The 115,343-nt window shown below is 54.5% G+C and carries 95 protein-coding genes and 2 pseudogenes (1 of these 97 running past the window's edge); 47 read left to right on the top strand and 50 right to left on the bottom strand.

Going from position 1 to position 115,343, the window contains the following annotated elements; translation table 11 throughout:
• On the top strand, positions 1–922 hold the 3' portion of the coding sequence (locus tag E8E78_RS00745; RefSeq protein ID WP_280311635.1) for a porin. It extends 218 nt beyond the left edge of the window; only the last 922 of its 1,140 coding nucleotides appear in the window; its start codon lies beyond the left edge, outside the window; its stop codon occupies positions 920–922.
• Here the strand turns inward: E8E78_RS00745 and E8E78_RS00740 are convergent.
• On the bottom strand, positions 919–1,854 hold the full coding sequence (locus tag E8E78_RS00740; protein ID WP_280311642.1) for a LysR family transcriptional regulator: 936 nt from the start codon (positions 1,852–1,854) through the stop codon (positions 919–921). The two genes, E8E78_RS00745 and E8E78_RS00740, sit on opposite strands and share 4 nt — an antisense overlap.
• Before the next feature lie 150 nt (positions 1,855–2,004).
• Here E8E78_RS00740 and E8E78_RS00735 point away from each other — a divergent pair, with 150 nt between their 5' ends.
• Together E8E78_RS00735 and E8E78_RS00730 are read left to right on the top strand one after the other, a co-directional pair.
• Positions 2,005–2,541 carry a hypothetical protein gene (locus tag E8E78_RS00735; protein WP_280337071.1) on the top strand — a complete coding sequence of 179 codons (537 nt, stop codon included), beginning with the start codon at positions 2,005–2,007 and terminating at the stop codon, positions 2,539–2,541.
• A 209-nt stretch (positions 2,542–2,750) separates the two neighbouring features.
• A complete protein-coding gene (locus E8E78_RS00730) occupies positions 2,751–4,085 on the top strand; it encodes an MFS transporter (protein ID WP_280311634.1) in 1,335 nt (444 codons plus the stop codon).
• A 547-nt stretch (positions 4,086–4,632) separates the two neighbouring features.
• On the opposite strand, the gene E8E78_RS00725 is transcribed toward E8E78_RS00730, so the two are convergent.
• On the bottom strand, positions 4,633–5,697 hold the full coding sequence (locus tag E8E78_RS00725) for a hypothetical protein (RefSeq protein WP_280311633.1): 1,065 nt from the start codon (positions 5,695–5,697) through the stop codon (positions 4,633–4,635).
• 145 nt (positions 5,698–5,842) lie between these two features.
• Here E8E78_RS00725 and E8E78_RS00720 point away from each other — a divergent pair, with 145 nt between their 5' ends.
• Positions 5,843–6,769 carry a LysR family transcriptional regulator gene (locus tag E8E78_RS00720; protein WP_280311632.1) on the top strand — a complete coding sequence of 309 codons (927 nt, stop codon included), beginning with the start codon at positions 5,843–5,845 and terminating at the stop codon, positions 6,767–6,769.
• Positions 6,770–7,208: 439 nt separating this feature from the next.
• On the opposite strand, the gene E8E78_RS00715 is transcribed toward E8E78_RS00720, so the two are convergent.
• Positions 7,209–8,087, bottom strand: a complete 879-nt coding sequence (locus E8E78_RS00715) for a LysR family transcriptional regulator (protein WP_280311631.1) — start codon at positions 8,085–8,087, stop codon at positions 7,209–7,211.
• Positions 8,088–8,178: 91 nt separating this feature from the next.
• On the opposite strand from E8E78_RS00715, the gene E8E78_RS00710 reads away from it, so the two are divergent.
• Positions 8,179–8,856: a nitroreductase gene (locus E8E78_RS00710; protein ID WP_280311630.1), complete on the top strand. Its 678-nt coding sequence runs from the start codon at positions 8,179–8,181 to the stop codon at positions 8,854–8,856.
• A 38-nt stretch (positions 8,857–8,894) separates the two neighbouring features.
• Positions 8,895–9,875 (top strand): NADPH:quinone oxidoreductase family protein, encoded by a 981-nt coding sequence (locus E8E78_RS00705; RefSeq protein ID WP_280311629.1) that lies wholly within the window; start codon positions 8,895–8,897, stop codon positions 9,873–9,875.
• Between the two features lie 92 nt (positions 9,876–9,967).
• On the opposite strand, the gene E8E78_RS00700 is transcribed toward E8E78_RS00705, so the two are convergent.
• The 6 genes from E8E78_RS00700 to E8E78_RS00675 all read right to left on the bottom strand — a co-directional run bounded on the left by E8E78_RS00700 (position 9,968) and on the right by E8E78_RS00675 (position 18,437).
• On the bottom strand, positions 9,968–11,050 hold the full coding sequence (locus tag E8E78_RS00700; protein ID WP_280311628.1) for a CaiB/BaiF CoA-transferase family protein: 1,083 nt from the start codon (positions 11,048–11,050) through the stop codon (positions 9,968–9,970).
• Positions 11,051–11,071: 21 nt separating this feature from the next.
• The gene (locus tag E8E78_RS00695) at positions 11,072–12,211 is read right to left on the bottom strand and encodes an acyl-CoA dehydrogenase family protein (protein WP_280311627.1); all 1,140 of its coding nucleotides are present in this window, start codon (positions 12,209–12,211) and stop codon (positions 11,072–11,074) included.
• 47 nt (positions 12,212–12,258) lie between these two features.
• Entirely contained in the window at positions 12,259–13,533 is a 1,275-nt protein-coding gene (locus E8E78_RS00690) for an OprD family porin (protein WP_280311626.1), read from the bottom strand.
• A gap of 70 nt (positions 13,534–13,603) precedes the next feature.
• Entirely contained in the window at positions 13,604–14,929 is a 1,326-nt protein-coding gene (locus E8E78_RS00685) for an MFS transporter (protein ID WP_280311625.1), read from the bottom strand.
• Positions 14,930–15,131: 202 nt separating this feature from the next.
• The gene (locus tag E8E78_RS00680; RefSeq protein ID WP_280311624.1) at positions 15,132–17,774 is read right to left on the bottom strand and encodes a LuxR C-terminal-related transcriptional regulator; all 2,643 of its coding nucleotides are present in this window, start codon (positions 17,772–17,774) and stop codon (positions 15,132–15,134) included.
• 45 nt (positions 17,775–17,819) lie between these two features.
• The gene (locus E8E78_RS00675) at positions 17,820–18,437 is read right to left on the bottom strand and encodes a TetR/AcrR family transcriptional regulator (protein WP_280311623.1); all 618 of its coding nucleotides are present in this window, start codon (positions 18,435–18,437) and stop codon (positions 17,820–17,822) included.
• 225 nt (positions 18,438–18,662) lie between these two features.
• Between E8E78_RS00675 and E8E78_RS00670 the strand changes: the two genes are divergently transcribed.
• From E8E78_RS00670 to E8E78_RS00590, 17 genes are all read left to right on the top strand, one after another.
• Entirely contained in the window at positions 18,663–19,424 is a 762-nt protein-coding gene (locus E8E78_RS00670) for an SDR family NAD(P)-dependent oxidoreductase (RefSeq protein ID WP_280311622.1), read from the top strand.
• Positions 19,421–20,596, top strand: a complete 1,176-nt coding sequence (locus tag E8E78_RS00665; protein WP_179052406.1) for an acyl-CoA dehydrogenase family protein — start codon at positions 19,421–19,423, stop codon at positions 20,594–20,596. Before E8E78_RS00670 ends, E8E78_RS00665 begins: the two co-directional genes overlap by 4 nt.
• A complete protein-coding gene (locus E8E78_RS00660; RefSeq protein ID WP_179052407.1) occupies positions 20,593–21,660 on the top strand; it encodes a phosphotransferase in 1,068 nt (355 codons plus the stop codon). Before E8E78_RS00665 ends, E8E78_RS00660 begins: the two co-directional genes overlap by 4 nt.
• Positions 21,657–22,454 (top strand): enoyl-CoA hydratase-related protein, encoded by a 798-nt coding sequence (locus E8E78_RS00655; protein WP_280311621.1) that lies wholly within the window; start codon positions 21,657–21,659, stop codon positions 22,452–22,454. Before E8E78_RS00660 ends, E8E78_RS00655 begins: the two co-directional genes overlap by 4 nt.
• Positions 22,447–23,607 carry an acetyl-CoA C-acetyltransferase gene (locus E8E78_RS00650; protein WP_179052409.1) on the top strand — a complete coding sequence of 387 codons (1,161 nt, stop codon included), beginning with the start codon at positions 22,447–22,449 and terminating at the stop codon, positions 23,605–23,607. The genes E8E78_RS00655 and E8E78_RS00650 overlap by 8 nt, the downstream gene beginning before the upstream one ends.
• Positions 23,608–24,603, top strand: coding sequence for a nitronate monooxygenase family protein (locus E8E78_RS00645; protein ID WP_179052410.1), 996 nt, complete (start codon positions 23,608–23,610; stop codon positions 24,601–24,603).
• A complete protein-coding gene (locus E8E78_RS00640) occupies positions 24,603–25,379 on the top strand; it encodes an enoyl-CoA hydratase-related protein (RefSeq protein ID WP_280311620.1) in 777 nt (258 codons plus the stop codon). Before E8E78_RS00645 ends, E8E78_RS00640 begins: the two co-directional genes overlap by 1 nt.
• Before the next feature lie 45 nt (positions 25,380–25,424).
• Positions 25,425–26,987 (top strand): acyl-CoA synthetase, encoded by a 1,563-nt coding sequence (locus tag E8E78_RS00635; RefSeq protein ID WP_179052412.1) that lies wholly within the window; start codon positions 25,425–25,427, stop codon positions 26,985–26,987.
• A 149-nt stretch (positions 26,988–27,136) separates the two neighbouring features.
• Positions 27,137–28,801 carry an AMP-binding protein gene (locus E8E78_RS00630; RefSeq protein WP_280311618.1) on the top strand — a complete coding sequence of 555 codons (1,665 nt, stop codon included), beginning with the start codon at positions 27,137–27,139 and terminating at the stop codon, positions 28,799–28,801.
• Positions 28,802–28,947: 146 nt separating this feature from the next.
• The gene (locus tag E8E78_RS00625) at positions 28,948–30,138 is read left to right on the top strand and encodes an acetyl-CoA C-acyltransferase (RefSeq protein ID WP_280311617.1); all 1,191 of its coding nucleotides are present in this window, start codon (positions 28,948–28,950) and stop codon (positions 30,136–30,138) included.
• A gap of 10 nt (positions 30,139–30,148) precedes the next feature.
• Positions 30,149–31,276: an acyl-CoA dehydrogenase family protein gene (locus tag E8E78_RS00620; RefSeq protein ID WP_280311616.1), complete on the top strand. Its 1,128-nt coding sequence runs from the start codon at positions 30,149–30,151 to the stop codon at positions 31,274–31,276.
• A gap of 644 nt (positions 31,277–31,920) precedes the next feature.
• Positions 31,921–33,141: a cytochrome P450 gene (locus E8E78_RS00615; protein WP_280311615.1), complete on the top strand. Its 1,221-nt coding sequence runs from the start codon at positions 31,921–31,923 to the stop codon at positions 33,139–33,141.
• Positions 33,138–34,016 (top strand): AraC family transcriptional regulator, encoded by an 879-nt coding sequence (locus E8E78_RS00610; protein WP_280311614.1) that lies wholly within the window; start codon positions 33,138–33,140, stop codon positions 34,014–34,016. Before E8E78_RS00615 ends, E8E78_RS00610 begins: the two co-directional genes overlap by 4 nt.
• Before the next feature lie 2 nt (positions 34,017–34,018).
• On the top strand, positions 34,019–35,482 hold the full coding sequence (locus E8E78_RS00605; RefSeq protein ID WP_280311613.1) for an aldehyde dehydrogenase family protein: 1,464 nt from the start codon (positions 34,019–34,021) through the stop codon (positions 35,480–35,482).
• A 38-nt stretch (positions 35,483–35,520) separates the two neighbouring features.
• The gene (locus E8E78_RS00600) at positions 35,521–36,624 is read left to right on the top strand and encodes an NAD(P)-dependent alcohol dehydrogenase (protein WP_280311612.1); all 1,104 of its coding nucleotides are present in this window, start codon (positions 35,521–35,523) and stop codon (positions 36,622–36,624) included.
• 374 nt (positions 36,625–36,998) lie between these two features.
• Positions 36,999–38,225: an FAD-dependent oxidoreductase gene (locus E8E78_RS00595; protein ID WP_280311611.1), complete on the top strand. Its 1,227-nt coding sequence runs from the start codon at positions 36,999–37,001 to the stop codon at positions 38,223–38,225.
• 268 nt (positions 38,226–38,493) lie between these two features.
• Positions 38,494–39,360: a transporter gene (locus E8E78_RS00590; RefSeq protein WP_280311610.1), complete on the top strand. Its 867-nt coding sequence runs from the start codon at positions 38,494–38,496 to the stop codon at positions 39,358–39,360.
• Between the two features lie 74 nt (positions 39,361–39,434).
• Here E8E78_RS00590 and E8E78_RS00585 read toward each other — a convergent pair whose 3' ends face one another.
• Both E8E78_RS00585 and E8E78_RS00580 read right to left on the bottom strand, forming a co-directional pair.
• On the bottom strand, positions 39,435–40,607 hold the full coding sequence (locus E8E78_RS00585; RefSeq protein ID WP_280311609.1) for a M20 aminoacylase family protein: 1,173 nt from the start codon (positions 40,605–40,607) through the stop codon (positions 39,435–39,437).
• 29 nt (positions 40,608–40,636) lie between these two features.
• Positions 40,637–41,935 carry an MFS transporter gene (locus E8E78_RS00580; RefSeq protein WP_280311608.1) on the bottom strand — a complete coding sequence of 433 codons (1,299 nt, stop codon included), beginning with the start codon at positions 41,933–41,935 and terminating at the stop codon, positions 40,637–40,639.
• Between the two features lie 363 nt (positions 41,936–42,298).
• Here E8E78_RS00580 and E8E78_RS00575 point away from each other — a divergent pair, with 363 nt between their 5' ends.
• The gene (locus E8E78_RS00575; RefSeq protein WP_280311607.1) at positions 42,299–43,447 is read left to right on the top strand and encodes a porin; all 1,149 of its coding nucleotides are present in this window, start codon (positions 42,299–42,301) and stop codon (positions 43,445–43,447) included.
• On the opposite strand, the gene E8E78_RS00570 is transcribed toward E8E78_RS00575, so the two are convergent.
• The 4 genes from E8E78_RS00570 to E8E78_RS00555 all read right to left on the bottom strand — a co-directional run bounded on the left by E8E78_RS00570 (position 43,444) and on the right by E8E78_RS00555 (position 48,313).
• Positions 43,444–44,340, bottom strand: a complete 897-nt coding sequence (locus tag E8E78_RS00570) for a LysR family transcriptional regulator (protein WP_280311606.1) — start codon at positions 44,338–44,340, stop codon at positions 43,444–43,446. The two genes, E8E78_RS00575 and E8E78_RS00570, sit on opposite strands and share 4 nt — an antisense overlap.
• Positions 44,341–44,845: 505 nt before the next feature.
• A complete protein-coding gene (locus tag E8E78_RS00565) occupies positions 44,846–45,937 on the bottom strand; it encodes a Zn-dependent alcohol dehydrogenase (protein ID WP_280311605.1) in 1,092 nt (363 codons plus the stop codon).
• A 25-nt stretch (positions 45,938–45,962) separates the two neighbouring features.
• On the bottom strand, positions 45,963–47,396 hold the full coding sequence (locus tag E8E78_RS00560) for an aldehyde dehydrogenase family protein (RefSeq protein WP_280311604.1): 1,434 nt from the start codon (positions 47,394–47,396) through the stop codon (positions 45,963–45,965).
• 182 nt (positions 47,397–47,578) lie between these two features.
• Positions 47,579–48,313, bottom strand: coding sequence for a LuxR C-terminal-related transcriptional regulator (locus E8E78_RS00555; RefSeq protein WP_280311603.1), 735 nt, complete (start codon positions 48,311–48,313; stop codon positions 47,579–47,581).
• A 509-nt stretch (positions 48,314–48,822) separates the two neighbouring features.
• Between E8E78_RS00555 and E8E78_RS00550 the strand changes: the two genes are divergently transcribed.
• Positions 48,823–50,484, top strand: a complete 1,662-nt coding sequence (locus tag E8E78_RS00550; RefSeq protein WP_280311602.1) for a Na+/H+ antiporter — start codon at positions 48,823–48,825, stop codon at positions 50,482–50,484.
• A gap of 91 nt (positions 50,485–50,575) precedes the next feature.
• A complete protein-coding gene (locus tag E8E78_RS00545) occupies positions 50,576–51,019 on the top strand; it encodes a MarR family transcriptional regulator (RefSeq protein WP_280311601.1) in 444 nt (147 codons plus the stop codon).
• Positions 51,020–51,524: 505 nt separating this feature from the next.
• Here E8E78_RS00545 and E8E78_RS00540 read toward each other — a convergent pair.
• Both E8E78_RS00540 and cynS read right to left on the bottom strand, forming a co-directional pair.
• Positions 51,525–52,349, bottom strand: coding sequence for a formate/nitrite transporter family protein (locus E8E78_RS00540; RefSeq protein WP_280311600.1), 825 nt, complete (start codon positions 52,347–52,349; stop codon positions 51,525–51,527).
• Positions 52,350–52,415: 66 nt separating this feature from the next.
• Positions 52,416–52,856 carry a cyanase gene (gene cynS / locus E8E78_RS00535; protein ID WP_280311599.1) on the bottom strand — a complete coding sequence of 147 codons (441 nt, stop codon included), beginning with the start codon at positions 52,854–52,856 and terminating at the stop codon, positions 52,416–52,418.
• Between the two features lie 198 nt (positions 52,857–53,054).
• Between cynS and E8E78_RS00530 the strand changes: the two genes are divergently transcribed.
• Positions 53,055–54,938, top strand: coding sequence for a sigma 54-interacting transcriptional regulator (locus tag E8E78_RS00530; RefSeq protein WP_280311598.1), 1,884 nt, complete (start codon positions 53,055–53,057; stop codon positions 54,936–54,938).
• Positions 54,939–55,219: 281 nt separating this feature from the next.
• Here the strand turns inward: E8E78_RS00530 and E8E78_RS00525 are convergent, their stop codons facing one another.
• The gene (locus E8E78_RS00525) at positions 55,220–56,197 is read right to left on the bottom strand and encodes a LysR family transcriptional regulator (protein WP_280311597.1); all 978 of its coding nucleotides are present in this window, start codon (positions 56,195–56,197) and stop codon (positions 55,220–55,222) included.
• Between the two features lie 159 nt (positions 56,198–56,356).
• Between E8E78_RS00525 and purU the strand changes: the two genes are divergently transcribed.
• Genes purU through folD form a run of 3 tightly spaced genes read left to right on the top strand, consistent with a single transcriptional unit; the run spans position 56,357 to position 59,410 of the window.
• Positions 56,357–57,217 (top strand): formyltetrahydrofolate deformylase, encoded by an 861-nt coding sequence (purU, locus tag E8E78_RS00520; protein WP_280311596.1) that lies wholly within the window; start codon positions 56,357–56,359, stop codon positions 57,215–57,217.
• A gap of 28 nt (positions 57,218–57,245) precedes the next feature.
• Complete coding sequence (locus E8E78_RS00515) at positions 57,246–58,523, top strand: glycine cleavage T C-terminal barrel domain-containing protein (protein WP_280311595.1); 1,278 nt, start codon at positions 57,246–57,248, stop codon at positions 58,521–58,523.
• Positions 58,524–58,537: 14 nt separating this feature from the next.
• Positions 58,538–59,410, top strand: coding sequence for a bifunctional methylenetetrahydrofolate dehydrogenase/methenyltetrahydrofolate cyclohydrolase FolD (gene folD, locus E8E78_RS00510; RefSeq protein ID WP_280311594.1), 873 nt, complete (start codon positions 58,538–58,540; stop codon positions 59,408–59,410).
• A gap of 232 nt (positions 59,411–59,642) precedes the next feature.
• Here the strand turns inward: folD and E8E78_RS00505 are convergent, their stop codons facing one another.
• The 17 genes from E8E78_RS00505 to E8E78_RS00425 all read right to left on the bottom strand — a co-directional run bounded on the left by E8E78_RS00505 (position 59,643) and on the right by E8E78_RS00425 (position 78,663).
• Entirely contained in the window at positions 59,643–60,692 is a 1,050-nt protein-coding gene (locus tag E8E78_RS00505; RefSeq protein ID WP_179052430.1) for an aromatic ring-hydroxylating dioxygenase subunit alpha, read from the bottom strand.
• Between the two features lie 45 nt (positions 60,693–60,737).
• Positions 60,738–61,937, bottom strand: coding sequence for a formaldehyde dehydrogenase, glutathione-independent (gene fdhA, locus E8E78_RS00500; protein WP_108078990.1), 1,200 nt, complete (start codon positions 61,935–61,937; stop codon positions 60,738–60,740).
• Between the two features lie 151 nt (positions 61,938–62,088).
• Complete coding sequence (locus tag E8E78_RS00495; RefSeq protein ID WP_280311593.1) at positions 62,089–62,892, bottom strand: N-acyl homoserine lactonase family protein; 804 nt, start codon at positions 62,890–62,892, stop codon at positions 62,089–62,091.
• 73 nt (positions 62,893–62,965) lie between these two features.
• Positions 62,966–63,361 (bottom strand): carboxymuconolactone decarboxylase family protein, encoded by a 396-nt coding sequence (locus E8E78_RS00490; RefSeq protein WP_159266392.1) that lies wholly within the window; start codon positions 63,359–63,361, stop codon positions 62,966–62,968.
• Positions 63,354–64,289 carry an NAD(P)-dependent oxidoreductase gene (locus E8E78_RS00485; protein WP_280337070.1) on the bottom strand — a complete coding sequence of 312 codons (936 nt, stop codon included), beginning with the start codon at positions 64,287–64,289 and terminating at the stop codon, positions 63,354–63,356. The genes E8E78_RS00490 and E8E78_RS00485 overlap by 8 nt, the downstream gene beginning before the upstream one ends.
• Before the next feature lie 56 nt (positions 64,290–64,345).
• The gene (locus E8E78_RS00480; protein ID WP_280311591.1) at positions 64,346–65,002 is read right to left on the bottom strand and encodes a hypothetical protein; all 657 of its coding nucleotides are present in this window, start codon (positions 65,000–65,002) and stop codon (positions 64,346–64,348) included.
• A 9-nt stretch (positions 65,003–65,011) separates the two neighbouring features.
• Positions 65,012–65,968, bottom strand: coding sequence for a VOC family protein (locus E8E78_RS00475; protein WP_108078985.1), 957 nt, complete (start codon positions 65,966–65,968; stop codon positions 65,012–65,014).
• Positions 65,969–66,027: 59 nt separating this feature from the next.
• Positions 66,028–67,083, bottom strand: coding sequence for a maleylacetate reductase (locus E8E78_RS00470; protein ID WP_280311590.1), 1,056 nt, complete (start codon positions 67,081–67,083; stop codon positions 66,028–66,030).
• A gap of 116 nt (positions 67,084–67,199) precedes the next feature.
• The gene (locus E8E78_RS00465; protein WP_179052437.1) at positions 67,200–68,015 is read right to left on the bottom strand and encodes an alpha/beta hydrolase; all 816 of its coding nucleotides are present in this window, start codon (positions 68,013–68,015) and stop codon (positions 67,200–67,202) included.
• A 255-nt stretch (positions 68,016–68,270) separates the two neighbouring features.
• Positions 68,271–69,218: an NAD-dependent epimerase/dehydratase family protein gene (locus E8E78_RS00460; protein WP_280311589.1), complete on the bottom strand. Its 948-nt coding sequence runs from the start codon at positions 69,216–69,218 to the stop codon at positions 68,271–68,273.
• A gap of 21 nt (positions 69,219–69,239) precedes the next feature.
• A complete protein-coding gene (locus E8E78_RS00455; protein WP_159266386.1) occupies positions 69,240–70,067 on the bottom strand; it encodes a CmcJ/NvfI family oxidoreductase in 828 nt (275 codons plus the stop codon).
• An 82-nt stretch (positions 70,068–70,149) separates the two neighbouring features.
• Positions 70,150–71,244 (bottom strand): aromatic ring-hydroxylating dioxygenase subunit alpha, encoded by a 1,095-nt coding sequence (locus tag E8E78_RS00450; RefSeq protein ID WP_280311588.1) that lies wholly within the window; start codon positions 71,242–71,244, stop codon positions 70,150–70,152.
• 10 nt (positions 71,245–71,254) lie between these two features.
• Positions 71,255–72,109: an SDR family NAD(P)-dependent oxidoreductase gene (locus E8E78_RS00445; RefSeq protein WP_159266384.1), complete on the bottom strand. Its 855-nt coding sequence runs from the start codon at positions 72,107–72,109 to the stop codon at positions 71,255–71,257.
• Positions 72,110–72,137: 28 nt separating this feature from the next.
• On the bottom strand, positions 72,138–73,391 hold the full coding sequence (locus E8E78_RS00440; protein ID WP_280311587.1) for an NAD(P)/FAD-dependent oxidoreductase: 1,254 nt from the start codon (positions 73,389–73,391) through the stop codon (positions 72,138–72,140).
• Positions 73,392–73,436: 45 nt separating this feature from the next.
• Entirely contained in the window at positions 73,437–74,402 is a 966-nt protein-coding gene (locus tag E8E78_RS00435; RefSeq protein ID WP_280311586.1) for a PDR/VanB family oxidoreductase, read from the bottom strand.
• A 181-nt stretch (positions 74,403–74,583) separates the two neighbouring features.
• Positions 74,584–75,768: a cytochrome P450 gene (locus tag E8E78_RS00430; RefSeq protein ID WP_179052443.1), complete on the bottom strand. Its 1,185-nt coding sequence runs from the start codon at positions 75,766–75,768 to the stop codon at positions 74,584–74,586.
• 141 nt (positions 75,769–75,909) lie between these two features.
• The gene (locus E8E78_RS00425) at positions 75,910–78,663 is read right to left on the bottom strand and encodes a LuxR C-terminal-related transcriptional regulator (RefSeq protein ID WP_280311585.1); all 2,754 of its coding nucleotides are present in this window, start codon (positions 78,661–78,663) and stop codon (positions 75,910–75,912) included.
• Positions 78,664–79,107: 444 nt separating this feature from the next.
• Between E8E78_RS00425 and E8E78_RS00420 the strand changes: the two genes are divergently transcribed.
• The 6 genes from E8E78_RS00420 (at position 79,108) to E8E78_RS00395 (ending at position 87,789) form a co-directional block, all read left to right on the top strand.
• A complete protein-coding gene (locus E8E78_RS00420; RefSeq protein ID WP_280311584.1) occupies positions 79,108–80,268 on the top strand; it encodes a serine hydrolase domain-containing protein in 1,161 nt (386 codons plus the stop codon).
• Between the two features lie 53 nt (positions 80,269–80,321).
• Positions 80,322–81,674 (top strand): DUF1329 domain-containing protein, encoded by a 1,353-nt coding sequence (locus tag E8E78_RS00415; RefSeq protein WP_179052445.1) that lies wholly within the window; start codon positions 80,322–80,324, stop codon positions 81,672–81,674.
• Between the two features lie 120 nt (positions 81,675–81,794).
• Positions 81,795–83,423: a DUF1302 family protein gene (locus E8E78_RS00410; protein WP_280311583.1), complete on the top strand. Its 1,629-nt coding sequence runs from the start codon at positions 81,795–81,797 to the stop codon at positions 83,421–83,423.
• A gap of 121 nt (positions 83,424–83,544) precedes the next feature.
• Positions 83,545–84,612, top strand: a complete 1,068-nt coding sequence (locus E8E78_RS00405) for a YCF48-related protein (RefSeq protein ID WP_280311582.1) — start codon at positions 83,545–83,547, stop codon at positions 84,610–84,612.
• 5 nt (positions 84,613–84,617) lie between these two features.
• Positions 84,618–87,020 (top strand): MMPL family transporter, encoded by a 2,403-nt coding sequence (locus E8E78_RS00400; RefSeq protein ID WP_179052447.1) that lies wholly within the window; start codon positions 84,618–84,620, stop codon positions 87,018–87,020.
• A gap of 10 nt (positions 87,021–87,030) precedes the next feature.
• Positions 87,031–87,789 carry an SDR family NAD(P)-dependent oxidoreductase gene (locus E8E78_RS00395; RefSeq protein WP_280311581.1) on the top strand — a complete coding sequence of 253 codons (759 nt, stop codon included), beginning with the start codon at positions 87,031–87,033 and terminating at the stop codon, positions 87,787–87,789.
• 643 nt (positions 87,790–88,432) lie between these two features.
• On the opposite strand, the gene E8E78_RS00390 is transcribed toward E8E78_RS00395, so the two are convergent.
• The 3 genes from E8E78_RS00390 to E8E78_RS00380 all read right to left on the bottom strand — a co-directional run bounded on the left by E8E78_RS00390 (position 88,433) and on the right by E8E78_RS00380 (position 91,727).
• Positions 88,433–89,332 (bottom strand): dioxygenase, encoded by a 900-nt coding sequence (locus tag E8E78_RS00390; protein ID WP_280311580.1) that lies wholly within the window; start codon positions 89,330–89,332, stop codon positions 88,433–88,435.
• 142 nt (positions 89,333–89,474) lie between these two features.
• On the bottom strand, positions 89,475–90,818 hold the full coding sequence (locus tag E8E78_RS00385; protein ID WP_280311579.1) for an aminomethyl transferase family protein: 1,344 nt from the start codon (positions 90,816–90,818) through the stop codon (positions 89,475–89,477).
• A gap of 150 nt (positions 90,819–90,968) precedes the next feature.
• Positions 90,969–91,727 (bottom strand): SDR family oxidoreductase, encoded by a 759-nt coding sequence (locus E8E78_RS00380; RefSeq protein ID WP_280311578.1) that lies wholly within the window; start codon positions 91,725–91,727, stop codon positions 90,969–90,971.
• Positions 91,728–92,416: 689 nt separating this feature from the next.
• Here E8E78_RS00380 and E8E78_RS00375 point away from each other — a divergent pair.
• Positions 92,417–93,583 carry a hypothetical protein gene (locus tag E8E78_RS00375; protein WP_280311577.1) on the top strand — a complete coding sequence of 389 codons (1,167 nt, stop codon included), beginning with the start codon at positions 92,417–92,419 and terminating at the stop codon, positions 93,581–93,583.
• Positions 93,584–93,798: 215 nt separating this feature from the next.
• On the opposite strand, the gene E8E78_RS00370 is transcribed toward E8E78_RS00375, so the two are convergent.
• Together E8E78_RS00370 and E8E78_RS00365 are read right to left on the bottom strand one after the other, a co-directional pair.
• Entirely contained in the window at positions 93,799–95,196 is a 1,398-nt protein-coding gene (locus tag E8E78_RS00370) for a site-specific integrase (protein WP_280311576.1), read from the bottom strand.
• A 428-nt stretch (positions 95,197–95,624) separates the two neighbouring features.
• A complete protein-coding gene (locus E8E78_RS00365) occupies positions 95,625–96,524 on the bottom strand; it encodes an HNH endonuclease (RefSeq protein ID WP_156859470.1) in 900 nt (299 codons plus the stop codon).
• Between the two features lie 275 nt (positions 96,525–96,799).
• On the opposite strand from E8E78_RS00365, the pseudogene E8E78_RS00360 reads away from it, so the two are divergent.
• Positions 96,800–97,782, top strand: a pseudogene (locus E8E78_RS00360) (IS5 family transposase).
• 340 nt (positions 97,783–98,122) lie between these two features.
• On the opposite strand, the gene E8E78_RS00355 reads toward E8E78_RS00360, so the two are convergent.
• From E8E78_RS00355 to E8E78_RS29055, 3 genes are all read right to left on the bottom strand, one after another.
• Positions 98,123–98,386 (bottom strand): DUF3077 domain-containing protein, encoded by a 264-nt coding sequence (locus E8E78_RS00355; protein ID WP_003250694.1) that lies wholly within the window; start codon positions 98,384–98,386, stop codon positions 98,123–98,125.
• Between the two features lie 162 nt (positions 98,387–98,548).
• Positions 98,549–98,791 carry a hypothetical protein gene (locus tag E8E78_RS00350; protein WP_049277761.1) on the bottom strand — a complete coding sequence of 81 codons (243 nt, stop codon included), beginning with the start codon at positions 98,789–98,791 and terminating at the stop codon, positions 98,549–98,551.
• 481 nt (positions 98,792–99,272) lie between these two features.
• Positions 99,273–99,452 carry a hypothetical protein gene (locus E8E78_RS29055; RefSeq protein WP_193391293.1) on the bottom strand — a complete coding sequence of 60 codons (180 nt, stop codon included), beginning with the start codon at positions 99,450–99,452 and terminating at the stop codon, positions 99,273–99,275.
• Positions 99,453–99,667: 215 nt separating this feature from the next.
• Between E8E78_RS29055 and E8E78_RS00340 the strand changes: the two genes are divergently transcribed.
• Entirely contained in the window at positions 99,668–100,384 is a 717-nt protein-coding gene (locus tag E8E78_RS00340) for a hypothetical protein (protein ID WP_049277759.1), read from the top strand.
• 31 nt (positions 100,385–100,415) lie between these two features.
• On the opposite strand, the gene E8E78_RS00335 is transcribed toward E8E78_RS00340, so the two are convergent.
• On the bottom strand, positions 100,416–101,114 hold the full coding sequence (locus tag E8E78_RS00335) for a hypothetical protein (RefSeq protein ID WP_049277758.1): 699 nt from the start codon (positions 101,112–101,114) through the stop codon (positions 100,416–100,418).
• Between the two features lie 69 nt (positions 101,115–101,183).
• On the bottom strand, positions 101,184–101,966 hold the full coding sequence (locus tag E8E78_RS00330) for a hypothetical protein (protein WP_049277756.1): 783 nt from the start codon (positions 101,964–101,966) through the stop codon (positions 101,184–101,186).
• 326 nt (positions 101,967–102,292) lie between these two features.
• Here E8E78_RS00330 and E8E78_RS00325 point away from each other — a divergent pair, with 326 nt between their 5' ends.
• A complete protein-coding gene (locus E8E78_RS00325; protein ID WP_049277754.1) occupies positions 102,293–102,790 on the top strand; it encodes a hypothetical protein in 498 nt (165 codons plus the stop codon).
• A gap of 66 nt (positions 102,791–102,856) precedes the next feature.
• Here the strand turns inward: E8E78_RS00325 and E8E78_RS00320 are convergent, their stop codons facing one another.
• On the bottom strand, positions 102,857–103,684 hold the full coding sequence (locus tag E8E78_RS00320) for a helix-turn-helix transcriptional regulator (RefSeq protein ID WP_049277752.1): 828 nt from the start codon (positions 103,682–103,684) through the stop codon (positions 102,857–102,859).
• Between the two features lie 537 nt (positions 103,685–104,221).
• Between E8E78_RS00320 and E8E78_RS00315 the strand changes: the two genes are divergently transcribed.
• On the top strand, positions 104,222–104,422 hold the full coding sequence (locus E8E78_RS00315; RefSeq protein WP_049277750.1) for a DUF1737 domain-containing protein: 201 nt from the start codon (positions 104,222–104,224) through the stop codon (positions 104,420–104,422).
• Here E8E78_RS00315 and E8E78_RS00310 read toward each other — a convergent pair.
• A complete protein-coding gene (locus E8E78_RS00310; protein ID WP_280311575.1) occupies positions 104,419–105,801 on the bottom strand; it encodes a PLP-dependent aminotransferase family protein in 1,383 nt (460 codons plus the stop codon). The two genes, E8E78_RS00315 and E8E78_RS00310, sit on opposite strands and share 4 nt — an antisense overlap.
• A 121-nt stretch (positions 105,802–105,922) precedes the next feature.
• On the opposite strand from E8E78_RS00310, the gene E8E78_RS00305 reads away from it, so the two are divergent.
• From E8E78_RS00305 to E8E78_RS00290, 4 genes are all read left to right on the top strand, one after another.
• Complete coding sequence (locus tag E8E78_RS00305; RefSeq protein ID WP_041167673.1) at positions 105,923–106,792, top strand: DMT family transporter; 870 nt, start codon at positions 105,923–105,925, stop codon at positions 106,790–106,792.
• Between the two features lie 407 nt (positions 106,793–107,199).
• Complete coding sequence (glsB, locus tag E8E78_RS00300; protein ID WP_049277744.1) at positions 107,200–108,108, top strand: glutaminase B; 909 nt, start codon at positions 107,200–107,202, stop codon at positions 108,106–108,108.
• A 259-nt stretch (positions 108,109–108,367) separates the two neighbouring features.
• Positions 108,368–108,778 (top strand): hypothetical protein, encoded by a 411-nt coding sequence (locus E8E78_RS00295; RefSeq protein ID WP_239669889.1) that lies wholly within the window; start codon positions 108,368–108,370, stop codon positions 108,776–108,778.
• Between the two features lie 142 nt (positions 108,779–108,920).
• On the top strand, positions 108,921–109,445 hold the full coding sequence (locus E8E78_RS00290; RefSeq protein WP_049277742.1) for a GNAT family N-acetyltransferase: 525 nt from the start codon (positions 108,921–108,923) through the stop codon (positions 109,443–109,445).
• An 86-nt stretch (positions 109,446–109,531) separates the two neighbouring features.
• Here the strand turns inward: E8E78_RS00290 and E8E78_RS00285 are convergent, their stop codons facing one another.
• Positions 109,532–110,440, bottom strand: coding sequence for a LysR family transcriptional regulator (locus tag E8E78_RS00285; protein ID WP_049277741.1), 909 nt, complete (start codon positions 110,438–110,440; stop codon positions 109,532–109,534).
• A gap of 138 nt (positions 110,441–110,578) precedes the next feature.
• Here E8E78_RS00285 and E8E78_RS00280 point away from each other — a divergent pair, with 138 nt between their 5' ends.
• Together E8E78_RS00280 and E8E78_RS00275 are read left to right on the top strand one after the other, a co-directional pair.
• Positions 110,579–111,403, top strand: a complete 825-nt coding sequence (locus E8E78_RS00280) for a phytanoyl-CoA dioxygenase family protein (RefSeq protein WP_049277739.1) — start codon at positions 110,579–110,581, stop codon at positions 111,401–111,403.
• A gap of 80 nt (positions 111,404–111,483) precedes the next feature.
• The gene (locus tag E8E78_RS00275) at positions 111,484–112,875 is read left to right on the top strand and encodes an amino acid permease (RefSeq protein WP_049277737.1); all 1,392 of its coding nucleotides are present in this window, start codon (positions 111,484–111,486) and stop codon (positions 112,873–112,875) included.
• A gap of 194 nt (positions 112,876–113,069) precedes the next feature.
• On the opposite strand, the gene E8E78_RS00270 is transcribed toward E8E78_RS00275, so the two are convergent.
• Together E8E78_RS00270 and E8E78_RS00265 are read right to left on the bottom strand one after the other, a co-directional pair.
• Positions 113,070–113,609, bottom strand: a complete 540-nt coding sequence (locus tag E8E78_RS00270; protein ID WP_280311574.1) for a DUF6708 domain-containing protein — start codon at positions 113,607–113,609, stop codon at positions 113,070–113,072.
• Between the two features lie 272 nt (positions 113,610–113,881).
• Positions 113,882–115,343: pseudogene (locus E8E78_RS00265) on the bottom strand (hypothetical protein); the annotation flags it as partial.

The following is a 115,343-nucleotide window of genomic DNA, read 5'->3' as shown; positions in this document are numbered from 1 at the left end:
CCGGCTAGCCGGTGGCGGCGCCTGGACCAACAAGGTAGGAGTGTACATGCGCAAGGCCGTGGATGCCGACACGGTGCTGGAGCTGGACGTGGAGGAAGGCTTCAACCTCAACCGCGATACCCTCGGCGAGCACTGGAAGCAGGTTGGCACCCTGCGCCTGGCGGTGGCGGCGCTGCGCACCCGCGAGTACGGCAAGCTTGAATTCGGCAAGACCTACGGCATGGGGCCGCCAACCTTCGCCGACCCGTTCCTGGCGGTATATGGCTCACCCTACACCTACCTCACCGCACCGCCTGCGGGCAAAGGCGCCTACTACCTGGACCTGCGGCCAAAGCACACCCTGGCCTACACCACGCCCAAGTTCGCCGGGGTAAGCCTTGGCAGTGCGCTGAGCTTTGGCTTCGACGATGCCGCCAGCAGCGGCCGCACGCTGCGCGGCAAAGGCGTGAGCGTGCAGTACGCCGATGCCAGGTGGATAGTGCTGGCGTCGTACAACGATTACCTGAGCGACCCGTGGAACGACAACGGCAACCCGCGCCAGACCCACAACTACCTCAAGGCGGCTTCGCTGTTTCACGACTTCGGGCCGCTGGCCACAAGCCTCAGCTGGCAGCGCCAGGATGTCGACTACCCCGGCACCCCCAGCATGACAGCGTGGTCGGTAGGCGTGTCGGCGCCTGTCGGCAAGGCCGATGTGGCTCGCTTGTCACTGGTCAAGCGCGAAATAGATGCCGGCGACAAGGATGCGTTCGGCGTCATGCTTGGCTATGACCATTTCCTGCGCCCCAACTGGGCTGTCTATGGCCGTTTGGCGTTCATCCGCAACCGGCCCGACGCGTCAGTCACTTATGCGGGTATTCGCGTTAATGAGCCGGGTGATGACCCTCAGAACGTGTCGATCGGCATGTATTACCACTTCTAGTCCACGCGCTCAGGCTGGGCCTGCATCGCCAATTTGTTCTTGAGGTTCAGAAACAGATCCTTGGCTGGTGAGGTCAGGGCGTACCGGTCAACACAAACCAGGTAAATGGGGTAGTCCGGAACGATCTCATCAAGGTTGACGCAAACCAGGCCCTGCATGGCTCCCATCGTGCTACTCGAAGTGGCGACCTTGCTCAATGTCATGAAGGCATCGGCGCTTTTGATCAAATTCATTGCCAAGAGTATGGCTGTACATTCGGTCACCTTCAGCGGCGCGTGGATGTCGTTGAACTCGAACATCTGGAAAAACTGCGAGGAACGGTCGTCAACTTCATCCAGGCTGATCCAGTGAGAGTGTTGCAGCTGGCGCAGCGACCGCGCATGGCGCAAGGGATTGCTGGAACTGCACACCACCGCGCCCTCTATGCGTTGGACCGCTTCCCAGTCGAGGTTCAAGCGTTGAGTGTTCTGTTGCGAGGTCAAAGCGAAGTCGAGGTTGCCGTCGCGCAGCCGTTGCAGAATCACGCTGGGTCGTTGCTCGATCACCTTGAGCCGTACCCGCGGATTCTTGATACGAAAGTCGTTAAGGCATTGCTCGAAGCCCGGCAGCATGGCCGTCAGCGAAGTCACGCCGATGGCCACCTCGCCCACGGCGACATCATGGATGTTGTCGACCTCGACCTGCAGTCGTCGCATGCTCTCGATCATCATTTGCGCATGGCGGATCACCCGGCGCCCTTCCTCGGTCAGTGACATCCCTTTATAGGAGCGCTGCAGCAAGGTCAGGCCCAATTCATGCTCCAGTTCCTTGATCGAGCGACTCAGAGCAGGTTGGGTCACGTGCAAAACCTGGGAGGCTTCGTTGATGCTACCGCATTGACTGATGGCGACCAGTGCTTTGATTTGATGCAGTTTCAAGGGGGGAGCTCTCATGGAGGATTCAGGTTTTACCCGAAGCAAGATATTGGCCAGAGTGCATCGACGGCGGCCACCAGTAAGTTTCTACTGGTCCTGAGTGAAAGTTCTAGGCGATCAAACGTCTTGCTTGAGTCCTCTCAATTCTGCTTAAGGATTTTTGATGTCATGCAACGAAATGCCACTGCTTGCAATGCAGTTAACGATGCCGTGCGCCAGGAAGCTCTGCAGCGCGCAACTGATCGGCCGCTGACGCCTACGCACTGGTCGGGAGTAACCTGGCTGCCGATAGGCGTGCTCAAGGTGGTGAGGCAGCGGGGCAATGGCAGTTGCGGTTTAGCGGCGCAAACGGTAACAGCCGCCGGCGCAACTGGTAATCCGCTGATCCGTCGGATTATCTTTTCTCTCACGCTCCTCACCTTGGGAGGCTGCGATTCAAAGCAGCAACTGGAAAAGCAGGTACGCCATGCGGTTTTGAGTAACCCGAAGGTTCTTCACACCGATACCGTGGAATTGCAAAGCCTCGGCCGCTCACAGGACGGGCGCTACACCTGCGGCCGTATCCGGTTTGACGCTGAGGGTGGCAGAACTGCTTATAGCCCATTTTTCTTCGACCCCCGACGCAGGGAGTTGATCATCGCTCATGACAGAGCCAGTCTGCACCGCTATCTGCGCCGTTGTGCAACCATTCAGATCGCTCAGTAAGCTGATCTCAAGGTGGGAGGCGCCTGCCCATCAGGCTGCCCGAATCTTCGGTATTGATGGCGGCTGATCGTGCCAGAGCTGACCGCTCATCCAAATTTTTTTGCTGAAAGCTTACCGAAAGCTCGTTGTGGAAACCTGTTGTTACATCCTCGAAGCCTTCCGAGGATGCTGCCCACGCGCAGCCTAATCCAATTACAAGAGTGGCTTCCATGAACAAGCAAACTACCGAGGTCGGGGTTGAACAGTCGACCATGCGCAAGATGGGGATTCGCCTGATTCCCTTCTTAGTCCTGTGTTACTTCATTGCCTACATTGACCGAGTCAACATTGGCTTTGCTGCCCTGACCATGAATCAAGATCTTGGACTCACTGCCAGCGTCTTTGGGTTCGGCGCCACACTGTTTTTTGTCGCCTACGTCCTCTGCGAAATGCCCAGCAACATGGCCATGGAGCGTTTCGGGGCGCGCCGCTGGATCGCCCGGATCATGATCACCTGGGGCATCGTCGGATTTTGTTCGGCTTTTGCCGTCGGCCCCATTTCCTATTCGGTATCGCGATTTTTACTCGGGGCTGCTGAGGCAGGCTTCTTCCCTGGCGTGATCCTCTACCTCTCCCAGTGCATCCCTAAAGCGTACATGGCACGTGTAGTGGCAATCTTCATGGTGGCCATTCCGCTGTCCAACTTCATTGGCTCGCCGCTGTCGGCCGTGTTGCTGAAAATGGACGGGATTGCCGACTTCGCGGGTTGGCAATGGCTGTTGATGCTGGAGGCTCTGCCGGCAATTCTGTTGGGCCTGCTGGCCTTGAAGGTATTGCCCAATCGTCCCAGCGAAGCGAAATGGTTGACACCCGCCGAGCAAGCGTGGCTCAGCCAGCAACTGTCGGCGGAACGTGCTGCGCGAGGCAGCGGCGCTCAAGAGCCCGCGCACACGGTGAGTGGTATGCTAAAAGCGGTGCTCACCAACAAGTACATCTGGGTGTTGTCGATCATCTACATGGGCAGTTCTGCAACCAGCAACACGCTGTCGCTGTGGATGCCGCAGATTCTCAAATCGTTCCACCTGTCCAACATGCAGACCGGTCTGCTGAACATGATCCCGTTCGGTATCGCGGCAGCGTTCATGATCTTCTGGGGCATGCAGGCCGACAAAAGCGGCGAACGCATCAAAGCCACGGCCCTGCCACTGGCAATCACAGCGCTGAGCTTCGCCGCAACTTTGTTCACCGACTCCCTGAGCGTCACTTTGGTATTGCTGACCATGGTGTTGATGGGCAACTACGCCATTAAGGGACCGTTCTGGGCCCTGTGCTCTGAAACTCTGCCGCCAGCGGTGCTGGCCACGGGCATTGCGGCAATTAACACCTTTGCTCACCTGGGCACAGGGGCTATGAGCTCGGTCATCGGCGTGCTGCGCGATCAGACCGGTAGCTTCCCTATGGCATTGCTTCCACTGTGCGCCTTGACAGCAACTGGATCATTGTTGGTATTCATCATTGGGAAGAAGAATCGGCGCGTCGTGGCGACCTCTCGTTTTAGCAGTTGAGGGATTACCCTACGTCGTGAAGTCTAGTGGTGGCAGGGGTGAACTGCTTCGCTCGATATACGCCAACCTTCGTAAGCTTTCTGCCGCAGAAGCGGGGCCCTGCAAGCAACGGCTTGTGCCCTGCTTATGCAATGCTACGTAAGGGGGCAAGTTGGAAATTTCGGAACTATTTGCTGAAGCTCACCAGGGGCGGAAGCAGCTGGTTACGACCGAACGCTATCGACTCATAGCTGCCGCTTCTCGGGACCAGCTCGCTATCACAGCCGCACAGAGCATGGCATTATCAGAAAATAGTTGATTTAACTGCACGGGCAGCTCTACGCTCCGGCAGTTTTATTCAGGTACATCCTCTTCAGACAACTGGTGAAGCTGATTAACAATGCAAGGGTACTATTGCAGTTGCACTCGACGGATGGCTGTATTGATATGGAGTTGCGACGCAAAATTATCGTGTGTGCAGTAATGCCGCTAACTATAAGCAGGGGCTAGCGGCATAGTTGATATTTGGAGAGCACGAAAGCCAAGTGGTATCCGGTGAATACGCTACTCAGTTCTTCGCTGGGATCACGCCGATCATGTTGTTCTTAGCAGTGCTTAGCCAAAGTTCCCTCCCAACCTCGATTGCACCAGTGCCGACGCTCAAGCCGTTATACACTCCGGAGGGCAGCAATGGCTGAACCTTCATCGATTTTGGGTCAAGAACGCTTATTTGTGATTTTATATTTGGGCAGGTTTCTACCGCTGAGCCTAGACATTTGAATATTTCGGTAACGGAGCCGGGCTGCCCGCCGATGTAAATAGATTGGCTGTCCGGTGCCCACCGAATGTTGTCAGGGTGGAAATCAGTTTTTACCGTTTTGGCAATGTAGCTATTGCCGCTATGTTCGAGACGAAGAATGCTATTGTCAGCCCACAAGTTGATAAATTGAGTTTTACCATCTCGTGTGGACAATAGCCCGTTCGGTCCAGACAGACCTTGGATATTCTTGACCTCAGTGTACCCCGCGGCAGCAGTCCAATGGTAAAGGACTCCGCTTGGCCTATCCGCCGCTAAAATGCTAACTCTTTTAGGATCGGTGGGGTTCCATAAGCTTGTGGCGTAGAACTCGTTGCTGTTTACCCCGGCGACGGCATCTAAGTAAGCAGTTTTGGGTGCTATCGCACAGCCAATCCAAGTGAGAGAAGGCTTTCCTTCTGCATTTTGTGAGACTGCAAAAGCTTCTACGCTTTCCCTGCCGCCATGATTGACTACAAGCAAACGATTTTGTTCAGGGTAGTAATCGAGCCCGTGGGTCGACATCTTCTTGAAGTCAGGTGCCCCTGGGCACATCGGAAAGGCGTTCTTGTCCGGTGCGGAAGCAATGGATGGCAGCAAGTCCTCAAATGATCGGTTCTTGGCGTTGAATAGGTAAAGATGGGTGGGGTTGCTCGCTCCCGAATAGCTAGTGCCTATTACCCAGCTCTTGTTAATAGCAATCAAGTCCTCGACGTTGCTGACGCCCTTGATTGGTTGCAATTGTGACGGATCGAAGGTTTGCGCTGATGCCACATTGGCCAAAATAGACGTGCCTAGTGACACTGCTAAAAGTTTATAAGTAAGAGCTTTCGACATATAGGGGCACCTCAGTCATCGTGTTTTTTAGGAGCGCGACTATAATGGTGATGTTGGGTCGCCAGGTCGGCGATGCTTAGAGCTTCTACCGATCTCCTTTCACTTAGATTAAAATTAGCACTATGATTTGGCAACGGTGATTTTGATGAAGAGCGAATTCAATTCTAGTGAATTTAAAGATTTTGATCTCAATTTGCTACTAATATTGTCTCTATTGGTTCAACAAAGAAGCGTTCAGAAAGTTGCTAAAATCATGAAGGTGGGGTCGCCAGCTATCAGTATGGCATTACGCAGGCTACGTTCCGCCTTTGGAGATCCACTACTTGTAAGGAGCCGTACAGAGATGCTCCCTACGCCAAGGGCTGTTTCAATCGCGACCATGGTCGATCCATTTTTGAAGGCCTTGCACAGCCAATTGACAAGTCGTGATGAGTTCGACCTTAAATCCATTCAGCGTACTGTCAGAATTGCAATGGCTGATGATTTAGAGGTGGTGCTTTTTCCCGCACTTCTAGAGGTCTGTCTGCGGCTCGCGCCAAAAATTACCTTGTTGGTATTGGACAGTAATTATGAAACAGCTGATGAGGCAATTCAGTCACTGCGAGCAGATATTGTACTGACGGCAGTTCGGTGTGATCAACTGGTCGAAGCACCGCACAAAGTACTCTATAAAGAGCGCTTTGTAAGCCTGTATGACCCTCAGTCAGTTTGTGCGCCAATTGATTTGAGGACATTTATTACTACCCCTCAGGTCCAAGTCTCTCCCCAAGGGCGGATGAATGGAATGCTCGACTCGCACTTGCAGGAGATGGAAGTTTCGCGGAGATTGGTAGGGTCGGTGACGCGTTTCAGTACGGTTCCATCTGTTCTTCAACAAGTGCCGGTTCTGTGTAATGTGCCAAAAAGGACTGGCGGAAGGCTTGCAAAAATGTTTTTTTTGGAAACTTCTGATCTACCCTTCGAGTCTCCAGAGTTTAATATAGTCCTTGCATGGCATCCTGCGTTGAATGATGATCCTTTGACAGAGTGGTTTGCTGAGAATGTGGTCCGATTACTGGATGAGTTGAGTTGATTGGTTGGGCGGATAAGAGAGTTTTTACGCCATTTTAGTGTGAGCTTAATGTTGTCGATGTGGTCGAAGGAGCAGGTGTGTTGGTCCACATCTCCTATCAACGGGATTTCTGCGGCTCTTGCATTTCTAGTGAAGCAGAGGCTGAAGTTGAGCGCCGTAATTCGGCATTGATCGAGAGCGCTAAAAATTGCAACTGTATACTCTCCATATTGTACGCGCTCCAAAACTATTTGACGGATTCTTGATTTCTAAAGATTAGGTCAGGAGCACGATACTATGAGATAGGTGAGTCGCGGTATCTGAAATTATATTAATGCATTTCTGTGCTAGTAACGATGTTATTCCCGTCGATGATAGACTACCTGGGCCGAGAGCAAAGTGATTGCGCTTGAAATATTTCGATCTCAAGCCACCTTAGGAGTTGGCGGTAAACTTGTGGCTATTCCGAAAGCGCTTTTAGAAAAACTTTCATCTTTTCTGAATCCTTTCGATGTCTGAGGTAAGCTACGAAAACTTCATAATCAATAAATTCAAGACTTGGTAATGCATTTACCAATGCTCCTGTTCGCAGGTCTTGTTCGACAAGGTAGAGGGGTAAAACTGCTAAGCCAGCACCCTCTAGCGTCAGTGTCCGAAGGGCGGTCGAGTCGCTTGCAGTTATTTTTGGCGTGATCTGAATCGTTACTTTTTTACTTTTCCATATGGCTGTAAAGCTGGTTAATGGCGCATAAGTGCACTGCGCCAAGCAAGAATGTTTTTGCAGATCGGTCAGGTCGCTTAATTGGTCACTTTGCTCCAAATAAGCCGGTGAAGCGCATAGAGCTAGTGTGAAGCTGGCGATCTTATCGTACTTAATCCCTGATTGAGCAGGTGTGGCCAAGCGGATGGCCGCATCATATTCTCCATCTAGGAGATCAACATACCTATCAGACAAATTCACTTCAAAGCGTAGGCCAGGATACTGGGTGGATAGGCATGCGATTCGAGGGAGAACGAATTTTCTGCCAAATGACGTTGGCATTGTCACGCGAAGAACACCTTCCGCTTTCAACATCCCGCTTTGCAAGCGGGCATCGGCTGAGCTAAGTCTGGCCATGACATCGCGCAAGTCAGCTGCGTAGCTCAGTCCTGCGTCAGTTAAAGCTACCTTGCGTGTGGTTCTGAGTATGAGTTGATGGCCAAGGCGGGCTTCCAAATTTGAGATGCGTCGACTTACCGTTGATTGAGCAACGCCAAGCTCTCGCGCAGCCCTTACGAAGCTGCTGCACTCAGCCACAGCGAGGAACGCTTCGACGTCTGCCAGTGAGGTTTTATTCATCGACTTTACGCATAAGTGATATCGCCTGATGCTTATTCTAATCCGAAAATCGCAAGGATAGGATGCTGAGTGACTTTTGTGAGGATTTGATATGTCACCGGTTGCTCAAACAGTGAAAAACCGACATTCGACCAGGGCGTTCCTCTCGCGAGGTGTCGACGAATCGGTATTGCGTGAGGTCATCGAGGCGGCAAGATACGCGCCTTCAAGCGGTAATTTACAGCCTTGGAGGCTGTATGTGCTCACTGGCCACGATCTCGCCCAGCTCAAAGAGCAAGCAGCTATAACCCTATCTGCGAATCCGCGTGGCGAGGGCATGGGTTACTCCATTTACCCAGGAAGCTTAAAACCTGAATACCAGTCACGCCGTGGAAAATGCGCAGAAGACCTCTACGCGACAATCAATGTGACCCGGGATGATCGGGAAGGGCGAGCCAAGCAGTTTGCTCGCAATTTCACTTTTTTTGACGCCCCCGTCGGAATGATTTTGGCCATTGACCGAAGCATGGGACGCGCACAGTGGGCAGACCTGGGAATGTATTTGCAAACCCTTATGTTGCTTGCCCAAGAGCGCGGCCTAGCCACCTGTGCACAGGCTTGTTGGACCTTGGTCCATGAGACTGTGCAACGCCAGTTGAAGTTACCCGATGAGCTTATGGTCTTCTGCGGCGTTGCCGTTGGATACGCGGACACTTCACATGCCATAAACGCGCTGCGAACGGATCGCGAACCTCTCGACGCATTAGCCGAATTCAGGGGCTTCGCCTGAGGCCAACGACACCTACTGTGACATGAATGGAGGCTCTAATGAAGCGAGTTGAAAGCCATGATCTTGATTCGATTTCCAATTACAAAATGGTTGATGCACCAGACCCCGTGCCTTCAGCAGGTGAAGTCCTAATCAGGGTCGCTAGCTGCGGAATAGGGTATGTGGATGCGCTGGAGTCTCTCGGCAAATACCAGGTGAGGCCACCGTTACCGCATGTGCCTGGCCAAGAAATTAGCGGTGTGGTGACAGTACTGGGTGATGGAGTAAGTGGGTTGGAAGTTGGCGAAAGGGTGATCACCCAGGTCCACGGCGGTTTCGCTGAGCTTACGATTGCTTCTGCCGCAGCGGTCAGCAAGATTCCGTTTGGCATGAGTTTCGAACAAGCTGCTGGTTTCAAAATTAACTATCTCACGGCCCTTCATGCCCTGCGGGATCGCGGTAAATTGAGGCCTGATGAAACGGTGCTGGTATTAGGCGCAGCAGGTGGGGTTGGGTCAGCAGCAATTCAGGTCGCGAAATGCTTGGGGGCGAAAGTTATTGCAGCAGCTTCTACGGCTGAAAAGCGGGCTTTTGCACAACAGGTCGGAGCAGATCACGTCATCGATTCCACGTCACAGAGATTCAGAGAGGAGGTCAAAGAACTCTGTAACGAGGGAGGCCCTAATGTCGTGTTTGACCCGGTCTGCGGTCCGCTTTTTGAGCAAGCGTTCCGATCGTTGGCCTGGGGGGGACGGCACCTTGTTGTGGGCTTTGCTGGCGGACCAATTCCGGCGCTTCGAGCAAACCTCCCACTATTGAAGGGCGCTTCGTTAGTGGGTGTCGATGTTCGTCAGTTTGCAATTTTCGAGCATCAGAAAAGCCAAGATCATCTCCAACAGCTACTAGCCTGGGTATCGGAGGGTAAGCTCCTTCCACCGATCGGGAAGGTTTTCTGTTTCCAGGAATTTTCCGCAGCGCTTGAGTACGCCATGAGTGGGAAAGGACTCGGAAAAACTGTAATTAAAATTTCGGTTACTTGAATACAGAATATTAAGGGGCGCAGGCGAACGCCCCTTTTTACTCACCACGGCTATGACTGGATCGTAGTGCCGCTAAGCAGGCCTAAGGGGAATCAGTCACGCTTCACATTCCAGCGATCCATTGCTTGCGCTAAGGACATCGTATGCGGTGATTTGGGAATACTGGGTGCAGTGCGTGAAAACCGCGGTGCCGGCGCCGGCTGAATCACATTCTCTACAGTAATAAATGTCTCACGAGCCCGATTGTGTTCGTGTAATGGTGCTTCATCCCAATCGAGCACTGGAGCCACGCAAGCGTCCGTTCCTTCAAGCAGCTGGCACCATTCTTCACGAGTACGCGATGCAATGATGCCGCTCAGAGCCTGCTTTTGAGTTGCCCAGCAGGCTTGGTTCAACTGCTCATCGAACAAACTACCTTCAAGACCGCAACGATCACGAAGCTCTTGGTAGAATTTTTGTTCGATCGCACCTAATGCGATGAATCGGCCATCGGCACAGCGGTAAGTGTCGTAAAATGGCGCCGCACCGTCTAGGAGATTGCTGCTTCTCTCGCTAGTCCACTGTCCCTGTGCCTTTAGGCCGTATATGAACGATGAGAGAAGGGTCGTTCCATCGCTCATTGCGGCATCAATCACTTGGCCAATCCCAGAACTCTTGACCTCATGCAATGCCGCCAACAACCCCACGAGCAGTAGCATGCCACCTCCACCGAAATCACCGACGAAGTTGATCGGAGGCGGGGGCGTCTCATCTTTGCGCCCTATGCTATTAAGTGCACCGGTGATAGCTATGTAATTAATGTCATGACCGGCCGAGTGGGCTAGAGGCCCGAATTGACCCCATCCAGTCATGCGTCCATAAATTAGCTTTGCGTTTCGTTCATGGCACTCGGCCGGGCCCAAGCCGTTTTTTTCCATCACACCGGGCCTGAAGCCTTCTATAAGAATATCGGCGTGTTCGATTAGGTTTAGCACCGATGCCTGGCCATCGGGTGTCGAGATATCTACCTCTACAGTGGGGCGGTTGCGACTCAATACATCGCGGTGATCCACTGTGGTGCCGGGTCGTACGAGGCGAATTACCTCTGCACCGAGATCAGCAAGGACCATGGCGCAAAACGGCGCTGGCCCGATTCCCGACATCTCCACAACTTTTATTCCTTGTAATGGCCCCATGGCTCCTCCGAATCAATGCTGTTATCCCAGAATCGAGCGGGCTATGATTTCTTTCATGATCTCCGAGCTACCCGCGAAAATCCTAGACACCCGAGCGTCTAGGAATCGCTGACAGATTTCGTACTCTTTCATGTACCCTGCACCTCCATGTAGCTGTACACCGCTGTCCATGACCCTGGACTCCAGTTCGCTCGTGATTAGCTTAGCTTTTGCCGCGGACTGAACAGACAGTTCGCCTTCGTTGTGAAGCTCTACGCAGCGATCGACATAGACTTGAGCTACTTCTAAGTCGGCTGCCATTTCAGCGAGCGTGAAGCGAGTGTTTTGGAAGTCAGCGATCTTTTTTCCGAAAGCTTTTCTCTCACTTACGTAGTTACGTGTGAGATCAAAGCCGCACTGAGCATTAGCCAAAGAGCCGACTGCGGAGATAAGTCGCTCCTCGACCAGAGAGTTTTTTAGATATTGAAGGCCCAGCGCACTATTGCCTAGAACATTTTCCTTTGGTACGCGAACATTATTGAAAAATAATTCTGCGGTGTCCTGCGCATGGACCCCCATCTTCTCCAGCCGCCGCCCTCGCTCGAATCCCGGCATGCCGCGCTCAACCAGGAACAGACCAATTTGACGGGGATTCTCTGGATTGGTCTTGGCGGCGACAACTACCACATCACTATTGATGCCATTGGAAATATAGGTTTTGGCTCCGTTGATAACCCAATGGTCCGCTTGTTCTTGGGCGCGGGTTTTCATTCCGGCGAGGTCGCTTCCTGCGTCAGGTTCAGTCATGGCGATAGCGAGGATGGTGTCCCCAGCGGCGCACCTTGGAAGGAAACGTTCCTGCTGCCCTGCATCGCCAAAATGCTGAATGTAGGGCGCCACGAGACGGCTATGAAGGGTGTGGTAGAAACCCACCTCACCGAAGCGATTGTCTTCCTCGATCATGATTTGCTGGTATCGAAAATCCCAAAGGCCAAGGCCCCCATGTTCTTCTTTGGCCCAAACTAATAAAAATCCCAATTCGCCCATTTTTTTAAACATTTCCCGGGGGACGATTCCAGCGTCCCGCCAGGCTTGTTTCTTCGGTTGGACCTCTTTCTGCAAAAAAGTCCGATAGGCATCACGGAAAATGTGGTGTTCAGTGCTGAAACCTATACGCCGCATACACGCTCCTTAATAAGCAGGCTTCCATCGAGCCCCTATAACTGAACTCACCAGAGCTTCCATGTGTAAAGTATGTTTACGCGCAAGTCATTGTTGTCACGGAAGGAAGCTGCTTGCGTGAAGTTGTTTCTGTACCAAGAGTGTCGAACCTTAAACCCTAGTCCCTGAAGTGGGCCTGACTGGATGACATAGGTTACTTGCGCCTGGCTCTCACGCTCGTATAAACCGCTGCCTCCCATGCGCTCCGGAAGCTCAATGTTGTCTCCGCGCATATGCCATATCATGGCAGTGAGCCCAGGGACACCTACTGCGGTAAAATTGTAGTCATAACGAATCTGCCAAGTGCGTTCTTTTGCGTTGAGGAAATCAGTGGAAATAGCACCTTCAACGGTCGGTGATGGCTCGCTACGCCCCATATATGGTTGCGCAGTATCTCCAAATAATCCCATGTAACCAGTGCTAAAAGTATGGCCGCCGAGAGAGTAGCGAAAAACCACGCCATAGTTGTCGTTGTCGACCTTCCCTGCGTTGGCGGCTCCATCCTCAGCGGATTTCACCCAGCGAAAATCTGTTTTTAGTTTGCCTGGGCCCAGCTCAAAATCATGTACCAACCAAAGGTAGTCTTGACGGTAGATGTCATTTAACGTCGCATGATAGTAGCTTGCGGTGAGATTAGGTGCGACGTTGTACTTGGCGCCTACGTAGGTGAATCCGCTGGAGTCGACATCCAAAAAACGCCCGTTCTGAGCGGTTACACGTATGTTTTCGTAGTTACTTGAATCTCGAAATTTGATTCGATCCAGATAGCCGCCCATCAAGGTTAGATTCTCAAAATCTTCGGACTGGAACGTTGTGCCTTGAAAAGTCTGGGGAAGTAGTCTTCCAGGACTTGAAAATGCTACTGGCAAGGTCAGCACCATACGCCCATAGTTGAGCTTAGATTTTTCATAGCGCATTTTTGCGACCCCACCGAGACTGCTGAAGTCGTCCTCAGCCCGCCCTTTGGAGTCAAGAGGCAATAATTGAGTCCCGGATCGGTCAGGTGACGAGTCCAGCTTGATCCCGGTCATGCTACTGAGGTCCAGGCCAAATCCAAGAGGGCCTTCCGTGAAGCCAGACTTTAAGTCGAGCGTAATGCCTTGCGCCCATTCGCGAAGCTCACGTTTGAGAGCTGGGTTATCAGTGTCTTTGAAGCTACGATCCATGTAGTAGTTATGGAACAACACGCTGGCAGAGCTATCAGAGAAGAAAGTGTTTTCTGCTTGTGCAGCAAAGGAAAAAGGCAGCGTAGTGAGCAACACCGCCGCTGAGCGAAAACTCATGCGAATACTCCATTAATTATTTTTGTGCGGAGTCATGGCCTTCGAAAAGGCCATGCAGATGGAGCAGGAATTAGTCTTTCTGGATACTCATCATTCGAGCGAAGCTACGGCGAGATAAAAGGAAGCCCAGTATCGCTGTTGGGCCGATAATAGCTGCCATTAGGGCAAGCGCGGAGGCGATGGCGTTTGGCCCTGTAAATACTCGGTCTGCCAGGAATCCACTGAGTAGTGGGCCAACGGTATAACCGAATAAATTGATAACCAGAAGATTGACCGCGACAGTACGAGCCCTTAAGCGAGACGGGCTGATCATTTGCATGCCCAGGCAGGTCAAGACCGAGATAGTTGGAAGGAACATCATGCAGATCGAGAACGCAGCAACCAACAGCCAGTATTGTCCCATCAGCAGGCCAAATATTATCGTTGGTGCCGGAATGGCAACAGAGAGCAAGAGAATAAGGACGATCCCATCTTGTCGGCCTGCTTTCTGAAGCCTATTGGCCAACCAAGGTAAGAACAGAGTGCCGAACACCGAGAAAGGAAGTCCCACCGAGCCGAATACGAAGCTTGCATTGGATGCGGTCAGATCATGAAGGCGAATTAGCAGCGTTGGAGCCCAAGATACTACACCCAAGGTAAGCGATGAGATCATCCCTGTGGCGATGAAAAATGGGATGAACATAGTTTTGTGATTGCGAAGGAACGGTAGCAAAGCATCAACACCTGTTCCTTGCGCTTCCTGTGTGGGTTGAGATGTCACTCGCTCGGGCTCGCGTACAGTTAGAGCGAAGAGAGCAACCATGAGGAAGCCTGGAATACTCACAGCCAGTAGAGTAAAACGCCAAGGTTCCATTGCGGTTATGAGTGTCTGAGTTCCAGCATATTGGTAAACGGCGCCGCCGATTAAAAATGCACCGGTAGCCATCATGTTGCCAGTTGCCATGTATAAGCTGGTTGGGAGCGCTCGCTCCTTACGCACAAACATATCGCCGATCAACGAAAGGGCAGCAGGTGTGAGTACCGCCTCACCGATTGCGACGCCTGCCCGGCAAATGATCAAGGTGGAGAAGTCGATGGTGAATGCCGATGCTGCTGTCATCGACGACCAGAGCAGCACCCCGCCAATGACGATTCGGGTACGGTTTCCCTTGTCGATCAGATACGCCACCGGGACTCCCGCAAGGGCATAGAGAATTGCGAAGCCTGCTCCTAAAAGTAGCCCCATTTGAGTATTCGAAAGGCCTAGGCTCTGAGTCACTGGCTGAGCTACGGCAGAGAGGATGAACCGGTCAATGATCGATATGGCATAGAAAAGCATTAGGCACCCGACGGCGAGCCAGCGCCCAGGGTGAATCTTGCTTTCAAGGTACGTTAAAGATGTGATCTGCTCGTTCATTGCGTAAACCCTGTAATTATTTTTGTCGGATCTGCTAAGTGGCCGAATCGCTCTGGACTTGGCGGGCGATGAGATAGCAATTGCTCTGAGACGCGGATCTCCTATGTGGCCCGTAGGCAGCACATAGCGAGGGCGTTGTGGAGCAGTCTATGTAGAACGGGGACTAGGAAAATCGTCTCAAAAGACGATTTTCCTATCGGTGTCACGGAACCAAGCCGAGTCGCCGAGCGACCGCCAAGGCTTGATTACGGCTGCTGGTTTCGAGTTTGGCGTTGATGTTGCGAAGGTGAGTGCGCACAGTGCTGTTCGATACATGAAGGCGATCTGCCAAATCGAGGTTAGAGCAGCCTTCTGTTAGCAGGGTCAGCACGACAATTTCTTTGCGCGTCAGCGGTTCGGCGAGTGGTGAGGTGTGAGCGTGTACAGGTTCGGCTAAGCTGGTTGGTCCGAACTCAACGAGCAATCCGCGCAGATAATCCGAAAGCAGGGGATTGCAAGATCTGCGACTCTCATACGCGGCCTTAAACTCGACAATCACCTGAGCTAGCAATGGCCCCTCATCCAGGACCGTACGGACGTATCCTTCGCTAGCGGCGAACTCCAGTGCATTCTCAAGCTCCTTGTACGCTGAGAGTGTATGGTCGCATCGGTGCAAGGCCAGTGCTCGCAGGAGCTGCAAAACCAGTGCACGCTGGCGTCTCCCTGAGGAATAGGCGTCTGCCAAGTCATCATTAAGTTGCTTCATTGCGGCTTGAGGGTCTCCAAAGTGGATCTCCCACCTCAGCCTTGCCATGCGTAAATAATGACTGTCGTGAGCAAGCAATCGTTGGCGGCACTCTCTAGCCCATATCGCAGGATCGTCAGCCCTTGCTAGCTCATCTCTGGAGGCTTCCTTCCTGCCTTGCATGAGCAGGATTTTTGCTCGTTCCAGTTGTGCAGCCGCCACGGCCCGTGGGAGCTTTCGACTATGACCAAGGTATTCGAGGTCGGTCAGCGCCTGGAGTGCGGTATCGAGGTCGCGCTCGATCACTGCCGATCTGGCTTTGAGTAAGTAGATAATGACTAGGTGATCTGGGATGCTTACTTCTCGTGCTAGCGGCAGATAAACGTTGAGAAGATGCTTGGTTTTTACCAACTCGTTGGCCTCGTAGGCCGTCGCTGTGTAAAGCACTCCAGCCCAGGCATTACCATGCGTGTGCTTGTTACTGGTTGCGCGCGAAGCATCAACTGCTAGTCGAAAGCGTGCCGAAGCGTGGCGCAGGCGGCCATGCAGAAGATCAATTAGGCCTTCAGTAGTCTCCGAGTACATCCGATTGAAAGGACTTTCTCCGCCATGTAGGCGGCGCGCTGCATCAAGCATCCGCTGCGCGTCCCTAGCATCGCCAATGATCAATGTCTGGTGAGCAATCGCATTCAGCAGCGTGGCACTGGCAAAATTGTACCCAGGTTCCATACGTTCAAGCGCGAGCTGCCCGGCGCTTAACGCCTGTTCGCAGTGATCTTGCATCCCAAGCAGTGTGGGGTAGAGCGCTGCACCATGATTGCGTACCTTGGGATCCGGGCTGTTTCGCCAATCTATTCGATTCAGCTGTTCGTGGGCGAGATGGGCTCCTTCAGTTAAAGCTGTAGCCCAAATCGAGATCATGCAGAGCATAGGATGAGCGGCCAGCAAATCTTCGGGAATCGCTATGAACCACCTTCGAAGCTGTCGTAGTCGACCTTGCTCAAGCAAGGATTCGCTATGGTCCTCAAGCAGTCGTATCGCATGGTTAAAAGCACGTCCGAGCACTGCGTGGTCTATCGCGAGCACCACCTGTGTCTGCGACTCGAACCATCGAGATGCAGCAAGGTGCAATGAGTCGCGCTGGCCGGGCAGATCAGCGTTGAGCTGTTCCCGCAAGAATTCCGCAAAAAGACCATGAAACCGCCAATGACCTGGCTCCGACTCAACAGCCATAACCAAGCCCTGTGAGTCCAGGTGTTCGATCATTTCTTGGCTATCGACGCCCTCGTTCAATGCTGTGCACAAAGCGGCGTTGAATGATCGGACCACACTGAGACGTAGAAGGAGCCTACGTAGTGCTGCCGGTTGATCCGCCAGCACTACCTCGCTCAAATACTGAGCAACCGTTCCGGTGGAGCCGGAATACTGCGAAATGAAGTCGATCCTTGATGCAGTGCGTTTGAGAGCGATTGAGGCAAGCCACAGAGCCGCAGCCCAGCCCTCGGTTTTTTTGTACAGATGCTCTAGCTGTTGAGGTGGGATACTGCCGATTGATAGTTGAGCATTGAATATCGCTTTGCTTTCGTCGAAATCAAACCTAAGTTCATTGATGCCGACTTCGGTCAGTCGCCCGCTGACCCGCAGGCGGGATAATCCCACAGTGGTCTTGAGGCGGGTTGCTGCTATGAGGTAGGCCTGTTGCGGCAGTCGATGCGCGATTTCATAGATCAACTCCAGTACGGAGGATTCATGAATATTTTCCAGATCGTCTAAAAACAATGCAAAGGGAGCATTGTTCTTGGCGATGCAGGTCGTCGCGTCACAATCCAGTTCCGCGATGCCCAGATGCTTCAAGAGCTTTTCCAATCGACTCAAAAATGTAGGTGGGTCATTGTCGGTAGCTCTTAATGTCAACCAAGCCGTAGTCATGCCTTTGCCAGAAAATAGCTCAAAGGCTTGTGCCATGGCCGTGGACTTTCCAAAGCCAGCCGGAGCGCTGAGGATCGTCAGCGTTCCATTCGCTCGCGCAATGAGTGACAACACATTTGCGCGGGGGACTTGTACTGGGGAGAGGGCTGGCACTGCAAAGCTCGGATCTGAATCTGCGACTACGTTTAGCATGATGCACAGCCTCCTACCTTTGTCTCGACACTTGCCCTCATGGCGCTAACAACGCGGCGCGAAGCCATTGGTGAGTAGATCGACCATCTTTGCGGCGACTTCCTCTCTCGATTGCTTGCCCTCTGGCGAAAACCACCGTGCTGGCCAATTGAGAGCACCTGCCAACGTGAACGCTAGGAGCTTGGAGTCGCAGGGGGCTATCGATTTGTCCTCAATTGATTCTTCGATAAGCGCGCGCATGGCTTGGTCTATTTCCGCTTTCAGCGCCCGGAATTTCGCTCGGCCGTCTTCTGATAGCGCCTCGTCACCAGTACGAATCACACAGCGTCCGAAATCATCCATGTTGATCTCTGCGTAGCGTCTCAAGAAGCTCCTCAGCCGATCTATTCCAGTTCCAGGTACCTGGCGTGCGGATTCCGCAGCCTCGATCAGTTGTTCCAGTCCATGCACAACACATTGGAGCAGAACCTGTTCCTTGTTCCCAAGGTAGTGATAGATCGTCGGTTTGGAGATGCCCAGGCTTGTCGCCACGTCTTCAAGCAAGGTCGCGTGAAACCCCCGCTCATTGAAAATACGCACGGCAGCGCGCAATACAGCCTGGCGCTTTGCCTCACGTTCGTTCTGCTTCTGTTCCGCCGTTTGGAAAGGGGAAATTTCAGTCACGTTCGTCTTTCCCTTCAGTTAGTAATCGCTGGTCTGGTGCATGCCCCGCGCATGATAAGCCTCTTCTTCTCAGCAGCAAGACAAGGCGGCGCTTCGAGATTTTTCATCATTCCTCACCTTGACAGCGGGGCAGTTGGAATTCTAGCCTACTCGTGAGTAGGTGGTCTACCAAATGGTTTTCCAGCCTGTGACGATCCGACAAAAACAAGCAAGGGGATGTGCTCGATGAAGATCCAAGGTGTAGCAGCAGTGGTGACAGGCGGGGCCTCGGGCCTCGGTGGTGCGGTTGTGGCAAGGCTTGCAGCTGCTGGTGCAAAGGTTGCGATCATCGACCTGAATGAGGAACTCGGTCAGGCGCATGCTCGCGCAACCGGTGGGGTCTTCATTAAGGCGGACGTCACCAGCGAGGAGGCTATTGAGCACGCCCTAGAAACTGCTGAAGGTGTTCATGGTAAAGCTCGAATCCTGGTCAACTGTGCAGGAATCGGCCCACCCGCTAAGGCCATCAATCGCGATGGCAAAGCACTGCCTCTTGTTGATTTTGCGCGAATCGTGAACATCAACCTCAATGGCAGTTTCAACGTGCTCTCTAAGTTCGCAGCGCGTTTGCATGCCGCGGAGCAGTCAGACGAAGAGCGCGGTGTGATCATCAATACCGCCAGCGTCGCAGCGTTTGACGGACAAATTGGACAGCCCGCATACGCCGCATCAAAGGCCGGCATTGTGGGTATGACACTGCCGCTAGCCCGAGAATTCGCGCGTTACGGCATCCGAGTGATGACGATTGCGCCAGGCATCTTCCTGACTCCATTACTGGCGTCATTGCCACAGGAGGCTCAGCAGTCCCTTGGTCAACAGGTTCCGTTTCCAAGCCGTCTGGGTCAGCCAGACGAGTTCGCCCAGTTGGTTCAGTCAATCGTTGAGAATCCGATGCTGAATGGCGAGGTGATTCGCCTGGACGGTGCAATCAGGATGGCAGCCCGATGACTACTCATGATCTGAAATTGGCATCGTCGATTGCGGACAATGTTGAGAAATTTGTACGTGAAGTCGTGGTTCCTTATGAGCAGGATCCACGCCGCGACCATCATGACTGTCCGACGGATGAGCTTGTTGCCGAGTTGCGCGAGAAGGCTCGCCAGGCTGGCGTCCTCACCCCTCACATTTTGGCCGATGGAAGCCACTTGAGCCAACGTGGTACTGCTTTGGTGCTGGCACGTACTGGCCTGTCCCCGTTGGGGCCTCTGGCATGCAATACCTGTGCGCCGGATGAGGGCAACATGTACTTGCTGGGGAAGGTAGGAAGTGACTTCATTAAAGAGAAGTTCCTTGCCCCCCTGGTGTCGGGTACCGCTCGCTCTGCTTTTTTCATGACGGAACCAGCTGAGGATGGAGGAGCCGGGTCAGATCCTTCAATGATGCGAACGACCTGTCATCGTGAAGGCGATAGCTGGGTGATTAATGGGCGTAAAGCATTCATCACTGGCGCCCAAGGTGCACAAATCGGGATTGTGATGGCGAAGGCTCACGAAGGGGCATGCATGTTCCTGGTGAATCTACCCGATCCGGCAATCCGTATCGAACGGATCCCCCGCACAATTGATAGCTCCATGCCGGGTGGGCATGCTGTGGTCACCTTGGACAACCTTCGTGTACCGGCTGAGCAAATGCTTGGGAATGCAGGTGAAGGATTCCGTTATGCCCAAGTTCGACTTGCTCCCGCCCGACTGTCTCATTGCATGCGGTGGTATGGCGCCTGTTTACGAGCTAACGAAATTGCCACTGACTATGCCAATCGCCGTATGGCATTTGGCAAAGTGCTGATCGATCACGAAGGCACAGGATTTAGCCTTGCAGAGAACCTGATTGATCTGAAGCTGGCCGAATTGATGATTCAGTGGTGTGCCGAGGTTTTGGACAGTGGAGCTTCGGGCGGTAGCGAAAGCTCAATGGCCAAGGTCGCTGTCAGTGAAGGCCTGATGAGAGTTGCCGACCGCTGCGTCCAGGTCATGGGTGGGAGCGGTGTCACCGGCGATACGATTGTTGAGCAAGTATTCCGTGAAATTCGCGCATTCCGTATCTACGACGGCCCAACTGAAGTTCACAAATGGTCCCTGGCGAAGACGATCAAGCGTGAGTGGACGAGGGACAACCAATGAATGCCCTTGAACAAAAGGCTAATGCAGGAGCAGGTGCTGTCAGGGCTGACATGGAGATCGACGAGCAGACGTTGGGTCGCTGGATGCGTGAAAACGTGGAGGGGTTTTCTGGACCTATGACTGTCCTGCAATTCAAGGGCGGGCAATCCATACCCACTTACCAAATCACCACTCCAGGCACTAGCTATGTGCTTCGTCGCAAACCGTCTGGAGTGCTGCTAAAAGGCGCCCACTCGGTTGAGCGAGAGGCGGAAGTTCAACACGCATTGGGTAAGGTGGGCTTCAATGTGCCCAAAATCTTTGGCCTCTGCACCGATTCGTCCGTCATCGGTACCCCTTTCTATGTTATGGAGAAAGTGGAGGGAAGGATTTTCTGGGATGCGACTTTTCCGGACGTAAGCGCTGTAGAGCGGCCAAAGTATTTCGACGCAATGAACGAAACGCTTGCCAAGCTGCACAGCATAGAACCGTCCGAGATTGGCCTTGAGTCGTATGGAAAAGCGGGAAACTACTTCTCACGCCAAATCAGCCGTTGGACCCGCCAGTATCTGGAGGATGAGGCGGCAGGGCGCAATCCCGATATGGATCTGCTGGTGAAATGGCTACCCGAGCACATTCCAGCTGGTGACGAAACGCGCATCGTCCACGGCGATTTCCGCTGCGACAACATGATCTTCCATCCTAGCGAACCTAAGGTCATTGCGGTGCTTGATTGGGAGCTGTCCACACTTGGACATCCCCTTGCAGACTTCGCCAACCACGCAATGATGTATCGCATGCCTCCTGACATCGTTGCAGGCCTTGCAGGGGCAGACTTGGAGCGGCTGAACATCCCATCAGAGGCTGAATACGTGCGGTCGTACTGTGAGCGTACTGGCCGAGCTTCAATACCTGAGTGGGAGTTCTACATCGCTTTCAATTTCTTCCGCATGGCGGCTATTTTCCACGGCATAAAGGGTCGGGTTATCCGCGGAACGGCGGCCTCGGCCCATGCGCATGAGCGGGCAAAGAGCTTCCCAGTGCTGGCTACGTTGGCTAGGAAAGCTCTGGAGGGATGTCGATGAACGATTCGATATTGCTTGATGTTCAAGCAGGCGTGGCGACCATAACCTTGAACAGGCCTCTGCTTGGAAACGCAATCGATTTGCCAATGGCGCAAGCGCTCCTAAAGGCTGCGATCGAGTGCGACCAGCAGTCCGCGATCAAAACTGTAGTGTTAACCGGGAGTGGAAAGCTCTTCTGCGCAGGCGGTGATCTGGATTCATTCGTTGCCGCAGGCGACGGTATCGGCGGCTTCCTAAGTGAATTGGCCGGAACGCTGCACCTTGCCGTATCCAGGTTAATGCGTATGCAAAAGCCTCTGGTTGTCCTGGTCAATGGTCCTGCTGCGGGGGCTGGCATGAGCCTGTCGCTCGTCGGTGACATTGTACTGGCTGAGCCGGGCGCTTCTTTCACTCCGGCATACGGGGCTATTGGCTTAAGTCCCGACGGTGGGCTTACTTGGTTGTTGCCGCGGTTGGTTGGCTTACGCAGAGCCCAGGAAATCATCTTGCTCAATAAGCGCATCTCGGCAGAGCAAGCCCAGGCGAATGGCCTCATCACGCGCGTCGTGAGCGAGGGTCAATTGCGGTCCGAAGGAATTGATGTGGCGCATAGCCTCGCGTCGATGAATGTCTCCGCTTTAGGACGGGTCCGGAGTCTCCTGCTGGACACTCATGGTACCTCCCTGGAAACCCAGCTCGAAAATGAGGCCCGCAGCATTTCATCGGTTGCCGGCCAGCCCTACGTCCGTGAAAAAGTTGCTGCGTTCGTTGAGCAACGAAACAACAAGAACAAGAAGGAGTCTAGTCATGGCTGATGCCTACATAGTGGCAGCGGTTCGTACCGCCGGCGGTCGTCGTAATGGCAAGCTGGCAAGTTGGCATCCAGCTGATTTGGGCGCCGAGGTCCTGAACGAACTCGTGGAGCGCGCAGGAATTGACCCTGCGGCAGTGGAAGACGTCATTTTTGGTTGCGTGACTCAGGCTGGTGAGCAGGCTTTCGCGTTTGCTCGAAATGTAGTGCTCGCATCGAAACTACCTCAGAGCGTGCCCGCGGTTACTGTTGATCGCCAGTGTGGCAGTTCTCAGCAAGCAGTTCAGTTCGCTGCTCAGGCTGTTATGTCCGGTGTTCAGGACGTCGTTATCGCTGGGGGCGCTGAAAGCATGAGCCGCGTGCCGATGTTCTCCAACATGTCTTTCCATGAAAAGGAAGGAATTGGTATTGGTCCGTTCAGTGAGCGTATCAAGGAGCGGTTCGGGGTCAATACGTTCAGTCAGTTCGCGGGCGCGCAAATGCTTGCAGAGAAATATGGTTATGACCGCCTCACCCTCGATCGCTTCGCTCTGCAAAGCCATCAGCGTGCTGCTAATGCGGCGAACAATGGTGCATTCAAGAATGAGATCGTTGGGCTGGTGGTTGGTGAAGGCCTGCACCTGGTGGATGAGGGTATTCGCTTTGATGCCTCCCTTGAGGGCATTGGTTCGGTCAAGCCACTTATTGAAGGCGGTGTAGTAACGGCGGCCAATGCCAGCCAGGTCTGTGATGGGGCATCGGGTGTACTGATTGTCAGCGAACGTGCATTGAAGGCGCACGGGCTAACACCTATTGCCAGGATCGTGGATATGACCGTCACCGCTGGCGACCCAGTAATCATGCTCGAAGAGCCCATTTTTACTACGCGCAAAGCGTTGAAAAAAGCAGGCATGAATATCTCGGACATCGATCTGTACGAAGTAAACGAGGCGTTTGCGCCTGTTCCACTAGCCTGGCTGGATGCCATTGAGGCGGACCCAGAGCGGCTGAATGTGAACGGAGGTGCAATTGCCTTGGGCCACCCGCTTGGTTCTTCCGGTACCAAGCTGATGACCACGTTGATCTACGCACTTAAGGCGCGAGGAAAGCGCTACGGTCTTCAGACTATGTGTGAGGGCGGCGGAATCAGCAATGTGACGATCCTGGAGGCTCTCTAAATGGCATTCCGCAATCGAGTGACCGAACTTCTGGGCATCAAGCACCCTATCGTTCAAGGGGGCATGATGTGGGTGGGACGCGCCGAGTTGGCCAGCGCTGTTTCCAATGCCGGTGGGCTAGGCACGCTCACGGCGTTAACTCAGCCTACGCCTGATGACCTGCGTCGTGAAATCGAGCGATGCCGCAGCATGACCGACAAGCCATTTGCGGTGAATCTGACCATCCTTCCGTCGGTCAACCCACCACCCTATGCTGAGTATCGCCAAGCGATTATCGAATCCGGTGTTCGGATCGTGGAAACGGCAGGTAATAAACCTCAGGAACATGTAGAGGCTTTCAAGGCCCACGGGCTAACGGTCATCCACAAATGCACTGCTGTCCGTCATGCTTTATCGGCAGAGCGCATGGGGGTGGACATCATCTCCATCGATGGTTTCGAGTGTGCAGGACACCCTGGTGAGGATGATGTTCCGGGGCTGGTGCTGATTCCCGCAACGGCAGACAAAGTCAGTATCCCGATCATAGCTAGCGGCGGCATTGGCGATGGAAGAGGCTTGGCTGCTGCTATGGCGCTGGGCGCTGAAGGCGTAAACATGGGGACTCGCTTCTGTGCAACTCGCGAAGCGCCCATACATGATGCAATCAAAGCATTCTTGGTGGATAACGATGAGCGAGCGACCAACCTCATCTTCCGTCGATTCCATAATACCGGACGCGTTGCCCGAAACAGTGTATCTGACACCGTCGTGAATCTGTCGAATGAACCGGGCGCAACCTTCGAGGATATTCGCAGCTACGTGTCCGGGGCCCGCGGACGCGAGGCTCTCGAAACTGGAAATCTCGATGCAGGACTGATCTGGGCAGGGCAGATTCAAGGGTTGATACGTGACATACCTACCTGCAAAGAGTTGCTGGATCGAATGGTGAGTGACGCCGAAGAAGTCATTCGCAAGCGGCTAGCTCGAATGCTCAACGAGACGCTGGAGATTGCGTGATGACTTACAAATATATCGATGTAAAGCTGGAAGGCCGCCTCACTGTCATCACTCTACAGCGCCCAGAGGCACACAACGCACTTCATTTTGCCGCTCACGAGGAGCTTCATCGTGCATTCAACGAATTCGCCAGTGACGATGAGCAGTGGGTTGCCATCATCACTGGCAGTGGAGCGAAAGCGTTTTGTGCCGGTCATGATCTAAAGCAGCAGGCATCAGATGCCAATCTTGGAACGCCGCCCAGTGGGTTCGGTGGCCTTGCTTCGCGCTTTGACTTGAACAAACCGGTGATTGCCGCTGTGAACGGTGTCGCTATGGGCGGAGGCTTCGAGCTGGCACTAGCTTGCGACATTATCGTTGCCACTCAGAACGCGGCTTTTGCCCTCCCTGAAGTGAAAGTGGGGCTGGCAGCACTGGCCGGCGGTATGCAGCGACTGCCGAGCTTAATCGGCTTGAAGCGAAGCATGGGCATGCTGCTGACTGGGCGTCGTGTATCGGCCAGTGAAGGAGTGCAGCTTGGATTCGTAAATGAGGTCGTGGAGGGTGACGTAATGGATGCTGCACGCCGTTGGGCAGCGGACATTCTCGCATGCAGTCCGCTCTCTGTCCGGGCGACCAAAGCAGCGGTAACACGTGGTGTGGATGTACCAGTGTCTCAAGCTATGCAGGAGCAGTGGGATTATCCAGAGATGCAGAAAATGCTCAACTCTCAGGACGCTATTGAAGGGCCCAAGGCGTTCGCGGAGAAGCGCCCGCCTAGGTGGGTTGGCTTTTAACCGACCGTGATGTGCAAGCTAACAAATACAAAAAGAGGATAGGCCATGCACCCGTACATTCACGCCAGCGAGCAGCCTAAGAAAGCTGCATGTATCATGGCGTCGACTAATGAAGTTCTGACCTATGGCGAGCTGGAGGCGCTCGCTAACCAGGGCGCTCGCTTACTACGCAGTCATGGCCTCAAGCGAGGGGACACAATTGCGGTAGTGCTTGGGAACGACTTTGAGATTTTCGTTGCAGCCTGGGCAACACAGCGTATTGGTTTATATATTACCGCGGTGTCTACCAAGACATCAGTAGACGACCTCGCGTATGTGCTGGAAAATTCCGGAGCCAAAGTCCTGATTGCAGGGGAGGCTTATTCGGAAGTTGCTAAAAAAGCAGCGGAAAAGATCGGTTCTGAGAAGTTGCATGTTTTTAGTTCTGCCCAAGGTCAGGTGCCATTCATCAAAGCATGTGGGAATTATCCCAACCATCCAGTCAGCGATCCGACCGCTGGATCCGACATGTTATATTCATCTGGCATGACTGGCCGACCCAAAGGTGTAAAGCCGCAATTGCCGGAGGGGCCGATCGAGGCGATGACTCCTCTAATGCAGTTGGGGGAGCGCTTGTATGGAATGGATAAGTCGAGCAGCTATCTCTCCACTTCGCCTTTGTATCATGCAGCACCTCTGCGTTGGGCAATGGTCATTCATCGCTTCGGTGGAACAGTCGTTATTCAAGAGCGATTCGATGCAGAGCAAACTTTGGCGCTGATCGAAAGGCATCGAATCACTCATGCTACGTTCGTGCCGACGCACTTCGTGCGCATGCTCAAGCTCGAAGAGCATACACGCCGTCAATACGATCACAGTTCATTGCAAGCTGTTATCCATGCCGCCGCGCCATGCCCGGTACCAGTCAAGCACGCCATGATTGACTGGTGGGGGCCTATTGTCCACGAGTACTATTCTGGCACCGAGACCTGTGGGATCACTGCGCTGAACTCTGCTGAGTGGCTGGACAAGCCAGGATCAGTCGGTAGAGCCGTCCTGGGCGTGGTTAAGATCGTTGGTGCCGATGGTGAGGAAGTACCTGCCGGCACTCAGGGAGATGTGTATTTCGCAGACGGACCTAAGTTTGAGTATCACAATGATCCGGAGAAAACCCGGCAGGCATATAACAACAAGGGATGGGCCACCCTAAATGATATCGGCTGGGTTGATGAAGAGGGTTACCTCTATCTCACTGACCGTAAGAGTTTTATGATCATCTCCGGTGGGGTGAATATCTATCCGCAGGAAATTGAAAATCACTTAATTACCCATCCTGATGTAGAGGATGCCGCTGTCTTTGGTGCACCTGACGATGAGATGGGAGAGCGTGTAGTTGCCGTTGTGCAGCCAAAAGCTGGTGTTGTCGTCGACGAGCAATTTTCAGAAAAATTGCGGAAGTTTGTACGAGATGCCTTGGGTGGCGTGAAATGCCCGCAGCAATTTGATTTCAGGAGCGAGCTGCCGCGCGAGCCTACTGGAAAGCTCATGAAACGCTTGCTTAAAGCAGAGTATGAAGCGGCGCATCGCACTCAAAAAGATGTGGTGTCGCGCTGCGCGAGCTTGAGCTAAGACGATGTCATAAGCTACCTAGGGGGCTCCGATACGGACAATTTTGTTGTACCTCCTAGGTATTCTCAAGCGGTGGACGTTGTTGGCTCAAGGCGTTTGCCATTATCAATCATATCGCTGGGCTTTATGCGATAAGTTGAGGTTCCAGGATGAACGGCGATTTTTATGAGCGAAAACCTTGGTTGGCACGGTACTCGGCCGGGCTTCCAGACGTAATAAATCCTGCTTTCGACAGTGTGCTAGCAGCATTCCAAGTCGCTGTCGAAAGCACTCCAGATCTTCCTCTAGTTCAGTATTTCGATGGCTGCCTTACGGCCAAGGAATTGAACGGGGCCGCTGATCGCTTAGCATGTGCCTTAATTGCAAAGGGGTTTGAGCCTGGAGATAGGCTTGGCCTATTTCTTCAAAACAACCCAGCTTTTGTAATCGGCCAGCTTGCATGCTGGAAGGCTGGTGGGGTTGCTGTAGCGATTAACCCAATGAATAAAGCTCGGGAGCTTACTTTCATATTGAATGATAGTGGTGCTCGTGCTTTGTTGTGCCTTGATTCACTGTACGTGGAAGTGGTTAAAGACACTTTAGCACAGGATCCAGCACAGGTTTCGATTGTCATCACAACCTCTATGCTTGATGGCCAGAGCTTGAACGATCGAAGGATTTTGGACGATGCGGAGAGGCGCCCCACGCCATCAGGGGTGCTTGACTTGCGAGAAATCACCGAGTCGCACGAGGGAAGCGGAAAGTTTTCCACAGTGTGGCCTTCCGTGAATGATGTGGCGATGCTTACCTATACCTCTGGTACAACGGGTAAGCCAAAAGGAGTGATGAACACTCACGGCAATCTAATCTTTAACGCCCAGGCTTATAGGGATTGGGTCGGCTTGACTTCGCAGGACAAAATTCTCGGTATTGCACCGCTCTTTCATGTGACAGGTGCCGTCGCACATGTCGCCTTATCTCTGTTGACATCCTGTCCCCTGATTTTGGCTCATCGATTCCATCCTGATGTCATTCTCGATGTAATCCGCCAGCACCGACCGACTTTTACCATTGGTGCAATCACAGCGTTTACCAGTCTGATGAATACCCCAGGTTCAACCCGAGACGATTTTTCCTGCTTTCGCGCCGTTTATACAGGTGGTGCTCCTATGTCTCCTGCCACTGCTGAGGCTTTTGAGGCATTTTCGGGTATCTATCTCCACAACGCATTCGGCATGACTGAAACATGCTCACCAACACACCTAGTGCCCTTCGGGCAGAAGGCCCCAGTGGATAAGAGTAGTGGGGCAATCTCAATCGGTGTTCCAATCTTCAATACCTCAGTGCGGATTCTTGATGATGAAAATCGTACGGTCCCTGTTGGAGAAATCGGTGAAATTGTCGACTCAGGCCCTCAGGTGATGCGGGGCTACTGGGGGCAACCCCACGCTACATTGGACGCCTTGGAGGATGGCTGGTTGCGCACCGGTGATGTCGGATTCATGGACAAGGATGGTTGGTTCTATTTGGTCGATCGTAAAAAAGACATGATCAATGTCAGCGGCTACAAAGTCTGGCCGCGAGAGGTGGAAGATGTTCTTTACGCCCATCCTGCTGTCCACGAAGCGATTGTCGTAGGTGTTCCTGACGGTTATCGAGGAGAAACTGTAAAGGCCGTTGTATCACTGAAACCTGGAGCAACGGCGTCCGAGAAGGACCTGATCGCGTATTGCAAAAGTAACTTGGCAGCGTATAAGTATCCGCGAATTTTGGAGCTGTTGCCGGAGTTGCCTAAGTCGGAAACGGGAAAGCTTCTGCGCAGAAGCGTAAGATGATTATAAACTTTTGATAGCTATGTAATTTTAGATCGTCCGGGTGTCGCTTGGCTTAATCTCAATTGGCACATCTGCCCCGCCGCGAATAATTAGCCCGGACGATTGTTCTCTTTCATTTTGAGCAAGCTTATACAAGGTTAATTTCCATGAGTCGGATAGACCCGGTTGTGATCGTAAGTTTCGCCCGCACCCCTATGGGTGGTTTCTTAGGAGATTTTAAAGATGTGGCCGCTGTTCAACTCGGCGCTGCCACTACACGTGCGGTGATGGAGCGCGCAGGGCTTCGGGGCGACGTCGTGGATGAGGTTTTCATGGGGTGTGTGTTGCAAGCCGGTCAGGGCCAGGCGCCGGCGCGACAGGCTGCAATTAGTGCAGGGCTCTCTCAAGAAGTGGTTTGTTCCACCGTGAATAAGATGTGCGGCTCTGGAATGAAGAGTGTGATGCTCGCGCATGATGTGCTTGCTGCTGGCAGCGCTGACATAGTGGTAGCTGGGGGGATGGAGAGCATGTCAAATGCCCCATACCTACTTGATCGAGCCCGCTCTGGCCACCGTATGGGGCACGGCAAGATCCTCGATCATATGTTTCTAGACGGCCTAGAGGACGCATATGAAAAGGGCAGTCTGATGGGCACTTTCGCGGAGGATTGCGCCCAAGCTTACGGATTCACCCGCGAGCAGCAAGATGTCTTCGCCATTGCTTCGTTAACCCGTGCTCAGGCAGCGATTGCTGATGGCCGCTTCCTTGACGAGATCGTGTCGGTACAAGCGAGGTCGGGGCGCGATGTTGTGAACATCGTAAGGGATGAGCAGCCACCTAAGGCACGTCCAGAGAAAATTCCTTTCTTAAAGCCAGCATTTCGCGAAGGGGGGACCGTTACGGCAGCCAACTCCAGCTCTATTTCAGACGGCGCCGCATCGCTGTTATTGATGCGTCTGTCTGAGGCGGAGAGGAGGGGTTTGACTCCATTAGCCCGTGTTGCAGGGCATGCATCTTTTGCGCACGCGCCAAACCTGTTCACCACTGCCCCAGTGGGCTCAATTCAGCGTTTGCTGGCTCGTACCGGCTGGAGCATAGGTGATGTAGACCTCATGGAAATCAATGAGGCATTCGCCGTTGTACCAATGGTTGCAATGCGAGAGTTGGATATCCCACATCACAAACTGAATGTTCATGGTGGTGCTTGTGCCTTGGGCCACCCTATCGGTGCGTCCGGTGCACGAATTCTGGTTACCTTGCTTAGCGCGCTTCAGCAGTACGACTTGAAGCGTGGCGTGGCCTCCGTGTGTATCGGTGGCGGTGAAGCAACCGCTGTTGCAATTGAGCGTATGGCCTGAGGAGTTATTGATGATCCCTAACGAAGACGAAATCCAGATTCGCGAGATGGCACGACAGTTCGCTCAAGAACGGCTGAGGCCATTCGCGGCAGACTGGGATCGTGACCACAGTTTCCCCGCTGAAGCAATTCAGGAAATGGCTCAGCTGGGCTTCCTTGGAATGTTGGTGCCAGAAGAGTGGGGCGGCGCAGCAACTGGTCACGTGGCCTACGCAATGGCATTGGAAGAGATTGCTGCTGGCGACGGCGCATGCTCGACCATTATGAGCGTGCACAATTCTGTTGGCTGTATGCCCATTCTGAAATACGGCAACGATGAGCAGAAACAACGCTTTCTGCGTCCGCTAGCATCCGGTGAGATGATCGGTGCCTTTGCCCTAACTGAGCCGCAGGCGGGCTCTGATGCTAGTGGTCTACGTACTCGTGCTCGCCGCGAAGGTGATGACTACGTACTGAACGGAGCCAAACAATTCATAACCTCCGGTAATTACGCTGGAGTGGTCATCGTGTTTGCAGTTACTGACCCTCAGGCCGGTAAGAAAGGTATCAGTGCATTCATAGTGCCGACAGATATCCCTGGTTACCAGGTGGTGCGGACCGAGGAGAAAATGGGGCAACATGCCTCCGATACCTGCCAGATCCAGCTCGACGAGGTAAGGATTCCTGCGAGCCTACGATTGGGCGAGGAAGGGGAGGGCTATCGTATTGCGCTTTCGAATTTAGAGGGCGGACGCATCGGGATTGCAGCACAATCAGTCGGAATGGCACGCGCTGCTTTTGAAGTGGCCCGCGATTACGCCCGCGAACGCCAGGCATTTGGTAAGGCGATTATTGAGCATCAGGCGGTAGCTTTCCGCTTGGCTGACATGGCCACTCAAATTGCTGTAGCACGCCAGATGGTCCATCACGCAGCGGGCCTCCGAGAAGCTGGGATGCCATGCCTGGTTGAAGCATCAATGGCCAAGCTGTTTGCTTCGGAAATGGCTGAAAAGGTCTGTTCGTCTGCAATCCAAACCCTAGGTGGCTATGGCTATCTCAAGGACTTCCCGGTGGAGCGAATTTACCGCGATGTGCGCGTAGCCCAAATATACGAAGGGACTTCTGATGTGCAGCGTATGGTCATTGCCAGGGATCTCTAAAACAGTTGGCCCACCAGATCGTCCCGCCAGCTGAGCAGCCGTCTCGCTCGCCCTCAGCTGTAATCCTTCAGTGCTTGCGCTCAGTAAGAAGCGTCAGGGCCTAAATTGCCTACGTACGGGAGCGCTCAGAGACACGATACGGTGCAAGAGGCGCTCGGGTTGTGCGCTTTTTCTGAGCCAGTGTGCATTTTCCAAAGCCCTCCGGCTCCCGCTGGACGTAGGAGGGCGGCGGAATAGAGCCTCCTCTGCTCTCAGTCAGATAGCTTGACAAATTTAGGCAAATTTTGAGGCAACCTCGTGCATGGACCTTGGCTTTCCCTCGCTTTAGATTGGGCTTAATAATTTTAATAAAAACGGCCCTTTACGGGGTATCTACATGGAGGGAAAGGCAATGCCTTCACTCATGTCAGTCCAGCTACCTACTATGCCTATCCGCTCAATGATAAGGATCGCCTACGCATTCCTTTCAAGCGCAGTTTCCGTTATCACAATCGCCAATTCATTCAGGCCTCCGTCCTGAGCAGTTTTCACTGCGCTCCGTGTAAAACGGTGTGCGCGGATAAACAAAACAAAAACAAAACGCATTCATATTCGCCCGCTTTATTTTGGCGATATGAATTTATGCCGCGATAGGAGTGAGAAAGTTGGAACGACCTGATCTGAAAAATCCTGATCTCTACACGCAGAAGGTTCCTCATGAGGTCTTTGCACGACTACGTCAAGAAGAACCGGTCTTCTGGAATCCTGAAAGCGATGGTGCAGGATTTTGGGCGATACTGCGGCACAAGGATATTGTTGAGGTTTCTCGCCAGCCATTGTTGTTCTCGTCCGCATATGAAAACGGCGGTCATCGAATTTTCAATGAAAATGAAGTGGGCTTGACGAATACGGGTGAGTCTGCCGTCGGGGTGCCCTTCATCTCACTCGACCCACCTATTCACACTCAATACCGCAAAGTCATCATGCCTGCGCTTTCGCCTGCACGCTTAGGGGACATTGAGCAGCGTATCCGGGTAAGAGCTGAAGCACTGATAGACAAAATTCCATTGGGTGAGGAGGTTGATCTAGTCCCTTTGTTGTCGGCCCCGCTGCCACTACTCACCCTAGCGGAGCTTCTCGGGCTAGATCCTGAATGTTGGCATCAACTGTATCACTGGACAAATGCATTCGTTGGTGAGGATGATCCCGAGTTTCGAAAATCACCTGAAGACATGGGCAGAGTACTCGGGGAGTTCATGGGGTTTTGCCAAGAGCTATTTGAAAGTCGACGCGCAAATCCAGGCCCCGACATTGCAACCTTACTGGCCAACGCTGAAATCAATGGTAATCCTGCGTCGCTCCGCGACTTTATCGGCAACTTGATACTCACCTTGGTTGGCGGCAACGAAACCACGCGTAACTCAATCAGTCACACAATCGTTACCCTTTCCCAGCAACCCGACCAGTGGGACATTTTGCGGCATAAGCCAGAGCTGCTGAAAACCGCCACTGCTGAGATGGTACGCCACGCCAGCCCTGTTTTACACATGCGCCGCACAGCGATGGAAGACACGGTGATAGGTGGGCAAGCAATCCGCAAAGGGGATAAAGTGGTGCTCTGGTACGCCTCCGGGAATCGCGACGAAAACGTTTTTCCGGATGCCAACCGGTTCGATGTCACTCGTACCGGTGTTCAGCATGTCGGGTTTGGTTCGGGTCAGCATGTCTGTGTCGGATCCCGACTCGCTGAGATGCAGTTGCGTGTGGTTTTCGAAATTCTGAGCCATCGTGTCAAAGGATTTGAGCTGTGCGCTAACCCGCGTCGCTTCCGCTCAAATTTCCTCAATGGGCTGAAAAACTTGAATGTCGTATTGGTGCCAAAATGACTATTCTTGCCGCAAGTCGTGAGATTTGGACGAACGATGCCATCATAAGTGACACGCTCTGCTGCGCTCCTGATGTTTCCTTCGAATCTGTATCACATGGCTGGCGAATCAGTCGCTGGCGTCAGTTCGTAGGCCATTACGACCTTCCCTCGTTGCCCCAGCCCACTTACGTCGCTCACGTGGGGGGAAAGCAGCAAGTGCGGATGTGGGAGGGTGGGCGCTGGAGCGACGAAAGCTCCAGACCTAGTGACGCCACCATTGTTCCGGACGGGCTACCATCGCGCTGGCTAGTAGATGGCGAGTTAGATGTCGTCACGTTCAGTGGCATTGGCAGCATGGGAGAGTATGGGCATGAGCTTACAGCCCTCAAATTCGCCTACGCCGATCCACTAGGAATCGCACTAATGCGACAGGTTCTTGCCTGTCTTTACGAGCAACCTAGTGCCGAGCGCGACAGTTATATCGAGGTGTTGATGGCCGCCTTCCTAGCCCATTTGCGCCGGGGAGGGAGAGGCAGTGAAGTACAGATACCTTGCACTGTTTCTTCGGCCCATCGCCTGCACCGAGTCCTAGCAAAAATCCGCGAGTGCCCGGAAGCCGAGTTTGGCTTAGAGGAGCTGGCCCTGGAAGCGGAGATGACGACCTCCCATTTTTGTCGGATGTTTCGTCAAGCTACAGGAACAACACCCCATCAGTTTGTAGTTCGCACGAAGCTTGAGCGTGCGGAGCACATGCTCCACCACTCCGCATTGCCTATCTCGGTGATTGCAGATTCGCTGGGCTTTAAGTCACAAGGGCATTTCGCCCGGCTATTCCGTCAGCAAATGGGGGCTACCCCAACAGAGTTTCGCAATCGCGGACGTAAAGGGAAATGATCATGCATGGATTTCACGGGCTCGTGCTCCCTGATTTGATGTTGCGCGCAGGTACAGAGCTGCTTTCGACTTCTGACATCTTTGTCGACGAGAACCCCTGCACTGCGCAGGTTATCGCTGAAATACCAAGTGCATCTGCTTCTGACGTAGACGCAGTAGTCAAAGCCGCAAAAACAGCCTTTCACGCCACTTCCTGGCGTGATCTGACGGCACTTCAGAGGGAAGGTTTGCTGCATCGTTTTGCAAATGCGATTGAGGCTGATGCAAACCGATTGGCCGCTTTGGAGGCTTTGGATACCGGGAAACCCATCTCGATTGTCCAGTCTGTCGACATTCCAGCTGCTGTTAGCTGGTTGCGTGTATTCGCTGGGTGGCCAAGCAAGTTGGCAGGCCGATCAGGCAGTCTGACGGCAACCCCAGGGGACTTTCACGTATACACCCGGCGTGAACCTGTGGGGGTGGTGGCTGCGATCACTCCTTGGAATTTTCCGCTGGTGCTCTCGATGTGGAAAATTGCTCCGGCTTTGGCGGCCGGCTGTACTGTGGTGCTTAAACCTGCCCCTGAAACGCCACTAAGTGCTTTGCGCCTGGCAGAAATTGCATTGGAGGTAGGATTCCCACCAGGTGTTCTCTCTGTAGTTACTGGTGGAGGACTTACGGGAGCCGCGCTGGCCGCACATCCTGATGTATCAAAAGTTGCTTTCACCGGCTCTACCGCTACCGGGCAGGCGGTGCTTCAAGCCGCTATCCCTGAAGTCAAACGAGTTACGCTTGAGTTAGGTGGAAAGTCTCCAACTATCATCTGTAAAGACGCGGATCTGGCAAGAGCAATTCCCGAAGCTGCAATGGGCTGTTTTTTTAATAGCGGGCAGGTTTGTTATGCCGGTACTCGTCTATATGTCCATGCAGAGATCTACGAGCAGGTACTTGAAGGGATCGCCGGTGTTGCCTCCAGCCTGAAAATTGGCAGTAGTGCCGATCCACGCAGTCAGCTTGGTCCGCTCATCAGCGCCCGCCAGCATGAGCGAGTGTCCGGCTTTGTTGAGAGGGCATTAGCAGAAGGCATTGGTCGTTACGATGTGCCAAATATCCAGATTCCCGGACAAGGTCATTTCTTCTTACCTACTGTCATGCACGACGTTCCACAGCATGCGGAAATAATGCGTGAAGAGATTTTTGGTCCGGTGCTGTCTACGGCGCGCTTTGATGACTTGGATGAAGCGATAGCTCGGGCCAACGATAGCACTTATGGGCTGGCGGCCCATGTATGGAGCCGTGATCTTGCTACGACTCATCGCACTGCGGCCAAGTTGCAAGCTGGCACGGTGTTCGTCAACTGCGCTTTGCTGGCGGACCCTAGTTTTCCTTTCGGTGGAATGAAGCGGTCCGGCCTGGGACGGGAGAATGGACTTGAGGTGCTAGACGCCTACCTAGAACCTAAGTCTGTGGTGGTCTCATTAGCTTAGACATAGACACACACTAAAAATAAAAAGAGAGGATTACTATGCAAATTTTGGCAGCTGTGGCCAGGCATCCTCACGCCGACTTTACCCTTGAGAATGCTATTCTTGAGGCTCCGCGCGATGATGAGATTTTGGTGAAAATCGTTGGCGTAGGCTTGTGTCATACAGATCTAGTTGCTCGTGATCAATTTATTCCTATTCCCTTGCCGGCGGTACTTGGTCATGAGGGGGCAGGGATAGTTGAGAAGGTTGGTAGAGCTGTAACTAAAGTGTCTCCAGGGGATAGAGTTATCATCGGCTTTAATAACTGCGGCGTCTGTCCTCGATGCCGTGAACACTTGTCGGCCTACTGTTCAGAATTCCCGGTTCGTAACTTTGCGGGCGCCCGGCCAGATGGTTCATCGGCCATTTCGATTGAGGGAGAACGTGTCTCGGCCAACTTTTTCGGTCAGTCGTCTTTTGCCAGTCATGCGCTGGCTAACGAGCGAAATGTCGTAAAAGTCGAAGACCCAGAGCTTCCATTGGAGATTCTTGGCCCCCTAGGTTGCGGGTTGCAAACAGGCGCGGGGGGCGTTATTCGGTCATTGGCCTGTCCAAAAGGAAGCAGTATTGCAATTTTTGGTGGGGGTCCCGTAGGTTTGGCCGCTGTAATGGGGGCAGTCATTCAAGAGTGTGGCGTCATCATTCTTGTTGAACCGATGCCAGGGCGAAGAGAGCTTGCTTTAGAGTTAGGTGCGCATCACGTTCTTGACCCACTGGCTGGAGATGTCGCAGCCCAAATCCGCGAAATACTTCCCACAGGAGTGGATTTCGCCTTCGAGTCCAGTGGTCGAGAGTCAGTGGTAGAGGCCGCATTGGCATCTTTAGGTAGCCATGGTTTGCTTGGGCTGGTAGGCGTTCCGCCTAAGCCAGATAGCGGTGTTTTTCTGAACCTTGCGTCGCTTATCACATATGGCCATCGAATCCACGGGATCATTGAGGGAGACAGCGATCAGGATACTTTCATTCCTGAGTTGTTATCGCACTTCAAAGCCGGGCGCTTCCCGTTCGATAAGTTAATCAAGACTTATTCTCTTGAACGCATTAATGATGCTGTTGCCGATCAGGCGCAAGGCATCTGTGTGAAAGCTGTTCTGCTAACTTAAATGCCTGATTCGAGTAATGCTTGGGGTTAAGTTGGCTCCAATCTAAAAGGTGAACTATATGCCCATGATTTCAGTCGTGTGCCGTGATGGTGTTCGAGTTGAATTATCTGCAAGCCCTGGTGTGACGCTGATGGAGAGTTTGCGTGATTCTAGCGTTGGAGATGTCACCGCCCTATGTGGAGGGTGCTGCTCCTGCGCGACTTGCCATGTTTTCGTCTTGGAGGGGGGCGAATACTTGCCGCCCGTTAGTAGTGATGAGGGCGATATGCTTGAGGGAAGTTTATTTCGTCGTGCCAACTCCCGCCTTGCTTGCCAAGTTCAAATCGAAGATACGTTCGACGGGCTGACCATTGAGATAGCACCGGAGGAGTAAGATGGAACGTTTCGACGTTTTAATTGTGGGTTCTGGCCATTCCGGAGCCCAAGCGGCAATCGCTTTGCGTCAGAATGGTTTCTCTGGAAGCATCGGAATGGTAGGGGAAGAACCTCATCTTCCTTACGAGCGTCCTCCGCTGTCGAAAGAATATTTTTCTGGGGAGAAAGGGTTTGAGCGGATTTTGATTCGCCCAGCCGCATTCTGGAACGATCGAGCGATTGCCCTTCTGCCAAGTTGCCGTATCGAAAAAGTTAGTCCGGAGGTCCATGAGGTCGAGACGGCTGAAGGAAGACGTATCGGATACGGAAAACTAATTTGGGCCGCCGGTGGCCGAGCACGGCGTATGAATTGTGCCGGTGCAGAGCTGAATGGAATTCATGTCGTTAGAAATCGCGCCAATGTTGATGCGATCCTTGCTGAGGTGGGGGCTGCCCAAAATATTGTGGTGGTTGGTGGTGGTTACATTGGGCTTGAAGCGGCCGCAGTATTAAGCAAGCTCGGCCATCCTGTACACCTAATTGAGTCCCAGGACCGGGTTTTATCGCGAGTTGCCGGAGAAACTATTTCACGCTTTTATGAGGCTGAACACCGTAAGCATGGAGTGACTGTCCGCTTAGGAATAGGTGTAGATGCCTTGGAAGGCAGCAATGGGCATGTGACCGGGGTCTGTTTAACCGACGGTACAAAGATTCCAGCAGACTTGGTCATTGTAGGGATTGGCCTGATTCCGGAGGTTTCTCAACTGCTTAGTGCTGGAGCTTGTGGCGCCAACGGCGTTGAAGTAGATGGTCGCTGTCGCACGTCGCTGCCTGATGTTTTTGCAATTGGTGACTGCGCGTGTCACACCAATTTCTATGCGGGTGGTGAGGCGATGCGCTTGGAGTCTGTTCAGAATGCCAACGATCAAGCAAGCGTTGTAGCGAAGGAAATCCTCGGAGTAGGAGAGGATTATCATGCTGTGCCTTGGTTCTGGTCGAATCAATACGATTTACGTCTTCAGACCGTTGGATTATCTATTGGTCATGATGAAACTATTTTGAGAGGAGATCCCACCAATCGATCTTTTTCAGTGATTTACCTGAAACAGGGGCGTGTCGTGGCTCTGGATTGTGTAAATGCCACGCAGGACTATGTGCAAGGACGTGCCCTTGTTGCGGAGGGAGCAGCGATTCCTCGCGTCACCCTGAGCGATGCAAAAATTTCGCTGAAGTCGATGCTTGGCTGACATGTGAGCACATATCGCGTTGGTGCACTGCTCGAACTGAAGAAATCAAATGCACCTCTCTAAAGTTGGTTTTTTGTAGGTCAGTCAACTGATTTGCGTGTAGGTCAAGCGTAGAGTTACTTGGCGCCAATTCCCTTGATAGAGCGCCGATTTCATTCTTAGTGACGGAGCGAACAGTGAAGTCTGCGAGCTAAATAATTAGCTTTCGGTTTTTTATTGTTTTCGTTCCGCGACGCAATCGTATTACAACAATAAAAAGGTGATCGTCGTGAAAAAACTGAACTCCAAGGTTTTTGCAGCTTTGCTTGCTTCGTTTGTTGGCTCCAGCTTCGCTTTCGATGGAATGCCTGGTGACTATGGTTGGGCTGGTGACGGTACCACCGTACTACTGCTCTATGGTCAATATGAGAGCGCAGATAAATTTAAGCTCGATGGTAGTGGTGACGTACCGAACTCCAAACTAAAAGCTTCTGCTGGAATTGTTCGCGGGGTGCAGTATGCCGAAATCGGTGGCTGGAAAACCTCCTTTCAGTTCTTCGTTCCCATTGCTGATTTGTCCACGGTCAGAATTGGGGGTGTAGATCAAAAAACAAACTCAGGGGTTGGCGACCTTACCATCGGAGCAACAATATATCCTTTTGCGTCCTCCGAACCTACCGGGACTACCTTGGGTCTTACACTTTTTGTCACGGCCCCTACCGGAGATTACGATAGTGATAAGGTGAACGTTGGCGATGGGACTTGGGCTCTTACCCCTCAGATTGGTTTGGTTCAAGGACTTGGGAACGGGTTTTTCCTTGACGCTACCGCAGACGTAGGATTTTATGAAAGTGAGAGGCATAACGGTGTTAAAAAGTCAGTTGACCCGGCTAGCCAGGTTCAGCTTGATCTCCGTTATCAGTTTTCACCAGCGACTTCGGTATCTGTAGGGTATTCCAGGCTTTACGGGGGGGAGGAATACCTTGATGATCAGTACTCGGGGTCTAAGACCGACAGCCAGCAGGTGCGCTTGTTCGCCAGCCACTGGCTTACACCGACGGTGCAGACGCAGGTGATGCTGGGCAAAGATATTGATGTTGAAGGTGGATTTGAACACGACCTGATGGCTGTTGTACGATTTGCCAAAATCTTCTAAGGAATATAAAGCGGCCCTCCATGGGTCGCTTTATATGGCTACTAAAAATTTTTAATTATTGATGGGGCGGCAACCTATATCAATATTTCCCGAGCCAACTCCACCCAGCAGCCGGCACCCAACGGAATTATTTCATCATTAAAATCGTACTTGTCATTGTGCGGAGAGCAGCCGGTGAATTGCCCTTTTCCATTACCGAGCAGGAAGTAGCATCCAGGAATCTGATGGAGCATCCACGCAAAATCCTCACTCCCCATTAACCGCGCGGGCAGTTTTTCCAAAACATGCTCATTACCTAATACCCGGCGAGCGGCGGCTAGCATTTGCGCAGTTTCTTTTGGAGTATTGACCAATACAGGAGCCAGCAAGGTGTAGTCAATTTCGACCTCCACATTGAATGCCGCAGCCTGCCCTTGGACAATTTCACGAATGCGTGTTTCTACGCGGTCGCGAACTTCTCTACTCAAGGTGCGTACACCGAGTTCGATGTCCACCTGCTCGGGTATGATGTTGTAAGCGGAGCCGGTGTGAACTTGGCCAATGCTGATCACTGCTGATTCATTCGAATCCAGATTGCGGGAGATTACGGTTTGCAGCGCTGTGATGATGCTTGCCATCGCCGGGATTGGGTCGATAGCGCGAGAAGGCATGGCCCCATGGCCGCCTTTACCCTTAATAATGATTCGTACGCGTTCGGAAGACGCCGCAGTACCGCCATCGGAAACCACAGCTTGGCCCACATCCAGGCCCGGCATATTGTGCAGGGCGAAGACAGCGTCGCATGGGAAGCGAGTGAACAGGCCGTCTTGGATCATGGAAACGGCACCCATCAGTCCCTCTTCATCCGGCTGGAAAATGAGATTCAAAGTCCCATTGAATTCGCAATTTAAAGCCAGTTGCTCGGCGGCAGCAAGCAGTGTGGCGGTATGCCCGTCATGCCCGCAAGCATGCATTCGTCCAGGATGCTGGCTGGCCCAAGGAAGACCATTACGTTCAATAATGGGGAGTGCATCCATATCGGCTCGGATACCCAAGCGTCGAGGTCCATTCCCTTTGCGCAATACGCCCACAACACCATGGCCACCGATGCCTCGATGTACCTCATATCCCCAACCCTCAAGCAGACTGGCGACACGTTCGGATGTGTGAGGCGTTTCCAAACCCAGTTCGGGGTTCTGATGGATTTCACGGCGGATCTGGGTGAAAAATCCGGAGCGGTCACGCAGGGTCGAATGATCAGTGGTCATGAACTGTTCCTTGATTACTTGTCAGCAGGTTAGTCGCGGCCGGGATGCTCGGGATAAAGGCACAAAGCGAATAGGCTGATGAGTAGTGCCACGATGAGATAGAAGGCGGGGGTAAGCGGGTTGCCGGTTGCGCCAATTAGCCAGGTTACGATTAACGGTGAAAAACCTCCGAAGCAGGTCACACCAACGCTGTACACGCAGGATAGGCATGTGGCGCGTTCGGCCTTGTCAAAGCCCTCCATCAGGAGAGCGAAGTTTGGTGCGGCTGCAATTGACAGCGGCAGTACCAGTGCCACGATCGCAATCATGCACATCAATTGGCTATTAAGTCCGAGCAACCAGAATGCCGGCCAGGCTGCTGCGAGGGTTGCGGCGGTAGTTGCATAAAGGATTGGCTTGCGACGTGGCAGGCGATCTGCAAAGCGGGCCGCGACGGGGGGAATTACTGCCATCAGTGCGCAGGCCAGACCGACAAGGGCGAAGGAAAACTGAGGTGGGTAACCAAGAGTACGAGTCAGGTAGGTGGGCATATAGTAGACCACCAGATACATCGTTACGGTCGAGCCAGCCATGGCCAGGATACCTAGCAGTAACGGCCTGCTACGGCGGCGTAAGACCTGTCCTAAGGGAAGTGCATCTCCACCTTGCTCATGAGTTTCGTCCAGATGTCGGCGGATGTACCACCCGACCGGGCCGATTAGTAAGCCCAGTATGAACGGCAGGCGCCATCCCCAGCTCTCAATCTGATCAGGGCTAAGCGTGGAGGTCAGCAATAGGCCGGTCAGCGCCCCTGCGAGGGCCGCGGCTCCCTGGCTCGCGCATTGCCAACTGACCATGAAACAGCGATTGTTCTTACGCCCTGATTCCATCAGAAAGGTCGTTGCGGTACCTACTTCGCCACCGGCTGATATTCCCTGCAAGAGACGCCCGAGCACCAAAAGGATCGTTGCCCAGATGCCGATGCTGGCATAGCTAGGTGTGAAGGCGATGAAGGCAGTGCCGGCGGTCATCAGCGCGATTGTCAAAGACAGCGCAGCCTTGCGCCCGTGGCGGTCGGCAATTCGCCCGATTAGCAACGCGCCGAGGGGGCGGGCTAGGAAGCCTCCGGCAAATGTAACGAGCGACAGTAGCAGTGATGCTTGTGCTGATGCAGCAGGGAAGAACAGTTTGCCAATCGTTGCGGCGAAAAAGCTATACACAGTGAAGTCGAAAATCTCCAAGCCATTGCCTAGCGAGGAGGCAATTATGACCCGGCGTGAGTTGATTGCCGGACCTGCCGGCGTATCGATACCCCGGGGCGGCGAGGTCGGAGAAATAGGTTGATTCATGGCGGTTTTGGTCCCGGTTTGAAGTCGGAGCCAGTTTTCATCAAGCGGGAGAAACAAGCACTTGGCGATTTGGCAATGCCTTGAGCTTTACGACTACCAAGAGCCCTTCATTCATTCGCTGTAGCATCAAGATTGTGCAGTAACGGCGAGTAGTGCTCAGAGTTGGTGCTGGCTAAGCCGAGTCGAGGTGGGTTATTCGTCTTAAGTTTTGGCGTCTGTGACCCTTGATATCTTCCGGGGCTTTCTGCACCGGCTTCTGAGAGCTTTGGTCAGTTATTTCATGGCCTTGAGAAAGTCGGAATTTCCTGGTTTGTGGCGCCAGAGGATGCTGCGGCTCCCCTTCATTCATCAAGGTTGAGTCCAGTGTCTAATCGTCCTTCGCGTTCATGCATCACTGCTTGCCTGTGTTTCACTGCCTTGTCTTTGGATGTGGCTGCCGCCAACTTTCCTGGCTTGCAGATGACAGCTCCCGGCTGGGGGCCTCTAGCAACGGATACGGGACATGACTCAACCCTGAAGTTTTATGGGTCGGTTGATGCTTACATCGATACCTATGATTCCGGAAGTCGCAGCGGTACTCGGCTGGCAGGTGGTGGCGCGTGGACCAACAAGGTAGGTGTCTTCGCGCGTACTCCAGTGACAGATGACATGTCGGTGGTTATCGACATAGAGGAAGGATTCAATTTTGATGGTGATGCGCTCTCCCGTGACAACTCAACCTGGCAAGACGTCGGGCGTCTGCGTCTGGCCATGGTGGGGTTGCGATCGAAAACCTGGGGCAAACTCGATGTGGGTAAGACGTATGGAGTGACGGCTCCTACGATGCTTGATCCTTTTCTTGGTCCGGCCAAACTTTCGCCGTTCTCTTCACTGAGTTTTCCCGTGGCGACCGCCGGCTCCTACTACGTGGACATGCGCCCCAAGCATACAATTGTCTACACTACCCCGCGCTTCCAAGGCTGGAGCCTATCCTCGGCGCTGAGTTTCAACTACGACTCGGCCGCAAGCAGCGGACGTGAAATTAGAGGGGGCGGGATGCGCCTCGATTACGTGACCCCGACGTTGATGTTGATCTCCGGTTACAGTCGTTATTGGAGCGACCCCTACACCAATGGACGAGACCGTGAAGTGCAGACAGCCAATGACTACTACTTCGCGAGCTTGGCCTATGACTTAGGCCCTCTGAGTTTAAGCGCTGCCTGGCAGCGGCAAGTGGTGGATACCGAGGTAGCGCCCGAGCTGAATGTAGTTACTCTTGGCGCCATGCTACCTGTCGGTAAGGATCTGGCCCGCGCCGTGGTGGTCAACCGAAGAGTGCAGGGGCGCGACAATGATGCCTGGGGCTTCATGGTCGGTTACGATCATTTCTTCAATCCCCGAACTGCGGTGTATGTTCGTGCTGGCTTGGTAGTGAATCAGGCCGAAGCCGGCCAGACCCTTGCTGCGATTCCACTGGAGGATCGGGATGACACCCCGCAGGACTTGGCAGTGGGTTTCTACTATCACTTCTAATGGGAGGGGTAGCGCAGCATCTCGAAAAGGGCAGCTGCGCTGCGGGTGAGGTAGGCGCTGTTTGGGCAAACCAGGTTTATTGGATAATCAGGGGTGGGTTCGTTGACTTGGATCTCCTGAATATCCAGCCCAGGGAGAATTGCCTTGGGATCCTGATGGTTCACGCGACAAGTGATCATCAGGGCGTCGGTCTGTGAAACCTGCTGGAAAGCCAGGCTCAAAGCGGTGCATTCCATCATACGCGCGGGTCTAGGTAAGCCGTTACCGTCGAATAGCTGGTTCAGTTGGGACTGTGAGTCTGCAAGAGGGTCGGCGCTTATCCAGTTGGCGTATTGCAGTAAGCGCAGCGAGCGGGAGTTTCGCAGCGGATGGTTGCGCCTTCCTATCAGCGCGCTGGGTAATTGACCTAGCGAATGCCATTCAAGACCGATGGTCGTGAGCGGCATCTGGGAGGTAAGGGCAAAATCAAGCAAGCCATCTCGCAACCGTTGCAGCAAATTTGCTGGGCGCATTTCCTGGACTTTAAGGCAGGCTTGCGGGTGCATAGTCTGGAAGCGGATGAGTGCCTCATTCAGTGCAGGGAACATCGCAGTGACGGGGGTAACCCCGATATTAATCTCGCTGACCACTACTCCCTTGAAGTCCTCGATGTCCTGCTGGGCTCTTCTCACGCTTTCCAAGGTTAGCCGTGCGTGCGGCAGGAGGCGCAAACCGCCTTCACTCAGGAGGACCCCTTTATTCGAGCGTACGAGTAGGTTTACGCCCATCTCTGATTCGAACTCTTTGATCGTTTTGCTCAGAGCTGATTGGGTAACGTGCATGCGCTGAGAGGCATCTTGTAAACTGCCGGTCTCATGAATCTCCACCAAGGCACGCAGTTGTCGCAGGTTCATTCTCGATCCTAGTGCTGAAGTCTGAAATCAAATCATACCGCATATTGGTTCACAGAGCTCACAAAAGTAATTTGTGCGGCTTGTAGAGCGATGTTAATTCATTCAATTGGTGCAGTACCGTTAAGCGCTGCACGAGATAAAAGTTAGGCCAGCTCCTCAGCTCGGCGTCGCAGGCGGCAGTCAGGTTGGGATTGCAAGTCGCCATGATGATAATTGAAGGTTAACGACGGTTGCGTTGCAAGGTCATCTTTCGACTGATCAAAAATAATGAAGGACGTATCCGTGGATGCATCAGGCACAGCTCGTGATAAATGTGCGTACGCATCCTAAAGGTTGTCCGATTTAGCACATGCCAACAGTGCCTTGATACATGATTTTCTTCTGCGGCATATTGGGTGACGATCTACATTGATCTATTTTCTGCGATGGCAGAATAGAGTGTGGAGCTGAGGCATCATGATTATGAGCCTCAGCTTTAAAGTGAGAACCACTATGGCGTAGTTGCTTAGAAGGAAGTGATGACACTCCGTGCTATGGTGCCGCTGGAAAGCTCGCTGTAAGCCTCATTTATTTCAGAAATGTTAATAGTTCTTGATATAAGGCTATCTAGGTCAAATTGGCCTTGTAAATATAGCTCCGCATACTTCGGGATGTCATTCTTGATGTTCGAGGAGCCCATCCATACACCGATAACTCGCCGTTGCCCTATAAGAAGGTCGTTGTTGACATCAATTTCTATCTTCGCCCCAGGGCGGTGTGCACCAATGAGATACGTGGAGCCGCCTTTACGGCACATTTGGATGGCTTGCTCTGAAGTGGACTTAAGTCCGACAACCTCAAACACGTGGTCGACGCCAGCGTGTGCAATTGTCCGTAATGCAGTAACAGCTTCAGTCTTCGCGGAATTTATTGTATGTGTTGCTCCAAATTTTTCTGCAGTCTCAAGCTTAGAGTCCAGTATATCAATTGCGATGATCTCACGGGCTCCAGCTAGTTTGGCAGCGGCTATCGCATTCAATCCTACGCCTCCCGCGCCGATTACCGCCATGGAATCTCCAACTCGAAGTTGGGCGGTATTTAGCACCGCTCCGGCGCCTGTGACGGTGCTACAGCCTAAAATACACGCTTGAGCAAAAGGCATCTCTTTAGGGACGCGAGCAAGTTGTTGCTCATGGATGAGTGAAAATTCGGCGAATCCGCCTGTGCCAAAAACTTGCGTAACTGGCCTGCCGTGTCGAAACAGGCGGTGACCTTGGCTAGGCGCTCGCAGAGTACTATCGGGATCATCGCATTGGTATGAGAGGCCGCCTACACACGAACTGCAGTGGCCGCAGGATTGCAGTAGTGAGCCTACCACATGGTCGCCAATTTGGAACCCTCTGACGTCCGGGCCTATCTGAGCAACTACACCGGCCAATTCGTGGCCAAATACTGCCGGTAACGGGGTTCCATAGTCATGTGATGCCATGTGCAGGTCTGAATGACACAAGCCGGCAGCTCTGACTTCAACCAGTACCTCAGAGCCTCTTGGCTCATCAATCTCCAACTCTTCGATGTCGAATTGTCCGGAAAAGGAATTTAATACGGCAGCTTTCATTCTTATTTCCATGAAGGTCGTGGGTTTAATTATGCTGTTGTTTTTTGACGACTGTTGTGTGAGGTGCCGTATACTCCAAAAGGCCCTCAATGCCATTCTCCGTACCTAATCCAGATTGTTTGTGGCCAGCGAATATCTGTCGTGGATGCAGTTCTTGTGTGGTATTGATCCAAATCGTGCCGCTGTCGATTTTTTTGGCAATTTCCTCCGCTAGGTCAAGATCCTTGCCCCACACTGATCCCGCAAGTCCATAAATAGAGTCATTAATGCGGCTGATTGCTTCTTCTATAGAATGGTATTTTAATAGGGGGACTACAGGTCCGAACGCTTCCTCACAAACTATCGGTAGGCTGTCTTGAGGATTGTCCGCAATAGCTGGGGGAATAAAATATCCAGGGCCTGAAGGCACGTCTCCACCCGTCAAAAATCTCACTCCAGCCATATGGGATGTTTTCAGGAGCTCTTTGATTCGTGCATATTGTAATGCATTCTGAATGGGTCCTAGCTGAACGCCGTCTGTAAAACCGTCCCCCATTTTCACTGTTTTAGCGTAGGCTACCAGTTCTGATGCGACGTCATCATAGATCGACGCGTGAACATAAATGCGCTTAGCTGCGATGCAGATCTGTCCATTGTTTCTGAAGGCTGCCCAGAATAAATCGCGCGCTATGGTCTTAGGGTCTGCGTCCATGAGAACAAGAGCGGCATCATTCCCTCCAAGCTCTAGAGTAACGCGTTTTAAGCTTGCTGATGTGTTGCGGAGGATTGCCTTGCCAGTTTGAGTTGAACCAGTGAAAGTGATTTTGTTGATGTCTGGATGTTCAGTGATCCAAGGGCCAACATTGTCTCCACCCGTGACGACATTGATGACGCCGGCGGGCAATACTTCGTGCATCAGAGCCACCATGTGGATGGTAGCCAGCGGGGTAAAAGGTGAAGGCTTGAGTACGACAGTGTTACCTGTGAGAAGAGCAGGTGCAAGTTTAAAGGTTGCTAGAATCAACGGGTAGTTCCACGGAACAATTGCACCAACCACCCCCAAGGGGACGTGTTTTGTGGTTATCCTACGATATTCATCATCTCGCAAAGTCGTGCTTGGTATTTCCATTGCAGCGGTTTCACGAAACCATTGGGCGCAGAGGTGTACTTCCTCGAATGATTCCTTTAGCGGTTTCCCTTGCTCTAAAGTAAGTAGTTTGGCCAGCGTTTCAATGTTTCGCTCAAGGACCTCACTTGTGCGTAATAGTAGAGATTTTCTATCAGAGATGGCCAGTTGACTCCAGTCGCGAAATGCATTTCGAGCACTTTCTACTGCTAAATTGACCTGTTGATTTGACGCGTCGGCAATCGTCGCAAATGCCTCGCCAGTTGATGGGTTAATCACACTCAAGGTGTTGGTTGAGGTAATGGGTTCGCCACCAATGATCATAGGGTATACATTATCTTTGAACGGTATCATGCGTTTTCCTTCTGATATCAAAAACTTTGGAACTCAGGGATAACTGCTGCTGACTCCGACTATAGATAATTAGGTAGCAATATGCAGTCCCCCCGCAGGGGGACTGCGCAATTCAGTGCCTTCTGTTGGTGCTAATGCTGCAGATTTTGACATTGACGATTGAAGTGCTGCGGGGGGGTGGACTAGTTATTTCGAGTAAGGTGCGATGGTTGGGGGCTGAAGAGATTTAGATAATATCCGAGAAGTTCATATGCACTGCCGATTCTGAGTCGAGCATACGCACGTTTTCGGTAAGTCCTTACACTTTCCTCGCCAATATTCAAGTCGAGGGCTATCCCCGTCGAAGACATGCCATACAATGTCCTTGCACAAACTTCCAGTTCCCGTTGGGGTAGATTGATGGCGTATTTTTTTAATCGCTGCTGTATATCGCTCAATTTCCAGGGTGTGCGCAGTATTTCAAGCTTTGGAATTAGCTCGTAGTGCTTGGCTAGGATAGTAATAACTAGTGGCGATATAGACCTTAAAGCTTCAAGCTGAGTTTCGGAATATCCCCCATGTTGGAATGGTCTTACCAAACTTATTACGAAGGTCGAGCCTTGGCTTGCGCCGTATATGAGAGCAACTTCACCTAGAGCTTGTGCATAAATATTCCGTAATTCCCCCTCAGGTAAACGCTGATAGTCTATTTTCATCGCGCCGGTTCTGCTTTGTCTTGATTTTGTCATCATTTCGCGGTGAAAAGGGTCATTTTCCCAGAAACGTGTTGCATAGATTTCTGCATGACGCGTGGGGTTTTCCTGCTGATTTAAGCTGTAGCTCTCTACGTGTGAGAATCCGGTCTCAATTCGCTCATAGACTGAATATGTGGCGGCTTGACAAATATCGCGGAAAAAGGACATCAGGCGATCTTTCATTCGCACCGTCCCGATGGCCGACACTAGCCCCGCTACCTCAGAGCGGCTTGCGGTAGACCAGGTATCAAGAATTGAATTCCACTGCATTAGGCCCCCTACGGGCGACGGTAATTTTGGTATCTACCACTGGCGCTTGCTCATGAGTCCAGCGGGGTTGTACGTGTCGTGTCGAATTCTAACCTCACGATTAGAGCCGCTACGCTTGATCGCCCGCATAGCAACGAGGTTCAGTACTCGACCGTTACGGCCTGCGCCTTCGATTGCTCCGGGAAGCCATTGCATATCTTTTCCAGAGGCCTCTGTGGAGGCGTGACTTTACGATTTGCTAAGCTTAGCATATGATTAGCATGCTAATGAAGTTGGTGGCCATTTGCTTGTATCTGGATAGCTCTGGATAGCTCTGGATAGCTCTGGATAGCGTTGAGGATCTTTTGGCTAGTCGTTGTATTACCTCAGAAGAGGGCATTGCCCTTAGATGAGTAAAGAATATTGAATTTGGAATGTTGTCGATGCAGATTGTCTATGTAGTGCTCACCCTTCTGTTGACCGTTGGAGCGACACGTGTTGCGGCCCACCTACTGCCGTTACCTCTACCACTGATTCAGATTACGGCTGGTGCACTACTCGCAACACCGATGCTTGGGTTTCATATCAAGCTAGAGCCGGAGTTGTTCATGCTTTTGTTTATTCCGCCATTACTTTTTGCTGACGGATGGCGTATGCCGAAAAACGAGTTTTGGCAAATGCGCTGGCCAATTTTGACTTTAGCTTTCGGCTTGGTGTTGTTTACCGTAATTGGTGGCGGAATTTTTATCTCTCATTTACTTCCACAAGTCCCTCTGCCTGTGGCCTTCGCTCTTGCGGCGGTTCTTTCCCCAACTGATGCTTTAGCGGTATCCGCTATCGCGGAGGAGAAACTGCCAAAGAAACTCATGTGTGTTCTACAGGGGGAAGCATTAATGAACGATGCTTCCGGCTTAGTGGCTTTCAAATTTGCCGTTGCAGCGGCTGTGACCGGTTATTTTTCGTTACCTGAAGCAAGCATTGACTTTTTGATCGTGGCAGTAGGCGGGCTGGGTACGGGAGTTATTCTAGGTTGGTTGTTAGGGCGAGTCCGCGGTTGGATGGTACTGAGGGGGTGGGAGGATGCCGCACTTCACGTGGTGCTACTAATTTTGTTGCCGTTTGCATCATACATTGCTGCTGAAAATCTAGGAGTGTCTGGGATTCTCGCTGCAGTGGCTGCCGGAATGATGCAGAGCTGGGCAGACCTGTTGCCAAGGCAAACCAGCACGCGACTGCTTAATCGCAGTGTTTGGTCAATGCTGGAGTTTAGTTTTAATGGAGTGGTTTTTCTTTTACTTGGTTTGCAACTTCCTGACATTTTGAACTCGGTGGCGCAGCACAGCCATGACGTGCTTTGGCAGTCGTCACTGTTGCTTTTCTATGTGCTCTCGATATTTGTAGCTCTCTTTGTACTTAGATTTGTCTGGGTTTGGGGTTATTTAAAGCTTTCACTGCGTTTCAAGTGGATGGTCGGCGGCGATTTACAGGAGCAACCGCAAGATTCTGTACTTCGTATAGCTTCGATTGCAGCATTGGGCGGAGTTCGAGGAGCTGTTACATTAGCCGGTATTCTGTCAGTTCCGCTGTTTTTGGGGGATGGAAGTGCTTTTCCGCAGCGAGATTTGATTATTTTTATTGCTGCTGGTGTTATTCTGATGTCACTTTTTAGTGCGGCAGTTGGGTTGCCGCTACTGCTCCGCGATTTGTCGATCACTAAGGGTGATGTGCAGGAAATAAAAATGCAAAGCGCTTGGCGTGAGACTGCCGCGGCTGCCATTCATGCGCTCGAGAATGAGGAGCTTGCCGGATTTATAGCTTCAAACGCTGAAGATACAGCTCTGATGGCTGAAGCTAAAGCGGAATTGATGGCAGAGTATCGGAGAGCGCTTGAGATTCCTGAGCTGGCAGTTACAGAAGTTACCCGTCAGCATGTGCGCGGCCAACTTGACCATGCTCTACGTGTGAGCGGGCTGCGAGCGCAACGTACGAAACTATATAGTATGCGCCGTTCGGCGGAAATTGGCGATGAAGTATTGCTTCCTTTACTCCATCGACTTGATGCACATGAGGCGTGGCTGTCTAATAAATACGGCCGATGGATTTAGATAGAGATGATAATTTGTCACCCTGCGGCGCGGGTTCTAAGCGTGGGTGACCTAATTGTTGGCATGAAAATTGAGGTCTTGCAGGTTTTAGATGATTAATGATTCGTTTGCTTTTCATTTGGTTTCGGTCGCACGCTTGATTAGGATGAGATTTTATTGCGCTTTGAGTGAGGCAGGGTTGGACGTACCACCAGCAGCTGCGAATGCGCTTTTGCATATACAGCGTCTTGAGCCAGTTAAACAAATAGCTCTAGCTTCGGCCATGGGGATTGAAGCAATGACATTGGTGAATCATCTTGATCGACTAGAGTCGCGTCAGCTGATTGTTCGAAGAGTTTGTGTTGGAGATCGTCGCAGTAAAGAAATTCATCTGACTGCGGTGGGGGTGGCTATCAGTGAGCAGGTGCGAGCTGTTTTAGATTTAGTCGTATCAGAGTCAATGCGAAATTTTTCGCCGGCTGATGTGACTATGATCGGAAAGTACATGGAGCTTCTGTATCTTGAGGTTAAGTCGCAGCATGCGGATTTGTTATGATTGTTGTTGGTTCGCATTTAATTGTTGAGTTACATGCATCGCTGGATACGGATGCCCGGTAAGTCGTGCGTGCATGCTGTTCAGTGCAATTGATTTTTTCATTACTGTATGGGCTTTAGAACGCGTGCCTATCATTTCTGTAGAGGAAGGGCAAGAAGCGGCGCTTCCATCACGCGTAGGCTAATAAAAAGGTTCTTCACGGAATTCAGGGAAAGACAGAAACAAGAACGCCGGCTTGATAGATAATGTTCGTGCGAGCAAGCACATCTACAAACCGGCGTTCTTGTGCACGATATTAATACGTTTCCGCCCTTTTGGGAGGGCTTTTCTGTCATCGCCATCAGGTCTGACGGCGAAGCGCTGTTAATCGACCTGATCCCGCAGCCCAAAAGATTCTCCACCTGCAGAGGCTGCGACCAACCCGGCACCACCATCCACGAATAGCTGTCTCGGTGATTATCGGGAGATACAGGCCGCGACTGAGGCGGCCTGTTGCCTGTTCGCTTCAGCAGGCTGTCGCATTGCTGGTTTTTTTCGCTGCTGTTCGGATGTGGGTGCCATATAGCGTCAGGCCGGTGAAAGCTAGGCCACCCACCAAGTTGCCAAGCACTGTGGGGATTTCATTCCACACCAAGTAGTCCACGATCGAAAAGCCGCCGCCCATGATCATCGCTGACGGGAACAGAAACATGTTCACGACCGAGTGCTCGAAGCCCATAAAGAAAAACAGCATGATCGGCATCCACATCGCGATCACCTTGCCGCTCACAGAGGTGGAGATCATCGCTCCGACCACACCCATTGATACCATCCAGTTGCACAGCACGCCGCGTAGGAAGATCGTCACCCAGCCTGCTAGCCCGTATTGCTCGTAACCTAGGGTGCGGGCCTCACCGATACTGGCAATCTTCTCTCCCACAGCTCCGGGGGAAGCATGGAAACCATAGGTAAAGACGAAGGCCATCATGCAGGCGACTGTAAGGGCGCCTGCGAAGTTGCCGACGAACACCAGGCCCCAATTACGCAGTATTCCTCTAGCGGTGACCCCGGGACGTTTGTCCAGCAATGCCAGTGGGGTAAGCATGAAGACCCCTGTAAGCAGGTCGAAGCCCATAAGGTAGAGCATCGAAAAACCAACTGGAAACAGCACTGCGCCTAGCAGTGCCGAGCCTGTTTGTACTGCGATGGTTACTGCGAATACGGCCGCTAGGGCCAAAATCGCCCCGGCCATGTAGCTGCGGATCAGGGTGTCGCGAGTGGACATGTGAACCTTCGATGCGCCGGCATCGAGCATCTTGGTGACGAAATCGGTTGGTAGCAGATAAGACATGGCGGTTCCCTCGACTGCGGGCGAAATGCGGCACCCCCAAAAGCGGGCGCCGAGGGTTGAATGCGTTTACCAGGAGCGATATGGCAAGAACTTTCCATTGAGGGTCAACAAAACCCGGTCGCCTTTGGGGTCCTCGATCCGGTCGACATGCATAGAGAAGTCGATGGCACTCATGATTCCGTCGCCAAATTTCTCTTGGATCACATCCTTGAGGGTGGGCCCGTAGACACCCACTACTTCATACAGGCGATAGATCAGCGGATCTTGAGGGATGGTCTTATCCCAGCCCTTAATTGGAAAGGCGGTTAGGGTAGCGGCGACTTGATCATCCAGCTCCAGAACCTCGCAAAGGTGCGTTGCCACCTCCAACGGCGCGCTATTCATGCCGTAGCAGACCGAGGCAAGCCATACCGGGGCCTTACCCACTACGTTGGCAAGATCATCCCAACTCAGGCCTTTGCGTGCTTTCGCAGCCATGATCAGGTGGTGCATTTCGAGTTTGTCCATTTTTCTGCTCCCGCAGTGTACTTAGTTTGAATGATCCTAATGCGAGAGGTGTGCCAACTTAATTCTGCATGTAACTGTATGATTTTGTTTGTTTTATTGTTTTTCGATAAAAACCTTGCTTGACGAAATTTTGTGAATTACGAAATATCGTCACAAGACTCACGATATTTCGTGAGCACTTTTTAGGGGTGCACCTCAGTGACGGACGTCATAGCCATTGGAATCGCATCTAACTCCGCCGTTGCCATGTTGCTAGTTGACCCAGTGCATGACCGGGTGCTGCAAGCAAACGACTCTGCACTTGATCTATTGGGCTGCAACGCCGATGTACTCCCCGGTCATGCCTTTAGCCATTTTCTGCGAGGGGGTATCGCCCTATGGGTGAGCTTTACGGATGAGGTGCTGACCCAAGGCGAAGCTTGGTCGGACGACTTGCTGCTGGTGGACCTGCAACGGCGGCAGATAGCGGTGGAGGTTACTGCCAGCGCGGCTGAAGGGAAAATGGTACTGGTGATCCAGCGGCGAGACCTTTTGGAGCTGCGCCGTAATCGTGCTGAGGCGCGTCGGCAGCACCGCTTGGGCCATGTGGGATGGGAGCGGATCAATCAGGTTTTTGAGCGCATCCAGCAGCAGAACCGGCTTATTCTTGGCGCCGTGGGCGAGGGCATCTATGGGCTCGATACCCGTGGCCAGACTACCTTCATCAACCCTGCGGCCGAACGTATTCTGGGCTGGAGTGCCGCCGATATGATTGGTCAGGATGCCCACCATTTGTTCCATCACAGCCACCGTGACGGAAGTGGATTCGAGGTCAATCAGTGCCCCATCCATGCGTCGTTCAGCGATGGACAGATACATCGCGTGGATCACGAAGTGTTCTGGCACAAGACCGGCGAACCGATCGCCGTCGAGTACACCAGCACACCCATCTTCGAGATGGGAAGGCTGGTGGGGGCGGTGGTGCTTTTTCGCGATATCCGCGAGCGGCACCGTACCGAAGCGCGCTTGCGCGATGCCTTGTGTGAGGTGGAGCAGTTGAAGACTCGACTGGAGATGGAAAACCAGTACCTGCAAGAAGAAATCAACGCCCACGGCAATCACCACGAGATTGTTGGTGAAAGCCTCGCGGTTAAGCACCTGTTGCAGCAGATCGACCTAGTGGCAGCTACCGACGCTAACGTGTTGGTAAGCGGCGAGTCAGGAACGGGTAAAGAGCTTGTGGCTCGCGCTATTCATGCCAGCAGTCCCCGCCGCGACCGCCCGCTAATTCGGGTCAACTGCGCCGCGGTGCCCCGTGAACTTTTCGAGAGCGAGTTCTTTGGCCATCTTAAAGGCGCCTTCACTGGAGCGGTCAGCAATCGAGTGGGACGCTTCGAGCTGGCAGACGGGGGAACTTTATTTCTGGATGAGGTGGGAGAAATTCCGCTGGAACTGCAAAGCAAGTTGCTCCGTGTTCTACAGGATCGCCAGTTTGAGCCTGTAGGCGACAATCGTACCACGGCCGTTGATGTGCGAGTTATCGCGGCAACAAACCGTGACCTGCGAGATATGGTTGCCAGAGGAGCGTTTCGAGAAGACTTATATTTCCGTCTAAATGTGTTCCCTATACGCTCAGTACCTTTGCGAGAGCGACTTGATGACATCCCATTGCTTGCCAGTCATTTTCTTGAAAGGGCAAGTGTAGCTTTCAATAAACCGGGTATTCGTATGCCCCTGTCCCAGGTTGAAGTGCTTCAGCAGTACGCCTGGCCAGGCAACATCCGGGAGCTTCAAAATGTGATTGAACGACAGACAATAGTCTCCCGAGATGGTCGCGTGAGCTTTCAGGAGGTTCTAGCACCCAGCGCCATGCCCAGTGGCTCGATGTCTTCAGTTACACCATCCCAGCCTGAGCCTGAGCCTGAGCCGACTGCCGACGAAGACTGGGACCGACAGATGAAGCTGAACGCGATCTCTGTGCTCAAGCGAACAGCAGGGAAAGTCTCCGGAGAGGGTGGTGCAGCGCAATTACTGGGGTTAAAGCCCACAACCTTAGCTTCTCGACTCAAAAAATGGGGGGTAGTGCCGAGAGATTACAAATAGAGCCGTTCGCAGAAGCCAGAGAAAAAGACCACTGATGCGAACGTCGGTCAAGTGGAGGCGGGGCGGGGTGATCAGGAAAGGAATAGTGACCGGTGATGCAGAGCACCGCCCCCGCTTAGCAGCGCTATGGGGGCCCACCGTGGAACTTTGGCTCGCAAGAATAATAAGGGCTGCTATGAGGACGATACCTATCCATAGATAGCGAGCGAGCAGCGAACGCGACCGCTCAATCTATCTGCCAGGTGCGTGGTAGAGCAGGTACTCAATCGAGTGACGTTTAATCAGCACGGCTGAGCGGTTGGCAAATTACTCACTCCTGCACCCGTTGTAGCGAGGGGCATAGCGGAGGTTGGATCGAGGTTGCAAAGTTCTTCAAAGACTACACTGCGAAACCAGCTAACCGCTGGATCAGCTTCCACCTGTCTGTGCCAATGAAGCTTCAACTCAAACCTTGGGATGTCGATGGGAGGTGATAGCATCTTCAGTTGATTGCTGGCAAACCACACGCCCAGCGACCGGGGAACAGTCGCGATCATGTCGGTTGTAGCGATCAATTGTGGGACACTCATGAAATGCGGGATCTCCAAATGCACGCGTCGGACCAGCTTCAGCTCATGTAGGCGTCGCTCAAAAATCTCCTGACTACGACCCTCAGGGTTGACCACCAAGTGTTCGGCCTCCAGGAATTGCTCAAGAGTCAGCGCTTCAGTGATGGAGGGGTGGTCACGGCGCACAAGGCACGTAAAGTCGTGTTCAAAAAGCGCCTGGGTCTGTATCTGCTCACCAACCAAGTCAGGGAAGAAGCCGATTGCGAGATCGATCCTGCCCTGGTCCATGGCCGACTCCAGTTGGTGGTGGGGCAGTGACACGCAGCGTAGGTCCGTATTGGGGGCCTCCGTGCTGAGGCGTCGAAGAATGGGGGGGACGAAAATTAACGCCCCTATGTCTGAGGTACAGATCGTAAAAAGCCGATCACTCGCTGGCGGTTGGAAAACCGGTTTGGTGAGAATTTCATTCTTGATTCGCTCGATTACCCCACTCACCGAGCTCGCAATCGCCATGGCAAATGGTGTCGGTCGCATCCCACGTCCAGTTGAAAGGAACAGCTGATCGTCAAAAAACTCTCGCAGCCGGCGCAAGCTCGCGCTAGCCATAGGTTGGCTCATGCCGAGATGGCGGGCGGCTGCTGAGAGATTTTGCTCGCGATGGAGTTGATCAAACAGTAGCAGCAAATTCAGGTCCAGCCTTCTGATATCCATGTTTGAAATAGCTCTTATTGTTTTTTAGCGGATTCTCAGCATAGCCCAAAGGGCGTACGGTGATCGCCAGCGGACTTGAACAGTCGACGCCGAAATCCTTCTAATTGGCTGTCGTGCCAAAGCACTCGACCATACATTGTTTAGTAAGTGAGATCAATTGTGTTCAATAGTAATCAATACGTACTGACGCTTGTTTGTCATGATGCACCTGGCATAGTATCAGAAGTCTCCACGTCTCTACTTAAATGCGGCGCAAATATTGTCGAGGCTGAGCAGTTTAACGATGCGGAGAGCGGTAAGTTTTTCATGCGCGTAGCCGTAGAGGTTTCTCCCGTCGGCGTCAATGACTTTAATAGTACTTTTGGCGCGTGTGTAGAGAAATATGGCGCTGTCTGGCAGTTTAGATCAAGCAGTCAGCGTAAGAAAGTAGTTGTCTTGGTGTCTAGGTTTGATCATTGTTTGGGTGATTTGCTTTACCGGCACCGTCTAGGCGAATTGAATATGGATGTGGTGGCAATTGTTTCCAATCACCCGAGAGAGGCACTCAATGTCAGCCTTGTCGGTAATATTCCCTTCCATTATTTACCAGTCACCGCGGCCACCAAGGTGGCCCAAGAGCGAGACATCAAACAGATTGTTACGCAACACCAAGCGGATCTCGTAGTCCTTGCGCGTTACATGCAGATCCTTTCAGATGACCTCTCGACCTTTCTCTCGGGGCGTTGCATCAATATCCACCACAGCTTTCTACCGGGATTCAAAGGGGCCAAGCCATATCACCAGGCGCATACCCGGGGTGTCAAATTGATTGGTGCGACAGCTCACTTTGTGACCGCAGACCTCGATGAAGGGCCGATCGTCGCGCAAGACGTCGAACATGTAAGCCACCGTGACTCGGCCGATAATTTAGTTCGCAAGGGTCGAGATATCGAGCGTCGTGTGCTTTCACGTGCCGTCCGACTGTTCTTGCAAGACCGGTTGATCATCAATGGTGAGCGGGTAGTGGTATTCGCTGACTGAGCGTAAGTAGAAAGACAGGAGCGATAGAGTGAATATTAAAGAAATGCGTCAGACCCCGGAAGGCTATTTCACCAGTCGCTGGGGGCAGCCGGAATACACTGACTGGATCGATGAGAGCCTGTCCTGGAAACAGACCTGCTCTATCGGTGACTGGTCATTTTTGTGGGAGCGAAAGTTCAAAGGGCCTGACGCCCTGCGCCTATTCTCAGACACGTCGGTGAATAGCTTCCAAAAATTCGACATCCTTCAATCCAAGCACGTCACTCACACCACCTCTGCCGGGAAAGTCATTGCCGAGGGGGTTCTGACTCGGTTGGGAGAGGACGAATTCTTGTTGTTCGGTCGCGGCACGTTCTGGGTTGACTACGTGCGGCGTAAGGGTAATTACAATGTAATTTCGCACGCGCAGGAAGGATTTAACTTCCAAGTCGCCGGGCCCACGGCCCTGCCTTTGATCGAGCAGGTGTGCGGGCAATCGCTGCGAGATGTTAAGTTCATGTATTCGGCCGAAATTGAAATTGCCGGCTGCCGATTGCTGGCGTTACGTCAAGGCATGTCCGGTGAGATCGGTTTCGAATTGCAGGGGCCTCAAGCACATGCAGGCAAGGTCTATGAAGCGATTATCAGGGCTGGCCAGGAGTACGGACTGCGGCGCCTCGGCGGGCGCGCGGTATTCATCAATCACTTGGAAGCCTGTTTCCCCACCATCGTCACCGACTATATGCCAGCGATCTTCGAGCCGGAGATGGATGGCTATCTTCAGGAATTCCGAGCGGCACTACCGCGATTTGCCTCGACCTTCAACATCGCCGGGAGTTTTGAGTCGCAGGATATTCACGACTGGTACCGCAGTCCGGTAGAGCTTGGCTGGGCGAAGACCATCAAATTTGACCACGAGTTCATCGGTCGTGACGCCCTGGAGAGAGAGGTCGCGAACCCTCGACGGGTCATGCGTACTCTGGTGTGGAACGGTGATGACGTTGCCGACGTGCACGCCTCGTATTTCCAAAAGGACCAAGCTCCTTATCAATTCATGGAAATGCCAAGGGACCAGCGCGGCTTCATGTATGCCGATCGTGTCGTGCGCGATGGTCGCGATGTAGGAGTCACCACTTCGCGGGGCTACAGTGTCTACTTCCGCGAGATGCTTTCACTGTGCACCATCGATGTGGCCCATGCCGAGATCGGCACCGAAGTAACGGTGATCTGGGGCGAACCCGGTCGGCGGCAAAAGCAAATCCGAGCTCGGGTGGCGGCCGCACCGTACAAGCAAGATAACCGTCGAGCTGACCTGAGCAGCGTGTGAAAGGTAGGGCAGGCATGACGGCGCGACTGATTGATGGGAAGGGAATGGCCACCCAAGTACGGCGAGAAGTGGAGGAGGGTGTCGCAGCACTCGTGGCCGCAGGACTCAGTCCTCCTGGGCTCGCCGTTGTGCTGGTGGGCTCAGACCCCGCCAGCCAGGTGTATGTCGAAAGCAAGCTCCGTCAGACCCGTGCCGTGGGGATGCGCTCCCAGCGCTTCTCGCTACCGGCTGACACTCAGCAGTCACAACTGTTGGCGTTGATTCAGCGATTGAATGCTGACAAGGCGATCCAGGGCATTCTGGTGCAGTTGCCATTGCCGCCGCATTTTGATGTCGCCCGCGTCATTAGCGCGATAGATCCTCTAAAGGATGTGGATGGTTTCCATCCCCTGAACGTCGGACGACTGGCGGCGGGGGTTGGCGGCGGTTTGATTCCATGTACGCCGCTAGGTGTGATGCGACTGATTCGTTCTGTCCACCAGGACCTTGCCGGCATGGGGGCATTGGTTGTGGGGGCGTCCAATGTGGTTGGACGACCCCTGGCACGTTTGCTCTTACAAGCTGACTGCACCGTCTCCATCGCTCACATCAAAACCACCGATCTTGCTCGTCGCTGCCGGGAGGCGGATATCTTGGTGGTAGCTACTGGGGTTCCAGGTCTCATCCGTGGAGACTATCTCAAACCGGGCGTGACCGTGATCGATGTGGGTATCAACCGTGTGCATTTGCCCGATGGCAGTCCTAGGCTTATCGGAGATGTCGTGTTTGATGAAGCCACAGCAATCGCCGGAGCCATCACGCCAGTGCCTGGAGGGGTAGGGCCGATGACTATTGCTTACCTGTTGGCAAATACCCTACAAGCCGCTCGTTGGGCTGCGGGCCACTGACCAGCCGTCGACTGCCCTCAATTCCTGAGAATGTCGAAATTGGGGACTGCGGCAGCTGAGGAGTGGGCACTCTGCTCGAAAAATCACTGGCGGGGGATCAAGCTGCGACAAAAAAGGTCGGTTTACACCGACCTTATTCAGGAGGCAGGCAGCTCTTGGGCTGCTAGCGGTGAGACGGCATGCGTGGCTTTTATCAGACCTGGAGAGCCAGCAGCCGTCTACGGTTCGACGCTTAGCCAGAGGCTATGAGATCGCCACAGCGTTCCTTGGTCAGCAGCCGATCCAGGATGCGCCTGGATTGCACTCCGCCAGCATCGATGTTGAGCTTGAGCAGGTCACGCTGCGGATAGTCGAGCAGGTTACGTTGTTGGCGTTCGAGCATTTCCAGGTCTTCGCTGAAAATTTTGCCCTGTCCCTCGCGAATGCTCTCAGTCAGGGCCTTATCGTGCGGTTTGAAGTTGCGCGCCATGCCCCAGAAATACCAGATCGACGTTTCCGTCTCAGGGGTAATGAAGTCTACCACGATGCTGGACGCCTTATGTTCAGGGGCAGCGTTATACCCACCCTTGCCGGCATGCGCTACACCGACCTCGATCAGTACATGGCTGGGCGGCGTAAAGCGGCAGATTTGCCAGCGATCGACAGGTACATCGTCCGCCAGGTTGTTGCCACGCAGCGCCATCCGCCAGAACGGCGGCGGCATGATGTTTTCCATGTGGCGCGCCGTGACGACTTCTTCACCGTGGACCGTGGTAACCGGCGGCACTTCGTCGATTTCCTTCTGGCCGATACTGGAGGCATGGACATAGGTCTCATGCGTCAGATCCATCAGGTTATCGATCATCAACCGATAATCGCAGGCGATGTGGAACAGACCACCGCCGTATGCCCACTCATCACTGACAGCCCATTCGAGGTGATGGATCAACGCTGGGTCAGCCAGGGTCTGGTCACCAGGCCAAACCCAGATGAAGCCATAGCGCTCCACCACTGCATAAGCTTTGTTGCAGGGAAAACCACGAACTCGCTGCCCGGGCATCGATACGGCTTTGCCATCACAGCCCATGACCAAGCCATGATAGCCGCAGACCAAATTGCCGTTTTCGACATAGCCCAGCGACAGCGGCGCACCACGGTGCGGGCAGAAATCTTCTACTGCCGTTACCTGCTGTTCATGTCCACGATAGAAAACAATTTTTTCGCCACAGATCTGCCGTCCGAGAGGTCTGTCGGCAATTTCATCCGGCGTACACGCGACATACCACGCGTTCTTGGGGTACATGTTGAATCTCCTGCCGTGTGTTGTAGTACTTGACCGATCGGGCGATCAAGAACGGCTCACGGTACGGTGCGGATCGATGACAAATTTCTTCGGTACCCCGGCATCAAACTCACCGTAGCCCTGAGGGGCTTCGTCCAGGGTGATCACTTGCACGCCTACCACTTCGGCAATGTTGATGCGGTCCCACATGATGGCTTGCATCAGCTGGCGGTTGTACTTCATGACTGGGGTCTGGCCAGTGTGGAAGCTGTGGGATTTTGCCCAGCCCAGACCGAAGCGAATGCTCAGGCTACCCATCTTCGCGGCGGCATCGACGGCACCTGGATCTTCGGTCACATACAAACCTGGAATGCCGATCTTGCCAGCCACGCGCACCACTCCCATCAGCGAGTTCAACACTGTGGCCGGTGCTTCTGCCTTGACCCCGGAATGGCCGTGGCCACGGGCCTCGAAGCCGACGGCGTCGACCGCGCAATCTACCTCAGGCTCACCCAGCAGGGCGGCAATCTGCTCGTGCAGCGGCACATCCTTCGACAGATCTGCGATCTCGAACCCTTGTGCTTTGGCATGCGCCAGACGAACCGGATTGACGTCACCAACAATTACTACAGCAGCGCCCAGCAGCCGGGCAGAGGCTGCAGCGGCCAGCCCCACCGGGCCTGCACCAGCGACATACACGGTGCTACCTGGCCCGACGCCAGCGGTTACCGCTCCGTGATAGCCGGTGGGAAGAATGTCCGACAGGCAGGTCAGGTCGCGAATTTTCTCCATGGCACGATCACGATCCGGCAATTTCAGCAAATTGAAGTCGGCGTAGGGGACCATCACGTACTCGGCCTGCCCACCAGTCCAGTCGCCCATGTCGACATAGCCATAGGCGCCCCCAGGGCGTGCCGGGTTTACGCTCAGGCAGACACCTGTGTGCATTTCCTTACAGGAACGGCAGCGCCCGCAGGCCACGTTGAAGGGCACCGAAACCAGATCGCCGATTTTCAGGTTTTCGACGTCACTACCTTTTTCGATCACCTCGCCTGTGATCTCGTGGCCAAGCACCAGTCCTACCTGTGCTGTGGTACGTCCACGGACCATGTGCTGGTCTGAGCCGCAGATGTTGGTGGTTACCACTTTCAAGATTACGGCGTGCTCGATCTTACGGCCACGCGGGTCCTGCATCTTCGGATAATCAATCGACTGCACTTCAACTTTACCGGCGCCCAGGTAAACTACACCACGATTCTCTAACATGACTTATTGCCTCTATTGTTGTTGTCGACAAATCTCGGATTTTATGGGTTAAACGCGTCTCCAAAAGCAACTTGGAGATTGAGAAATCAACGCACAAGCTGTCTATTTTGCAAGGCTGCTCTGAAGTAATAAGTGCCGACGTTAGCCAATATCAATTGACTAACGGTGGCATATGCAGGGCGACGATATCGGCATCCTCGCCCCCATAAATGGGATACCGCTGTCGCACTAACGGGTCATGGCCTGGAATCACATGGTCCGGGCTGGGTACCAGGCTCAACAGCGTTCGGTAACCGTCCAGCATCTCGCCGACGTTCAAGACGATGGGAAAGGGAGCATCCTGCTGCAGGTTGGCGTAGTAATGGCTTGCATCGGACGCTAGGACAATCCACCCCCGCGCCGTGTGGACGCGCACCACTTGCAGGCCAGCGGTATGCCCCCCTACCTTGACCAACTCAATGCCCGACGACATTTCACTGTTACCGTCATGAAATACGACACGCTGTTGATACACGCCCCTCACAATATTCACGACGTCTTCGACGTTGAAGGAATGACGCAATGGTGGATAAAGCATGTATCGCCCAGTGGCGAAATTGATCTCCGCCGACTGCACGTGAAACCGCGCATTCGGCAAAAGGTCGATATTGCCTGCGTGGTCGTAATGCATGTGCGTGATAATCACGTCCTGCAGCTGTTCGGCGCTCACGCCTAACGGTTCAAGGGCGCCAATAGGGCAGCGCAGCAACTGGCGTTGCCGTTTGTCCGCAGTCACTTGGTTGAACCCGGTATCAACCAGTACGCACTTCCCATTCCCGCGAATCAACCAGACGAAGTAGTCCATCGGCATCGGTCCGTCGTGCGGGTCGGTCGACGAGATAAAGTTTTCATGGCGCTTGCGCGCCACTGTGGCATACCGGATGGCAAATACTTCGTGGCAGGGAAGGGCGCTCATTTGCTTATGTCCTAAACATTCCAGCGCGTCACCTACATGTCGGTGACGCCAAGGGTAGTTAACGGGTGCTCCGTCAGGCTTTCGCTGCAGCAGCGTCGTAGGCAGCAATGGCGTCGCTGGCCACGCGGAATGCGGCAAGTGCTGCCGGCACGCCGCAGTAAATCGCGGCTTGCATCAGAATTGCGCGAATTTCATCCCGACTGACACCGTTGGTGAGGGCACCTTTGACATGCACACCGAGTTCGTGGTGTTGATTGAGAGCCGTCAACATCGCTAGGTTGATGATGCTGCGGGTCTTGAAGGGTAATGTTTCATCGCCCCAAACCGCTCCCCAGCAGTACTCCGTCACCAAGGCTTGCATCGGCTTGTTGAAGTCATCTGCGGCGGCCCAGGACTTTTCAACGTGAGCGCTGCCCAATACTGCTTTGCGATTGTTGAAGCCTTTTTCAAACAGTTGCTGATCAGTCATTTACATTCTTCCTGGTAGGGATTTCGATACCTGCCCATTGCTCGATCAGGCACGCAATACGGGTGAAGTCAGCGTCCGGACCAAACGCTGCGTTGGTCATGTTCAGGACCTGGCGCACTGCACTGCCGACGGGCATTGGCACGCCCATCGCTTCAGCTTCGTCGAGGCACAAACGGGTGTCCTTCAGCGACAGGGCGGTGGTAAAGCCGAAGTCGAAGGTGCGCGGCAGCACGGCGCGGGGCAGCTTGTCGACAGTCGCGCTGTTGCGGCCGCTGCCGGCGTTGAACACTTCCAGCATGACCTGCGGATCCAGGCCGGCTTTGACGCCCATCACCAAGGCTTCGCTCGAAACCGCCAGTGCAGTGACCGAAACGAGGTTGTTGACCAGCTTCATCGTTTGGCCAAGACCCGCGAGCTCACCACAGGAAATGACCTTGCCCAGCGTTTGCAGTAGAGGATGGACCAGTTGCACCGTTTGAATGGGGCCTGCGACCATCAGGGCCAAGGTACCTTTAGCCGCCCCGGCGGCGCCGCCACTGACGGGCGAATCGATGGCGATAATGTCCGCTGCAGACAAGTTTTCACTGACGTGCTTGGCCATCCGCGGGCCAGTGGTCGACAGGTCAACGAAAACTTTGATTTTCTCGCCATGAATGACCCCGTCCTGGCCGAGGGCAACCTTTTCCACCACATTTGGTGTAGGCAAGCTGGCGAACACTACTTCCGCCTTGTTGCTCACATCGAGGGCGCTGTTACATGCTGTAGCGCCGAGCGCAACCAGGCGCTCGACCGCTGCAGCATTGAGATCAAAAACATGCAGGTGTTGGCCTGCTGCCAGCAGACGGGTGGCCATGGGTTCACCCATGGTGCCCAGTCCTACAAAACCAAGAGTCGTTTGCGACACAGCAGTTGCTCCTTGAGGAACCAATTAAGACAACACCATCCTCGCCTCACGAAGCAGCACGTTGGCGAAGATGGGTACGATCAGGGCGTGGATGCACTGTCCATCAACCTGGCGAGCAGCCCGCGACCGAGCAGCACCTCCTCGTCATTGACCACATGAGCCATCCCCGGAAACGCCCGTAGCGTTAGGTCGGCCTGCATAGTTGCGAACACCAAAGCGGTTTGCAGTGTTCTGGTCAGAGGGACCCACTCATCCTCATCGCTATTTGCCAACACCACGGGTGTACCGTGTAAGCGCTCGGAGGTGGACCAGTCGATGCCAACTGGCCCGATCAAGCCCCCTGTATAGGCGATCAGCCCACCCCAGCGAGCAGGTCGGCGGTACAGGTATTCGCAGGCTAGGCAGGCACCTTGGGAGAAACCGAGAAATGCGATGTTGCACCGCTCCACGCCCAGCTCCACCAATCGCTCGACCTCTTGGTCCAAACGTTGAATGGCCTGGCCCAAAGCCGTGGCGTTGAGCTCTTCTGGATCCATGAACTTTCCGGGATACCAGGATTTTTCATGGGCCTGCAGCGCGACATAAGCCATGTCGGGCAAGTTGATCCGCTCGGCAATCGCCATCATGTCGGAGGGCGACTGGGTACGCCCGTGCAACAGGATGGTGACGACACTATTGGGCTTTACCGGTGCGCCGAAGGAAAGCGATGGCAAGTCGAGGTGACAGTAGCTATTCATGGCTGTCACTCAGAACTTCAACGGTTCGAGATACGCCGAAATTTCTTCTGCTTTATCACCCAGCTGGGGAGGAATCTGGATGGTCTGCCCCATCGCTTCATAAGGTTCATCAATCAGAAAACCTTCAGGCTTGGACACCGTGGCTTCAAACAGCGCGCCCCCTGGAGTGCGCACGTAAATCGAATCAAAGTAACCGCGGTCTTTGCGGTCAGACACATCGGTGTAGCCCAGTCCTTCTAGGTGATGCTTTACATTCTTCTGAACGCTGAGATCGCTAACTTCGAAGGCACAATGATGGACTGTGCCTTCGCCGTAGGCCCAAGTCCCCTGTTCGAGTTGCGGTTCGTGCTGGAAGTCGATGATGGTGCCGCTACCGCCTTTACCGACGTGATAACGGGTGAAGGCACCATCGGTATTTTCGAGCTTGCCACTCCAGCCGTAGTGCATGAACTCGGCAGAGTTCTCCATGTCGCGAACGGAAACGGTAATTCCGTGAGTGCCTCGGATGCCGAAGCCTTCTGGGATCACCCCATTGGAGTACGGTTTACGGTCGTCGTCGGCGATACCGACCAGCTCATAATCGATGCCGCACGGGTGCGCAAAGTGCAGTACCTGTTCACCGAAGCGCTCAAGCAGCTCAGGTTTGAACCCATGGTTGGTCAGATGTGTAGCCCAGAAGCCCAGAGACGATACTGGCACCGACAATGCCAACGTCTTGACCTGGCCCGAACCGCGCTTGGCTTTGCGTCCGGATTGGCGCATTGGGAAACACGTCACCAACGTGCTTTCCTCACCCAGATCATTACCGTAGTACAGGTGATAGATTGGTTCGACGCCATCGTACAAGCCAGTCTTCTTCACGCTTTTGAGCCCAAGCACTTTGGTGTGGAAGTCATAGTCTTCCTGAGCACCGCCGACGTTGAGGGTGATGTGGTGATGGCGTTGGATATGCGGATTGAGTTCCATGACGGCCTCTTTCTTATGGTTGTTAAGGTTGCTCAGGTCATTGAATACGGGATGGCCGACTACGGGCGGCGGCCTTCTAGGGCATTGGTGAGCAAGGTGCGAATGCCTTCGGCCTCAATTGGCCGCGGATTCCAATAAGGTGACGCGCAGGCCACTTCTGTTGCCCGATCAATGTCTTCGGCTGTCATGCCCAGCTCTGCGAGGGTCGTCGGAGCACCTGATTTTTGAGCTAGATCGAACAAACCGCGTGCCGCATCGTCGGTTCCCAGTGCCCGGGCGATCAGGGCCATCGCCTCGGGAGCAGCGGCACTGTTGTAGGCTACGGCGTGGGGTAAGATCACCGCGTGTGTAGGGGAATGCGGAAGGTTGAAACTGCCACCCAGGGTGTGGCAGAGCTTGTGGTGAATGGACATCCCTACCGCTCCCAGGCACGTGCCGCACGTCCATGCGCCAAATAGCGCATCCGCGCGGGCTTCGATGTCACTTGGATCGTGGTGGATCGCGGGAAGTGCGCGACTGATCGCTGCAATGCCTTCTTGTGCCAAAAGCGAAATCAGCGGGTTTGCGTCTTTGGAGTAGAGCGCTTCGACTGCGTGCGCAATGGCGTTGAGCCCGCTGGTCACGGTTAAGTCAGCAGGCAGCGACAACGTCAAGTCAACGTCATAGATGATCACTTCCGGAAGGACTTTGAGCGTGCGTTGGGTCGTCTTCAATCCAGCTTCGGTCTGGCCGATGATGGGGGTGGCCTCCGAGCCTGCGTACGTGGTCGGGATCACGATCTGGGGGAGGTCGGTTCGCAACGCCAACGCTTTGCTCAGACCGATGGTGGAGCCGCCGCCAATTGCAACTAGGCAGTCAGCACGGCTTTGCTCCACAACTCGCAAGGCTTCTTCGGTCACATCTACGGGGGTATGCATGGTGGCATTGTTGAACACGCCAACCGCCAGATCGCCAAGCAGCTGGCACAGGTGTTGACCCTGCTCACTCTGCGGTGCGGTGGTCAGTACCAACGCACGCATGCATCCCAGAGCTCGAACTTCATCGGCCAATTGGGCTAGCGTGCCTTGGCCAAAAATGACCCTTGAGGGCAGGGCGTTGTAGACAAATGTTTGCATGCCGCTTCTCCGCTGAGGCGTTGCCTGTTGTTGTTTTTGGAGCATCTCGCACCCACGGCCGCTGAACATCCTGCCAAAAGATAGTTGTGCGGATCGTGCTGGAATTAGGGCCTGACTCAGGCCCGATCGTCGCCGAGAAATGCGGCTACCTCATTGCAGGCGGCAGCAGACTCATCCAAAACCAGGTGGCCGGCATCGGGGAACAGTGTCAGGCTGGCACCTGCGATTAGCTGCTGCCAGGCGGCCCCCTGGCCCGGTGGCAACAGGCGATCTTTCTGACCCCAGATCAGCAGGGTAGGGCTGCTGATAGCACCCAGGACTTGAGGCATGCGGGGATGATTCAGTGTCCCGTCGCGCAACAGACCGGCTACTGTTGTGCCTTCCTTATGCCGCATCGCGGCAAACTCGGGATCTTCGCCATCCGGCAAGTACGGCTGGAGCGTGCACAAGTCGTAGACCAGGTAGCTGAGGATCTCATCGGGTGCGAGGATGCTCAGATCAGGCTGCGGGTGTGCGGGCACTTCCAAGCCCGCCGGCGCGACCAGTACTAAGCGGTCGACAATGTCAGGATGGGCGGCTGCGAAATGCGCAGCTATCCAGCCCCCAAGCGAGAAGCCGACTAGGTGGACGCGTGGCAGTTCCAAGGCCTTTATCAACGCAACATAGTGAGCCACATAGTGCTCAACAGTGGTGAATTCAACGCTACTCTGCGATGGGCCGAAGCCTGGATGGTAAGGAATGATCACCTCGAACTGCGAAGTCCAGTCCCGAGCGAAATCAAAGCCGTGCCACGTGGCCGCCCCATGCAGAAACAGCAAGGGCTGACCTTGGCCGGCACGATAGACAACGGTCTCTATTCCGTTGACAGAGAGCGAGGTTTTGCTGAAGCCGGTCAGGTCGACGCGGCGGTCGCCGGTGCAGAGTTGCGTCATCGTGTGCCTCCATATGAAGTCATGTGCTGCTTCCTGGGTGGAGCGGTTCCCCCGCTCAGTCAGGTGCATTCTTTGGAATAAATAGGCGCGGATCACCTATCAGCAGATAGTGGTGGTCAACGGCTACCGCACAGATGGAGATGGGCTGGAAAAGGAGGGGAGGAGGATGCGAAGTGGTGACACAGAGGCGTATTGCGAAAAACCGAAAAAGCTTGCTGCACTCACGCACGAATGAGGCAGCAAGTTCTCCAAGACCTACGCGAGGGTGAGAGCAGGATTAGCGGAGATAACGTTACGGATCAGCATTTGTACAGAATCGTCACCAATGAAGCCCAGCCGTCGAGCACCGTCTGCGGTTAAAGGCGGCTGGCGGAAAATTGCTTCGACTGCACTATTCGTTTGGCAGGTAATCAACTGGCGGACCTCATCGCCATAGCATTCTGCTAAAGCATCGATCAACGCATGCATCTGCAGATACAAAGCGGGTAAGGTCCAGTTGCGCCTGTCTGGCAATTCACCGGTGAGTCGCGCCGCATGGGCCAAGTTTTCGACGCAGGTTTTCACCGACATCACCCAGGTCCCGGCCTCTGCGGCCATCGGCAAAGTGAAGGGCTGATGAGCGCGAGCGGCATAAAAAACATCGCTGAGAAACGCCGACAACATGGTTTGCGAACCGGCAGGGCGAGCGATGATCCCCGGCAGCCGAAGGGACAGGCCATCAAGGAAACCTGCGCGGCTGTAGTCATTAATCAGGTGCTCACCGACTAACTTATGCGTGGCGTAGCTTATGCCTGGATTGGGCAACGTGGCATCGTTGATCTCCGCCGGCCATGGACTGGAAAAGACAGCCGCTGAGCTCGCAAAGACGAACCGCGGGCAGTGACCTTGTCGACGAATGCCCTCCAGCAACTCAATAGTTGCATCCAGATTGGTGGCTTTACCGAGCGCGAAGTTGTCGACCGATTGACGACCGGCGACGGTTGCCAAATGAAAGATCCTGTCGGCAGGGCGACTCAATAGCTGCTCCAGGACCTTTCGCTCAGTCAGGCCGCCCACAACATGCTGCACACGTGGATCAGTTGCTGGCTGAGAGAAACTAAGGTCCGATGCCAGGATGCAGTCGTCAGGACCGGCGTCACAGAGCAAATGCTCAATGAGCGCGCTGCCGACGAATCCGCCCGCGCCAGTGATTAATGTAAGCACAAAGGCCTTCCTTATCGCGGGTCAAGGATTGGGGATGAACGCGATTGTCCGCACTTCCAGGCTCTCGCGAGCCGGCGCATCGACGGCGCTGGTCGGATCGTCGAACGCACTGTGTCCAGCCCATTGCACGGCTTCGGCATCCGAGTCGACCAGCTTGAACAGGAGCATTTCGTCTGGCTGCATCGCCGGGTAGTAATACCAACGCTGATTTTCGTTATAGGAAATGTTGAAACCAAACGCCGGGCTTACGCCAGACCGGGTGGCCAGCAACTTGCACAGATGTTGGTCGTGACGATCAATGGTCGATCCATCCAGTACGGTCAATGGATGCCGCTGGACCGGCTTGATCGGCCGCCATACGTTTATGATCATCCAGCGCCCGTTGAGAAGGCGTTGGCGGTCATGTTCTGGTACCAGGTGTTCGGCAATGGCATGCGCGGTAGGAGTGTCGTAGTCCACATGGACGTTCATTGCCGGTGTGCGAACTCTGGCAACGCCACCCTCGCTACCGCCGCGCAGCTGCTCGCCGAAGACCACGACGTGCGTCGCGTTGGTCTGTTGCTTGATGACACTCACGACTTCCTCGAAGTAGATCTGGCGCACCGCGTCCAGGTCAGTGAAGTCGTGCACAGCGCTGGTCATTTTAACTAGCGTGAAGGCATTCTTTTCCAGTGAGAACTCGGTGTTGGAAAGGCGCGCATTGTGAATTTCCACGGAGTGCGGGATGAGGCGAATCTTGGCGTTTCCCTTCACTGCATCGTCCATGTAGGCGAGCTTCTGCGAGGGATCTGCGAAATTAAGAACAGTTTCCACCGAATTCAATGAGGTAGTCGCAACGGGGGTGTTCATTGATAACTCCATAACAGTGAGCACATCGACGCGTAGCTCGACGGACCCTCCTTCAAAGAGAGACCGTCGCATAGCCAGTGGGTCAGGACGGCAAGTTGACGAGTGGGACATCCCCGCGAGCGGCAGCGGCCACTTCGGCGTTTTCTTCACGGATCAGTTTGTCGATCATCCAGCGGAACTGGCCTAGGCCGGCGTCGAAGCTGGTGGCGATCATCGGGCGGTCTGGCGTTCTGAGTTTGACCTTGTACTGCGCCTCGATGATTTCCCGGTCCTCATCGAACGCTTGGCGAGCACCTCTCCAGAATTCATCCACCCATTCATCGTCAAAGATGTCCGGCATGAGGATCGAGAATGAGTAGCGGCTGCGCCCATCTGCCAGCGGTGTCACGGCCTGGCAACTGTATTGGGTGAACAGGCTCGGCGTTTTCGACAGGTCAGGTGGGCCATCGTTGTTGATGTCCGCGGAGCCGGCGAGCAGGGCATGTGAATGCAGCAGCATCACGCCAGGTATCTGGTAGTCGTAACTGCTCCACAGGTCGAGCTTACCGGTGCCCTTGTCGCCGAAAGCGGGGTCCTGATTGCGCACATACCGTGATACCCGCAGCGCGCGGTCCAGGCGCTCGATTTTCGGGCGGGTATAGGCCCAATCCTCACTCGCACCGAAGGAGGTCGGATGCACGTAGGCCAAGTGCGAGAAGTCCAACAGGTTGTCGTTGACCTCTTGATAGTCCGTATCGTACTCGATGAAGCCAGAGCGGGATTTGAACCCGGGGGTATCGAGCGCCATGGCGCGGGGGATCAGTGCGATATCGGCTTTAGCAGGATCTCCCATCCAGACCCAAATCCAGCTGTGTTTCTCGACAACCGGATAAGACCGCACACAGGTGTTGGCAGGTATCTTGGGTTGTCCAGGGATTTCCACGCAACGTCCGCTGGGATCGAATTTCAAACCGTGGTACATGCAGCGCAGGTCATCGCCCTCACGGCGGGCTTTGGACAGCGGTGCACCGCGGTGGCAGCAGCGATCTTCCAGGGCGGCATAGCCCCCGTCGGCAGTCCGGTAGATCACCATGGGTTCATTCAGAACGGAAGTTTTGAACAGCCCCTCATCCTCAAGTTCATAGTTCCAGGCAACGGTATACCAGCAGTTTTTTATGTACATTTTTTGTTGTTCCATGCTGAATGAATTATTGGGCGGCCGAGGCAAGACTTTGCTGGCGGGCCAAGGCTTGTTCGACAGATTCGGCGATCTGTTGATGGCGCGCATAAATGAAGTCGAACAGTTCGGGATGGGTTAGCACGTAGAGGTCACCGCGCTTGATCGCGTCGATCACCAGATCACCGGTGTAGGCCGGACTTACCCAAGGGATCTGGACGTCACGGAAATGCTCCGTCGATTCAAGGTCCACGTCGGCCAGGTGCCCCTCGCCAAGATCTTTCGGTCGATTGCGACTGCTGTTGCCGATGTTGGTCCGCACCGGGCCGGGACACAGCACACTGACGCCTACCTTGGAGTTCTCGATTTCCAGTTCTTGTGCCAATACTTCTGACAGCGCGACCACGCCGAATTTGGCGACGGCATAGGCGCCCAGGGTAGGGGTGACGGCCATGCCGGACATGGATGACGTGTTGACGATGTGCCCGCCATCAGTGTTCGCCTTGAGCAGGGGCAGGAACGCGTGGATACCATGGATGACGCCCCAAAGATTGACGTCGAGCATCCATTTCCAGTCATTCAGGGTGAGGTCCGAGATGGCCGCCATCGGACCGATACCGGCGTTGTTGCACAAGATGTCCACTTTGCCATGCAGGCTAATGACTTCGTCGGCAAGTGCTTGCACACTTGCACTACTAGTCACGTCTGTACGGATGCCAGTCGCTCCGATCTCTCGTGCAGTGGCCTGCAGGCGATCATCGTCGATGTCGGCAATGATCACCTGTGCACCTTGGGCAATCATGCGTTCAGCAATCCCGCGGCCGATCCCTGAAGCGCCTCCGGTGATGACTGCTACCTTACCCTGCATTGTTTCGATACGGCTCATTGCTTGCTCCTTGAGGTCGGTGCGCATTTCAATCGTCGGTGGCGGTAAACAGCGGCATGGCATGTGGTTCACGCGTGTCTTGCTCACCCAAACGATCGCGCCAATCAGCGCTGTAGGGGGTGCTGACTAGGGCGAAGAGGTTCATCAACGCGTTGCGCACGTAGTTCGGGTCGGAGGCCATCTTGCGGAAGCCTTCCTCGTCCTGTGCTCGCCTTTCGGGGTCAGCTTCTTGAACTCGGCGTTTATGTTCGATGGCCAGTGGATTGACGATGTCCAGGAAGATCCTTCTCCGTTCGGCGGCGTAGTAATCAAGTACGTCTTCGTCGTGGCCCTTCAGCACCAGCCCCAAGGCTTCGATGAGGGTGACGGCGTCCTGAATGCCTGCGGTGAACCCAAGTCCACCGATCGGGCTGGTGGCGTGGGCCGCATCGCCAGCCAGCAAAACCCGGCCCGCGCGGTAGGTCGACGCGCAACGCTGGTGGACTCGGTAGGAGCTGGCCCGATCAAGCGTGTAGCTAGCACCCTCAGGCAGGAAATGTTCGTAGCGCTTCGCCACGTTTGCCTGGCGCTCTTCTTCGGTCCAATCAGTACGCTCGCCATAGGCAACTCGCCAGAGGTTGTCATTACTGATCTTGGAGATCACCGCCCAGTTGACTGGGTCAGCGATCATCGTATTTTCGCAATAGCCGTGGGCCGCGAAATCGAAGTACACATTGGTGGCCATGAAAGTGTCGGGCCAGGTAAACCCTTCAAACTCAATGCCCAGTGATTTGCGTACTGCACTGCGTGCGCCATCGGCTGCGACCACCCAGTCGGCCTCCAGGCGTTGCTCCCCAGCCTCGGTAGAAACCTCTACGGCTACTCGCTGAGTATTGTCCACGACCCGGTTGAAACGGGTACCCCAAAGGACGCTGACATTGGGCAGCTTCAAGAGTTGCTCGAGAATCAGCTTGGCGAGCACGTGCTGGCCGAAATGCAGTGTGTAGTAATAGGGGGTATGCACCTGCAGTACACGGTGGTCGAGCTCACCGATGTAACCGCTGGCAAAGCGCATGGTGAAGGCGTGCCCACGCGCGCCAACTTTCTCAGCTTCTTCAAGCAGCCCGAGATCGTCCAACGCTTTCAAGCTAGATGGCAGATAGACCATGGCGCGCGGTGAGTCGTCGAGCATTGCACGCTCCTCGACCACGGTTACGTGCACACCTTGCTTGGCCAGGCCGTAGGCCGTGAGCAGGCCGGTTGGCCCCGCACCAATAACCAATACATGTTTTTTTGTTGTCATCCCGCACCTCGTAAATGTTGCAGCAGCATCCAGCGACGGTCCGGACTACAAGTCCAAAACCAGGCGTTTGGATTTGGCCCTGGAACAGCAAGGGGTAAATTGATCATTGGCCGCTTGTGCCACTTCATCCAAGTAAAGGTCTCGGTGATCGGGGATACCGTCCAGGACTCGCGTGATACAGGTGCCGCACACACCTTGGCTGCACGAATACATGATCTCGATGCCATGCTCTTCCAGCACCTCGACCACGCTGCGCTCTGCTGGAATGGTGTAAACCGCGCCCGTGCTGGCAATCTCGACTTCGAAGGGATCGTCGGCAGAGTGGTCGCTTACGACCCCAGCGAAGTATTCGACGTGTAACTGCTCCGCCGGCCAGTTAGCTGCCTTGCAGGTGCCCAGCACGTAATCGATAAAACCTTTCGGCCCGCACACGTAAACATGGGTCTGGGGGGCGGTGTCAGCAATAAGCGCGCGCATATCGAGCTTCTGCTCCGGCTGGCCGTCATCGAGGTGGAAAGAGGTTCGATGGCTAAACGGCGAATGCATGATGCGCTCGTGGAAGGCCATCCGGTCGAGCCCGCGTGCGCAATAGTGCAGGGCAAAGTCACTACCCAGTTGCTGCAGGCGCTCCGCCATACACAACATGGGGGTGATACCGATACCGCCAGCCATGAGCAGGATTTTCTGCGCATTGACCAGAGGGAAATGATTCTTGGGCGGGCTGATGGTGAGCAGATCACCTTCGTGAATGCTCTCGTGCATACCCTCCGAACCACCTCGCGATTGCGGATCCTTGAGGACACCAATCAGGTAACGCTGATTTTCGTGCGGAGGGTTGCACAAAGAGTACTGGCGAATCAGGCCTGGACGTACTTGAACGTCAATGTGCGCACCGGCACTGAAAGACGGCAGTGGCTTGCCATCAGGATCGATCAATTCAAAGCTGCAAATGTCGAGCGCTTCGCGCCGCTTGCTTTGAACTTTAACTGTCAAGGTGAGTGCTGAACTCATGGGGATGCTCCGATCTAGCGAGGCCCGGGTACGTTATTGTTGTGCCCCGACGTCATTCAATGCGTTCTTGAGATGGGAAGAACCCTATCTGTAGAGAGGAAGTTGATAGCCTGGATAGGGCGCGCTAGCGCATTCCGGGCACGAGTGCCGCGGACCGTCCCTGCATCTCTCAACGTTGACGTCAGGCTGCGTGCAGCTTTAATGGCACACGGATCCAGCCCAGAATGTTGTTGTTGATCAACCTTTCGGGAGTGTCTATGAGCTCCACTTTCTTGACGCGTTCTGCTAGGACGCTGAACAAGCACTCGAACTCCAGGCGCGCGAGAGCCTGGCCGGCACAGCTGTGTACGCCAACGCCAAAACCGAGGTGCGGACCCTTGCGGGTGAGGTCGTATTGATCGGCGTTTTCCCAGCGGCGCGGGTCACGCCCAGCAGCGCCAAGGAAGACGCCCAGCACGTCGCCCTTTTGCAGGGGAGCACCCTCCAGTTCGAGATCTTGCGTCACCAGTCGCCCCATCATGCGCGCTGGAGGGTCATAGCGAAGCGTCTCTTCCAGTGCATTTTTGGCGAGCGATGGGTTAGCGTGCAGCTTGCTCCATTCTTCTGGATGTTGGCTGAAGGCATGCAACGTGTTTCCGATCGTCACCATGGTGGTGTCAAAGCCTGCGCCAAGCAGGGTCATCACCAGCAAGTTAGCCTCGGCCTCAGTAAGGATTCCTTCATCGGCAAACCCATAGATGCGGCCGGCCAGCCCGTTGGGAGTAACCGCCTCCCGGTTGCAGTTTCGCTCGATCCATTCGAAGGCCGGCACTGCCTGAACCAGTGAGTCTGCAAGAATTTTGTTGCGGGGCCCCGCACCATTGAAAGCCGCCTCGCCGAACTTGAGTACCCGCTCGCGGTTTTCTTCCGGCAAACCGATGGCATCGGGGAAGATCTTGAGGATGTAGCTGGAGGCCAGATCCTGAACACCATCAATGGTGCCTTGCTGCAGGTAGCGATCCACAACGGCTTCAGCTTGGCGGGTAAATTCTTCCCGCATGGACTTGATGGCCGGGGGCGAAAGCAGTTGCATGAGCGCGTCGCGCGAGCGCGTATGCGCAGGCGGATCTTCGGTAACAAGAATCTGCGGAACGATGGATTGTTCGTCCTGGAAAGGGCGTCCAGTGGAGGAGAATTCGCGCCAACGAGTCAGGACAGATTGGGCAGGGGCGTGTTGGCCAACAAAGAAACATTTGTGCTGATTGAGCCAGACCACCGGACCAAGCTCACGAATACGGCTTTCGGAGGTCTTGGCATTACGGATTTCTTCGACGGCCCACGGGTCAGCATCGGTGGTGGGAATTACATTGCGATAGAGGCCGCTCATCATTATCTCTCACGTTGTTGTTGGATTTCTTGCACGTGAGATGAGCTTAAAGAGCGACTCTGCTGCCTATAACCTATCTGTTGATCAGCGGATCAGCAAGGAGCGAAGTAGCGCTGACCGCGCGCTACTTCGCAACGCTGACTAAAAGATTACTCCGAACTGTCGCGCACGGCTGACGGCCTGACTACGACGTCGAACGCCGATCTTGTCGAAGATCTGTTGCATGTACCATTTGACACAACCCTCCGTGATGTTTAATCGGCGGCCGATTTCCTTGTTGCGCAGACCGCCGTGAACTAAATGCAAAATCTCGATTTCGCGGCTGTTTAGCACGCCGGATACGGCGTCGGCGGACAGTGTCGGTAGTTCGTTCGACAACGGCAGGGGCGCCGAGGCCGGTTGCGCTTGACGCTCCGGCGCGTTGAACACTTCGGCGCCGCGACAAAGCGTATCCAGCTCTTCGATGAAATCATCGACCTGAACACTGGTAGCGAGCGTCACATGCATGTGATCCATGTTGCCGAGCAACCCGCCAAGCCAAGCTTTTTCATCCACAAAGGTGCGAACCAAGCGCCGTCGCGCGGCCGTCTCGAAGCTTTTCTTCAGGCCGCGCTGCGCGCCTTTATCGTTGCCCGAGAGTAAGAGTAAGTGCGCATGCAAGACTTCCCAGCGTAGGCAGTTGCGAACGGCATCCGCTTGATGCAGAAAGCGCTGCCAAGCGCGGCACAACTCTATTGCATCTGCGAGCCGACCTTGCGCGATAGCCACACGTGCACAACAGAACGCCCGTGCCTCATCGCGAGTAGTAACCCTTGAGGCTGGACGCACATGTTCGAGCTGGCCGATCAACCCATTCATGCGGCCAAGCCGGAGCACTTCCTTTTGGTCGCCCAAGGCCAACAAAAGTCGCATCCGTTCGGCCAGTGCGCAATAACGCAGGCGTTCAAAACCGTGCTGTCTGGCGGCTTGATCAGCTTTGTCCAGGAGGGCGAATGCCTCGGCAAAATTATCGTCATGACAGGCAAGCTTGACCGCTGTCAGCCAACCGGAGATCGTCTGGTCGATGAAGCCTTCGTACTCTACCAAGGGCAAGTACGTGGCCAGCAATTCGCGCGCCTCGCTAAGCTCGTTCCGTTCGTAGTGCACTTCTGCCAACGGGAGGGCAAGGATGGTGGCGTAGGGTGAGCCAACGCCGGTGATGCCTTCCGCGGCTTTGAGCGCATTACGTAAGTCGGTGATTACTTGTTGCGTTTGTCCAGCCATAAAGCGTGCCGGACCAATCAGCGCTGCATGCACGACGATGGAGAGCTTGCTGCCGCCGCGCTTCAATTGCTCTTCGGCCAGATGGCCCAGGTGTTCAATTTCATCCAGTTTGAAGCGTTCCCGGTGCGCGTAGAGCAAAGCGTTGTAAACGCTACCGCGCATGATGGGGTGGGCCTCGCTGTACTTGTCGATCAGGTCCAGCGCTTGGGTTTCCAGAAGGTGGGTGTCGTCAACCATCATCGACAACATGGCTTCACGGTGCAGCAACTCTTGGCGCAGTATGCGCAAGCCGTTTTCACCGTAACGGTGCCGCGCTTCCTCAGTGCCGAGGTACTCGCGGGCGATTCGCAGCAGCTCTTTGGCCGTCTCGAATTTCCACAGGTGCAGCATGGACCAGGCCTGACCCAGCAAGATTCGTGGATAGCGATTGAGCACTTGACGGGGCAAACGCTCGACAAGGCGCCAAGCTTGATCGTCGCTGGTTTCAAAAAACACCACGATATTGTCATCGACGATTTTGGCGGCATGCTCCGCATCATTCGATTGCAGGGCGTGATTGTAGGCCTTGAACAACTGGTTATGGTGCAGGAAGTGCTTACTGGCGCTCAGGTGCAGATTCTTCAGCGTGTGCTGCGAAGATTCGAGCAACTGCTGAGACAGAAACCGGCGAAAGAGTGGATGCAATCGATAACTATTGGGGTGCCGAATGTCCTGGCTGAGGAACAGATCATTCGCTGCGCAGAAGCGGAGTAGGGCGGCGCTGCCTTCAGTCTTGCGTAGCGCATCGCAGGCAGCAAAGTCGATCTGTTCGAGCACCGAACAGCTCAACAGTAGTTCTTGAATCGCCGGTGTTTGCGAATCGAAGACTTCTTCTCTGAAGAAATCCTCATACCAGCTTGCGTCCTCCCAGGGAGCAGGGGGCTTGGGCTCATCCATGGATTGCCAATACTGCATCGCCAGGTTCATTCCCCCTGGCCAGCCTTCGGTCAACCTAAACAGCTCGTTGATCTCTTCACCATCCGTATCGACAGCATATCGCTGCAAGAACGCGGCCTTTTCTGCAGCGGTGAAGGCTAGCTGCTTACTGCCCATTTCCATGAGCTCGCCACGCAACCGGTACTGAGCCAGATTGATCGGCGAGCTTCCCCGACTGGATATGATGAACTGCACCGCCGATGGCGCCGCATCCAACAGTCGTGACAACAGTCGGGCCTGATCGCCTGGCTGCAGCTTGTGGGCGTCGTCTATCAATATCTGGGCGCAGGAAGAGCTGTTCGAGCTGTGCTGAGCTGAATGCCACTGAGCATGGGTGTCAACCGCTTGAAAATGTTCGTAAAGCGCATTGAGCTGATGAACAGCTCGCTCAAGGTTATTGCAGCCCACCCAAATAGCCGGGAGGCCTTGCGCTTTTACATGCCAGTAATGCTGAGTCAGTAGCGTAGTCCGGCCATATCCAGCAGGCGTGTGAAGGAGCACGATGCGGGAGGAGCTGCTCTGCAGCTGCTGATGAAGTGGCTCGCGGGGCAGGGTGTCTTTAATTAGTACAGCAGGTTGATCAACAAACAGAGCACCAGGTAAGCAGGCATTAAATGATTCTTGTTCAGCAATGGATGCTGTTGTTTTATGATGCATTGCATCACCTCCTATAGGGCGGTAGGTAACCTCTTATTGCATGTCAGCTCTTGCGTCACGGTTCGGTGTTGCGCAGGCGATGCCTGCTAATTAAGCCTGCGGTAATTGGGCAATGCAACGACCACTGCTCGGCTTAGGTTGCGCTACGAACAGGTGCCCGTGCCATAGAGCGCTGAAGGGCTCTTCTTTGCACCATATCTTATTCTCCCGCCCCTCCTGCCTATCCAAAGACAGGTTCGTATCGCCATCTTCGGATACTCGCCTTGTCCGCCAGACCACTGTCCATCAGATAGGTGATGGCGGATGGGTTGCCCGGTATTCCTACTAGCCAGAAAGGACTTGCAGCGAAGTCAAACGTGCGCAATTGCGAATGTTTATTACTTCCTGTGGTAGTGGCGGTACGTCGGTGACGGCCACGTTATCTACGTTGAAGAGGAGTACAACATGACCAAACAGGCGGTAGGGCTCGTTCCAGAGCGTCTGGCACAGATCAAACGCGCCATTGAGGAAGACGTCAGCAACGGTGTGTATTTTGGCGCCGTGATTCGAGTGACTCGTAATGGTGAAGCCGGTCTGGAGGACGCAATCGGCTGGGAGGATGAGACTCGTCAAAAAGCGCTGTCCACCAACTCTGTCTTCAGCATTTTCTCGTTAACAAAGGCGTTCGTTAATGTCTTGACCCTGGCGGCAATCGAACGGGGACAACTCGCGCTGACCACCAAGGTTGCCGACCTCATACCGGAATTCCGCGGCGCCCCACGAGATGGGGTCACGGTGAAGCATTTGCTCACCCATACCACCGGCATGCCGGGCGTTTGGGTACCAAAGCCGGACATGTATCAAGATCGGCTGGATGAAATGCTCCAAGCCATCTGCGAGAACGTTCATGGCGCCGTTCCGCCAGGGGAACGCTGCGACTATGCACCAGCAGTCAACCATATCCTGCTGGGCGAGTTGCTTCGCCTAACTGACCCGCAAGGACGTGATCTGCGCACGCTGATTCACCAAGACCTGTTTGAACCCTTGGGAATGACGGATACGTGGATGGGCGTGCGCCCAGATTTGCGCAAGCGGAAGGTGGTACCGCAGATGCGCGGTGTTATTCCAATCGCATGCCTGGGCCGGACGCAGCCAGGTCGCTACAGCCTGTTTGAAGAAGAAGTCAACGAAGCGGCACATGTCGGCGCCGTATCGACCACTGCAGATCTCTCCAGATTCGCAGAGATGCTGCGCCGCGACGGCGAGTTGGACGGGACGCGAATCTTGGCGCCGAGAACGATAGAGATCGCCCGTAAAAACTGGACCGGTGATCTGTACAACGAGCTCTATCGAACGGTTGCCTTGCGTGCTGGCTGGACCTCACCACCCAAAGCATGCATCGGCCTCGGATTCAACGTGCGCGGTGCTGACTTGGTTCACCATCAGTTCGGCACGCTCACCAGCGAGGAGACCTTCGGCAACTATGGCGCCGGCACAGGTCTGTTCTGGGTCGATCCTGTGTTGAACATGACATTTACCTTCCTGAGTGCGGGAGTTCTTCCGCAAGCCAAAAACATCGAACGCTTCCAGCGGCTTTCTGACATGGCGGTGGCGGCAGCGATCTGAGAGTTACCGAAAGCTTTACAACAAAAATAATGACCATGAAGCTGGAGAATTGTATGCGCATCAACAAACACAAGACCTCATTCCGCGTGCTCATGGCTGCTGGCGTGCTGCACTCAATCTTCTTCAACGTAAGCTACGCTGACGACGTGCAGAGCTTGGGCACCACTCTGACTCCTCTAGGTGCAATCAAGGCTGGCAACGCAGCCGGTTCCATTCCTGCCTGGACCGGTAACAAGGCCCAGTGCCCGGCCAACCTCCCTGCAGGCAGTCTGGCCTGGGAACCCTTCGCGGACGAAAAACCTGTACTGTCCATCACCGCCCAGAATATGGCGCAATATAAAGATCAACTGTCGCTCAGCGTCCAAACGTTGCTGCAGACCAATCCGGACTATCGAGTCGACGTTTACCCGACCCATCGCACTGCAGTGCAGCCGGATTGGGTTTATCAGTACACCAAGGCCAACGCCACCAGGGCAACTCTGACTGAGGGCGGCAAAGCCGTCAAAGGCGCGTATGGCGGCACACCCTTCCCAATCCCGAAATCGGGTGGGGAGGCAATGTGGAACCACTTCCTCGCGTGGAAAGGCTCGGCGACCGATGCGGTTTCCGATTTGTTTGTCATCGACTCCAACGGGACGCGCTCGCTGTCTGCCCGCATCGATGCCAGCAGGGTCTACCCCTATTACGTCCAGGATGGCGAAAGCAAGTTTGATGGTACCCACTGGATGTTGTCCCGTGCGCAGATCAAAGCACCGGCACGTCGAGTTGGGGAGGCTACCGTTGGTGTCTTCCCTATGGACTACCAGAACCAGCTCTTTGGCTCTTGGCAGTACATGCCAGGGCAGCGCCGAGTGCGCAAGCTGCCCAACGTCCAGTTTGATACACCAAACTTCTTCGTATCGGGCGTGGCAAATTTCGACGAAGCCTATGGATTCTTCGGCTCGCCTGAACAGTATGACTGGAAGTTGGTTGGCCGGAAGGAGATGTACATTCCCTACAACACCAACAAGCTGTTGAAAGCTGGCCCAGACTCGGCGATCGGCGCACACTTCGTGAAACCGGAGTTTGTACGTTGGGAATTGCACCGCGTGTGGCAAGTAGAGGGTAAGCTGAAGAGCGGTGTGCGTAACTCGGTGGCTTCCCGCACACTTTATTTGGATGAAGACACCTGGAACGTTGTTCTCAGCGACTTGTGGGACACCCAGAATAAGCATTGGCGCGGGGGGATCGTGTATTCCAGTATCTCCTGCGACTTGCCAGGTATTGTTCCGCTCCCGTTTGAGAATATCGACTTCCAGCAGAAAGCCTTTGTACTTGGCGAGTGGGGGAGCGAATATCACCCTCGCGAACCTCGCCCGAGAAGCTTCTACAGCCCGGAAGCTCTAGTGCAAGGCGCGCAACGCTGATCTGATTCAATTCTTTTCTTAGTTATTGATCTGTGCCGTTTGCGTCATTGCAAACGGTCCAGGTCCGCTATTCCGATTCTCTCTTTAACGGGTCTGAATGTTTTACTTGAGGCAATAACAATGAAAAAAAATGAAGCCTGCGTTGCCATTGCTCACAGCCGAACTGTGCAAACTCCTACAGTCGTCAACGGGCTGCCACTGAATTATATCTCGTTGGCCCTAGGCCTGGTCTTTGCTGCCGGTGTAGCCCCAATAGCATCCGCAGTCTCGTTGGACCTGCACCCAGAAATTGAGGCAGAGTGGACCAATACGCTGAAGTATTCTTTGGGTGCTCGTACTGGTGATAAGAACAATACCAATCTGGCCAATGTTAATACCGATGACTCTGAGCGAAATTTTGACCGTGGTTCGCTGATGATGAACCGGGTGGACTGGTTGACCGAACTCAATTTCAAGTACCAAAACTACTCACTCAACCTTAGCGGGGCCGGTTGGTACGACCAAGTTTACAATTCGTCCAATCAGAACGACTCTCCCGCGACCGCTAACTCGTTCAGTGTTGCGCATGATCATTATACGTCTGATACCCGAAAGTGGGCCGGCCGCAACTTTGAACTGATGAACGCCTTCGTCGGTGCACAGTACGAGGTCATGGATTACCCAGTCAGCGTGCGGCTGGGGCGGCACACGCTGCTGTGGGGTGAAAGCATGTTCTTCACCGACAACGGCATTGCATCTGCTATGGCACCGGTGGACGTCTACAAAGCGATGAGTGTGCCTAACATCAAGGCACAGGAAGTCTTCTTGCCGGTCAACCAGATCTCCACAAGCGTGCTGCTCAACGACGAGTGGACGGCCGAGGCGTTCTACCAGTTTAAGTGGGAAAAATCGCGACTTCCCCCGGTTGGCACCTTTCTCAGCAGTGCCGACCTGCTGGATGAAGGTGGCGAGCGGATAATCGTTGGACCAGGTACTTACCTTTATCGCGGGAATGATGACGAGGCGAATGCTCCACAGTATGGTGTTTCGCTACGTTGGCGGCCATCTGCCTACAACCTCGATCTTGGGGCTTATGCCATTCGTTACAACTATAAAGAACCGCGGGTCATGACCCAACTTTCAGGCGGTTTTGATCCAGTGACCGGAAGTGTCGGCACTTATCACCTGGAGTATAAGGAAGGCATCGATCTGTACGGCCTCAGTGCTAATACATCCTTCGGTAACCTCAACCTAGGTGGTGAAATTTCCTATCGTCACAATATCCCACTACGTTCGCTCGCCAGTGTGCTGGAGCCGGATGTTCTCGGTGACACGGTCAACGCTCAGGTCTCTGCTATCTATGTCGGTGGCGCCGGAGCGCTGTGGGACAACATCAGCTATGCCGGCGAGCTGGCCGGGCACAAGTTAGCCAAGGTCACTCAGCATGGCGAGCAACGTGACACATCGCTGAATAGTTTTGCTTACGGAGCGCGTGGGGTCGTCACGCTTGACTACTACCAAGTTTCACCGAGCCTCGATTTGTCCGTGCCAATCGGCATCGGTTATATGTTCAAAGGTAAATCGCCGACGTCAGGGGCGTTCGGTAACTACGCCGAGGATCAAGGCGGCGATCTGACCGTCGGGTTAGCAGCGACTTATGAGCAGCACTGGCAGGCCAGCATCAATTACACCAAATTCTTTGGTAATCATGACGACAACTACTATGTCGGCCGAGATTTTGTGATGGCGACACTCAGTCGTTCGTTCTGAGGCGGCGGGAAGGTCCTGAACAGCGGCTTTCCCGACTCATATCACACGGACAACCGATCGATGACGAAATGAATGTCGTACCTTCGTCAACGTATCTTTAATTCGTTTAAAGGATTTCACCATGCGTGCCATACGATTTTCAGGCCTCGCCGTCGTAGTATTATTTATCTTGAATCTATCAACGCTTGCGCTCGCAAACTCAACTCCCACGGTGCTGAATGAGCACGCCCAGCGCGTTGATCGACCAGAGAAGGCCTATTTGCTGAGCATTGCGAAAGCTGGTAATCGGTTGGTTGCGGTCGGTGAGGCCGGACGGATCATCCTCTCGGACGACAACGGAGCGTCTTGGCGGCAAGCCGAGGCGGTACCGGTGAGTGTGCTATTGACCGATGTGGCGTTTGCCAATGAGCGTATTGGCTGGGCCGTAGGACATTTGGGGGTGGTGCTTCGCACTGAAGATGGCGGCCAAACTTGGCAGAAACAGCTCGACGGCGTGCAGGTTGCCGAACTGATGCTCGCGCAGGCCAAGAGCATGACTGGTGTCAACGACGAGGTACAGGCTGCTGCTGTAGATCAGGCTACGCGCTTGGTTGAGGATGGCCCGGACAAACCCTTTTTAGCTCTGCATGTATCTTCGCCCGATCAGGCATTAGTGATTGGCGCTTACGGTCTTGCGTTGCAGACCAACGACGGAGGTAAACACTGGTCTGCGGCAACACAGATAGCCGACAACCCCGAGGGGCTGCATTACTACGCTGCTGCGCAGGTCGGCGATGTCCAGCTGCTAGTCGGTGAACAAGGGCTGTTGCTGCGGGGCACCGCAGGGGGCGCGTATGAGCGTATTGCTCAACCCTACCCGGGCACTTTGTTTGGATGCATCGGCCAGTTAGGGCAGCCGTTACTGGCTTTTGGGCTGCGCGGTAACGTCGTCAAGTCGCTCGATGCCGGTGCCACCTGGAAGCAGGTGGATAGTCCGCTGAAGGCCTCTATTCAGGCTGCCACATTATTGTCGGACGGTACCATCGTGCTGGCTGCGGAGAATGGCCAGGTTGTGGCGTGGCGGCCCGAGGGTGGTTTCTCAGCCTTGGCCCAAGCAGGTCAGCCAGTTGCAGCATTGATTCAGACGCAACCCCAGACCTTGATTTTGGTCGGGCCTCATGGGGTTGAATCGGTAAGGTTTGGAGCGTAATGGCCATGAACATCAACGTGCAATGCACTTCTTCCGTGTCGACATTCCGGGCGGAGGACGGATCGTTCCTGGAACGGTTGTTATTCGAGAACCGGGTGTGGATCGTCCTCTTTTGTTTGGCGCTGACGGCCTTTTTCAGTTATCAGACTCGCCATTTGGACCTCAATGCAAGCTACAAGGCCGTCATTCCCAATGATCATCCTTATGTGCAGAACTACCTGGCCCATGAACGAGACCTAAAAGGGTTGGGTAACACCCTGCGGATCATTGTGGCTAACCGCGCTGGCGACATTTTCGATCCTGACTACCTGAAGACTTTGCGTGAAATCAATGACGCGGTATTCGCAGTTCCAGGGGTCGAGCGCCCATACATGCAATCACTGTGGACTCGGAGTACTCGCTGGCTGGCCGTTACCGAAGAGGGCATTGATGGCGGTCCTGTAATGCCTGATGCTTACGACGGCACTCCCCAGTACCTAGAGGCGTTAAGGCTCAACATCCTGCGCTCCGGCGAAGTCGGCCGTTTGGTTGCCGCAGACATGCAATCGAGCGCAATCGTCGTGCCACTGCTCGATTACGATGCCCAAGCCGGTCAAGCGCTTGACTACGGCAAGCTCTCGCAGCAATTGGAGGCTATCAGGGCCAAATATCAGAATGACAAAGTAAGTATCCACATCGTTGGCTTTGCCAAAGTGATGGGTGATCTTATCGACGGTCTCTGGCAGATCCTGGCATTCTTCGCAATTGCTGTCGCCATCGCAACAGCCATGGTCTACTGGTTCACCCGCTGTCTGCGCAGTACTGTCCTGGTTGTCCTTTGTTCGCTGGTGGCCGTGCTGTGGCTGCTGGGAATGTTGCCGATGCTTGGTCTGAGGCTGGACCCATACTCGATCCTGGTACCGTTCCTCATTTTCGCCATTGGTATGAGTCATGGCGCTCAGAAAATGAACGGGGTCATGCAAGATGTTGGCCGTGGCCTATCGCGCATCGATGCGGCCCGCAATACCTTCCGCCGCCTTTTCTTGGCGGGTTTCACCGCATTGGTCTGTGATGCCGTAGGCTTTGCGGTGCTGTTCATGGTCAACATTCAAGCCATCCGTGAACTCGCGCTGACAGCGAGCTTGGGCGTGGCAATCCTGATTTTCACCAACCTGATTCTGTTGCCGATTCTCCTGACTTACACCGGCGTTAGCGAGAACGCTGCGCGCCGAGCGTTAGCCAGTGAAAACAAGGCCCTTGCAGGTGGAGCAGGCGGCTGGAATATTCTGGTCTTGTTTACCCGTCGGCCATATGCGTTCGCTGCCATTTGCGCTGCACTGGTACTGACCGTCGGCGGCGCAATCTTGGCAACCCGGTTGCAAGTAGGTGATCTGGACGCGGGAGCGCCCGAGTTACGCGCCGACTCGCGCTACAACGTCGATAATGCGTTCGTGAATGGGCATTACGCCACCAGCAGTGATGTGCTGGCGATCATGGTCACCACTCCGGCCGAGCAATGCGCCGACTATGCAACCCTGGTCAAGGTCCGCGAACTGCAGTCGATCTTGCAACGCTTACCGGGGACTGACGCGACACTGTCCTTTGCTGACCTCGCAAGGCAGATGGGGGCCGCCTTCAATGAGGGTAGCCTCAAGTGGGCAGAGCTGGTTCCTAATCAAACCGTGCTCAACACCATCATGACGCAGGCATCGAGGGGGTTGTTCAATGGCGACTGCAACATGCTCACCCTGTACGTCTACCTGCGTGACCATAAGGCCAGTACGCTGGAACAGACCGTTCAAGCGGTCGAAGCATTTGCCGCGCGTGCTGATACGCAGGATGTGAAGTTCCTGCTGGCGGCCGGCAACGCAGGTATCGAAGCGGCGACCAATCAGGTGGTCAAGCACAACAACTACCTGATGCTGCTGGGCGTTTACTTGGCAGTGATCATTCTTAGTCTGATTACTTTCCGCTCTTGGCGGGCCGTGCTGGTGGCCATCTTGCCGCTGGCTCTGACCAGCCTGCTGGCTGAGGCCTTGATGGTCTTGGTCGGCGTAGGTCTGAAAGTTGCGACTTTACCGGTCACCGCACTGGGCGTCGGTATCGGGATTGATTATGCCCTGTATATCTTGAGCATCATGCTGGTGTGGCTGCGAACTGGTGCATCGCTCGAGCAAGCCTATTCTCGGTCCTTGATGTTCGTGGGGCGGGTTGTGTTACTGACGGGGATGACCTTGGCAGCTGGCGTGGCTACCTGGATGTTCTCGCCGATCAAGTTCCAGGCCGATATGGGTTTGCTGCTTGCGTTCATGTTCCTCGTCAATATGTTCGGCGCGTTGGTACTGCTCCCCAGCATAGCTTGTTTCATGTTGAAGCCAGCTACTCCGCAGCCGGTCACGGCCCCCGTGAAAGTGCTAGAAAACGCGTAGGAGTCTGCTCATGAAGCGACGCTTTGAGGACAAGGTAGTTCTGGTTACGGGGGCCGCAGGTGGCATTGGCCTTGCCACTGCAAGGGCTTTTGCGGCGGAAGGCGCCAAGGTCATGCTTGCAGATCGTGACGGCATCAAACTGCATGTGGCAGAAGAGCTCATACGGGAAGAGGGTGGCGATGCAGCCTCGGTAGTGGTCGATGTCACAGACTACGGCGACTGCCAGAGGATGGTTGAGGCGGTGGTGCAGCGATTCAATGGTCTGCACATCGCTTGCAACAATGCCGGCGTGCCATCACCAATCGCGCCCTTCGAGCAGCAATCACTCGAGCAATGGCGGCGGGTGATGGATGTTAACCTGAATGGCGTCTTCCATTGCATGCAAGCACAAGTGCCGGCCCTGCGAAAAAGTGCCGGCACGGCAATTATCAATACGGCGTCAGTCACCAGCCATCTGGCGGCAGCTGGCATGGCGGGGTATGTGGCGAGCAAGCATGGGGTGGCGGGGTTGACCAAGGCCACCGCGTTAGATCTGATCGGTTATGGTATCCGCGTGAATGCCGTTGCTCCAGGCTTCATCGAAACACCAATGCTGGCTCCCGCGCTTGAAGCCGAAAAAGGCCGTAGCTTCTTCGATGCACGGGCTCCAATCGGTCGTATTGGCAAGGTTGAAGAAGTTGCATCCTGTGTACTGTTTCTGGCGTCTGCGGAGGCGAGCTATGTGGTAGGCACCATTTTGAACGTCGATGGTGGCATAGCTCTAATCTAGAGCTTGATGATCGTAGCCCTATGGGGCCATTGACGCTGGTAATGCTGCGTCGAGCGGCCCAGTTTCACGCTGACCAGAGTTCCCTGTTGCTCACTCATGTCGTCCACGCCGCAGGCCCCCTTAAAACTGCAGAAGAAGTCCAGGAGATAAACAGCTCGGCAGTCAGCCGGCATGTTGTGTGTCACGCCGGTCAGGCCGCCTCATTCAACAGCGGTCTGCGCCTACCACTGGGGGCATGGCCTCATCTGTCCTGATCGAAAGATAGGTGTTCTACGGGAGCTTCGGGATGCTTAATCTACGTTCCATAGCGGAGACTCCTACATGAAAACAATAAAAATGTGGATGATTTGCACACTGATCGGCTCGGCTTCATTGGTAGCGGCTGCGCTACCTAGCTGGCAGGTGACTCTTCCAAATAATCGGATGGCAGCGTGTCAGCTAGAGCCCAGACTCTGCCAGTTACCCAGAGATATCCGGCTTTGGCCTTAATGGATCTCTGGGCTACGCGTTGGTGCGATAACCAGCTTACCTGCGAGACCCGAATCTGTTTTGCCTTTGAAGGTAAACGGCTCTCAGAAACTGTTCAAGGCATGGGCACTCTGCGTTCCATGCCTTGCCCTGATGCTCGTGCGCGATAGGCGAATCAGTAGTTCAATGAGCTGACGTCTGCACCCACACGACCGCCGGTATCCTCGCCTGCAGCCAAATGGAAGTCATAGGATATGGTTGAAACCTCTGGAGTAGGGGGCTCGCCGCTCAGGGTCGGCGTGACGATCAGCTGTTCCGAGGTCACGCCGAATACCGTATCGTCATTGACGAAGCGATCGCCTGCAATGTAGAGGGCCGTCACGAGTTCTTTGTGGCCAGGCGCGCTGATCAAAAAGTGAATATGAGCGGGTCGACAACCATGACGGCCTTGTGCATTCAGCATACGTCGAACTGGACCGTCATCGGGCAGCGGATAACTCTTGGGCATGACGGTTAATGCGTGATAGCGGCCATTCTCGTCGGTGGTGTACACGCCCCGCACGTCCATTTCCAAGCCACGCTGGATGTCATAAACCCCTTCCGAATCGGTCTGCCAGATCTGCACAGTTGCCTCAGGAATTGGGTTGCCGCCGCAGTCCAAAATTCGACCTTTCAGTTGCAATTGTGGACCTGTACAGCGCACCGCCATTGACTGACCGTTCTGATAGAGGGGAGCTTGCTCTCGATAGAATGGTCCGAGCAAGCTGCTCTCAGTGGCCTGGAGCAGCCCCATGCCGTCCTGGAGCAAGTTAACCACAGCGCTGAGGCCGAGGGCATCCGAGAGGAGGATGAATTCTTTGCGATGAGCACTGCTCATTTGCCCCGTGGCGGTCAGGAATGCGACACCGGCCAGCCATTCTTCAGGGGTCAACCCAGTATCAATGGCGAATGCATGCAGATGTCGAACTGCGCACTCCATCACTTCGCGCAAACGTGTGGAAGGTGTGCCAGACATCTGTGCGATAACTGCATTGGTGAGCTCAACTAGCCGTTCGTTGTCGGACGTAGCGGTCATATGGTTATGGTCCTTGATGTTTTTTGTCGGACTTGGAAAGGCTCGCGCGTCATTATCGAGGCCCATTTGGCCTCGGACGATGACAATTTGGGCGTGCCGAGACATCGAGGCCGGGGACGCTTCGGCCTCGATGTTAGTCAGTTCAAGCGACGTGATTCGAAGGCAGGCTTGTGACGTCGACTCGACGGTTGTCCTTCTTATAAGGGCTTGGAGCAACGCGGGCACGGATGTGTTTTTGTCGAGTGCCAGGGTGGCCCCAGACAACAGTGACTTCCGTTCCAGGAGCCATGTAGGCTCTGTCGATTACGCACAACGACAGCATTTCGCGGAACGTATAGCTGTAGCAGCGCGAGCTTGAAACGCCGATTTCTTGGCCGTCCTTCAGCACCTTGTCCATCCAGGTCAAGCCTAATAAGTTACGGGGCATTTCCATGTATGTGTAAGGCTCTGCAGCCTTGCTGAGAAGGGAGGCGGAAACGTCGGAGACATCATCTGCGTTCCAGACCAAGGTAACCATTGTCCGGACTGGGTCTTCCGCTTCCCGCTCAAGCGCAGTGCGGCCGATGAACTCGTGGTCGTACTTGACGTTTTTCCCCCAGCCGAGCTCGAAGGGGGTCCGAGCGTAGGTGGTCAAATCCGTGTTCTTGGCGCTGCCCGCGAAAGCTAGCCAGTCCATGAAGTAGGGCATGCTCTGCAGAATTACGTTGAGGAAGTCACGTTGATCGTCGCCGAACATGGCTGGGAGGTAATCGACGGTCGGCGTAGGGAAGCAAGCTTCCACGTGATTCACCATCTTACTTCTACCACCAAGCCGACGTATGCCGTAACGCTCGCCCGCTGTCAGAATCGCGCTGTAAATCGCTACACCATGCTGGCTATCGCCGTGAAGTTCATAGCCAAGCTCGCCGGCCATACCTTGGCGCAGCACCCTGAAGGGCATGTCATTAATACTGGATTGACGAAATCGCATGAAGCCGATGTCGCGCAAATTTTCACCGGTGAGTTCTTCCAGCAACAGCAGCGAATTGGGCCCTTGTACCTGAAAGACAAAATGCTCTTCAGTCACTATTTCAGCCTTGGCGTTGAAATTGCCTTGCATGAACTGATACATCGCCCAGGCAACGCCTGGCCCACTGGTGTACATCACGCTGTCTTCGGCAAGGTACATCAGCACGCCATCGCCCATCACCTTACCGGAAGCATTGCATAATACGGCATGTTTGGCTTGGCCGATATCGAACTGCGCAAAGCTATTGACGGCGATGGAGGAAAAGAAAGAAAGCGCCTCAGGCCCAGTAACTTTCATCTTCATCAGGGGAGACCAATCACCGATGAAGCATGTTTTCTTCCAGGATTCGCATTCGTCGATCCAGTGGGTGTACTCGGTGGGTTCGAGTTCGAAGAAGAAACGGGTGTAAGAAGTGGCGCGAGGATCGTCGGGTACTTGCGCAACATGGTAAAGTGGTTGCGGAGCCGCTTTGCTCATGGTTTTTCCTCAGCTTTTATAATTTTTGTTTGGCTAATGCTCGACGTAAATCATCCAGTTTAGGCGTAACTTAAATAAGCTATTCTTTGAGTCCTGCAGCGCGCGCGGCCGCCAATGGAAGCGAAACCGCGAGCCGAAGCTGGATTGACGTTATTTGTGCAACTCGCGCCAGTTTTTAGGAAGCGCTCCCAAGGTGCTCCCACCATCCACCACGAATTCCGCCCCAGTGATGTAGCCTGAATCACGATGGGCCAGGAAGGTCACCATGCGGCTGATTTCTTCCGGTTGTGCCGCACGTGCAATCGGCTGAACTGAAAGGACCGCTGACAAGTCATGTGGTGCAGTCATCGGTGTTTGCACCGGGCCGGGCAAAACGGCGTTGACACGGATGTTGTCATGCGCGAGTTCTAGCGCGGCCGCCTTGGTTAAGCCGAGTACTCCCCATTTGCTAGCGCAGTACGCGCTTGCCAAGGGGTAACCGCGTACTGCTGCGGTCGAGGCGATATTGACAATAGCTCCACCGCCCCGTTTTCTCATATCACCGATGACAGCAGCGATGCCTAGATAAGAACCGGTGAGGTTGATGTCCAGCATCTTGCGAAAGAGCCCGCTGTCACCAGCATCAAGTGCTTCAATGCCAATGATTCCTGCATTGTTGATCAGTACTGAGGTTGCGCCAAACGTGGCATTGGTCACGGCGACAGCACTGCGCCAAGAAGCCTCGTCGGCAACATCCAAATGAACATACAGGGCGCGATCACCCAGTTCTTCGGATAATTCTTGTCCAAGTCCGCTCGCGATGTCAGCGATGACGACATTCGCTCCCAAAGCGTGGAAGGCACGAACATGTGAGGCGCCCATCCCGCTTGCACCACCGGTAATCAGTACTGTTTCTTCATTGAAGTTCATTGCGCTCTCCTTGTTCATGCTTATGGCTAATTAGATTCAGCTAATACGCTAACGAACATTTGCTTCCGGTCACTCACTGGTCGGCAGAAAGTTTCATGAGCGTGCGTCATCCTGCTGTGGCTCGACGGTTTCATGCACGGTTAAAGATGTGCCGACACGGAAGGCAAATCTGGCTGTGGTATCACGTAAATGTGGATCAAGGGGGCGGTTAACCCAGAATCGCGTTGGCTGGGTGAGGCGGGGAAATGCAGTCGGTCATTACTGGCATTGGCCGCCATATGGCACAGCATCAAAATGAGGATATTGATGATGCTCTTAATCTGACCGTTGAACCTGGCTCGACGGCCAGGCGGGCACAACGGCAAGGAAGATTTACCAACGGAGCACTCAGTACCTGTTGACGCAATTGTCATGTCCATTTTCCTTATTTTTAGGGACGTCCGAAGCTTCAATCAAAATGCCTGCGCAGCAGTCAGCATCGCTGAAGGTTTGACGGACGTCCCCTATCCAACGGTCAACAATCGAATGGGGAAATTCAGCAGAGGGGAAAGGGACGAGCGCTACGTAAGACTCAATCGAATCATCAGCGCTGTAGGGATGTACCTATCTACTGATAGGCGTATCCAAAGCAGCATGAGATCAAGCTAGCCACGTTGGTCAAAAAGCAACTCCACCCCGATGAGGTCGCCATGAAGGCAGACAACGACGCATGCGCTGGTCGCAGTGAACGCAAAGTTTCCAGCCGCGGGCTGGCAGGGACTGCACGCCTCTCACTAAATAGTATGTTGCTGCCGGGGCTCCTATGTGTTGGTCTCGCCGGCCCAACAGTTACCCAGGCGGGCCCTGGCTGCGCCACCAATTCTGAACCTCAGGTGATATGTGGCGTCGGCGCACCGGAAGATCTAGAGCTGCTCCCCGATAAAAAGTACGTATTGATGAGCTCTACACCTGGTTTAGCCCATGCTCATCGGCAGGGCTTGCGTCTAATACATGTGGACTCCAAGGTGATCTCTGATCTGCCGATCAAGCTCGCTGCTAAAAAAGGTTGGGGGGACCAAAATTGTCCGGCGCCGACACAGGCCATCGGTTCCCACGGCATACATTTGTCAAAAAAGGCTGACGGCAACCTGCAGTTATTGGTAGTCAACCATGCGGGTAGGGAGGCAATCGAATTTCTCCAACTGTTCAAGACCGAGCAAGGGTGGCGGGCTGTATGGCGTGGTTGTGTGGAGAATAAATTTGGAAGCGTGATGAATGATGTTGTTTCTACAGCGGATGGTGGCTTTGTCGCGACCGCGAGCGTTGAAGTAGCGGCTTTCAAAGCGGATCCCCAATTCAATACGCTGCTAGATGGTCGGAATACGGGCTATTTAGTGCAGTGGCGTGATGGGGGAGTACTTACCAAAATTCCAAGAAGCGACGCACCATTCCCTAACGGCATACAGCTCAGCCCGGATGGTCGCGTTGCGTGGTTCGCGCTATGGACAGCAAACGCCATCCGTCTGTTTGACCTGAAGCAGCAACGTATGATTAAAGATATTCCTCTTAGTTTCATGCCCGACAATCTCAGCCTGAGTGAGCATGGTAGCGTGCTGGTCACCGGCATTCTGCTCGCTGAAACCTTTCGGGAGTGTTACCTAAACAAAACCGATGCGTGCCAAAGCGCTTTTTCTGTGGCCGAGATCTCTCAGAGCTCAAATACGATTAACGTTCTGCATGAAGAACCTGAAGGCTGGATTTCAGGGGCGTCAGTGGCTATACAGGTTGAAAGGGGTGTATACGTAGGCTCGTTTACAGGGGATCGAATGCTATATCTAGCTAATGTGTTTCCTGAGGTAAACGTTACCGATCGTTGAGGCATCTGTCTATAAAAGCACTGAACAGGGCAATTACGAAGGTAGATTGGACCAGTATCGTGTACATTCTTGCTGACTGTGGTCCGCAGATTCTCAATCGCTGAGTTATTCGTCGGGTCTCGGCAAAAGCCAACAAATCTGGGTATACCTTCGTAACGAGGTAGCTATTGAATGGCTTGATGCGATTCTAGTATTCCGCTCCGACCAGTGGATTATCAGATTTCAGTAGTTGGAGCTCGAAGGATTGTTTCAAGGCGGTCCCCCAATATGTTCCAAGCCTCACTTTTTTCCTTTGCATAGTCATAATGCAGGTAATGTCGGCGTACCTTTGAGCCTCCCAGCAGGTGATTCTGGCAGCGATCAATGATTTCTAGTGTCACACCGAGCTCCTGCATCATGGTTGCTCCTGTACGACGCAAATCATGCGGAGTCCATTCGCCATTGTTACCTTGGCTCAGTACCAGAGAGTCGTCATGATGGCGGCCAGATAGCGGCTTGCTGCGATTTTTGAAGCAACACTGCCGGTCTCCAATTAGCTTGCTGACGGTTTTGGTATCCACATGATTGCTTTCGTCCTTGTTGGGAAAGCAAAAGCATGTGTGGCCTGTTTCTTCTCTAAGATTTTTGAATTGGTTCAGCGCAAATGCTGATAGGTATATATGGTGATCCTGCCGTTTACCCTTATGCCCTTTAGTGGCTTCTGCTGGGATGAACCAAGTGCCTTTCTCTAGGTCGATATGTTGCCATTCGGATTTCAGAAGTTCGCCAATGCGACAGAGTGTGCTGAGGCAGATCCAGACTGCGCATTGCACGCGCGGGTTCACAGGTCGAATCCCGGAATATTTCTGGCCAGCGGGCAGTGCATCATAATCTCGCCCTAGGCGAGTGAAAATATGCTGTAGCTCTTTGATTTCACCACTGGTTAACAGCCGATCGCGCTGCTCCTGATAGTCATGATCGAGGAGCTTGTTGACGTCAACCAGGTCTGCGGGGTTCCCATCGACCATCAAGGTGCGCCAAGGTTTACGTTTCTCGGCCCACCGCAGCATCTGCCCTATGTCTTTGCTGCGAATTACGACGGTCCGATTTAGGCCGCGGGCTTTGACTGAGCGCAGGACGGTGAGCAGGTCTTTTTCAGTTACAGTGCGGAGCGGTTTATCACCAATAGCTGGAAGCACGTCTTTGGAGAAGCTACGACGCAGTTCTGCGTTGCCGTCCTGACGAGACACGCCGTCGCGCAGCCACTCTTCAAAAAGGTCGGAGACAGTCTTGTTCTCTGAAGCCTGACGCTCGGCTTCAGCAATAGTTGCAGCAATTGCAGCTTGAGCCTCGATCTTAGCTGCCTTTCGGGCGGTGGCGGGCTCTATGCCCTTATTGACGCTTGCTTTGACTTCGTCTCGCTCAGCGCGAATCTGCGCGAGCGATTTTTTTGGCCAACTGCCCAGTCGTTGATCACGTTTAACTCCGCCCATTTTGAATTCATAGCGGAACAGCGCTGTAACGCCGCGCACGCCAGCACGAACTTTGGCAGTCAGGCCACCCTCTTCGCGTAGCGTTTTACCGTCATCGGCGGGGGAGAGTGCTTCGAGCTGCTTCGCTGTGATCTTCGCCAATGTCTACCCCTAGCCAAGGTCGAGCGCCTTGGAATTTTGCCCCACTTTTGCCCCACCGAATCGCTCGGCTAAGGGTGGAAGGTGGTGGACGCCAGTAGCGAGTATTTTAGTATGATTGCCTTGTATTTACTAGCATTATGGCGTTCCGTAAGGAGCCATGGCATTCCATGGGAATGCACGAAATAAGAGCATGGGGTGCAAGGGGTCGAGTGTTCGAATCACTCCGTCCCGACCATTATTGAAACGAAAAAGCCCAGTCGGAAACGACTGGGCTTTTTTGTTGGCGCCACATTGTGCTTTATGGAGAACGCATGCGGCCTCAACTCTCGTAGAGAGCGCTTGGCGGTTTTCTCATCCTCTGGAAACCGGCGGTTTTTCATGGAGCCTGGTCAAAAAACATTGGGCCTCTGCCTGAACTGAAGCCTTACTCAACCGAAGCTAAACCGTTCTCGATGCTTCGCAAGATACATCCGATTACCATCACTCAATCGGTTGATTGTTGTGAATTCGTCTAGCCGCAAAATATGACGTTCCGCTTTCTTCAGTTTGTCGCTAATAAGTAGTTCACCATTTTGCGAAAATGAGATCAGCCCCAAATCAAAAAGGCGATCGATGTGCGCAGCCAGAAGCAAGCCGTTATCAGTATCTAGGCGCTCAACGTTATTGGCTAGGCTCCATGCATGGATGTGAGAGGCAACCAGGAGATTTGGATTACCCAGACCGGTGAGGGCACACCTCCCATCCCAGCGACCTAGCAGTCCAGAGCGAAATGCCCCCTGACCGACCCTGGCTTCGATCAGCGCTGTTCTGGTTGTACTACTGACCTTTTGAGGTGAGCCTGAATCGATCAGGCTGTCCTCATAGTCGACTAGGATGCCAGCTTGCTCCAGCAAAAATTGACCTGCATCGGCAGGCAGTGAAGCCATGTAGATCTGGTTAATACCTTTCACACTGTTGAACAGGCGAGGCTGAGTCCGAGGGTCAAATTTTGCTATGTAGATCTCTGCAATCTCATCACTGCGAATTGGGCGTTTCAGCTCGCTGTAGCTGATGTCTACACGATGACCTTCGTTCTGCCATTCCTTGAAAGACGCTCGAGGAGGGCGTTCAGCTACGTAGGAATTGAACTGCGCGATCGCAATACCTCGAATGTAATTGTCGTGGTAGCAGAAAATTAGATCGCCGGTTCGGACTCTGGCGACGTTGTCCCAGTGAGTCCGGAATTGCTCAATTCCACGCTTTGATCGTGAGCTAAGTGGAGCCCATAGGAATTGACCGTTTTTGGCTTCCTTGTGGGTGGCTCCGAGGTTTACCCAGAAAAATTGCATCTCGCATCCTAAGTCCTGGCCTGTCGCCGGTGACTCTAGCGCGAGTGTCTATTGAGAGAAAGGAAATTTCCTACAGCGAATGGAGAAATGGTAGTCGCTCTATGCAGTCCATTGATTTGGGATCACTCGCGGTGTGGGGTGTGTATAGGGAAACATTCTTGGAGAATGTGCTATCGGATAATAGTGGCCTAGGGATTCTCCGATTAAGTCAGCACAGGCCGGCCTGACCTGTGCTGAAATAACCCTCCGTTCAGCTACCCCAACAAGCCTTGCCTATGAGCCAGATGAGCTTTTCCGATTTCGAGTACGCCGGTAAGCGCAAGCAAACCCGCCGTGAGCGTTTCCTGGCCGAGATGGATCAGGTTGTGCCGTGGAGTGGCTTAATGGCGCTGATTGAACCGCACTACCCAAAGGCGGGTGGCGGTCGCAAGCCGTATCCACTGGAAACCATGCTGCGTATTCACCTGCTGCAAAACTGGTTTTCGCTGAGCGACCCGGCCATGGAAGAAGCACTGTACGAAATCACTTCAATGCGCCAGTTTGCTCGACTGACGCTCAGCGCGCCGATTCCCGAAGACACGACGATCATGAATTTCCGGCACCTGCTGGAGAAGCATCAGTTGGCGGCAGGGATTCTGGAAATCATCAACAACTACCTGCAAGACAAAGGCCTGTCGTTGCGTCAGGGCACCATTGTGGACGCCACCATCATCCAAGCGCCCAGCTCGACCAAGAACAAGGAAGGCAAGCGCGATCCAGAAATGCAGCAGACAAAGAAAGGCAACCAGTACTTCTTCGGCATGAAGGCGCATATCGGCGCCGATGCGGAGTCGGGTCTGGTGCATCACGTCCACGGCACTGCCGCAATTGTGGCTGACGTGACGGAAGTCGCTCAGTTGTTGCATGGCGATGAAAACATCGTATGCGCCGATGCGGGCTACACCGGCCTGGAGAAAAGGCCAGAGCATGCGGGACGGCAAGTGATCTGGCAGATCGCAGCCCGCCGCAGTACCTACAAGCACCTGAGCAAACGCAGTGTGCTCTACAAAGCCAAACGTCAGATCGAGAAGGTCAAGGCACAGGCCCGGGCGAAAGTCGAACATCCCTTCCGTGTGATCAAGCGTCAGTTCGGTGATGTGAAAACCCGCTTCCGTGGCTTGGCCAAGAACACGGCACAGCTGACCACGCTGTTTGCGCTGTCGAATCTGTGGATGTGCGCCGCCATTTATTGGCTGTTGCGGGAGAGGTGCGCCCGTGAGAGCAGATAACCAAGGCGTTGCCTTGGTTATCCAATAATCAGCGGCTGAAAATCGGGCGTTTCGGCATCCCCCGGCCGCCTATTTCCGGCTGATGGGCAACTTGTTCGGAGTTTCCCTAGGTGTCCGCCTGGCCATGGTGTTGTCTCGGACGATAGGCAGAAGGGTGCCTTAGCACGGACGTTCGGCCTCGCGGTGCCAGGCGATGGCGCTCAGCCTCGACACGCTTCGAATTACCGGTAGTACGGCGCAACTGCTGATGCTTTAAGCGTTTGTGGCGCCTTCAGAAGGGTGGGTTTCGTTCCAGCTTCTGTAGGCAATTCTGGGTAGACTCTTGGCGCTTTAGCGCATCATTCCAAGCTCGGCATCATCCATCAGGGCTTTGGCAAGGGCGCATAGGTAGTGCGAAGCCCAGATCAGCTGTGGCTTGTCTTCCATCAAGCCATCCAAGGTCATATCCCGTGCGTAGCCCATCAATTCCGATGCCTGTTCCCGGGCGCTCTGGCAAGGGATACCGGCCTCAATGCGAAACAGCGGATGGGTCTGGTTTTCACCTTGGTAGAAGGTTGTCTTGCCGACGGTGAATTTGGTTTCTTCTGTGGACATTGGTCAATCTCCCCGAAATCTCTAGTGCCTGGGCTGGCCTCTCGGCGGCAAGCCAGCTCCTACAAGTGCTGCATAGCCTCCACGATCTGCGACATGGCTCAGATCCATGTGGAGGCTCGGCTTGCAGGCGTTTGGGTGCCTGGGCGACACATCAATTTGGCTTCAGTGCGAAGTCCCAGGCTCAGTAGGCATCTGCACCTGGGCTATTGCGGACTCCAGTAAAGCCCGCAGCGTCTCCAGTTCATGCATCGAGGTCATCATCAAAATCGATGCTGGCGACTTGGGCTGTAGCAGCATTGCCTGATGCACGACAGTCGCAGCGCAAAGCGCGTAGTCCGAGGCTTCGATGAGGGTGTCTTCGAGGCAGAGAGTCTTGTGGGGTGGATCAGGAACTATCTTCAGCATGCTCACGCTCCAACAATGGTTGAGCTGCTATCCGCCCCGCTGTCAAACGGGAGGGTGGCAGCTGTACGCGGGTTGACAGACCGAGATTGTTGGCACTCGGCGCACACGAAGGTGCCCGCACGTACAGCCGCCATAAGCGTTTGCACACGGACAACAATCGACGGTCTGTCAAAACCGGTCGCTGAATTGGCAGCGACCGGTCGAGACTAGGGCTGACTATTTCCATGTGCAACGAAAAACAGGCGCGAGGAGTATCTTTGGGAAACGGCCTACAAGGAAGGGATTATTTCTGATTTTTCGGCCCGCTGCCGTTCCTCAAGACGTCGACAGGAAACATGCGGGCAAAAGAAAGCCCGCCGAGGCGGGCTAAGTACTATCACGTAGGGATAGCTTGATACTGCCTAAGCCACTGTGAAAATTGGGTGAAAGAAAAGTCCCCAGAACGTGATCAACGAGCGACGTTAGCGGGGCCTCGCGCCCTTTACAGCTGGGCTTTCTGCCGCTGGTAGCGCTGAAAACGGGCAACAGCGATCTGGACGGCAGCTGCCACGAGGCACAGCAGGCCGATTTTCCAGCTGCCCTCCAGGCCGTAATGCTCGGCGATTTTCCCAGTGAGGAGGACGCTAACGAAAATGGCGAAAGGCAGTATCAATTTGTTCATCGGGTCTTCCAGCAAGCTGCAAATGGCTTGGGTGAGGATGCAGTTCACCCAGCGGAAATGCCGCGATCTTAGCAAATCCGTTTGCGGCTTTGTGGTCATATCCACAGCGGCTGCACGGTCTGCTGTCTGTAGCGCGATGCTGGCAAAGGGGCAGCATGGACTTCCGCCATTCGGCCCTCGAAACTGATCCACTCTCATCTCGACCAGGGCAGGTCATGAATAACCTGAAACGGACCACCTTTCTCATGCTACTGCTGGCAGTAGCCTCGTTAACCGCCTGCGTCCCTTGGAAACGCGAACGCGCCGCGTACGCGGACCTTTGCGAGTCCGAGTTCCAGTTCAAGGTGCCAGGGCCGCAGGGTGAAACCACGCTCTACCTGGAAACCTACCTCTACGACCACGCCGCTCTATGGGGCGAAAAGGCCTACGAGCAAGCCCTGTACGTGCAGTACCCGGGCGAGAAGTACTCTCGGCAGGAATTTTATGTGCAACTGGTCGCCTACAACAAAGACCGTCAGCGCCCGTCGACTGATTCCAAGCGTGGCGAGCCGCCGATACCGGTGCTGTACGACAGCCGCCAGGCTTACATCACCTTTGAAGACGGTTCGCGGCTGAATGCACGGTCCGAGGTGTACGTTGGCGTCAACGAGACGTACGACTTTCCGTTGGTGAATGAGAAGACCGCCCGGCCATCGCCGTACGACATCAACAGCGATGAAGTGCACCGGATGATTCCCAGGATGACCAATAACAAGCGCTATGGCTCGGCTTATGTGATATTCCAGACGGACAAGCTGAACGCCGATTCCAAGTGGACCATTCACCTGGGCAGCCTGGAGGTGCAGGGGCGGAAGGTGGAGATTCCGCCTTTGCGGTTGTGCTATCACCCCGTCAGGAAATGGATCGGGATCGAGCCCTTGATGCGGCCTTGATCGCAACGTTTGGAAGGTAGCGGATACCTTCTTAGTTTTGCTGCGGAAGGCCGGCCCAGCCATCCCGCATGCCAGCAAACACGTTCAAGCTTGGGCATACCAGGCGCACCATGCGGTCCGCCTTGCGACGGAATTTCAGGTTTTCGTCCTCTGTCCAAACGTAGGCTTTGAGCCAGATCGTCACGGAACCGACCTGAAAGCGCAGGGCGCTCTCTTCATCCAGAATCTTCATCGCTCGCTTGATCTTTTCATCGCGCTCAAACACGGTGGCTACCAGCCCGACGCGATAATCCAGGCCGTCATCCTGCTGCTGCTTCACGGCGCGGAAGTCGGCATCGGAGAAACGATAGTAGCCCCCTCGTTCCAGTTCGAGCTCAGTCTTGATTTCATCATCCTGGTAGCTGTAGGGATGGCTGTGATAATCGCCAAGGAACGTGACCTCGGGGAAGAACGTATCGATGAAGTTCTGTTTGATTTCCTGCGGTGCATCACCGTAGGAGATCGACCCTTTGTCTCGGGTGACAGCGGTGCAAGTGTCTGCCCAAACCACGCGATACATGGTTTGCCCGCCTATGGAGGTTTGAGCGTAACCCCACAGGTGGCCGTACGTTTCCACCCGCGCTGCGAAGTCGCCGTTTTCAAGCTGATGCTCGACTTTGTAGGCTTCCAGCGCCGAGGTGACGATGCTGAAGAATGCTTGTTCGGATATGGATACTACTGAGTTGACCATGGGTAGCCTAGGGTTGGTTGATCGTGTGGTGGGACGTAGCTTGGCGCAGCACTTACTTCAGTGCTGTCATCAACCGTGCGGTGGGCCCGGGTCGGTTTGATCATTCGGCTGGTTGGCAAGGAGTATCTGCTCCAGAAGAAAGCGACGTGCCGCGCGTGAGCCGGCACTGAGGCTGCTCGGGTGCTGAATGCGATAGCACTGTATCGAGCCATGCAGGCGGAAGCGCCACAGTTGATTTACCGGGATGCCTTGCGCACGGTAATCACCCAGGTCGTTGCAAACGCTGTGTTCGCCTTTGTGCGGGAAGAACTGCTGGCGTATGTGGGCACTGCTCGCGCCGTTGGCAAACACGATGATGTCTGGGCGAAGTATGGTGATTTGCGCCTCGAGCAGGCGCTTGGATACTTTCGCGAGGTCTTCGAAATGTCGCCAGCGCATGGGTGACCCTTTCTGCCATGCGAAGCTGAAGAGGTTGGCCCAGGCGATACCGATGGGTTGGTCGGCCTGGTGGAGTTCGCGCAGAAAGTTGAAGAAGCTGGCCCCTCGGTCGGCTTTGTCCTGGATGTACTTTGCCAAGTGGCGTTGCTGGATTGCCATGGCGCGCTGGATGTACTCGTCCAGGTCAATGAAGGGTTTTCCGGCGGTCAGCACATCCCAGCGACGCGTTTCTCGGCCCACGACCATAATGCGTTTCGCCGCCTGCTCGAAGAGCGGTGACGTACCCGGAAGAAACAAGCCTGAAAGGTGCTTGAAATCCGCTTCGTGCTCGCGGCTGCGATCCAGCCAATGCAGGGGTAGGTCTGATAGCGTTTGGCGGTATGCCGTGATCAATTGCTGCTGCTTGCTTTCCATCGCTTGTGTTCCACGGCCGCATCTATCGGCGGATGTTGTCGGTGCATAAGGTTTGCAAATTGTCGGGATAGTGTCAATTTGATGTCGCGCGAGGAAAATGGTACGTGCTGAACAGGAACTCTTCAGCAGGTTCGTTAACGGCCCTTGAAGTAAGGGCTTCCCTCCATTGACTGATTTGAGTGCCATGTGGGTAGCAAAGGTGACGTGGGCTGGGTTGGCAGTGGATGCGGAGCTGCATTGGTAGTATCAAAGTGATATTACTTTGTATATAGTCGCCCGCGGCCGATGAGCGGCCTTGCCAATGACGGCGCGAGGGGGCACTCCTGATGATGGTTCGGAAGTTGATTGGGGCAGCGGTAGCCGTAGCTGTGGTGGCTACTCAAGGTTGCGCGAGCATTGTGGGAGAGTCGCGATATCCGGTAGCTGTATCGAGTGCACCGCCGGGGGCGTCCTTTGAAATCACCGACAAGAACGGTACTGTCGTGCACACCGGCAATACCCCAAGTACTGTTACCCTGAAGTCGGGGAAAGGGTATTTCTCGGGGCAGACCTACACCCTGCGGTTTAAGAAAGAGGGTTATCCAGACAAGACCGTTGAACTGGATTCGAGCCTTAGCGGTTGGTACTGGGGCAACATCCTGATCGGCGGGCTTATCGGAATGCTCATTGTCGATCCCTTGACCGGCGCCATGTACAAGCTGCCAGAGTTCGCCTCTGCGGATATGGGCAAACCGTTGGCAAATGCTGGTGAACAGCCCTTGAAAGTTGGCGTCATCGACGACTTGACCGCGGCTCAGCGCGAGCGGCTTGTTCCGGTTAACTGACCAACTGCATACATACCCTGACCTCCGAGACCGATGCATCGCGGCCTTGGGGGAGAGGTGCTGCTGTCAGTGAAGCGGGCCAGGCCACTTGCGCTGTGTAGCCAGCGCCAACAACTCCCGCTGCCCAGAAACCCCCAACTTGCGATACAGCCGCTTGATATATGTAGCCGCACTCGAAAGCTGAATACCCATGCTCACACTGATGCCCTCAACCTCACACCCAGCCAGCATCAGCTGCAGCAGCTCCTGGTCACGCCGGGTCAGTTCCGGGTACAGGCTGGCAACCCGTTTACTGAGCAGTGCCGGCATCTCATTGGCTTCGAGATAGGCGCGGTAATGCAGGCGTGAGATTTGTACGATCAGCGGGGCGGCTGTTTCGATGACGTTGATCTCGTTGGGTGAGAAGCGGCCGTGTTCGCGGCCTCGGTAGAAGTTTACCGACAGCCAGCGGTTGCCTTCGCAATGGGTCAGCAAGGCGACGCGTTCGGAGATTTGCGGTAGCTCGTAACAGATGCGCCGGTAGTCGCGGTGGGCGATGTCTTCGATGGCCTGGCGTTGCACCATGATGCGGTCGGCGGTCGACAGGGCAGGGCGCGCGGTCATCGCCTGTTGGTTGCCATCCATGCTGTAGAAGCGTTCGGCGTAGTTGCTGGAAATTCTGGGTAGCTCGATCATCCGCGCACGGTCGGCGAACGAGATGACTTGCGGGCTGCGGTTGGGGCTGTAGGCAAAGATGGTGCATTGGGCCAAGGGGACTTGGGCGCTGACCAGTTTCAGCATGTCGGCGGCCAGCAGCTTGCCGTGGCTTTCGCTTGTGCGCGAGAGCAGGGTGGCGATTTGCTCGATGGGGAGGCGGAAGGCGGAAGTGGAGGGGCGTAATGGCCAGAATTCCATGCTGTACTCCCTGGGGACAAGGCATGACTTGTTGTTATAGGCGGCCGCTGGGGCTGGGCTGTTGGGCAGGATAACCAAATTGGGAGCGGGGCGCGTGGCTTGGGGGCGCGTCCTGGGCTCGAATGTGTAAACCATGTCCCCGGTTTACGGTGTGAAGGGTTCCCGGTCATGCACTGCTGAGAATCTGACACCGCGTATGGCACCGGCTTCGCCGGTGTTCGCGGGTGAACCCGCTCCCACAGGTACTGTGCAGGCTTCGGGCTCATCTTTTACTTGTGGGGGGGGCCAGGGCCGCAGCCTGGACCGCGTCGCCTGTTTCGCGGGCTTGCCCGCTCCCACAGGTATTGTGCAGGCTTCGGGTTTACCCTTTACCTGTGGGAGCGGCCTTGGCCGCGAACACCGGCGAAGCCGGTGCCGTGCACGGCGCTGTCTGCAGCATCAGGTCTGAGAAGGTTGGGAGTGGAAGGGCGTGTAGCCGTAGCCCGGCAGTTACCAGTACTCTTGGAGGACTCACCGACTTCTTCAAGGACCGAACAGATGACTCAACCACCGGATGGGCTGCCGATTTACCGGGTGCTGACTGGCCCCGATGACGCTTCGTTTTGCCATAAGGTCAGTGATGTCTTGAAGCTGGGATACCAACTCCATGGCGGACCTGCGCTCACGTTCAATGGCAAAGATGTGATCGTTGCGCAGGCGGTTACCTGGCCCGGGGCGCAGAATGGGGCCCGCGACTAAGCACTCAGGGCGCGTTTCAGCACTTCATAGATTCTGGCGTCACCCGATTGCGCCACGTTGAAACGGAGAAAATCCCCCGCAGTCATGGACTGGCTAAAGGCATTTCCGGGCGCCAGCACTACACCTTCATTCAAACAGGCCCTGGCCAGCGTTGCTGCATCCTTGCCTTGAGGCAGCTGGCACCAGAGGTACAGGCCTGCCTGGGGCATTATCCAGGGCTTGATGCCGATGGCTCGAAGCTTGGTTGCCGTCTTGTCCATTGCCTCGGCTAGCCGAAGGCGCACACTCTCCATGTGCTTTCGGTAGCCGCTGTCGGTAATAGCGTGGTGGATGATGTCCGCAGCCAGGCGTCCACCCCCGAATGTGGTGGCAATCTTGAGGTCTACCAGGCTCTCGATCCATTCACCACGGGCAGCGATGTAGCCGCATCGCACCGAAGCTGAGATGGTTTTGGAAAAGCTGCCAATCTGGATGACGCGAGAGAGGCCATCAAAGGCAGATAGGCGTGGCGCGGGCGTAGTCTCGAAATCCCCGAAGATGTCGTCCTCGACGATCACCAGGCTAGAAGCGTCGGCCAGTTTTAGCAGCCTGTGCGCCGTGACCGGCGACAGGGTGGCCCCGGTGGGGTTGTGGATGCCGGAATTTGTTATGTACAACCGGGGCGCATGTTCGAGCAGGGCAGCGCCGAAGGCATCGATATCCGGGCCCGTCGCCGTGTAGGGTACGCCTACAATCTTCACCCTGTGTGCTTTCAATAATGCGTGAAAGTTGAAATAGCAGGGGTCGTCCACCAGGACAGTGTCGCCCGGTTCCAGCAGAAATCGGCAAATCAGGTCGATCGCGTGCGTGCTGGATTCCGTGAGCATGATCTGTTCAAGCGTGGCTTCGGTCCCGATGCCAGCCAGCCGCCGCGACAAGAATTGCCGAAGGGGCGGGCTGCCAAGCGGTGATGCGTACTCCGCCAGTTTCTCTGTGTCAGAACGGGCAACGACTCGGAGCGCTTTACGCATGCCAGCTTCGTACATCCAGGAGGGTGGGAGCCACCCGCACCCTGGTTTCAACGCATCGCTGGCGGTTTCAAGCGATTGGCGCGAGATCCACAGCGGGTCGACGGCACGATCAAGTTTGGGGCCGAGCTCGGTCAGTGCCAGTGGCGCCGCTGGCCCGGCTACGTAAAAGCCGGAGCCAGGGCGAGAGCTGAGCACACCTTCTGCCATTAACCGTTCATAGGCCTCAAGCACGGTAGAAACCGAAACTTGCATGGTCTGCGCCATTGCGCGGGCCGAAGGAATTCTGGCCCCTGGTGCGTAGGTTCGAGCGGCTATCCTGGACTGGATTTCACCCATGACAGTGTGAATCCGCGTGCCGTTGCGTTTCATTGCACCCTCAACTGTGCTGGATTCATATGCATAACAGTTCGGTTAAATTGTATTGGATTGTACGTGGCCTTGGTGAGCCTGTCAGTGATGTACTGAGCCCTGAATTGTCGAGGGCTTACCGATGGAAAAATCAACAAGCGGGTGGATCAACGGCTTCATAGGCGTCGCAATCTTTGCGGGCTCTTTGCCGGCAACCCGTGTGGCAGTGGCGGCCTTCGAACCTACGTTTCTGACCTGTGCCAGGGCCACCATCGCCGCCTTGTTGGGTGCGCTTTTTTTGATCGTGCTACGCCAGCCTCGACCATCACGGGGTGATTTGTCGTCATTGGCTTTGACAGCGCTGGGGGTTGTTATCGGCTTCCCGCTGCTGACGGCACTGGCCCTGCAGCATGTCACCTCTGCTCATTCCATTGTTTTTGTCGGGCTGCTGCCGCTCTGCACCGCAGGGTTTGCCGTACTGCGGGGCGGTGAACGGCCTCGGCCACTGTTCTGGTTGTTTTCGATGGCAGGTGCGGGGCTGGTGGTTGGCTATGCGTTGATAAATGGGGGAGAGGCGTCGGCGGTGGGCGACCTGCTGATGATGGCTGCGGTCGTTGTGTGTGGGTTGGGGTATGCGGAAGGGGCGCGTCTGTCGCGCACGTTGGGTGGTTGGCAGGTGATCAGTTGGGCATTGCTGGTGGCGTTGCCGTTCATGCTGCTGCTGACGATCGCTAATTTCCCCGCGCCTGATGCCTTCGCCAAGGTCAGCGCCCCTGCGTGGTTCAGCTTCGGCTACGTCTCGCTGTTCAGCATGCTGATCGGGTTTGTGTTCTGGTATCGAGGGCTGGTTCAGGGTGGCATTGCGGCGGTGGGCCAACTGCAACTGGTTCAGCCGTTCATGGGGCTTGGGCTGGCTGCGTTGCTTTTGCATGAGCACGTCAGCTGGATGATGCTTGTGGTGACGCTGGGGGCTGTGATCTGTGTGGCCGGGGCCAAGAAATATGCCCGGTAGATGAAGCGTCTTCGTACCTCAGTACAAAGACCGCGAGCATACCGCCACACCCTGTGGGAGCGGGTTCACCCGCGAACACCGGCGTAGCCGGTGCCATACACCGTGTTGGATTCTTCGCGGGTGAACCCGCTCCCACAGGGTCGGCGGCGCGCGCTCAGTCTTTGTCCTACGCGACAGCGCGCCGCTCGATCTCACAGGCACTGCAAGTCTTCAGGCCTGCCAATGCTCATCAGAACCGAACCGTAATCCCCACATTTGATAGCGCTTACCGGAACGTGACGCTGCTCACACAGTGTGCTGTGTGGCGCACATGCGTTTCTTGCCAAATGTGTGATTTATGCCGCTCAGTCTTCGTCAAGCATGCGACCCCTTACCGACGTCTGCAGGGGATTGAGCCAGGGCCTTTCATGCAAACGCTGTTGAACAAGATTCTTGAAGAAGTACGCCCCTTGATCGGCAAGGGCAAAGTGGCTGACTACATCCCTGCGCTGGCCGACGTACCGGCGCAGCAGTTGGGCATTGCGGTGTATAGCAACGATGGCAGCCATTACTGCGCAGGCGACGCAAGCGTGCCTTTTTCGGTGCAAAGTATTTCCAAGGTGTTCAGCCTGGTTCAGGCAATAGGCCACTCAGGTGAAGCCATTTGGGAGCGGCTTGGCCATGAGCCTTCAGGCCAGCCGTTCAATTCGCTGGTGCAGCTGGAGTTCGAGCGCGGGCGCCCGCGCAACCCGTTTATCAATGCGGGGGCGTTGGTGATCTGCGATATCAACCAGTCACGCTTCGCAGCACCCACGTTGTCGATGCGTGATTTTGTTCGACGGCTTTCGGGCAACCCTCACATTTCGATCGATGCCCGTGTCGCCGATTCGGAATATCAGTTCCGCGCGCGCAACGCTGCCATGGCTTACCTGATGCAGTCTTTTGGTAACTTCCATAACGAGGTCGAGCCGGTGCTGCGCAGTTACTTCAGTTACTGCGCGCTGCAAATGAACTGCCTGGACCTGGCCCGCGCATTCTGCTTCCTTGCCAACGACGGGTTTTGCAAGCACAGCGAAGAGCAAATCCTCTCCCGGCGCCAGGCCCAGCAGGTGAACTCGATCATGGCCACCAGCGGGTTGTATGACGAAGCCGGTAATTTCGCCTACCGAGTGGGGTTGCCAGGCAAGAGTGGCGTGGGTGGCGGCATCGTGGCAATCGTGCCGGGGCAATTTACCGTATGCGTCTGGTCCCCCGAGTTGAATGCCGCGGGCAACTCCCTCGCGGGCATGGCGGCGCTGGAGTTGCTGAGTTCACGGATCGGGTGGTCGGTGTTTTGATTCGTGGGCAGGGCCTGCCGGTAGGCGCTGAATCGCCCTCACAAGGCGACTATGCATTGAGTGAGAGAATGTTTGAAAGAGGTCTTAATCGTTACAAATATAATGATTTAGGACGTGTTAACTTTGGCTGTAAGACATTTCTGAAGTTGGATCGAGCTGCACTTTAGCTAGCATTGTTCGCTTAGTATCGACTCTTTTCGGGGAGTTGAGCATGCAAAGGGGGGCGGAAGGGTGCCTGATAGGGCAGATAGATTTGAAGATGGCTGAGCAGAGCTACAGTGTCCCCGGTTTTTCCGAGGCTTACGCGACTCATCTTGAGGGGCGAGCTGGGGATCAAGTTTTTTATGGTAGGTTGCTCATATTCATTGGTTCCGTAGTTGCGGCGCTGGGTATGGGTATCGCCATCTTCGGTCCTGAAGTTATTTATTATGACCGGTTCTCGGGCCTTACCCTGATCCAACACGTACAATTGAACCCTGGGCTCATTTCAATTGCTGGCGGATTGATGATCGCTTGGGGCGGGAAACAGCGTAATGAAGGCATTGTTCATCGTGAAGATTTTCTATTGTCCCATTACAAGTTTGTAACGGGTAATGGGCGGGGTGTCAGCAATCAAGTGAGCGTTCGGCACTTGGGGGGTGATGATTTTAGCGTCTCCGTAGCCTTGTAGTCTGGCCGCGTACGTTCGAGCATTAACATTACGATTTTCGCGCCCGGCATAAGGGCTATCGAGAGAGTGCTCCATTTTCTTCTGCAGGTTTGCTAGGCTGATATCTTTAGTCTCGCGCTGAGACAACGCAAATGGAAGTGCCATGGCGATTGTTCATTCTGTAACAACAAGTGATTGGCGAGCATACAGGGAGTTACGCCTCAGGGCCCTGCGTGAGTCGCAGGATGCCTTCGCAAGTACCTATGAGTACGAGTCAGCCAGGGAAGAGGGCGAGTGGGAGGCCCGCGTCTCAGCCATGGCTTCGTCCAGCAGTGCCCAAGCGTTCTTTGCGTCGCAGCACAATGAGGTTTGCGGCCTGGTGTGGTGCAAGTCCTCGGGCATTGAAGTGGACGTGGTCGAACTTTTCCAGATGTGGGTAGCGCCTGATGTGCGCGGCTTTGGAGTAGGGCGAGCCTTGCTTGAGCGTGCTGTGACCTGGGCTATTGGTCAGGGGGCGCAACGTGTACGCTTGGGTGTGACACTCGCCGATAGCCCGGCGATGCGCTTGTACAAGGCAAGCGGTTTTCACCCTGTTGGCATACCGGAGCCTTTGCGCGAGGGTTCAGCGTTGATGTCGCAATCGATGGAGCTGATCCTGGGCACATATCGGGACAGAGGTCATGTTTAATAGCCCCACAGGATTGTGCCCTAGCTGAAACAAGCATAAAAACCTGTGGGAGCACCTGTCTTCTTGTGGAACCTGGCCTTGCCAGCTCAGTTGGCCCCGGTTGCAACCTCCCGCGCAACCCAACCCTTGAACGCCTCCGCTACCGGCGACGGGTGCATGGCGCCTGACTGAGCCAGCACCACTTTTTGTGGTGACACCTCTTCCAATAATGGCCGGCACAGCAGCGGTGTACCGTCATAGCAGTGGTCGCCGGCGGGGCGGGTGCACGACAGGGCAACCCCGTAGCCATGCGCGACCAGGCCACGTTGCATCTCGAAGGTTTGGGTGTATTGCTGCGTGCGTGGTTGCAGGTTATGCGCCCAAAATAGTGAAAGGAAGTATTCACGCGTTTGTGCGATGTCCTCAAGAATCAGGCATTCCTGGGCCAGTTCATGCAGCGGTATCGCTGCCAGGTGGGCCAGGCGATGGTCCGTAGCGATGAGCGCGTAGGGTTTCAACTCCGCCAGTACCTGGCGTGGCAGCGAGGGATCAAGGCCTATGTCGTAAGTAAGCGCAAGCTCTGCTTTACCGGCGCTCAGGTGGCGGTGCACGCCTGCCAGGTCCGTTTCGAACAGCGTTACCTCGACATCGGGGTACTGCTTGCGAAAGCTCGATAGCAGCCGGGGTGCGAAGTAAGGGCCTAAGTCTTGAAAGCAGATAAGCGACAGGTTGCCGCGAAGCGAGCCTTGCGCTGTATCGGCGTTCTGATTCATGGCGATGGCCAAGCCAATGATATCGCGGGCCTGTGCGAGCAATCGCGTGCCCGCTGACGTCAGCTCCAGCCCTCGGCTGACCTGGCGCCGGAATAGCCGCTCATTCAGCGCCTCTTCAAGTTGGGCAATAGCGACCGATACCGACGGCTGTGATACGTGGCGGGCTCTTGCAGCAGCGCTGATGCTGCCGTGTTCGGCCACGGCGACGAAGTACTCTAACTGCCGGAACGAGAAACCTATCATTTTTTCCTATACTCCGGATTAGGAAATATATTCTTTTCCTATTGGTGCCGAAACGCAATACTCGCCGTGCACCCTGCTTGTCCCGCTTAACTTCTGGCAGTGGTGCTGTTGCCCAATAAAAAGACCAAAGGGTGCTTTATGAAACAGTCCGCCGAATTTCAACTCAGCGAAGAAACCATTGCAGCTTTCCAGCGTGATGGTGCTGTCTGCGTACGTAATCTGTTCACGCCGGAGGAAGTTGCACTGCTCGAAACCGGCATCGAACAGAATCTGAAAACCCCCAGCGAGCGCGCCAAAGTGGCGAGCCGCCCCGACGACCCGGGTTGGTTCTTCGAAGACTTCTGCAACTGGGGCGATATCGCGGCCTATCGCCAGTTCATCTTCGAGAGCCGGGTGGGTAGCGTTGCCGCTCAACTCATGAACAGCGAAACAGCCCGGCTTTATCACGATCATCTGCTGGTCAAGGAGCCTAACACGCGCCAGCGCACGCCTTGGCACCAGGACCAGCCGTACTACAACATCGATGGGCGCCAGAACTGCAGCATGTGGATGCCTATCGACTCCGTCGCAAGGGAATCCACCCTGGAGTTTGTAGGCGGCTCGCACCTGGGGCCGTGGCTGATGCCGCGCAGCTTCCTCGACAGCCAGGCGCAATGGTTCCCGGAAGGCAGCCTGGCCGACTTGCCGGATATCGAGGCCGACCGCAGCGCCTGGAACATCCTCGGCTGGGAGCTTTCCCCAGGCGACGCCGTGTTCTTCCACATGCTGACCTTGCACGCTTCTGGAGGTGTCGGGGGCAACCGCCGGCGCCGTGCCTTCTCGGTGCGTTTCCTGGGCGACGACATTACTCACGCACCGCGCCAGTGGAAAACTTCACCACAGTTTCCCGGGCTCGAAACACAATTGGCCAGCGGTGCCCAGATGAACCATGAGTTGTTCCCGGTGCTGTGGCCAAGAGCTTGATGATTGAATAAATGCGTGCCTGATTAAAACGCACAGCATCTGCGTTGTGCGGACCTGATAATAAAATCAAGAAGGTATCTATGAGCGCTCAATCTTCACAACAGCTGAAGCGGGGTCTCTCTACCCGGCATATTCGCTTCATGGCATTAGGTTCTGCTATCGGTACGGGGCTGTTCTATGGCTCGGCATCGGCAATTAAACTGGCAGGGCCATCAGTGTTGCTCGCCTATTTGATAGGGGGGGCAGCCATTTACATGATGATGCGCGCCCTTGGCGAAATGGCAGTTCATAACCCGGTGTCAGGCTCGTTCGGCCACTATGCCAGCCAATACCTGGGCCGCTATTTTGGCTTCCTGACTGGTTGGAGCTACGCGTTCTCCATGTTGGTGGTGTGCCTGGCAGACGTGACGGCGTTTGGCGTCTACATGGGGCTGTGGTTCCCCGAAACACCGGCCTGGATCTGGGTGCTTGGAATAGTGTTCTTCATCGGGGCGCTGAACCTGTGTAGCGTGAAAGTGTTCGGCGAGATGGAGTTCTGGCTGTCGTTGCTGAAGGTGACCGCTATCGTTGCCATGATTGTGGCAGGCGGGGCAGTGCTGCTGTTGGGCATCCAGCTGAACGACGAGGCAGGCACTGTTGCCGGCATCTCGAACCTGTGGAGCCACGGCGGGTTTTTCCCTAACGGCATCGGTGGGATGATTGCTTCGTTCACCGTTGTGATGTTCGCTTTTGGCGGGGTCGAGATGATCGGCATTACCGCAGGCGAGGCAAAGGACCCGAAGCGCGTGCTGCCTAAGGCCATCAACTCGGTGCCTCTGCGCATTTTGCTGTTCTATATCCTTACCCTGTTCGTGCTCATGGCCATTTATCCCTGGACCAGCATTGGCAGCCACGGTAGCCCATTCGTTCAGATCTTCAGTGGCCTTGGCATCAGCTCAGCGGCAACCGTGTTGAACATCGTGGTAATTTCCGCTGCGGTATCAGCCATCAATAGCGACATATTCAGTGCCGGGCGAATGATGTACGGCATGGCTCAAAACGGCCAAGCGCCTTCCGGCTTTGCATCGCTGTCGCGTTTCGGTGTGCCGTGGATGACGGTTGCAGTGATGGGCGTCGCTCTGCTGTTGGGCGTGGTATTGAATTACCTGGTGCCAGAAGACTTGTTCCTGGTGCTTGCCGCGGTGGTCACTTTCTCCATTGTCTGGGTCTGGTTGATGATCCTGCTGTCGCAAGTGGCCATGCGGCGGGGCATGAGCAAGGAGGAGGCTGCGGCACTGGATTATCGGGTGCCGCTGTGGCCGGTAGGGCCAGCTTGCGCGATTGCGTTCATGGTGTTCATCTTTGGCGTGCTCGGTTGGTTCCCGGCCAGCCGCACCGCCATGTATGTCGGGGTTGGCTGGTTGGTCCTTCTGTCTTTGGGCTACTGGCTGTGGGGTGTGCGTACACCGCGACCAGTGTCAGCCAGCGCTTGAGGCGTTGAACCGTTCGCGTCCGCATTGCGAGCTTTTGTCTGGTCAGCTGCTCTTGCAGAAATATCCAAGTCATGTGCTGTACCTGTGGGAGCGGGTTCACCCGCGAACACCGGCAAAGCCGGTGCCATCCAGCGCGCTGTCTCGTCCTGCAGGCCTGATCTTGGCCGAATCGCCAGCAACAGGTGCGGTAGTTTTCAGCAGACCTCATCCGTTGCTGGCGCAGTGCGAGACTCAAGGTCGATTTCCGTTGGCCACTGTACTTTCGGCGCCAAGCAATGCATGTGGCTCAGGCCATCGTCATCGTTCCAGTCGCGGGGTGGGTGCACGAACTTGGGCAGGGCTTCAGGGCCTTGCTGCATGAAGAGCCGGGCGATGGCCCAGTAAGCCTCGCCCTCATGCAGGGTATGAGTGAAGAAGACACGATCAATGACTTCGTCAGTCTCAGGATTACGGACTGACAGCATGACGTTTTCGATCAGGCCGCCATGGCCAGGGGCGTAGATTCGGTAGACCTCGGCGGTGACGTCGTCCCAGTTGTAGGCGACGGGTTGGACACCCCAGCGTTTACGGCTGAAGATGAAGATGCGGTCGAAGCGGTACTGGTAAAAATAGACTTTCCGACGCAGGCGATTGAAGCGAATGGGTTCGTCTCTAGGAAGAACAACGTCCAGTTTTATGTAAGGAAACAAAACCCACGCGGCAGCAGGAGGGCTAAGTACCAAGAATGCATTCATAGCCCAATCACCTTGCCAGCCATCTACAATAAAGCTCCGGTATAAAAATAGCGCAATTCCACAGCAGAACAGAAGCGTGACAGTTCCAATCAAAACGCCTATGCCACGCAAATTCACCGTAGCTCTTGGCAGTTCCAAATATGCTTCATCGCAGTAGTTGGGAGGTGGGGTTAATTCATTCGCGTCATACTGCAAGGTCGGAGTTTGATCAACGTGAGGCAGGTCATGGCTCCAGCCTATTGCTCGAGCCCACAGAATTTTACCGCTGTTTCTCACTCGTTCACCTCCCGAATACAGCTCTCTAAAAGCGCACTTGCTATCTCTCGATCTGGCCAGTACACCACGCGTAGGGTGGCTGCGACTATACTGTGTCTTCCAATGGCTGGCGCAAGCTCTATCACTGCAACATTTTCTAGAAGGGAAATATTCGCATTATCTGCATAGTCATGCAGTTTCGTTTGTAAAGTAAAATCGGGCGTGTAATCGGGGAAGCGCGGTGGTGCATAATCAGAGGTTTTCGCTGTTTTAGATAAAGGCTTTAAATCTGCAGCATTATGTTCCGCTGACGCAATCACTTCCCCGCCGTCAAAATCAGGGAATTCACCATCACCCATGCGATGGACCGTTAAACTCCAGAGGTAGGCGGACCGCACCTCACTGTATTTGGGTAAAATTATTCGAAACTTTATTTTGTACTCTACAGTCAAGTTTATTAATCCGCCCAATTTAGGTGCGGCTTGATTGTTCGCTAGGGTTGACTCAAAATTCAGCTTTGCATGCAGCCCCAAGGTTGCCGCATTTAGCTCAGCAAACGCTATGTCTGCCCACTCAGGAGTATCCCAATGTATGCGTGGGTTCTCATTGGCCTTCCCGAAATAGCACCGTTTCACCCAGCGTTCGAAACTGTCAGATTCATTTGTTTCAGCTCGTTTGCTGAATGAATACGCAATGAGCGTCAAGATAATAGCCGCACCTAATGGGCCTATCAGATAAGGTTGTGCGACTGCCAGGGTAAACGCCCCTGCGCCAGCACCATAGAACAAACCAGCCACGGCATGCTGTCTACTAGCTATAACGTCGCCCGCCGTCGAGGTACGTTTTGTCGCAGAAATCGATTGTGCAACATCGAAAATGCCAGCTACAGCACTTAGCAAAGCTCCGAACCTTATCAGTGAAGCTCCAGTGCCTGCCGCCCATGACGTCTTAATTAAAGCGGTATTGGACCTCATGACTAGCCCAACCAACTCGATCTGACCGCCCAATATCCCCAATTGCGAACCCTGCAACGCCAGCTTGGCCTCATGCGCCTTGGGCCCAATCTCCGCTTCCGCTTTTTCCTGATTCTTGGTCAGGCTGTCGTATTGCAAGTACAGCCCTCCAATCGCCAGCAATACTTCCCAACTACCTCCCACGCCTCGCAACCCATTAAAGCCAGTCCGCACCAACTGCGACGCCTGCTGCGAAGTGACCTTCATCCTCTGGAACACCTTTCGCGCATCCGGCTCTAGCGTCCCCGCCGCCACCGAGATATCCACCAACGCCCGCTGCGCCAAGCTGCTCGCCTGGGTCACCTTCATGCTGGCTTCCTCAAACAACCGACCCTGCACGTCCGCCGCGGTGCCCTCGACCCACACCGTTACGCTGATCATGGTGTGGGTAAACCGCGGGTCGAGCACTGCCAGGCTCATCAGCCCGTGCTGAATGATCGGCCGCACCTTGTTCCAGGCCTTGGTC

Origin of the sequence: Pseudomonas sp. BN505, from assembly GCF_029873175.1 — a bacterium.
Lineage (GTDB): Bacteria > Pseudomonadota > Gammaproteobacteria > Pseudomonadales > Pseudomonadaceae > Aquipseudomonas > Aquipseudomonas putida.
Note: the sequence above shows the minus strand (reverse complement) of the source record. Positions and strands in the feature narration are given on the sequence as shown.

Coding starts and splice junctions, on each gene's coding strand:
- E8E78_RS00740 (WP_280311642.1), bottom strand. CDS start 1,854: ATGAGAGCTCCCCCCTTGAAACTGCATCAAATCAAAGCACTGGTCGCC.
- E8E78_RS00735 (WP_280337071.1), top strand. CDS start 2,005: ATGCAACGAAATGCCACTGCTTGCAATGCAGTTAACGATGCCGTGCGC.
- E8E78_RS00730 (WP_280311634.1), top strand. CDS start 2,751: ATGAACAAGCAAACTACCGAGGTCGGGGTTGAACAGTCGACCATGCGC.
- E8E78_RS00725 (WP_280311633.1), bottom strand. CDS start 5,697: ATGTCGAAAGCTCTTACTTATAAACTTTTAGCAGTGTCACTAGGCACG.
- E8E78_RS00720 (WP_280311632.1), top strand. CDS start 5,843: ATGAAGAGCGAATTCAATTCTAGTGAATTTAAAGATTTTGATCTCAAT.
- E8E78_RS00715 (WP_280311631.1), bottom strand. CDS start 8,087: ATGAATAAAACCTCACTGGCAGACGTCGAAGCGTTCCTCGCTGTGGCT.
- E8E78_RS00710 (WP_280311630.1), top strand. CDS start 8,179: ATGTCACCGGTTGCTCAAACAGTGAAAAACCGACATTCGACCAGGGCG.
- E8E78_RS00705 (WP_280311629.1), top strand. CDS start 8,895: ATGAAGCGAGTTGAAAGCCATGATCTTGATTCGATTTCCAATTACAAA.
- E8E78_RS00700 (WP_280311628.1), bottom strand. CDS start 11,050: ATGGGGCCATTACAAGGAATAAAAGTTGTGGAGATGTCGGGAATCGGG.
- E8E78_RS00695 (WP_280311627.1), bottom strand. CDS start 12,211: ATGCGGCGTATAGGTTTCAGCACTGAACACCACATTTTCCGTGATGCC.
- E8E78_RS00690 (WP_280311626.1), bottom strand. CDS start 13,533: ATGAGTTTTCGCTCAGCGGCGGTGTTGCTCACTACGCTGCCTTTTTCC.
- E8E78_RS00685 (WP_280311625.1), bottom strand. CDS start 14,929: ATGAACGAGCAGATCACATCTTTAACGTACCTTGAAAGCAAGATTCAC.
- E8E78_RS00680 (WP_280311624.1), bottom strand. CDS start 17,774: ATGCTAAACGTAGTCGCAGATTCAGATCCGAGCTTTGCAGTGCCAGCC.
- E8E78_RS00670 (WP_280311622.1), top strand. CDS start 18,663: ATGAAGATCCAAGGTGTAGCAGCAGTGGTGACAGGCGGGGCCTCGGGC.
- E8E78_RS00665 (WP_179052406.1), top strand. CDS start 19,421: ATGACTACTCATGATCTGAAATTGGCATCGTCGATTGCGGACAATGTT.
- E8E78_RS00660 (WP_179052407.1), top strand. CDS start 20,593: ATGAATGCCCTTGAACAAAAGGCTAATGCAGGAGCAGGTGCTGTCAGG.
- E8E78_RS00655 (WP_280311621.1), top strand. CDS start 21,657: ATGAACGATTCGATATTGCTTGATGTTCAAGCAGGCGTGGCGACCATA.
- E8E78_RS00650 (WP_179052409.1), top strand. CDS start 22,447: ATGGCTGATGCCTACATAGTGGCAGCGGTTCGTACCGCCGGCGGTCGT.
- E8E78_RS00645 (WP_179052410.1), top strand. CDS start 23,608: ATGGCATTCCGCAATCGAGTGACCGAACTTCTGGGCATCAAGCACCCT.
- E8E78_RS00640 (WP_280311620.1), top strand. CDS start 24,603: ATGACTTACAAATATATCGATGTAAAGCTGGAAGGCCGCCTCACTGTC.
- E8E78_RS00635 (WP_179052412.1), top strand. CDS start 25,425: ATGCACCCGTACATTCACGCCAGCGAGCAGCCTAAGAAAGCTGCATGT.
- E8E78_RS00630 (WP_280311618.1), top strand. CDS start 27,137: ATGAACGGCGATTTTTATGAGCGAAAACCTTGGTTGGCACGGTACTCG.
- E8E78_RS00625 (WP_280311617.1), top strand. CDS start 28,948: ATGAGTCGGATAGACCCGGTTGTGATCGTAAGTTTCGCCCGCACCCCT.
- E8E78_RS00620 (WP_280311616.1), top strand. CDS start 30,149: ATGATCCCTAACGAAGACGAAATCCAGATTCGCGAGATGGCACGACAG.
- E8E78_RS00610 (WP_280311614.1), top strand. CDS start 33,138: ATGACTATTCTTGCCGCAAGTCGTGAGATTTGGACGAACGATGCCATC.
- E8E78_RS00605 (WP_280311613.1), top strand. CDS start 34,019: ATGCATGGATTTCACGGGCTCGTGCTCCCTGATTTGATGTTGCGCGCA.
- E8E78_RS00600 (WP_280311612.1), top strand. CDS start 35,521: ATGCAAATTTTGGCAGCTGTGGCCAGGCATCCTCACGCCGACTTTACC.
- E8E78_RS00595 (WP_280311611.1), top strand. CDS start 36,999: ATGGAACGTTTCGACGTTTTAATTGTGGGTTCTGGCCATTCCGGAGCC.
- E8E78_RS00585 (WP_280311609.1), bottom strand. CDS start 40,607: ATGACCACTGATCATTCGACCCTGCGTGACCGCTCCGGATTTTTCACC.
- E8E78_RS00580 (WP_280311608.1), bottom strand. CDS start 41,935: ATGAATCAACCTATTTCTCCGACCTCGCCGCCCCGGGGTATCGATACG.
- E8E78_RS00570 (WP_280311606.1), bottom strand. CDS start 44,340: ATGAACCTGCGACAACTGCGTGCCTTGGTGGAGATTCATGAGACCGGC.
- E8E78_RS00565 (WP_280311605.1), bottom strand. CDS start 45,937: ATGAAAGCTGCCGTATTAAATTCCTTTTCCGGACAATTCGACATCGAA.
- E8E78_RS00560 (WP_280311604.1), bottom strand. CDS start 47,396: ATGATACCGTTCAAAGATAATGTATACCCTATGATCATTGGTGGCGAA.
- E8E78_RS00555 (WP_280311603.1), bottom strand. CDS start 48,313: ATGAAAGATCGCCTGATGTCCTTTTTCCGCGATATTTGTCAAGCCGCC.
- E8E78_RS00550 (WP_280311602.1), top strand. CDS start 48,823: ATGCAGATTGTCTATGTAGTGCTCACCCTTCTGTTGACCGTTGGAGCG.
- E8E78_RS00545 (WP_280311601.1), top strand. CDS start 50,576: ATGATTAATGATTCGTTTGCTTTTCATTTGGTTTCGGTCGCACGCTTG.
- E8E78_RS00540 (WP_280311600.1), bottom strand. CDS start 52,349: ATGTCTTATCTGCTACCAACCGATTTCGTCACCAAGATGCTCGATGCC.
- cynS (WP_280311599.1), bottom strand. CDS start 52,856: ATGGACAAACTCGAAATGCACCACCTGATCATGGCTGCGAAAGCACGC.
- E8E78_RS00525 (WP_280311597.1), bottom strand. CDS start 56,197: ATGGATATCAGAAGGCTGGACCTGAATTTGCTGCTACTGTTTGATCAA.
- folD (WP_280311594.1), top strand. CDS start 58,538: ATGACGGCGCGACTGATTGATGGGAAGGGAATGGCCACCCAAGTACGG.
- E8E78_RS00505 (WP_179052430.1), bottom strand. CDS start 60,692: ATGTACCCCAAGAACGCGTGGTATGTCGCGTGTACGCCGGATGAAATT.
- fdhA (WP_108078990.1), bottom strand. CDS start 61,937: ATGTTAGAGAATCGTGGTGTAGTTTACCTGGGCGCCGGTAAAGTTGAA.
- E8E78_RS00495 (WP_280311593.1), bottom strand. CDS start 62,892: ATGAGCGCCCTTCCCTGCCACGAAGTATTTGCCATCCGGTATGCCACA.
- E8E78_RS00490 (WP_159266392.1), bottom strand. CDS start 63,361: ATGACTGATCAGCAACTGTTTGAAAAAGGCTTCAACAATCGCAAAGCA.
- E8E78_RS00480 (WP_280311591.1), bottom strand. CDS start 65,002: ATGAATAGCTACTGTCACCTCGACTTGCCATCGCTTTCCTTCGGCGCA.
- E8E78_RS00475 (WP_108078985.1), bottom strand. CDS start 65,968: ATGGAACTCAATCCGCATATCCAACGCCATCACCACATCACCCTCAAC.
- E8E78_RS00470 (WP_280311590.1), bottom strand. CDS start 67,083: ATGCAAACATTTGTCTACAACGCCCTGCCCTCAAGGGTCATTTTTGGC.
- E8E78_RS00465 (WP_179052437.1), bottom strand. CDS start 68,015: ATGACGCAACTCTGCACCGGCGACCGCCGCGTCGACCTGACCGGCTTC.
- E8E78_RS00455 (WP_159266386.1), bottom strand. CDS start 70,067: ATGAACACCCCCGTTGCGACTACCTCATTGAATTCGGTGGAAACTGTT.
- E8E78_RS00450 (WP_280311588.1), bottom strand. CDS start 71,244: ATGGAACAACAAAAAATGTACATAAAAAACTGCTGGTATACCGTTGCC.
- E8E78_RS00445 (WP_159266384.1), bottom strand. CDS start 72,109: ATGAGCCGTATCGAAACAATGCAGGGTAAGGTAGCAGTCATCACCGGA.
- E8E78_RS00440 (WP_280311587.1), bottom strand. CDS start 73,391: ATGACAACAAAAAAACATGTATTGGTTATTGGTGCGGGGCCAACCGGC.
- E8E78_RS00435 (WP_280311586.1), bottom strand. CDS start 74,402: ATGAGTTCAGCACTCACCTTGACAGTTAAAGTTCAAAGCAAGCGGCGC.
- E8E78_RS00430 (WP_179052443.1), bottom strand. CDS start 75,768: ATGAGCGGCCTCTATCGCAATGTAATTCCCACCACCGATGCTGACCCG.
- E8E78_RS00425 (WP_280311585.1), bottom strand. CDS start 78,663: ATGCATCATAAAACAACAGCATCCATTGCTGAACAAGAATCATTTAAT.
- E8E78_RS00420 (WP_280311584.1), top strand. CDS start 79,108: ATGACCAAACAGGCGGTAGGGCTCGTTCCAGAGCGTCTGGCACAGATC.
- E8E78_RS00415 (WP_179052445.1), top strand. CDS start 80,322: ATGCGCATCAACAAACACAAGACCTCATTCCGCGTGCTCATGGCTGCT.
- E8E78_RS00410 (WP_280311583.1), top strand. CDS start 81,795: ATGAAAAAAAATGAAGCCTGCGTTGCCATTGCTCACAGCCGAACTGTG.
- E8E78_RS00405 (WP_280311582.1), top strand. CDS start 83,545: ATGCGTGCCATACGATTTTCAGGCCTCGCCGTCGTAGTATTATTTATC.
- E8E78_RS00400 (WP_179052447.1), top strand. CDS start 84,618: ATGAACATCAACGTGCAATGCACTTCTTCCGTGTCGACATTCCGGGCG.
- E8E78_RS00395 (WP_280311581.1), top strand. CDS start 87,031: ATGAAGCGACGCTTTGAGGACAAGGTAGTTCTGGTTACGGGGGCCGCA.
- E8E78_RS00390 (WP_280311580.1), bottom strand. CDS start 89,332: ATGACCGCTACGTCCGACAACGAACGGCTAGTTGAGCTCACCAATGCA.
- E8E78_RS00385 (WP_280311579.1), bottom strand. CDS start 90,818: ATGAGCAAAGCGGCTCCGCAACCACTTTACCATGTTGCGCAAGTACCC.
- E8E78_RS00380 (WP_280311578.1), bottom strand. CDS start 91,727: ATGAACTTCAATGAAGAAACAGTACTGATTACCGGTGGTGCAAGCGGG.
- E8E78_RS00375 (WP_280311577.1), top strand. CDS start 92,417: ATGAAGGCAGACAACGACGCATGCGCTGGTCGCAGTGAACGCAAAGTT.
- E8E78_RS00365 (WP_156859470.1), bottom strand. CDS start 96,524: ATGCAATTTTTCTGGGTAAACCTCGGAGCCACCCACAAGGAAGCCAAA.
- E8E78_RS00355 (WP_003250694.1), bottom strand. CDS start 98,386: ATGTCCACAGAAGAAACCAAATTCACCGTCGGCAAGACAACCTTCTAC.
- E8E78_RS00350 (WP_049277761.1), bottom strand. CDS start 98,791: ATGCTGAAGATAGTTCCTGATCCACCCCACAAGACTCTCTGCCTCGAA.
- E8E78_RS29055 (WP_193391293.1), bottom strand. CDS start 99,452: ATGAACAAATTGATACTGCCTTTCGCCATTTTCGTTAGCGTCCTCCTC.
- E8E78_RS00340 (WP_049277759.1), top strand. CDS start 99,668: ATGAATAACCTGAAACGGACCACCTTTCTCATGCTACTGCTGGCAGTA.
- E8E78_RS00335 (WP_049277758.1), bottom strand. CDS start 101,114: ATGGTCAACTCAGTAGTATCCATATCCGAACAAGCATTCTTCAGCATC.
- E8E78_RS00330 (WP_049277756.1), bottom strand. CDS start 101,966: ATGGAAAGCAAGCAGCAGCAATTGATCACGGCATACCGCCAAACGCTA.
- E8E78_RS00325 (WP_049277754.1), top strand. CDS start 102,293: ATGATGGTTCGGAAGTTGATTGGGGCAGCGGTAGCCGTAGCTGTGGTG.
- E8E78_RS00320 (WP_049277752.1), bottom strand. CDS start 103,684: ATGGAATTCTGGCCATTACGCCCCTCCACTTCCGCCTTCCGCCTCCCC.
- E8E78_RS00315 (WP_049277750.1), top strand. CDS start 104,222: ATGACTCAACCACCGGATGGGCTGCCGATTTACCGGGTGCTGACTGGC.
- E8E78_RS00310 (WP_280311575.1), bottom strand. CDS start 105,801: ATGAAACGCAACGGCACGCGGATTCACACTGTCATGGGTGAAATCCAG.
- E8E78_RS00305 (WP_041167673.1), top strand. CDS start 105,923: ATGGAAAAATCAACAAGCGGGTGGATCAACGGCTTCATAGGCGTCGCA.
- glsB (WP_049277744.1), top strand. CDS start 107,200: ATGCAAACGCTGTTGAACAAGATTCTTGAAGAAGTACGCCCCTTGATC.
- E8E78_RS00295 (WP_239669889.1), top strand. CDS start 108,368: ATGGCTGAGCAGAGCTACAGTGTCCCCGGTTTTTCCGAGGCTTACGCG.
- E8E78_RS00290 (WP_049277742.1), top strand. CDS start 108,921: ATGGCGATTGTTCATTCTGTAACAACAAGTGATTGGCGAGCATACAGG.
- E8E78_RS00285 (WP_049277741.1), bottom strand. CDS start 110,440: ATGATAGGTTTCTCGTTCCGGCAGTTAGAGTACTTCGTCGCCGTGGCC.
- E8E78_RS00280 (WP_049277739.1), top strand. CDS start 110,579: ATGAAACAGTCCGCCGAATTTCAACTCAGCGAAGAAACCATTGCAGCT.
- E8E78_RS00275 (WP_049277737.1), top strand. CDS start 111,484: ATGAGCGCTCAATCTTCACAACAGCTGAAGCGGGGTCTCTCTACCCGG.
- E8E78_RS00270 (WP_280311574.1), bottom strand. CDS start 113,609: ATGAATGCATTCTTGGTACTTAGCCCTCCTGCTGCCGCGTGGGTTTTG.